Source organism: Streptococcus hillyeri, from assembly GCF_041081565.1.
Taxonomy (GTDB): domain Bacteria; phylum Bacillota; class Bacilli; order Lactobacillales; family Streptococcaceae; genus Streptococcus; species Streptococcus hillyeri.
In genome coordinates, this window is the sequence record NZ_CP163513.1 from 1091728 (window position 1) to 1207070 (window position 115343).

General features: G+C 39.3%; 93 protein-coding genes, 7 pseudogenes and 1 riboswitch (2 of these 101 only partly in view). Of the genes and pseudogenes, 13 read left to right on the top strand and 87 right to left on the bottom strand.

What is annotated here, in order from left to right; genetic code table 11:
• Positions 1-357: the final stretch of a triphosphoribosyl-dephospho-CoA synthase CitG gene (gene citG, locus AB6M99_RS05125; protein ID WP_121834509.1), read on the top strand. The gene continues 528 nt to the left of window position 1, outside the view; only the last 357 of its 885 coding nucleotides appear in the window; the start codon falls outside the window, past its left edge; it ends in the stop codon at positions 355-357.
• 860 nt (positions 358-1217) lie between these two features.
• Positions 1218-1655: a transcriptional regulator gene (locus tag AB6M99_RS05130; RefSeq protein WP_369351175.1), complete on the top strand. Its 438-nt coding sequence runs from the start codon at positions 1218-1220 to the stop codon at positions 1653-1655.
• Positions 1656-1735: 80 nt separating this feature from the next.
• Here the strand turns inward: AB6M99_RS05130 and AB6M99_RS05135 are convergent, their stop codons facing one another.
• Complete coding sequence (locus AB6M99_RS05135; protein ID WP_121834511.1) at positions 1736-2794, bottom strand: AbrB family transcriptional regulator; 1059 nt, start codon at positions 2792-2794, stop codon at positions 1736-1738.
• Positions 2795-2937: 143 nt separating this feature from the next.
• Here AB6M99_RS05135 and citC point away from each other — a divergent pair, with 143 nt between their 5' ends.
• Positions 2938-3984: a [citrate (pro-3S)-lyase] ligase gene (gene citC, locus AB6M99_RS05140; RefSeq protein WP_369351267.1), complete on the top strand. Its 1047-nt coding sequence runs from the start codon at positions 2938-2940 to the stop codon at positions 3982-3984.
• A gap of 73 nt (positions 3985-4057) precedes the next feature.
• On the opposite strand, the gene AB6M99_RS05145 is transcribed toward citC, so the two are convergent.
• The 3 genes from AB6M99_RS05145 to AB6M99_RS05155 form a co-directional block, all read right to left on the bottom strand.
• Complete coding sequence (locus tag AB6M99_RS05145) at positions 4058-4300, bottom strand: hypothetical protein (RefSeq protein ID WP_369351176.1); 243 nt, start codon at positions 4298-4300, stop codon at positions 4058-4060.
• A 109-nt stretch (positions 4301-4409) separates the two neighbouring features.
• Positions 4410-5762: an NADP-specific glutamate dehydrogenase gene (gene gdhA / locus AB6M99_RS05150; protein WP_369351177.1), complete on the bottom strand. Its 1353-nt coding sequence runs from the start codon at positions 5760-5762 to the stop codon at positions 4410-4412.
• Between the two features lie 201 nt (positions 5763-5963).
• The gene (locus tag AB6M99_RS05155) at positions 5964-6335 is read right to left on the bottom strand and encodes a VOC family protein (RefSeq protein ID WP_121834515.1); all 372 of its coding nucleotides are present in this window, start codon (positions 6333-6335) and stop codon (positions 5964-5966) included.
• Between the two features lie 103 nt (positions 6336-6438).
• On the opposite strand from AB6M99_RS05155, the gene AB6M99_RS05160 reads away from it, so the two are divergent.
• Complete coding sequence (locus AB6M99_RS05160; RefSeq protein ID WP_183121634.1) at positions 6439-6927, top strand: DUF308 domain-containing protein; 489 nt, start codon at positions 6439-6441, stop codon at positions 6925-6927.
• 62 nt (positions 6928-6989) lie between these two features.
• On the opposite strand, the gene AB6M99_RS05165 is transcribed toward AB6M99_RS05160, so the two are convergent.
• From AB6M99_RS05165 to AB6M99_RS05210, 10 genes are all read right to left on the bottom strand, one after another.
• On the bottom strand, positions 6990-8222 hold the full coding sequence (locus AB6M99_RS05165; protein ID WP_183121635.1) for a glycosyltransferase: 1233 nt from the start codon (positions 8220-8222) through the stop codon (positions 6990-6992).
• Between the two features lie 13 nt (positions 8223-8235).
• Positions 8236-9168, bottom strand: a complete 933-nt coding sequence (locus AB6M99_RS05170; RefSeq protein WP_369351179.1) for a 3-oxoacyl-[acyl-carrier-protein] synthase III C-terminal domain-containing protein — start codon at positions 9166-9168, stop codon at positions 8236-8238.
• Positions 9149-10459 (bottom strand): F390 synthetase-related protein, encoded by a 1311-nt coding sequence (locus AB6M99_RS05175; protein ID WP_121834519.1) that lies wholly within the window; start codon positions 10457-10459, stop codon positions 9149-9151. The genes AB6M99_RS05170 and AB6M99_RS05175 overlap by 20 nt, the downstream gene beginning before the upstream one ends.
• Positions 10456-11256, bottom strand: coding sequence for an MBL fold metallo-hydrolase (locus tag AB6M99_RS05180; protein ID WP_121834520.1), 801 nt, complete (start codon positions 11254-11256; stop codon positions 10456-10458). The genes AB6M99_RS05175 and AB6M99_RS05180 overlap by 4 nt, the downstream gene beginning before the upstream one ends.
• A complete protein-coding gene (locus tag AB6M99_RS05185; protein ID WP_369351180.1) occupies positions 11231-12205 on the bottom strand; it encodes an NAD-dependent epimerase/dehydratase family protein in 975 nt (324 codons plus the stop codon). The genes AB6M99_RS05180 and AB6M99_RS05185 overlap by 26 nt, the downstream gene beginning before the upstream one ends.
• Before the next feature lie 231 nt (positions 12206-12436).
• On the bottom strand, positions 12437-13087 hold the full coding sequence (locus AB6M99_RS05190; RefSeq protein WP_121834522.1) for a hemolysin III family protein: 651 nt from the start codon (positions 13085-13087) through the stop codon (positions 12437-12439).
• The gene (locus AB6M99_RS05195) at positions 13062-13517 is read right to left on the bottom strand and encodes a DUF1836 domain-containing protein (protein ID WP_121834523.1); all 456 of its coding nucleotides are present in this window, start codon (positions 13515-13517) and stop codon (positions 13062-13064) included. Before AB6M99_RS05195 ends, AB6M99_RS05190 begins: the two co-directional genes overlap by 26 nt.
• 131 nt (positions 13518-13648) lie before the next feature.
• Entirely contained in the window at positions 13649-14875 is a 1227-nt protein-coding gene (locus AB6M99_RS05200) for an MFS transporter (RefSeq protein WP_369351181.1), read from the bottom strand.
• 27 nt (positions 14876-14902) lie between these two features.
• The gene (locus AB6M99_RS05205) at positions 14903-16813 is read right to left on the bottom strand and encodes an ABC-F family ATP-binding cassette domain-containing protein (protein WP_121834526.1); all 1911 of its coding nucleotides are present in this window, start codon (positions 16811-16813) and stop codon (positions 14903-14905) included.
• 101 nt (positions 16814-16914) lie between these two features.
• Positions 16915-17481 (bottom strand): GNAT family N-acetyltransferase, encoded by a 567-nt coding sequence (locus tag AB6M99_RS05210; RefSeq protein ID WP_121834527.1) that lies wholly within the window; start codon positions 17479-17481, stop codon positions 16915-16917.
• Between the two features lie 158 nt (positions 17482-17639).
• Positions 17640-17731: riboswitch (THF riboswitch) on the top strand.
• A 50-nt stretch (positions 17732-17781) separates the two neighbouring features.
• Here AB6M99_RS05210 and AB6M99_RS05215 point away from each other — a divergent pair.
• Positions 17782-18345, top strand: a complete 564-nt coding sequence (locus tag AB6M99_RS05215; RefSeq protein ID WP_121834528.1) for a folate family ECF transporter S component — start codon at positions 17782-17784, stop codon at positions 18343-18345.
• A gap of 47 nt (positions 18346-18392) precedes the next feature.
• Here AB6M99_RS05215 and pyrE read toward each other — a convergent pair whose 3' ends face one another.
• The 6 genes and pseudogenes from pyrE to AB6M99_RS05245 all read right to left on the bottom strand — a co-directional run bounded on the left by pyrE (position 18393) and on the right by AB6M99_RS05245 (position 25465).
• Entirely contained in the window at positions 18393-19022 is a 630-nt protein-coding gene (gene pyrE / locus AB6M99_RS05220) for an orotate phosphoribosyltransferase (protein ID WP_121834547.1), read from the bottom strand.
• A pseudogene (locus AB6M99_RS05225) lies at positions 19022-19361 on the bottom strand (inorganic diphosphatase). Before AB6M99_RS05225 ends, pyrE begins: the two are co-directional and overlap by 1 nt.
• Positions 19354-20046 (bottom strand): orotidine-5'-phosphate decarboxylase, encoded by a 693-nt coding sequence (gene pyrF / locus AB6M99_RS05230; RefSeq protein ID WP_121834529.1) that lies wholly within the window; start codon positions 20044-20046, stop codon positions 19354-19356. Before pyrF ends, AB6M99_RS05225 begins: the two are co-directional and overlap by 8 nt.
• Before the next feature lie 272 nt (positions 20047-20318).
• A complete protein-coding gene (smc, locus tag AB6M99_RS05235; RefSeq protein WP_369351268.1) occupies positions 20319-23858 on the bottom strand; it encodes a chromosome segregation protein SMC in 3540 nt (1179 codons plus the stop codon).
• Positions 23859-23911: 53 nt separating this feature from the next.
• A complete protein-coding gene (gene rnc, locus AB6M99_RS05240; protein ID WP_121834531.1) occupies positions 23912-24598 on the bottom strand; it encodes a ribonuclease III in 687 nt (228 codons plus the stop codon).
• A gap of 3 nt (positions 24599-24601) precedes the next feature.
• A complete protein-coding gene (locus AB6M99_RS05245; protein WP_121834532.1) occupies positions 24602-25465 on the bottom strand; it encodes a bifunctional methylenetetrahydrofolate dehydrogenase/methenyltetrahydrofolate cyclohydrolase in 864 nt (287 codons plus the stop codon).
• A gap of 447 nt (positions 25466-25912) precedes the next feature.
• Here AB6M99_RS05245 and AB6M99_RS05250 point away from each other — a divergent pair.
• Positions 25913-26369 (top strand): annotated as a pseudogene (locus AB6M99_RS05250) (DUF6688 family protein); the annotation flags it as partial.
• A gap of 47 nt (positions 26370-26416) precedes the next feature.
• Here AB6M99_RS05250 and AB6M99_RS05255 read toward each other — a convergent pair.
• The 12 genes from AB6M99_RS05255 to murB all read right to left on the bottom strand — a co-directional run bounded on the left by AB6M99_RS05255 (position 26417) and on the right by murB (position 37862).
• The gene (locus AB6M99_RS05255; RefSeq protein WP_121836423.1) at positions 26417-26884 is read right to left on the bottom strand and encodes an 8-oxo-dGTP diphosphatase; all 468 of its coding nucleotides are present in this window, start codon (positions 26882-26884) and stop codon (positions 26417-26419) included.
• A gap of 152 nt (positions 26885-27036) precedes the next feature.
• Entirely contained in the window at positions 27037-27822 is a 786-nt protein-coding gene (locus tag AB6M99_RS05260) for an L-threonylcarbamoyladenylate synthase (RefSeq protein WP_121836424.1), read from the bottom strand.
• Positions 27823-27861: 39 nt separating this feature from the next.
• On the bottom strand, positions 27862-28455 hold the full coding sequence (gene leuD / locus AB6M99_RS05265) for a 3-isopropylmalate dehydratase small subunit (protein WP_121836425.1): 594 nt from the start codon (positions 28453-28455) through the stop codon (positions 27862-27864).
• Position 28456: 1 nt separating this feature from the next.
• Positions 28457-29836, bottom strand: a complete 1380-nt coding sequence (gene leuC, locus AB6M99_RS05270) for a 3-isopropylmalate dehydratase large subunit (protein WP_369350341.1) — start codon at positions 29834-29836, stop codon at positions 28457-28459.
• 13 nt (positions 29837-29849) lie between these two features.
• On the bottom strand, positions 29850-30119 hold the full coding sequence (locus AB6M99_RS05275; RefSeq protein WP_183121698.1) for a DUF1294 domain-containing protein: 270 nt from the start codon (positions 30117-30119) through the stop codon (positions 29850-29852).
• Entirely contained in the window at positions 30119-31159 is a 1041-nt protein-coding gene (leuB, locus tag AB6M99_RS05280) for a 3-isopropylmalate dehydrogenase (protein WP_121836428.1), read from the bottom strand. The genes AB6M99_RS05275 and leuB overlap by 1 nt, the downstream gene beginning before the upstream one ends.
• Before the next feature lie 9 nt (positions 31160-31168).
• On the bottom strand, positions 31169-32722 hold the full coding sequence (locus AB6M99_RS05285; protein WP_369350343.1) for a 2-isopropylmalate synthase: 1554 nt from the start codon (positions 32720-32722) through the stop codon (positions 31169-31171).
• 450 nt (positions 32723-33172) lie between these two features.
• Positions 33173-34240, bottom strand: a complete 1068-nt coding sequence (locus tag AB6M99_RS05290; RefSeq protein ID WP_121836430.1) for a PotD/PotF family extracellular solute-binding protein — start codon at positions 34238-34240, stop codon at positions 33173-33175.
• On the bottom strand, positions 34233-35009 hold the full coding sequence (locus AB6M99_RS05295) for an ABC transporter permease (protein ID WP_121836431.1): 777 nt from the start codon (positions 35007-35009) through the stop codon (positions 34233-34235). The genes AB6M99_RS05290 and AB6M99_RS05295 overlap by 8 nt, the downstream gene beginning before the upstream one ends.
• Positions 35006-35803, bottom strand: a complete 798-nt coding sequence (locus AB6M99_RS05300) for an ABC transporter permease (RefSeq protein ID WP_121836432.1) — start codon at positions 35801-35803, stop codon at positions 35006-35008. Before AB6M99_RS05300 ends, AB6M99_RS05295 begins: the two co-directional genes overlap by 4 nt.
• Positions 35787-36941: an ABC transporter ATP-binding protein gene (locus AB6M99_RS05305; protein WP_121836433.1), complete on the bottom strand. Its 1155-nt coding sequence runs from the start codon at positions 36939-36941 to the stop codon at positions 35787-35789. The genes AB6M99_RS05300 and AB6M99_RS05305 overlap by 17 nt, the downstream gene beginning before the upstream one ends.
• 6 nt (positions 36942-36947) lie before the next feature.
• The gene (murB, locus tag AB6M99_RS05310; protein ID WP_121836434.1) at positions 36948-37862 is read right to left on the bottom strand and encodes a UDP-N-acetylmuramate dehydrogenase; all 915 of its coding nucleotides are present in this window, start codon (positions 37860-37862) and stop codon (positions 36948-36950) included.
• Between the two features lie 238 nt (positions 37863-38100).
• On the opposite strand from murB, the gene AB6M99_RS05315 reads away from it, so the two are divergent.
• Positions 38101-39267 carry an IS30 family transposase gene (locus AB6M99_RS05315; protein WP_369350344.1) on the top strand — a complete coding sequence of 389 codons (1167 nt, stop codon included), beginning with the start codon at positions 38101-38103 and terminating at the stop codon, positions 39265-39267.
• 695 nt (positions 39268-39962) lie between these two features.
• Here AB6M99_RS05315 and AB6M99_RS05320 read toward each other — a convergent pair.
• The 26 genes from AB6M99_RS05320 to AB6M99_RS05445 all read right to left on the bottom strand — a co-directional run bounded on the left by AB6M99_RS05320 (position 39963) and on the right by AB6M99_RS05445 (position 70078).
• On the bottom strand, positions 39963-40256 hold the full coding sequence (locus AB6M99_RS05320) for a DUF202 domain-containing protein (RefSeq protein WP_121836121.1): 294 nt from the start codon (positions 40254-40256) through the stop codon (positions 39963-39965).
• Between the two features lie 35 nt (positions 40257-40291).
• Positions 40292-41125, bottom strand: a complete 834-nt coding sequence (locus tag AB6M99_RS05325) for a PTS system mannose/fructose/sorbose family transporter subunit IID (protein ID WP_121836122.1) — start codon at positions 41123-41125, stop codon at positions 40292-40294.
• Position 41126: 1 nt separating this feature from the next.
• Positions 41127-41978, bottom strand: coding sequence for a PTS sugar transporter subunit IIC (locus tag AB6M99_RS05330; RefSeq protein WP_121836123.1), 852 nt, complete (start codon positions 41976-41978; stop codon positions 41127-41129).
• A 64-nt stretch (positions 41979-42042) separates the two neighbouring features.
• Positions 42043-42540 carry a PTS sugar transporter subunit IIB gene (locus tag AB6M99_RS05335; protein ID WP_121836124.1) on the bottom strand — a complete coding sequence of 166 codons (498 nt, stop codon included), beginning with the start codon at positions 42538-42540 and terminating at the stop codon, positions 42043-42045.
• A gap of 44 nt (positions 42541-42584) precedes the next feature.
• Complete coding sequence (locus AB6M99_RS05340) at positions 42585-43022, bottom strand: PTS sugar transporter subunit IIA (protein ID WP_369350346.1); 438 nt, start codon at positions 43020-43022, stop codon at positions 42585-42587.
• Positions 43023-43176: 154 nt separating this feature from the next.
• Entirely contained in the window at positions 43177-44478 is a 1302-nt protein-coding gene (locus AB6M99_RS05345; protein WP_183121687.1) for an ABC transporter substrate-binding protein, read from the bottom strand.
• Entirely contained in the window at positions 44465-45148 is a 684-nt protein-coding gene (locus tag AB6M99_RS05350; protein ID WP_369350347.1) for a response regulator, read from the bottom strand. Before AB6M99_RS05350 ends, AB6M99_RS05345 begins: the two co-directional genes overlap by 14 nt.
• Positions 45145-46473 (bottom strand): sensor histidine kinase, encoded by a 1329-nt coding sequence (locus AB6M99_RS05355; protein ID WP_121836127.1) that lies wholly within the window; start codon positions 46471-46473, stop codon positions 45145-45147. The genes AB6M99_RS05350 and AB6M99_RS05355 overlap by 4 nt, the downstream gene beginning before the upstream one ends.
• Positions 46473-47450, bottom strand: a complete 978-nt coding sequence (locus AB6M99_RS05360; protein ID WP_369350348.1) for a substrate-binding domain-containing protein — start codon at positions 47448-47450, stop codon at positions 46473-46475. The genes AB6M99_RS05355 and AB6M99_RS05360 overlap by 1 nt, the downstream gene beginning before the upstream one ends.
• On the bottom strand, positions 47451-48239 hold the full coding sequence (locus AB6M99_RS05365; RefSeq protein ID WP_369350349.1) for a Cof-type HAD-IIB family hydrolase: 789 nt from the start codon (positions 48237-48239) through the stop codon (positions 47451-47453).
• Positions 48240-48921: 682 nt separating this feature from the next.
• Positions 48922-52758: a GH32 C-terminal domain-containing protein gene (locus AB6M99_RS05370; RefSeq protein ID WP_369350350.1), complete on the bottom strand. Its 3837-nt coding sequence runs from the start codon at positions 52756-52758 to the stop codon at positions 48922-48924.
• Between the two features lie 245 nt (positions 52759-53003).
• Positions 53004-54260 (bottom strand): folylpolyglutamate synthase/dihydrofolate synthase family protein, encoded by a 1257-nt coding sequence (locus tag AB6M99_RS05375; protein ID WP_121836130.1) that lies wholly within the window; start codon positions 54258-54260, stop codon positions 53004-53006.
• Positions 54261-54320: 60 nt separating this feature from the next.
• Positions 54321-54497 (bottom strand): 30S ribosomal protein S21, encoded by a 177-nt coding sequence (gene rpsU, locus AB6M99_RS05380; protein ID WP_027973330.1) that lies wholly within the window; start codon positions 54495-54497, stop codon positions 54321-54323.
• A gap of 70 nt (positions 54498-54567) precedes the next feature.
• Positions 54568-55566: a type 2 isopentenyl-diphosphate Delta-isomerase gene (gene fni, locus AB6M99_RS05385; protein WP_121836131.1), complete on the bottom strand. Its 999-nt coding sequence runs from the start codon at positions 55564-55566 to the stop codon at positions 54568-54570.
• On the bottom strand, positions 55559-56098 hold the full coding sequence (locus tag AB6M99_RS05390; RefSeq protein ID WP_121836132.1) for a GNAT family N-acetyltransferase: 540 nt from the start codon (positions 56096-56098) through the stop codon (positions 55559-55561). The genes fni and AB6M99_RS05390 overlap by 8 nt, the downstream gene beginning before the upstream one ends.
• Positions 56091-57092 carry a phosphomevalonate kinase gene (locus AB6M99_RS05395; RefSeq protein WP_121836145.1) on the bottom strand — a complete coding sequence of 334 codons (1002 nt, stop codon included), beginning with the start codon at positions 57090-57092 and terminating at the stop codon, positions 56091-56093. Before AB6M99_RS05395 ends, AB6M99_RS05390 begins: the two co-directional genes overlap by 8 nt.
• Positions 57092-58024, bottom strand: coding sequence for a diphosphomevalonate decarboxylase (gene mvaD, locus AB6M99_RS05400; RefSeq protein WP_121836133.1), 933 nt, complete (start codon positions 58022-58024; stop codon positions 57092-57094). Before mvaD ends, AB6M99_RS05395 begins: the two co-directional genes overlap by 1 nt.
• Entirely contained in the window at positions 58006-58887 is an 882-nt protein-coding gene (gene mvk, locus AB6M99_RS05405) for a mevalonate kinase (protein WP_183121688.1), read from the bottom strand. Before mvk ends, mvaD begins: the two co-directional genes overlap by 19 nt.
• Positions 58888-58989: 102 nt before the next feature.
• The gene (locus AB6M99_RS05410; RefSeq protein WP_121836135.1) at positions 58990-60687 is read right to left on the bottom strand and encodes a M3 family oligoendopeptidase; all 1698 of its coding nucleotides are present in this window, start codon (positions 60685-60687) and stop codon (positions 58990-58992) included.
• 108 nt (positions 60688-60795) lie between these two features.
• Positions 60796-62436, bottom strand: a complete 1641-nt coding sequence (locus AB6M99_RS05415; protein WP_121836136.1) for a phosphoenolpyruvate carboxykinase (ATP) — start codon at positions 62434-62436, stop codon at positions 60796-60798.
• 391 nt (positions 62437-62827) lie between these two features.
• A complete protein-coding gene (locus AB6M99_RS05420; RefSeq protein ID WP_121836137.1) occupies positions 62828-63550 on the bottom strand; it encodes a hypothetical protein in 723 nt (240 codons plus the stop codon).
• An 87-nt stretch (positions 63551-63637) separates the two neighbouring features.
• A complete protein-coding gene (locus AB6M99_RS05425; RefSeq protein WP_183121685.1) occupies positions 63638-65041 on the bottom strand; it encodes a polysaccharide deacetylase family protein in 1404 nt (467 codons plus the stop codon).
• 268 nt (positions 65042-65309) lie between these two features.
• Positions 65310-66737, bottom strand: a complete 1428-nt coding sequence (locus tag AB6M99_RS05430) for an NADP-dependent glyceraldehyde-3-phosphate dehydrogenase (protein WP_121836139.1) — start codon at positions 66735-66737, stop codon at positions 65310-65312.
• 148 nt (positions 66738-66885) lie between these two features.
• Positions 66886-67569, bottom strand: coding sequence for a TIGR02206 family membrane protein (locus AB6M99_RS05435; protein WP_369350351.1), 684 nt, complete (start codon positions 67567-67569; stop codon positions 66886-66888).
• 1 nt (position 67570) lies between these two features.
• Entirely contained in the window at positions 67571-68935 is a 1365-nt protein-coding gene (gene murF, locus AB6M99_RS05440; RefSeq protein WP_121836141.1) for a UDP-N-acetylmuramoyl-tripeptide--D-alanyl-D-alanine ligase, read from the bottom strand.
• A gap of 96 nt (positions 68936-69031) precedes the next feature.
• Positions 69032-70078 carry a D-alanine--D-alanine ligase gene (locus AB6M99_RS05445; RefSeq protein WP_121836142.1) on the bottom strand — a complete coding sequence of 349 codons (1047 nt, stop codon included), beginning with the start codon at positions 70076-70078 and terminating at the stop codon, positions 69032-69034.
• Between the two features lie 202 nt (positions 70079-70280).
• Between AB6M99_RS05445 and trkA the strand changes: the two genes are divergently transcribed.
• Both trkA and AB6M99_RS05455 read left to right on the top strand, forming a co-directional pair.
• Complete coding sequence (gene trkA, locus AB6M99_RS05450) at positions 70281-71639, top strand: Trk system potassium transporter TrkA (protein ID WP_121836143.1); 1359 nt, start codon at positions 70281-70283, stop codon at positions 71637-71639.
• A gap of 3 nt (positions 71640-71642) precedes the next feature.
• Entirely contained in the window at positions 71643-73082 is a 1440-nt protein-coding gene (locus tag AB6M99_RS05455; protein ID WP_121836144.1) for a TrkH family potassium uptake protein, read from the top strand.
• Positions 73083-73159: 77 nt separating this feature from the next.
• Here AB6M99_RS05455 and AB6M99_RS05460 read toward each other — a convergent pair.
• Positions 73160-74371 (bottom strand): annotated as a pseudogene (locus AB6M99_RS05460) (type I restriction-modification system subunit M); the annotation flags it as partial.
• A gap of 113 nt (positions 74372-74484) precedes the next feature.
• Here AB6M99_RS05460 and AB6M99_RS05465 point away from each other — a divergent pair.
• Positions 74485-75651, top strand: coding sequence for an IS30 family transposase (locus AB6M99_RS05465; RefSeq protein ID WP_369350352.1), 1167 nt, complete (start codon positions 74485-74487; stop codon positions 75649-75651).
• 255 nt (positions 75652-75906) lie between these two features.
• Here AB6M99_RS05465 and AB6M99_RS05470 read toward each other — a convergent pair.
• The 23 genes and pseudogenes from AB6M99_RS05470 to AB6M99_RS05580 form a co-directional block, all read right to left on the bottom strand.
• Positions 75907-76308, bottom strand: a pseudogene (locus AB6M99_RS05470) (type I restriction-modification system subunit M N-terminal domain-containing protein); the annotation flags it as partial.
• Between the two features lie 90 nt (positions 76309-76398).
• Positions 76399-76692, bottom strand: a complete 294-nt coding sequence (locus tag AB6M99_RS05475) for a helix-turn-helix domain-containing protein (RefSeq protein WP_121834720.1) — start codon at positions 76690-76692, stop codon at positions 76399-76401.
• Positions 76693-76852: 160 nt separating this feature from the next.
• Positions 76853-78745, bottom strand: coding sequence for a P-loop NTPase fold protein (locus tag AB6M99_RS05480; RefSeq protein ID WP_369350353.1), 1893 nt, complete (start codon positions 78743-78745; stop codon positions 76853-76855).
• 15 nt (positions 78746-78760) lie between these two features.
• Positions 78761-79921 carry a restriction endonuclease subunit S gene (locus tag AB6M99_RS05485; RefSeq protein WP_121834718.1) on the bottom strand — a complete coding sequence of 387 codons (1161 nt, stop codon included), beginning with the start codon at positions 79919-79921 and terminating at the stop codon, positions 78761-78763.
• 39 nt (positions 79922-79960) lie between these two features.
• A complete protein-coding gene (locus AB6M99_RS05490) occupies positions 79961-83542 on the bottom strand; it encodes an ATP-binding protein (protein WP_121834717.1) in 3582 nt (1193 codons plus the stop codon).
• A 213-nt stretch (positions 83543-83755) separates the two neighbouring features.
• A pseudogene (locus tag AB6M99_RS05495) lies at positions 83756-86532 on the bottom strand (HsdR family type I site-specific deoxyribonuclease).
• A gap of 42 nt (positions 86533-86574) precedes the next feature.
• Complete coding sequence (locus AB6M99_RS05500) at positions 86575-87162, bottom strand: uracil-DNA glycosylase family protein (RefSeq protein ID WP_369350354.1); 588 nt, start codon at positions 87160-87162, stop codon at positions 86575-86577.
• Between the two features lie 56 nt (positions 87163-87218).
• Positions 87219-88622 carry a dipeptidase PepV gene (pepV, locus tag AB6M99_RS05505; protein ID WP_121834714.1) on the bottom strand — a complete coding sequence of 468 codons (1404 nt, stop codon included), beginning with the start codon at positions 88620-88622 and terminating at the stop codon, positions 87219-87221.
• Positions 88623-88631: 9 nt separating this feature from the next.
• Positions 88632-89036: an ACT domain-containing protein gene (locus AB6M99_RS05510; protein ID WP_121834713.1), complete on the bottom strand. Its 405-nt coding sequence runs from the start codon at positions 89034-89036 to the stop codon at positions 88632-88634.
• A gap of 63 nt (positions 89037-89099) precedes the next feature.
• Positions 89100-89702 (bottom strand): nitroreductase family protein, encoded by a 603-nt coding sequence (locus AB6M99_RS05515; protein WP_369350355.1) that lies wholly within the window; start codon positions 89700-89702, stop codon positions 89100-89102.
• A gap of 79 nt (positions 89703-89781) precedes the next feature.
• A complete protein-coding gene (locus tag AB6M99_RS05520) occupies positions 89782-90015 on the bottom strand; it encodes a hypothetical protein (RefSeq protein ID WP_121834711.1) in 234 nt (77 codons plus the stop codon).
• 15 nt (positions 90016-90030) lie between these two features.
• Positions 90031-91818 (bottom strand): excinuclease ABC subunit UvrC, encoded by a 1788-nt coding sequence (gene uvrC, locus AB6M99_RS05525; protein ID WP_121834710.1) that lies wholly within the window; start codon positions 91816-91818, stop codon positions 90031-90033.
• A 58-nt stretch (positions 91819-91876) separates the two neighbouring features.
• Entirely contained in the window at positions 91877-92854 is a 978-nt protein-coding gene (locus tag AB6M99_RS05530; protein ID WP_121834709.1) for a hypothetical protein, read from the bottom strand.
• 55 nt (positions 92855-92909) lie between these two features.
• Positions 92910-93674: an alpha/beta fold hydrolase gene (locus AB6M99_RS05535; RefSeq protein ID WP_121834708.1), complete on the bottom strand. Its 765-nt coding sequence runs from the start codon at positions 93672-93674 to the stop codon at positions 92910-92912.
• A gap of 106 nt (positions 93675-93780) precedes the next feature.
• Positions 93781-94662, bottom strand: coding sequence for a 2-hydroxy-3-oxopropionate reductase (gene garR, locus AB6M99_RS05540; protein WP_121834707.1), 882 nt, complete (start codon positions 94660-94662; stop codon positions 93781-93783).
• A gap of 101 nt (positions 94663-94763) precedes the next feature.
• Positions 94764-95906 (bottom strand): glycerate kinase, encoded by a 1143-nt coding sequence (locus AB6M99_RS05545; protein ID WP_369350356.1) that lies wholly within the window; start codon positions 95904-95906, stop codon positions 94764-94766.
• 13 nt (positions 95907-95919) lie between these two features.
• Positions 95920-96816: a dihydrodipicolinate synthase family protein gene (locus AB6M99_RS05550; protein WP_369350357.1), complete on the bottom strand. Its 897-nt coding sequence runs from the start codon at positions 96814-96816 to the stop codon at positions 95920-95922.
• 11 nt (positions 96817-96827) lie between these two features.
• Positions 96828-97934, bottom strand: a pseudogene (locus tag AB6M99_RS05555) (enolase C-terminal domain-like protein); the annotation flags it as partial.
• 256 nt (positions 97935-98190) lie between these two features.
• Positions 98191-99357: an IS30 family transposase gene (locus AB6M99_RS05560; protein ID WP_369350352.1), complete on the bottom strand. Its 1167-nt coding sequence runs from the start codon at positions 99355-99357 to the stop codon at positions 98191-98193.
• 106 nt (positions 99358-99463) lie between these two features.
• Positions 99464-99703: pseudogene (gudD, locus tag AB6M99_RS05565) on the bottom strand (glucarate dehydratase); the annotation flags it as partial.
• 37 nt (positions 99704-99740) lie between these two features.
• Positions 99741-100877, bottom strand: coding sequence for a mandelate racemase/muconate lactonizing enzyme family protein (locus tag AB6M99_RS05570; protein WP_369350358.1), 1137 nt, complete (start codon positions 100875-100877; stop codon positions 99741-99743).
• Positions 100878-100895: 18 nt separating this feature from the next.
• Entirely contained in the window at positions 100896-102239 is a 1344-nt protein-coding gene (locus tag AB6M99_RS05575; protein WP_369350359.1) for an enolase C-terminal domain-like protein, read from the bottom strand.
• Between the two features lie 19 nt (positions 102240-102258).
• Positions 102259-103599 (bottom strand): GntP family permease, encoded by a 1341-nt coding sequence (locus AB6M99_RS05580; protein ID WP_121834703.1) that lies wholly within the window; start codon positions 103597-103599, stop codon positions 102259-102261.
• Between the two features lie 348 nt (positions 103600-103947).
• Here AB6M99_RS05580 and AB6M99_RS05585 point away from each other — a divergent pair, with 348 nt between their 5' ends.
• Entirely contained in the window at positions 103948-105069 is a 1122-nt protein-coding gene (locus AB6M99_RS05585) for a CdaR family transcriptional regulator (RefSeq protein ID WP_369350360.1), read from the top strand.
• A 42-nt stretch (positions 105070-105111) separates the two neighbouring features.
• Positions 105112-105951 carry an aldo/keto reductase gene (locus AB6M99_RS05590; RefSeq protein ID WP_121834702.1) on the top strand — a complete coding sequence of 280 codons (840 nt, stop codon included), beginning with the start codon at positions 105112-105114 and terminating at the stop codon, positions 105949-105951.
• 110 nt (positions 105952-106061) lie between these two features.
• Here the strand turns inward: AB6M99_RS05590 and AB6M99_RS05595 are convergent, their stop codons facing one another.
• The 5 genes from AB6M99_RS05595 to AB6M99_RS05615 form a co-directional block, all read right to left on the bottom strand.
• Positions 106062-107087, bottom strand: coding sequence for a YeiH family protein (locus AB6M99_RS05595; RefSeq protein ID WP_121834701.1), 1026 nt, complete (start codon positions 107085-107087; stop codon positions 106062-106064).
• A 104-nt stretch (positions 107088-107191) separates the two neighbouring features.
• Positions 107192-107899 carry a YjjG family noncanonical pyrimidine nucleotidase gene (locus tag AB6M99_RS05600; protein WP_121834700.1) on the bottom strand — a complete coding sequence of 236 codons (708 nt, stop codon included), beginning with the start codon at positions 107897-107899 and terminating at the stop codon, positions 107192-107194.
• Between the two features lie 793 nt (positions 107900-108692).
• On the bottom strand, positions 108693-110186 hold the full coding sequence (locus AB6M99_RS05605; RefSeq protein ID WP_369350361.1) for a family 1 glycosylhydrolase: 1494 nt from the start codon (positions 110184-110186) through the stop codon (positions 108693-108695).
• Positions 110187-110240: 54 nt separating this feature from the next.
• Positions 110241-110696, bottom strand: a complete 456-nt coding sequence (locus tag AB6M99_RS05610; protein ID WP_369350362.1) for an aldo/keto reductase — start codon at positions 110694-110696, stop codon at positions 110241-110243.
• A 284-nt stretch (positions 110697-110980) separates the two neighbouring features.
• The gene (locus AB6M99_RS05615; RefSeq protein ID WP_369351220.1) at positions 110981-112954 is read right to left on the bottom strand and encodes a GTP-binding protein; all 1974 of its coding nucleotides are present in this window, start codon (positions 112952-112954) and stop codon (positions 110981-110983) included.
• A 376-nt stretch (positions 112955-113330) separates the two neighbouring features.
• Here AB6M99_RS05615 and AB6M99_RS05620 point away from each other — a divergent pair, with 376 nt between their 5' ends.
• On the top strand, positions 113331-115343 hold the 5' portion of the coding sequence (locus tag AB6M99_RS05620; protein ID WP_369351221.1) for an ABC transporter substrate-binding protein/permease. 150 nt of this gene lie beyond the right edge of the window; the window shows 2013 of its 2163 coding nt (coding positions 1-2013); its start codon is at positions 113331-113333; its stop codon lies off the right edge, out of view.

Consider the following 115343-nt stretch of genomic DNA (forward strand, 5'->3'; position numbering starts at 1 on the left):
AAGGGACCACGCGGCGAAGCAAGTGAGGGCTTTCCAACGCTAACTGAAAAAGCTCTGCCATTTTTCCGAAAAAAACTAGAACGAAGTGATAAGGAATTAGCGCAACTCCAACTGCTTCTTTATCTCATGACCTTTGTGGAAGATGGCAACATCATCCATCGTGGGGGGATTGAAGCTTGGCGGCAAGTCAAAGTAGAGTGTCAAAAAATGTACGGAGCCTATCTGACAAAATCTGAATTAGTACACCAACTAAGTATATACAATGATATTTTGATTTCGCGTAATTTAAGTCCCGGTGGAACAGCTGATTTATTAGCTTTAACTTTTTATTTTGCTATGTTAGAAGGCATTCTTTGAATAAAAAAATCCCTCCAGAGTAGCATTCTGGAGGGATTTTTAAGATTAAATATTCAGACTCCTAAGATCTTTAATAATCGTTCATTTTACTTTGTTTAACTATAGTTGTTTGATACAACATAAGTCAGAAAATATTATGATATTACATGTTCCTGATTCGTTGGCGTCCTAATTTTATTTCATTCTACTATAAATCAAAAATGATAAATAGTAGAATTGAGGTTATCATTTTATTTTTTAGCTCTTCATTATCATAAATAGTAATAAATAAAGTTGAGATATCATTATAACAATCAAAATAGCATCTAAGGAATCAAAGTTTTTTCTCAAAAGAAGCATAGAAACACAAAACATGATTATTATAAAACATTGGGCTATACTTATTATTTTTAACATATTATCCCTTACCTGTAACTAAAGCATAGTATCTATTTTCAAATCCGAGCATAACTGTCGCACCTAGTGCACCAAATGCTACTATCATTGCTCCTCATGAATACTAAACGATTTCATTCATAGAATTCCAATCAATTAATCGGCTTTCCCAACATCAAGACCAGAATTGTTATTGGTTGCTCTCTCAAAATAACCTCTTTTCTTTCTGTTCTTTTTATATGGAAATAATATCATATAAAAATGAAAGCATCAACAATTTTATGTATTTCATTATATATTTTTTTATATTATAGTTTTTAGAGAATGTCAATTTTGTTTGAAAGAGTAAAATATAAAAGGAAAAACAATCATTTTTATCGCTTGATGAAGAGTCTTATCTTACTTGGATTCATGCGATCATTTTATTCTATTCCCATGATGAAAAGGATAAGGCTATCTCTTTACTGGAAAAAACAATATCCTTAGTGAGTGAAAAACATTCTGTTTATCTAAAAATTCTTAATACTCTAGCTAACTTTTATTCCCTAGTTGGTCGAGATGAAGACTATGAAAGAAACTATCAAAGACTCATTGAACTATATAGCGAGAAAGGCTTTGACTCTCAAGAATTTCTTTTTGGCTATATCAGAACAAGGTATAATTACGCTCATCATTTACTTGCCAAAGACAAGGCATTAGAAGCTATACAAATTGCAATGGAAACCATTGAAGTCTGTAAAGAGTATCAGACGAGTTACCAATTAGCTCCTCTGTTAATTATAGTTGGCAATGGTAGTAAAGAATTTTTAGATAGCGATAAAGTAATGGAGTATTACTCAGAAGCGCGTGATTTATCTAAAATCTATGGTAATAAATTGATGTCTCTTCAAATTGAAAAATATATGAATGATTTATTAAAGTAAAACTTTAAAATACTTTTTATCTAAAAATTATTCTTAAAAGACTGAAAACTCCAGATTGAACCTCTGGAGTTTTGGCTATCTTAAAAGAATGTCAGCAGAGCTTTTACTAAAAGTGGCATGATAACGACTGTGTAGAGAATGCGACTAATTTGAATGCCTGCGATCTTAGGCATGTCACCACCTAGGTCTCCTGCCATCAAGGTTAAATCTGTTGCTCCTGCTGGTGATGAGGCAAATAGGGCTGACTGTAAATCGAGGATACCAGTACGCGCCATCCAGAATCCGAATGCGACATTGATGAGTAAATAGCTGGCTAACAAAAGGATGACAGGTACAATCAGGTGCAACATTTGTCTCAAACTGTCTTGAGTAAAGCTGGTTCCGATAATAGAGCCTGCAAAAATTTGTGCGGTGTAACGTATGCCACTTGTTAACTGAACGGTATTGAACTTTATTTTCAGAGTGGAAGAAAAAATGAGTGCAAAAATCAAGGCACCAACAGGGATGTCTAGCCATAAGCCAATAAAACCACCGATGGTCGCTACTGCTAAAATGAACAGATTGTTCATCCATTGCTGCTTAGCAGGTAATTTAAGGCTGGCTTTTTTGAGGCTACTTTTAGGTGTTTCAGAGGTTTTGGGAATGCCTGCGAAGCGTTTGACCCAAAAAGAAATCCAAAGGGGTAAAATAAGTAAAATTCCCATCAGTCGAGCGGTTTGTATCGTTGCAACAATATCAGACTGGGCTCCCATATCGACTGCCATTAGAGATACATCCATGATACCACCAGGTAAGCAACTTAAAAAGGCAGTGACTGGGGTCATGTCGAAGAAAGTCATAAAAATAATCCCCATGATGACCATGTTAATAGTGAAAATCCCCATCAAAATAGCAATGACTTTACCCAATTTAGGGAGGTTAGACAAATCTTCTTTTTTGATATTTTGACCAATATAGGCACCGCTCACAATCTGAGCAAAAATTTTCATAGCCTTGGTCGTTTCCATACTACCTGTGGCGATTGAAACGATGGCTACAGCAATCATGCTCCCAATCATAAATGGAGCAGGGAACTTCAATTTTTTAGCCACAAAGCCGCCCAAAGTTCCTACTAAAACAGTTATCAGAAGCGCCTGCATGTTTCTCTCCTTGGTTAAAAGTCAATGTTATTATAGCACACTTTCAAGATAAATAGCGGAGCTTTTTAGCCTAAAAACCAGCGAAAAGACATGAGAAACGCTCGAAAATTGATATAATAGTTTAAAAAGGAGAAAGGTGAGTTATGTCTGAGTACACCGTTTCAAAAATTTTCCCATTTGATAAAAAAGCGCACCTAAAAATTGACACTCTACTTCATGAAGAAGGGATCCGTCGCGATGCGCATCTTGACTATACGTGTGCTATTTATGACGGCGACCGAGTGATTGCTACGGGTTCTACTTTTGGCAATACGCTACGTTGCCTTGCGGTTTCAAAAGATTATCAGGGTGAGGGCTTGATGAATCTCCTTATCAGCCATTTGGTTGATTATCAATTTGAGCAAGGAAATACGCATCTTTTTCTCTACACTAAGACCTGCACAGCTAGATTTTTTGCTGATTTAGGTTTTAATGAAATTGCACGTATTGATAGGCTTATCAGCTTTATGGAAAATAAAAAAACTGGATTTCAAGACTATCTCAAGCGGTTGGAACGCTCGCAAAAAAATCCAGCTAAGGTTGCTGCTATCGTCATGAATGCCAATCCGTTTACCCTAGGTCATCAGTATCTCGTTGAAAAAGCATGCGCAGAAAATGACTTAGTTCATCTATTTATGGTAAGTGAGGATGCCAGTTTAGTCCCTTTTAAAATTAGGAAAGATTTGATTAAAAAAGGGACAGCTCATCTGGATAATATCGTTTATCATGACAGTGATGCCTATATCATTAGTCAGTCGACCTTTCCTGCTTATTTCCAAAAGGATGAGACGGCAGTGATTGAAAGTCAAGCAAGACTGGATTTAGCAATTTTTACAAAGATTGCTAAAGAATTAGGCATTACGAGACGTTATGTTGGTGAAGAACCGACAAGCTTGGTCACTAATCTTTATAATCAAGTCATGATTAAAAAACTCCCAGAGCAAGGAATTGACTGCGTCGTGGTCAAGCGTAAAGAATTTTCAGAGAACCAGCCAATCTCTGCTTCGACAACACGACAGGCGATTAAAGATGGGAATTGGGAATTGTTAGAAAAACTCTTGCCGCAAACCAGTTTGGACTACTTTAAGTCTCAAGAAGCACAGCCAATTATTGAAAAGATTAAGCAAGAAGAGAATGTTATCCATTATTAAACCAAAAAGACAGTAAGTGACTAATTAGACTTACTGTCTTTTTTCTTATCTAAAATAGGAAATCATATGTCCGTCAATTAAGGGCTTCATGAGCAACAATAAGATCTTGTACCAATAAGATATGTTCTCCATCTCCGACACAACGAACAAATCCGATTAATTGACCATTATCAAAGGCCCCTAACATCCATAGAGAATGTTCAAAAGCACGCGCTAACTTCTCATCATCAGAAAGGTAACTCGTCCAGTTTGCCTCTTTGTAAAGCCCTTTGACAGTTTCTAATTTATCTACACCGAAAGTCTTAAAGGTAATCATAACTCTCCCCTTCAATGGTTGTTTCTTACTGTCATTCTACCACAAAAAGGAGGAACTGCAAGTATAAACAAAAAAGAAGCCATTACGACTTCTTTATTATTAATCTTAATTAGATAACACCTTGTGCTGACATTGCTTCTGCGACTTTTAGGAATCCTGCGATGTTGGCACCTACAACCAAGTTGCCTGGAGCGTCGAATTCTTCTGCTGCTGCTGCTGCATTTTCATAAATGTCTTTCATGATGTTATAAAGTTTGGCATCCACTTCTTCGAATGACCAAGCAGTACGTCCACTGTTTTGAGCCATTTCAAGAGCTGATACGGCAACACCACCAGCGTTTGCAGCTTTCGCTGGACCAAATGATACGCCTGCCGCGTGGAAGACATCAATCGCTTCAAGGGTTGATGGCATGTTAGCACCTTCTGCAACTGCGATAACACCATTGCGTACCAAAGCGCGTGCGTCAGCGTCATTTAGTTCGTTTTGAGTTGCACATGGGAATGCAAGGTCAGCTTTAACTGTCCAAATATTATTATCAGATGACGATGGTGTGAAATGAGCGTTTGGATGGTGTTCAATGTATTGAACGATACGAGCACGCTCTACTTCTTTAAGTTGTTTCAATGTTTCAACGTTAATACCATTTTCATCGTAAATGTAACCAGATGAGTCAGAACAAGCTACTACTTTAGCGCCGAGCTCATGCAATTTTTGGATTGCGTAGATAGCCACGTTACCAGAACCTGAGACGATGGCTGTTTTACCAGCAAAGTCTTCGCCACGCGCTTTAAGCATTTGTTCAGCAAAGTAAACCACTCCGTAACCAGTTGCTTCTGTACGAGCCAATGACCCACCGTAAGTTAACCCTTTACCAGTCAAGACCCCATTTTCGTAACCGTTGAGGCGTTTGTATTGACCAAACATGTAACCAATTTCACGTCCACCAACACCGATATCTCCAGCAGGAACGTCCACATCTGGACCAATGTATTTTTGAAGTTCAGTCATGAAGCTTTGTGTAAAGCGCATCACTTCAAGGTCTGATTTTCCTTTAGGATCAAAGTTTGAACCACCTTTACCACCGCCGATTGGTTGACCAGTCAATGAGTTCTTAAAAATTTGCTCGAAACCAAGGAATTTAATGATGGATTGGTTTACAGATGGGTGGAAACGAAGTCCGCCTTTGTAAGGTCCGATTGCTGATGAGAACTGCACACGGAAACCGCGGTTAACTTGAACTTGACCTTTGTCATCAACCCATGGCACACGGAAAGAAACGATGCGCTCTGGTTCAACTAATCGTTCCAAGATGTTTTCGTCGATATATTTAGGGTATTTATCAAAAACTGGCACCAATGAATCAAAGACTTCTTCAACAGCTTGTAGGAATTCAGCTTCATGTCCATTTTGTGCTTTTACTTTTTCAAAAACGCTAGCAACGTATTCTTGACCTCTTGTCATAATTTGCCTCCATTATCTAAATAATACGAAATCTCACGCTTTTCAAAGCCTATTGCCTCACGTTTTATAGCAATAAACGAGGTGAGAAAAAATAACTACAGTAAATAGTATAAATTTTCAGAATATTTTTGTCAAGTATTTTTGAAAATTTAGCGGAAAAAATCAAAAAGTATGTCAGATTTTCTGACATACCTATGCAAATTATAGACGGATTACTTCGACTTTGTAACCATCTGGATCGGTAATGAAGTAATACTGAACATCTTTACCTGGTAATCCTTTAAGCTCTGTGACGTCGTAGCCAGCAGCTTTGTGGGCTGCATGTGACGCTTCAAGGTCTTCGACACCAACAGCCAAGTGACCATAACCGTTGCCAAGATCATAACCTGGGTGGTCATAGTTGTAAGTCAATTCAAGCTCAAATTCTTCACCTTCTGTTTGCATGTAAACGATGGTAAACTTGTGTTCTGGGAAATCCATGCGACGTGCTTCAAAGAATGGGAAAGCTGTCGAATAGAATTTTAGGGACTCTTCAAGATTTTTAACACGGATACAAGTGTGTAATAATTTCATATTGTTCTCCTTTTTTATGATACCATTATTGTAAATGATTGCCATTTTTTTGACAAGTTTTTAGCATTCACTTATAATGGAGAAAACTTATCAAGGAGTTCGTATGAAAACACTTCCCTTATTACTTGGTGGTATTAGTCTTATGTTAGGACTTTACCTGTTTAACCATCCATTTGCGGCTGTTGGCACAATCGCTTCGGTGATTGCCTTTGTTATTTTTGTAACTGGGCTTAATCAGTTGCGGCTTTATTTTTATTTACCAGAAATGCATCGTTCGCTTCGTTTACTCGTAAAAGCTAGCCTTTCTACACTTGTTGGATTTTTATTGATGACCAGCTCTGCCTTTTTCCGAAGCAGCTTGGTACTTTCTATTGTCGCCTTTTGGCTTTTGGTGATTGGTATCTCACGATTGCTTGTGCAACCTGCCTTTCCTCAGTCTCCTGTTAAGAAACAGCACACTTGGGGTATTCTTGCTGTCGGCTTGCTACTCTTTATAGCGCCAGTGTTTTCAGCGGTTTTTATCGGTAAATTCTTTTCTTTGATTTTTATCATGATTGGTGTTTCGACCATGTTATTGGGTAAACGATTCTAAGTGATAAGAATTATATCATCATGTTCTCGCCAAAGTATCTTTTGTGGCGAGAATTTTTGTTGTTATTGGATTAAACGGTCGATTTCCTTTGCCAAGAGTAGGCTACTAGGAGTACTGTTAACCTCTTTAGCATATTCTGGTAAATTAGGCCAATTAGCTGTAATCAGATTTTGGAAAGCATCTAAGACTGTTTTTAGCTTCCTATTTTTAACGTATATTCCTACTTGGAAATAATCAGCTCGCTTGGCAAAGTCATATTGGTCGAAATCCATTGGGATAATGAGTGAGGGGATGGCGTTAGCAATAGCTTTATAAAAAATACCTGCTGCCCCATGGTGAACCACATAGTCTATATTGGGCAGATAAGTGTCGTAAGGGATAAAAGAGCACGTATAGAGGTTTCCGTCAAGGATGGGCTTTTTCCCGACGGTTCCTTCTGTAAAAATAACTAAGAAATTTGGGTACTGTGTTGCAATAGCCTTTGCCATATTTCGAAAATAGTCTTTGGACCATTTAACAAGAGTCCCTGAGGTCACTAAAATGACTTTCTTATAATCTGAAAAAGTTACTATATTTCCAATGGAATGGTAAGTATGCTCAGGTATTATTAAGGGGTAGCCAATAAATTTGAGATGTTTTGGTAAATCAGTTCGAAATTCTAGTGACTTTATCCCATAGGCTACAATGGATTCTTTGGAATAAAAATATTCTAAGAGGGGCTGTTTTTGATTCACATGCCAAAGGTGAAAATCTTTAGGCAAATACGGTTTGCATCCCAAAAATATGAGGTCTTTGCCCCATTTTAGACCTTGATTTGCCAGTTTATTAATGACTTTATTTTCAAAATAAGGCATTCTGAGAAAGGTTGGCGTGTCATCGTAACCTTGACTGACAAATGGGATAGGAAAGGCTGAAATGAGAGGGATACCCGTTTTATCTGAAAGGTACTGAGCTGTAAATAGCATCATATCTGCAATAATGAGGTCTGCCTCTATTCGCTCAATCAATTCAAAGGTAATATTTGTCACCATTTTAGCCACTTGCTGAAAGGTTTTAAACGCCGATAATAAGGTTAATTGGCTGCTGGAATAGGCTAATGTGTTGATGTCTTCATCATCATAGTGCATTGATAACGGTTGAAATTGGAATCCCTTGGAAATCACTTCTTGGCGACGACTAGAAGTGGTGTAAATGGTAAAGGTGTAATCCTGTTCTAATGGCGTCAATAAATCCATTAAGGGTAAAAAATGACCTGCCATGGGGATTACAATTACCGCTACTGCTTTCTTGTTCATTGGCATTCCCCAATCATAGTTGCATCAGCAAGATATTTGTTGTCAAACCAGCAGCCGTTCCAACTAAAATGATTTTATCCCCTGTTGCTACTAATCCTTTATCTAGTGCATAGGCAAAGGCAAAGGGAACAGAGGCTGAAACCATGTTACCGTAGTCTGAGACGATATTGATGTATTGATGTTTTTTTACCCCTAACTTCTCCATGACTAAAGGCAGAGCTTTACTAGCTTGGTGCGGAATAAAGAACTGAACATCGCTGGTGTAAAGTTGATTACTAGCTAAGAATTCCTGAACCATTTGAGGAACCTTCTTAACGCTAAGACCTAAAATCCGACGACCTTTCATATCGAACATAAAGTCTTCTTTGGTTTCCTCCGAATAAGTACTTGGGTGTACGGCAGATAGTCCCGCACGAATTTCAGTATCGTGCGCTCCTTCAGACCAGGTGCATTGCTTGGCGTCAATGATGCCGATTTCTTTTTCTGTCTGGTGACCAAAAATAAAAGCTGCTGCGCCATCGCTGAACAATTCAAAACTTTCTTTTTGTTTGGGATTAAGTGCCAATGACCCTACCTCGCTAGACACAATAAGCACATTTTGATAGCGCCCCGCTGAGATGAGGTAAGACATGGTATCTAGAGCGGTGATAAAACTGGTACAGGTGGTATTGATATCCATAGCTGGAATGGCTGTACCTTTGGCAATTTTCTCATGAATCAAAGCTGCTGTGCAAGGAATCAGCTGAACATCAACGGCACTAGCTGAGACGATACAGTCAATATCAGAGATTGTTAGATTAGCCCTTGTGAGGGCTTTTTCAATCGCTTCAACGGCTAAACTTAATTGATTTTCGGCACCAGAAATACGATAACGGGTCTGGTCACCAAAGTGAATTGTCTTTTGGGGTAAAGCTGTTCCGTAACCTTTAATCATTAATTTTCTCATAGTAATCTCCTAAATGTTGTTCCGAGATTGGCATTTTTTGACAAATACGCTTTAATTTTTGATCCTTTTGCAATTGGTAAGGCGTAAAGGTAAGGGTGACTGGCTTGATGTGGTAGGTTTTGAAAAGGTTTTGAAATTCAGAGATAATCTCTGCTTGCTGCTTTTCGGTAAGCTCATTAGTCGCAATTTCAAGGACTTGTTTTGACAGTTGAGAAACCTGATATTCTCTGACGCCATCAATAAATAGTAGGCAACGTCTGATAAAGTCTGGATAAATGCTGATTGTCTCATCTTGCTCGGTTTCAAAGTAAAAAATATCATCCGAACGCCCCTCGATTTTTTCAATAACTTGTAACACAGAACCACAAGGACATTCTTCCTGACTATCCACTAGAATATCATTGAGACGGTAGCGTAAAAAAGGCTGAGATTTGCGTTTGAAATCCGTAATAATGGGATAAAACCGCTTGTCGTCAATGTATTCTTTCTCAAAACGGATGCCATCTTCATTCAGGTGAATTCTCCCCTGATCACAAGTATAGCCCAAAAATCCTTCTGTCGCTTGGTAAATCTGATGAATGATATCCTGCTTAAAAACAGAAGCAATATAATCGCGGTCTTTAACTTCTAATACTTCAGCAACTGAAATGATTTTTTGAGGAGCAATGGTCAAGTCACCAGTTTCTTGAAAGCTCGCTAGTTGGCATAAAACAGAGGCTGGAGCCACCAAAATACTGGGTTGTAACTGATTTAAGCTATCTAGGTGTGATGTTATTGCTTGGCTCATGTCATAATAATGAAGAGTTAAAAAGGGAGAATTGACTTGCTCGTACAGGTTATTGTTAGCCCTTAAAAAGAAGGCGAGCTGATGACCTAGAAGAGGTTTTCGAGGGAGAAGTTTGGCTAAAATTGTTCCCGCCCAAGTCGCCTGTTCTTCTGGACTAGTCAGAAAAATCCCTCGATGACCAGATGTGCCAGAGGAAAGTCCGACAGAAATGGAATTAATAGTTGGTGAAAAGTGACGACTTCGTTCACTGTCAATTGCCAGATTAAACGCGTCAGCCTTTTTAATCCCAACAGTATTTAAAGCATCAAAATGAGCCATCATAAAGGATTTATCCATTGAGACTTGAGTGAGATCAATCCCCTGTTTAAAAAATGGCGAAAAGCGTTCAACATAGGTAAGGTGTTTTTTAATGTATCGCTCTTGGTAAGCTAAAAGAGCTTCTCTCGTCTGAAAGCGCCTGTATCTAGTCGTCATAAAGGCTGATAGATAGGCTAACCATTTCATCTTAATACCCTCTCAATTCTCTCTTTTTGGTCATGACTGACGATAATCTTAATACCATCTTGTTGTAGGTGTTCTAAAACTTGGATACTCCTTTGGTATTGTTTGATGTTATTTTGGAGCAATCGTGGGATTAGTCGCATTCTCTTTGTCAGCGGAATTAAAGGAACGCCCCAGGCAACATCTGCTGCTAAAAAGAGGCGTTTTTCTGGAAAGAAAAGACAACATTGCCCATCTGAATGACCGGATAATTCTGTCATTAGGATACTTTGGTCTCCGAAGAAATCATAGCTTGGAAGATGGGGGAAATCCCTGTTATCCTGATAAGTTTCAATCGTTATCACACGCTTTTCAAAATCAAGTGGCAAAAACTCCTTAAAAATCAGAGAACTAAAGCGATTAGCACGGTATTCTTGCAAACAGGTCTTTGTTAAAATAATGTTAGCTTTTGGAAATGCTTTAACTTGACCGATATGGTCTGGGTGTAAATGAGATAAGATGAGGTAGCGGATAGCGTCAGGACTAATTCCTCTCTTTTTGAGTTGTTCACTAATGCTATCAGCTGGGGTCATCACGATAGGATTTGGGAGACGATACAGAGCATATTTCCATGTTTTAGCCATGATTTCTGGCGCGTAGCCTGTGTCATATAGGATGTAGCCATGTTCACGGTGTTTAATGAGAAAGACACCAGCTGGAAAATGTAAGCTTCCCTTTGGAACTCCCTTAAATAGGTTTTTCTTATTATTAATACAATAACCACAGGCAAAGTACTCAATGCTTTCGATGGTAGTCGACATATTTTTGCACTCCTTCTTCAATGGTTAATTTTGGGTGATATCCCAGTTCACGTTTGATTTTAGCGATAGATAAGGTCTGACTATAAGTCAGTAAATAGAAGGTATATCGTGTTAGCGGCGGCTCTTTTTTAAAACGGCATTTAAGAAAAATACTTTCGATAAGTGAGACGAGAACTTCTAATGGTTTTGCTGGAAGTTTGCGATAATGAGGACGATTTCCAGAGGCTTTAAAGAATAAATCTAGCAAGTCTTTAAATGGCATGGGTTCGTCGTTGGTCAGATTATAAATTTGCCCGAGCGCCTTATCGTGTTCAAGACATAGTCGGATAGCGTAAGCAACGTTCTCAACACAGGTCATATCAACTAATTGCTGCCCGCCATTGAGAAGTGGGATACCTATGGTATCATTGGTCCGTAACAGTCTTGGTACAATGCTGACGTCTCCGACGCCAAATAACCCACGAGGGCGTAAGATGACATATGGCACAGTAGATTGGGTTACGAGATGTTCGGCCATTAGCTTACTTTTGATGTAGTAGTTGAGATTGTTTTCAAGAGGCGCTCCGTCTTCTGTCACGTTAAACTGATGGCTAGCTTTGGCATAGATACTGGGAGATGAGATGTGAACAAGGCGTTTAATCTCAAACTCATCGCAAACTGTTAGAATGTTTTGCGTTCCAAGAACATTGCTCTCATAAAACTGTTGCCATGGTCCCCAAACATCAGATAGGGCACCCGCATGCACAATCATCTCAACACCTTGCGCTGCTTTTCGGACATTTTCAAGATTTGCTAAGTCCCCTTTCACAAAGGTCACCTGAGGGCTTACCAGAGAACGACCGATAGTCTCGTTGCGACCAAATGCAACAAGCTGATATCCTGCACTCACTAATTCTTCAATGATATATTTTCCTAAAAAACCTGTCGCTCCAGTAACCAAGACTTTCATTCAATCACCACCTTATACAATGTTGTTAACGTTTAAATTGAGCATGTTTTTATAAAATTCTCCCACAACTCACTACTTGTTCAGAGTGCTATTAATCAAGGGAAATTTGCATGTGCATAATGAAATCGCTCCCTTTATTTGTAACATTATAACACGATATTTTCTTTTTTGGAAAATTAAACATGATACTCAGGCAAGAAAAAACCAAGCAAGAAAATGCTTGGCTTTAATTTATAGCATATAAAAAACGATGGCAATGTATTGTAATGCAGAAGCTAGTAAGATAAAAAGGTGCCAAATCATGTGAAAATATGGCTTTTTCTTGGCATAAAAGAAAGCTCCTACGGTATAAGATAAACCACCAGATAACATGAGGCTCCAAAAAACAGGGCCTGTTTGTCTGAGGATTGCTGGTAGGATAAAGACAGCAAGCCATCCCATGATGAGATATAAGGTCAGACTGAATTTTTCGTTGATTGATTTCGCAAAAATCTTATACAAAATCCCGAAAAGTGTTGTTCCCCATTGAAGGATAATAATAAGATATCCCAACCAGCCATTTAATAGTGAAAGAGCGATGGGGGTATAAGAACCAGCAATGGCAATGTAAATCATGCTGTGGTCAATGATACGCAGGACATATTTGTGCGTTGAACCATATGACATAGAATGGTAAATGGCAGACGATAAGAACATGAGAAATAAACTAATCACAAAAATAGACATTCCTACCGCTGCTCTCATATGGTAAGCATTATAGGCATGCGTTGCGGTGACAGGTAGAAGAAAGAGCATGGCCAAGGCACCAACAGCGTGGGTGACACTATTAGCCACTTCTTCTCCAAATGACAGTTGTTTACTGAGTTTTAGCGTTTTTGCCATAGGTTTCTTCCTCCAGTTTTAGGGTTAATAGCCGAGCGTTATAGTAGAGTTTGAGTGCCTCGCAGGCTGTTGCAATGAGCTCCGGAACCTCTTTTTCACTACCGTTCATATAAGAAGCAAAGTCATCATATAACTCTTGAGATGAATAGCTTTGCTGAAGAAGGTTCAATGCTTGCGCAATCTCTTGAATAGAAAAAACATGCTTTAAAAAGGTGATGGCAATCAAACGCGCAAATTGTTTTTTCTCATATTTCTTTTTGGTGGGTTTGTCCACGTATCCGTGTTTGACATAGTTATTGACCATAGAAGCAGTCAATCCTTTATCGTCAGGATTGGTTTTTATCTGTGCCAAATCGTTAACCATTAATAATACTTGGTCTAAGTAGAGCGCAATGTCTGGAAGCTCACTCCAATATGGAATTTGTTTCATTGATTATCCTATCTAGTTTTTATAACCAGATTATAGCGTTTCTTTAAAATTATAGCAAGAAAAAAGATTAAAAGGCATAAACTTATAAGAAGTTCATACCTTTTAATCCAGTACATTTGAGTGTTATTGACTTACTGTTTGCCATTTTTATTAGAAGCATAATAGCTAGTGGCTAGACCGATGACAATGAAACCTAGTCCTATCCAAATAAAGCTCCATAGGGAAATACTAGACGTCCAAAGGGTCATGCTCAAGGTTCCCAAAGGCATGAGCAAAATGGCTACAGTATAAATGGTTGAAATCACACGCCCCATGTATCTTTTATCGACACGGCTTTGCACTTGACTGAAAAAATGGATGTTAAAGATGGCCATGCTGGCTTCTGATAGCAAATTCCCTGCATAAGAAACGTAAACAGGTAAGCCGATGATCGCTGCAAGCCCGATAATGACAATCCCTAGTCCACTTAAGATTAGAAAGAGGAGCATGGCACTCATATGGTTAGCTACCTGACGTGCTAAAAAGGCTCCAATCAATGCTCCTACAGCTGCCATTGTCAGTAAGGTGGCGTAGGCAGTATCTTGGTGCAATAATCGACCACTGAAAGGCAAGAGATAGGCTAACATAGCAGCAAAAATATTGACCAGAGAGGCGATAATAAGAAGAAAGAAAATATCACGCTTGTTGCGGATATAGGTAAAACCTTCCCAAATATCGCTCAAAATCCCTTTGAAATCAATGTCAGTAGCTCTGCTATTTTCCTCCAAAGCCTCAGGCTGACGAATGAGATAAAGGGCTAGAAAGGACAGCAAGAAGGTTAGGCTATCAATGACAAGAGTCATACGGATCCCGACGAGCTGCAAAATCCAGTAAGCTAGCAAAGGGGCAGAGACCTTAATGATCTGAACGACGGTTTCTAAGTCAGAGTTATAACGCACCAGATCATCTTTGCCAACAACCTCAGGAACATAGGCTTTATAAGAGGGACTAGAAAAGGCTGATGAAATGGCTAGAGCCATGTTTACGCCAATCAGGCCATAAATCATCATGGTCTGACTAGGGAAAAAAGCCACAAGCAAACAGACAAGCGCTCCTATTCCATCCGTCCAGAGAAGAATTTTTCGTCTGGTAAAGCGGTCGGAAATGGCGCCACCAAAAGGATTGAGTAGTATGGAAATGACTAATTCGGCGATGTTGATTTTTTCTAAGGCATAGAAAAATCTGGTCACAGATAAATCTGACTCCCCACGCTCAAAGCGGGATAATTGTGAAACCGATAAATCGTCTCCAGCAACTTGCGAGAGTTTCATGTGCCTGTCTAGACGAAATTCTCTGAAAATGTCTCCGTAATATTTCATCTTACTCTCCCTTTTACGATACTGCCCCTACTCCACCTGCTCGCTCAGGTTTTCCCATTCTTCCATGAGGGTGAATTGTTCTTCTTGGATGGCGTCTAATTCTTTTTGGAGGTCGGCGAGTTGTCCGATATCATTGGTCGCAAGCATGGCTTCATTGATTTCAGATTCTCGTTGTTCAATGGTTTCGAGGCGTTCTTCAATTTCAGCGATGCGTCTTGTGAGTTTGCGGAGTTCTTTTTGGTTGGCTTTTTGGGATTGATAATCGCTAGCGCCAGCTGATGGGGTGTCTGTTTTGACAATGGTTTCTTCTGACGCCAGTCTCGCTAGTTCTTCCTGCTCTGCTTTTTTCTCCAAATAATAATCGTAATCGCCTAGGTAGAGAGTTGAACCTTCTTCTGAAATTTCAAGGACCTTGCTGGCGATACGGTTGATGAAATAGCGGTCGTGGCTGACAAAGAGGAGGGTTCCGTCAAAGTCAATGAGGGCATTTTCCAGAACTTCCTTGCTGTCGATGTCGAGGTGGTTAGTCGGCTCATCAAGAATGAGGAAGTTATTGTTCTGCATGGAGAGTTTTGCCAACAGCAAGCGAGCTTTTTCACCACCTGAAAGCATGCTGACGGCTTTTTTGACATCATCGCCAGAGAAAAGGAAGGCACCTAGACGGTTTCTAATATCCAGTTCTGGTGTAGTTGGAAAATCATTCCAGAGTTCGTCAAGAACGGTATTTGTTGGCGTTAAGGCAGACTGGGTCTGGTCATAATAACCTGTCTCAACATTAGCTCCGTAGACAGCCTCTCCCTTGATAAATGGGAGTTTGCCGATAACTGACTTGATAAAGGTTGTTTTTCCGATACCGTTTGGACCAACGACAGCGATAGCATCCATTTTTTTGACGTCAAGTGAAATCGGCTCAGCTAAAATCTCTCCGTCATAGCCGATGGCTGTATCAGTCACAGTCAAGACGACATTTCCTGAAACCTTGTCCGAATGGAAGGTCATGTTAGCTGATTTTTGACTGGTAGACGGCTTGTCTAAGCGTGTCATTTTTTCAAGCTGTTTGCGTCGGGCTTGGGCACGTTTAGTGGTTGAGGCACGGACGATATTACGCTGAACAAAATCCTCAAGTTTTGCGATTTCTTTGGCTTGTTTTTCGTAATTTTTTTCTTCGGTCGCCAGTTTTTCCGCCTTCAAGTCCATAAAAGTCGAATAGTTACCAACGTACCTGTCCAAACTATGTGGGTTGAGGTCATAGGTGATCGTGGCAACTTTGTCCAAGAAATAACGGTCGTGACTGACGATGATGAGGGCTCCCTGATAATTGACCAGATAATTTTCCAACCATGCAATAGTGTCGATGTCTAAGTGGTTGGTCGGTTCGTCCAGAACGAGTAATTCTGGCTTTTCAAGTAGCATTTTAGCGAGGGCAAGGCGCGTGTTTTGACCACCAGATAGCTCTGAAATGGTCATGTGCCACATGCTCTCATCAAACTTAAAGCCGTTTAAAATCGCTCGGATGTCACTTTCATAGGTAAAACCACCACGCTGACGAAAATCCTCAGATAACTTATCGTAATCTATCATCAGTTTATCAAGGTCTGAACCGACAACCTCTGCCATTTGTTCTTCCATACGACGAAGACGTTTTTCATCTTGCCTAAGGTCGTCAAAAACGTGTAGCATTTCATCATAGATGGTATTTTCTGATACAAAGCGACTGTCTTGGGCAAGGTAAGATAAACTCAAGTCACGTTTGGTATTGATGTCACCAGACGTTGGCGTTTCTTCACCGACTAAGATTTTCAGTAGTGTCGATTTCCCAGCTCCATTTCGTCCAACAAGGGCAATGCGATCACGCTCGTCAACTTGAATGTTAATATTATTAAAGAGAACGTCTCCCGAGAAGGAACGTTCTAACTTGTTTCCACTTAAAATAATCATGCTTTTAGTTTACCAAAAAAGCGAGGAAAAATCATGTGTTATCAAGGAAAAAAGGCATTAAAAAACAAGTCCAGACTAGAGAGTCAGACTTGTTTACAGTGTTACTGTTTATGAGCGAGCCAGTCACTTTTCAAAAGACCGTAGCAAGTATAATCAAAAATCCTACCTTTTACTTTCATAGCTTGCCTAAAGGTGCCTTCGTAGCGCATGCCTGCTTTCTCAATCACATGACCAGATGCAAGATTTTCAGCTAGAAAACCTGCAACAATACGATTAAAACCAACTTCTCCAAAGAGAAAATCAATCACCTCACGTAAAACCTCTGTCATCAGTCCCTGATTCCAGTACTGTTTGCTCAGAATATAACCAATTTCTGCCTCGTCGACGTTTGGTCTAATGGCTACAACACTGATATCACCAATCACTTCATCAGGAGATCCCTTGAGCGTAATCGCCCACCGAAAGACTTGATTGTCTTGATAATCCTTGACACGTTCTGCCAAAAATTCCTCTGTTATTGCCACAGATTTGTGAGCTTCCCAAGGGACGTATTGCGTGTTTTCGACATCAGAGGCCCAGTTTTGAAACATGGCTGTCGCATCTTCTAGTCGCCACTGTCTCAATATGAGACGGTCGGTTTCAATTGTCTTAGTACCAATGGGGTTCATAAGGATTCCTCCAAGAAATTTTAGTCTATTTTACCATATAAATACTGTTTTTTTAATAAACACATATTAACAAAATGTGGTTTTAAATTATCATTTTCAAGCTTTTTGTATTGTTTACTCCCTCTTCCTATGTTACAATAATCTAGTAAGTTTACTTACACAGAGTAGATGATTCGCGTTAAGTGTGTGTGAATGGGATGTTGTCACACAACGAAGCCTTATGGCGCGGTGAATCATTGCATCCGCTGTTGATCAAGAACACTTGATGTAACAGCTCCAACAGAAAAGGAGCCTTTTTTAATGAAAACTTTTTTCAAAACCCCTAAACTGACTACTCAGCGCCTCGTCACGTTGGCGATGTTGGTAGCACTTGCCTTTATTATCGGAAAATTTTCTGTGACGATCATTCCTAAACAATTAGTAGTCAGTGTTGCTTTTGTTGTGAACACTGTCATTGGTATGATTGGTGGTCCTGTTTGGTCGTTTATTACCTTTGCGGTCTTTGATGTTGTTGATAATCTTTCTAGCGGTGCTGGAAATTTCATCATCTGGTGGACACTTATGGAAGCTGTTCAAGGATTTTTCTACGGATACTTCTTCTATGGAAAAGCTCTTCAATGGCAATCTAAAAAAGACTGGCTACACGTTACTCTAGCAACAGTTGTTATTATGCTTATTGGAACGTTCATCTTTACACCACTGCTTATTCAGATTTACTTTGGTACACCAATTGTTGCCCAATATATTGCTGGTCGTTGGTTGAAAATTTTTGAAATTCCAATTCGTATCATTGTAACGATGGCACTTCTCCCACAACTGCAACGTATTCCTGAATTACGTAAATTGATGGGACTTTCAAAATAATCTAAAAAACAAAAGAGCGTTCATCCCCGCTCTTTTTTAGTATTCTATTAATCTTGCCACGTTTCTTGGTTTTCTTTGAATTTTTTCAATAGGTTTAGCCCGTCCTCGTTGATATAGCCTTGGGCTTTTGCGACCTTGATGAGTTCGCTGTAGTTTGACAATGTCACCAATTTCATGTCAGCTTTTTCAAAGTTTTCGGTAGCTTTTGGCAATTCATAAGTGAAGATAGCTGCGACACCAAGCACATCTGCTCCTTCACGTTTAGCTGCGGCAACAGCATCTAGTACAGATCCCCCTGTTGAAATCAAATCCTCGATGATGACCATTTTTTGACCGTTAACCACGCGCCCTTCAATCTGATTTCCTGCTCCGTGATCTTTTGGCTTGCTACGGATATAGGCAAATGGCAAATTCATCTTATCAGCAATAATAGCGCCGTGTGGAATCCCTGCTGTCGCTGTCCCCGCAATCACTTCAACCTCTGGAAAATGTTCCTTGATTTGGTCAACAAAGCCATTTTCAATAAGTGTGCGTGTTTCGGGATAAGACAACGTCATACGATTGTCTGTATAAATGGGTGACTTGATACCAGAAGCCCAAGTAAACGGCTCCTCAGGTTTCAAATATACCGCCTTAATATCCAATAATTCTGATGCGATTTGCGTTGCTAATGTCATCATTTTTCCTCCTCTAGCATCTCAATGCTTGATGTAAAATATTGTTCGATAAAATAAGTCTGTGCCTGAATAGCTTCAAGCGTTAGATTTTCTCCTGGAGAGGTTAGTATCCATTTGTCTTCCACATCATCTTTGCGATGAATGATGGCAACCAATTCTCCGAAAAAAAGTCGTCAAAGGCTGTGAAACACGCTGAGAGATAATGTAAACATCTTGCTCCTCACCATCTCCTGCAAACAATTCAGGAATGTAGCCATAGTTAATCGGATAGGTATTCCCAAAATCATCTTGAAGCCCTATAGGTCTATCAATAATCACTTGATAACTCTTCCTAACCATTCCACTCTTCCTTAATCGCTTGATAAGCCTCGACAGGATTTTCAGCCTGTGTAATCGGTCGTCCAACGACGATATAGTCTGAGCCGATAGTTCTTGCTTCGCTTGGCGTCATGACACGTTTTTGATCGCCAATAGCAGAGCCACTAGGGCGAATTCCAGGTGTTAGGCAGACGAAGTTGCTTGATGTCGTTGATTTGATGGCTTCAACCTCATGAGCTGAGCAGACGACACCATCTAGACCTGCTTCTGCTGTTTTACGAGCGTAGTTGAGGACAGAATCTGTTAGACTGGTCTGAATATTTTGGTCAGCCTGCATTTGTGCTTCAGAAGTTGAGGTCAGTTGTGTGACCGCAATCAAGATTGGTCCTTCTCCCAACCCTTCACGCGCAGCCTGCATCATCTCAACGCCGCCAGCCGCATGAACATTGGTCATATCAACCCCCAATTTTGCCAGCACAGCCATTGCGGAACGCACCGTATTGGGAATATCGTGCAGTTTCAAATCAAGAAAGATGCTGTGACCAAGTGATTTGATATAGGTCACAATATCAGGACCACAGGCATAGTAGAGCTCCATCCCCACTTTGACAAAGAGCTTTTCCTCCTTAGGAAATTGGGCTAGAAATGCCTTAACCTCCTCAAACGTTGGGAAATCAAGGGCAATAACAGGACGATTTTCTCGCATGGAGTAGGTTTCCTTTCTACAATAAAAACCCTGTCCCAGAGAGACAAGGTTTACGCCATAATAGACCTAAAGCGACACTAGCTTTAGCTCTTTTTCTTTGTCGTACGACCAATCCGCAGAAAGGTCACCTTGCCAACCTCTCTGGATTGACTTAAAGGTTAATTTATTAAATTATAGGTTAGTTTTTGAGGAAAGTCAAGAGAAAATAAGTATTTTCACACGACGTACTCATGAAGAAAATACATGACAACCATGCATTTTCGTTTTAGAGTCTAATTAACCATTTTTTCAGCATCTTTGAGCTTAACAGAGACAATCTTAGAGACACCAGATTCCTGCATGGTAACACCGTAGATGCTATCGGCAGCTGCCATGGTTCCTTTGCGGTGAGTCACGACAATGAACTGGCTGTCCTTATCAAAACGATTGAGGTAATCTCCGAAGCGTTTCACATTTGCTTCATCCAAGGCTGCTTCAACCTCATCGAGGATGACGAATGGGATGGTTTTAATACGAATAATGGCAAATAGCAGAGCAAGAGCTGATAGTGCCTTTTCTCCACCAGACATGAGGTTTAATGATTGGATTTTCTTCCCTGGCGGTTGGACTGAAATCTCCACCCCTGATGTCAATAAATCTCCCTCAGTTAAGATCAGATCTGCTGAACCACCACCAAACATCTGGGTGAAGGTCTGCTTGAAGCTTTCACGAATGGCTTCGAAGGTCGATTTAAAGCGTAATTTAACTTCGTCATCCATATCGTTAATGGTATCAAGCAACAAGTTTTTAGCATGAACCAAGTCATCTCTTTGGGTGTTTAGGAAAATCAAGCGTTCAGAAACTTCATCATATTGGGCAATAGCATCCAAGTTGATTGGTCCTAAAGCCTTAATTTGACGATTGAGCTCTGAAAGGGATTGACGAGACAGGGCAAGATTTTCAAGTTGTCTAGCCTGTTCTTTAGCCTCTTCAAAACTCATCTGATAATCTTCTGTCAACTGACGAGCAAAGCTCTGCAATTTTTCACCGAGATTAGAAATCTCTGCCTCAAGTTGCGCTTGCTGGCGAATGAGACCTTCATTTTTATGACTGGCTTTTTGCAGTTGCTCCTCAATATCATCAAGGCTACCTTCACAATCTTCCACCTCAAATTTGAGACGAACAAGAGCCTGCTCTGTTTCTGTATGGCGTTTGGCAGTCTCTTCTAAACGGCCAGTCAAAATCGGTAATTGGTCAACATCAACTTCTGATGGGGCAGAGGTCAACCAGTTTTCCAAAGTGACAATTTCTTTGTTCAGACTAGCAATCTCAGCTAAGATACGATTAAGGTTAGCACGTTCAAAACGCTCTTCACTCATGCGTTCTCGTTCTTCAAGGCGATAGTGAGATAATTGCTGATTGAGTTCCGTAACCTTAGCGGTAATACTATCCTTATCTCTCTTGATTTCTGTCAAGTTTTCAGAAACCTGTTTTTTCTGACTTTCGATAGTTAAAAGCTGAGCTGACAACGCGGCTTTTTTCTCTTCCAATTCTTGAGTAGCTGCTTGGTCAGACTGACTTTGAAGCACTGAACAGAGATTGGTAACTTGTTCCAAACGCTCCGCTACTTGCTTGTAAGCAAACTGGGCAGTTTGTTCTGATAAGCGAGCTTTTTCACCTGATTCCTTGATTTGTGTCAGTTTTGCCTCAGTTTCTTGGAGAGTTTGTCTAGCTTTTTCAACACTTTCTTCTTGTTGGCGCAAGCTATTTTTCAAAAGCGCTAATTCCTGAGTTAAGGTATCTAGCTCAGGCTTGATAAAGGTCGTTGAATTTTGGCGATTTGAACCACCAGCAAATGAACCTCCTGGACGAATTTCAGAACCATCAAGTGTTACCATGCGTACTTGGAAATTCACCAAACGTGCTGCACGGTTCGCCTGATCAATGGTTTCAAAAATCGCTGTTGTGCCTAACAAATTGTCAAAAATGGCTGTTAATTTAGGTTCAAAAGTGACCAAGTCATTCGCAAAGCCTAAAAAACCATCTGCTGCTTCTAATTTTTGGCGATTATTTCCAGCTACTTCACGCGATTTAATGGTTGTCAAAGGTAAAAAGGTTGCACGACCCGAACGGTTTTTCTTTAGAAAATCAATGGAACGTTTCGCAGCACTTTCATCCTCTACAATGATGTGCTGGCTAGCGCCACCGAGTGCAATTTCAAGAGCTGTTTGATAGGTCGCCTCAAAATTCAAGTGTTCACTAACCGCACCAATGATACCACCAATATTATCAGCACTCTGCAAAACAGCCTTAACACCTGCAAAGAAATTACTATGATTTTTTTGAATGGCTAACAGTGACTGTTGGCGTGCTTCCTTATTTTTAACTTGGTCTAACAAGTCAAACATCTTCTGTTGCTGATTTTGGTAATCTGTCTGGCAGGTTTCAAGGTCTTTGGCAGATACTTGATAGTCGTTTAGTAAGTCTTGAACATGGTCAATAGCTTCTTGATGTTCTGCTTTCTTGAGCTCTTCATCTTTTTCAAGGTCTGCTTTTTCAGATAAAAGCTGAGCTAATTCACTTGATTTGCTTTCAAGAGCCTGAATTCGGCTATCAATTTCAGCTTGGACTGATGTGAGCGCATTTGATAAATCCACCTCTTTCTCCATCAATGAGACAAACTCTTCTCGGAGTGTCTCGATAATCTGGTCGGGATTGGTTGAAAATGTCTCTAACTGTGTCTCGAGTGAGCTAATGTTTAATTTCGTTGCTGCCAAATGGTCAGAGATATCAGCTAATAATGTCTCTTTTTCAGCTTTTGACTGTTCAAGAGTTTCTTTATCGGTCTTCATCTGATTGAGACGCTTACCAGCATCAGCTTTCTTCTCTTCGTTTTGACTGGATTCTAGCGCTAAAAGGTCAATTTGACGTTCTAAATCTGATTTTAAACGTGTTAAATCCATGAGCTCAGCTTGATATGTGGCAAGTTGATTGTTCAACTCATGGCGTTTTTCTTTTAGGTTTTGATTTTTGGTTTCCAGACGCTCACGTTGCTGGTAATAAGCTGAGAGTTCTTCCTTAGTCTGAGCTAGGCTATCTTCCTTGCTCTGCCATTTTTCCCTAAACGAAATAATATCGTCAACAAGAATATCGAGTTGGAGCGACTTACGTTCGTCCTCTAGAATTCTAAAGCGCTTGGCAGTTTCAGCTTGTTTTTCAAGTGGTTTGAGTTGATTATCCAACTCATAAATGATGTCCTCTAAGCGGTCAAGGTTATCCTGTGTTTGATTTAATTTGGTCTCGGTCTCTTTTTTGCGTGTTTTGTACTTGAGGACACCTGCCGCTTCTTCAAAGATAGCACGGCGTTCCTCAGGTTTCGAGTTAAAAATAGCTTCGACACGCCCTTGGGAAATAATAGAAAAAGAGTCACGTCCCAAACCAGTATCCATAAAGAGATCGTGAATATCTCTCAGACGAACCTTTTTGCCATCAATCAAGTACTCGCAGTCGCCATTGCGGTAAATGTGCCGCTCGACACGAATTTCTTCTGGTCTATCCGAAATAAAGTTATCCGAATTATCCAAAGTAACAGTAACTTGGGCATAGTTTAAAGGTTTACGATTTTGTGTACCAGCAAAGATGACATCTGGCATCTTACCGCCACGCAGGCTTTTTGCTGAGGATTCCCCCAGAGCCCAACGCAGACTTTCTGTGATATTCGATTTGCCAGAGCCGTTTGGTCCAACAACTGCTGTCACACCTTGGTCAAATTCGACCTTGGTTTTATCAGCAAAGGATTTAAAGCCCTGCATTTCAATTTTTTTTAGAAACATAATGTCCTCAATAACAAATGTTATGGTCTATAGACCATATTTTATACGGTAATTTATTGCAAATACTCAAGCGCATTTTTAGCAGCATCTTGCTCAGCCAATTTTTTAGACTTTCCTTTACCTTGACTTAATTTTTTGCCATCCGCAAAAACAATGACTTCAAAAGTCTTATCGTGTGCCGGTCCTACTTCATTGACAACCTGATAGTTAATGGTTATATCACCATTGACTTGTAGTAATTCTTGTAAGGTGGTTTTATAGTCTTTCACTCGGTCATAATTACCAACTTCAACTTGTGGAATCATGACTTGATTTAAAAAGGCTTCAACCGCAGCCACACCCTTGTCCAGCAACAACGCTCCTAGGAAGGCCTCAAACAAGTCACCTAAAATGGCTGGTCGATTGCGTCCACCAGTTTTTTCTTCACCACGACCCAATTTAATGTGCTGATCAAAGCCACATTGGCGAGAAAATCCTGCTAGTGACTCTTCACGAACAATCATTGAGCGGAGTTTTGACATGTCACCTTCAGGCATCTCGGGATATTTGCGATAAAGGTAGCCAGAGATCGTTAATTGAAGAGCAGCGTCTCCTAAAAATTCCAAGCGTTCATTATGTGAAATATTTAGGGCACGATGCTCATTGGCATAGCTTGTGTGTGTAAAGGCAGTTTCTAGAATCGCTTTATCTGCAAAAACGATTCCGAAACGCTCATGTAATAATTTTTCTAATTTATCCATTATTTATTCCTCTTTTGGAGAAAGGCTGCGCATGGCTGCTTCATAGGTCTGTTCTAAAAGCATAGTAATGGTCATCGGACCAACACCACCAGGTACGGGAGTGATAAGACTAGCAATCTCAGCTACCTCATCAAACTTAACATCTCCAATCAACTTTCCAGTTTCATCACGGTTCATGCCCACATCAATGACAACAGCACCAGGTTTTACAAATTCCTTAGTCACAAAATGCCCACGACCAATAGCAACCACTAAAATGTCTGCCGTTCGACAAACTTCTGGCAAATGCTGTGTTTTTGAATGTGTCAGTGTTACCGTCGCATTTTGTTCAATCAGCAAGTGTGCCATGGGTTTTCCAACAATATTGCTACGTCCAACAACAACTGCTGTTTTACCTTCTAATGGCACCTGATAAAACTCAAGCATTTTCATAATACCTGCTGGTGTGCATGGTACCATCACACGATTTCCAGACCAGAGATTTCCCATATTTGTTGGATGAAAACCATCGACATCTTTTTCAGGGCTAATGGCTAGTAACACCTTTTGCTCATCAATATGTTCTGGCAGTGGCAATTGAACCAAGATACCATGAAAACGGTCGTCTTGATTATATTTTTCAACTTCTTTCAAGAGAGTTTCATCAGTTGTTGACTCAGGTAAACGCACAGTTTCACTTAAGAAACCAGCTGCTAGGGCAGAGCGTTCTTTGTTACGAACATAAACTTGACTGGCTGGATTGTCACCAACTAAAATCACGACTAGACCTGGCGTGATACCATAGGTCTCTTTCATGTCTGCTACAGATTTTGCCAAATTTGCCTGTAGTTTTCCAGCCAAACCTTTTCCATCAATTATTTGAGCCATAGGCCATTCCCCCTTTGAAAGATAAAAGTATTACTATTATATCAAAGATTTAGTAAGATTTCATCTGCCAATATCGTTTGGGTGCAACTATCATTTGTTTTTCTTTTTTATGAATTAGCATATAATGGCACTATGAAAACTTCTAAATTTTTTATTATGCGTTTCACTACTTGTTGTATATCTTCTCCTATTTTTGTTTAGAGGGTATCTATTTGATATCTTCTTCTATTTATTTGTTGCCCTCTACGTATCTCCTCTAATATATCCTCTTCCCTCTATATTAGCTTATATCAATTTTAAATACTGAAAAAAAGCTTTAGTAGATACTCGGTTATTTGATTTAGGTAGCATGTTTTTAGGGGGGGGATCGTATTTTCTTATTTCTTTTAGTGTCAGTACCGATGTATGGCAAGTACAACTCTATTCTAATCAAAGCCATACTCCAATATAGTGATTAGTCTCTTAACCTTATTTGGACAGGAACCAGATTATATGATTAAAGCATGTACTGAGACAAGTGACTGGACCTTATCAACCAAGGTATCACCCCCAGATATTTTCTACGATGAGCATTATCTTTGTACTGTCGGAGCGTCTGGTTAAACCTATTCGTATGGGCGTTCGTCATGGTCACCACATCGTCGTTAATCGTCAATTGCTAATTGCCAATGCCTTTGAGCAGATCATTGAAGAAAAACTACCACGAATACATAAGGTGATAAGACACATTTATGACACCTATGGCTATCCAATTGCTAGACAGATCAAGTCACCGTGGCAAGCAGATATTATCTATTTCCTAATGAACCCCTTAGAATGGTGTTTCTTGACGGTCATTTATCTCTGTGATGCAAAACCTGAAAACCGTATCGCACTGCAATATATCACAAAACCAGCAAAATAATAACAATTATATAACTATCAGAAAAAGCCCCATTTGGAGCTTTTTACTTATAAAAACTGTCTCTGTAAAATATCATTCACATCTCGAAGGTAGAACAGTTCAGACGTATTTTCCTCTTCATAGAATTGGATAATATCATCCATAGAGTCTGCCAAATCAATTGTTTTAAAATCAGTTTTTGGAACCCACTTGATTTCTCCCTCATCAGATGATCTGATATTCCCTTCAAATTCAGTTGCCTTGTAGAGAAATACAAGATAACGGATACTTTCTCCTCTTGTGTGAAAATGCTTGACACCAACCAATCTTGGATTTTTAATGGTCAATCCTGTCTCTTCATAGACTTCTCGGACAACAGCTTCGTGTAAGCTCTCGCCTAATTCGATGTGTCCGCCCGGATACGCTGCGCCATCCCAGCTATAACGTTCGGGACTTCGGATCTGCATGACCACTTCTCCCTTATCGTTTTCAATCATGCACATGTTGGTTAAAATAACCTCTTCACTTCTTGCCATCTTGTCCTCACTTTCTGTTGTTTATCAGTTTACTCTTTTCAGGCTTCTGATTGGTAAAATTCCCCAATTAGTTAACATTGTAATAGCCTCAGTTAAACTATTAGTATTTATTATACACCAAAAGACGCTTAACAGCGCCTTTTATTGTTTTTTTAATAATACTCGCCTTGGCGGTAATTCCATGAGTTGAAGTGGTCTGAGAGGTGCATCATAATTTTATCAATGTCAAGCCCCTTACGGATAACAACTGGGCAGTTATCAATAGAGCGACTTCCAGCTCCTTGTTCAGGAATGAGTTTGCCATCTTTATCGACCATTGAGACCATAACGCCTTGTTCGTAGCGGGTTTCAACAGTTTTATCTGGCTGAATAGAGGCGACATAGTCATCTGCTTCGATGACAAGATCAACAGCCTTTTCAATTCGTTCACCGATACCTTCAACTTTCCCACGATTTCCTTTACCAGAAGGGTTTGCAGATGAAGCGTAAACCATCTTCCCTTCTTTTTCCCACATTTCTTTGGCAATTTGTTCACCAGCTACACCAAATTTGATGACAAAACATGAGGTGCCACGGACATCCGTCATGAGTTCTTCCCGTCCATCACCGTAGGCTTTTAATTTCTCATAAGCCTCCGGTTTCCACGGCAAAATACAGCCGAGCAAAATATCCTCATCCCAATGTTTTTGGTAAAAGGCATCAATTTCTGGGGTTAATTGTGCCAGTTCACGGAGCTCCTCCATGCTGCCGCAGAGAACAACACCTGGTTTATTACGGTTACGCTCTTTGGCTTCAAATTTGCGCTCAAGTCCAGCACGGTCACTGGTCATAATAATATAACCAACCTTAGTTGGGGTCACGATACAACCACCATCTCCATTTAGAATATCAAATCCTTCTTGATTAAGTGTGCCATCCCAATGTACGTGTTTTGTCATAATAATTACCTACTTTTCTTTTTATGTTTAATGCGTTAGTTAGTCTTGCCAATAGCTTGGGCGATTGCGTTCATATGCTGCAATAGCATCTGCGTATTCGAGTGTAATGCCAATGTCATCTAGCCCTTTTAATAATTTATGTTTCCAGTCCGCGTCAATATCGAAGGAAAATTCTCCTACTGGCGATAGAATTTTTTGCTCGTATAAATTCACGGTGACTTGGTCTGTCGATTTTAAATTGGCCAACTTCTGCCGAACCTCTAGAGGTTGGACGATGGGCAAAATCCCATTATTCAAATCATTATTATAGTGAATGTCTCCAAAAGAACCTGCAATAATCACTTTAAAGCCATAATCCGCTAGCGCCCACGCTGCATGTTCACGTGAGGATCCGGCCCCAAAATTATCTCCTGTAATCAGAATACTTGCTTTGCGATAAGGAGACGTATTGAAAATAAAGTCAGGATTCTCAGTATAATCATCGTCCAGATAGCGCCATTCGTACATGAGGTACTTCCCAAAGCCTTTTTTATCAATTAATTTCAGGAATTGTTTGGGTAAAATCTGGTCCGTGTCGATATTATCATTCATCAAAGGAACGGTTGTTCCAGAATAGATAGTAAATGCTTCCATCTCACACCCCCTCTAGCTGTCTAATATCTACAAAGCGTCCTGCAATTGCTGCCGCGGCTGCCATGGCTGGGCTACAAAGATGCGGTTTAGAGCCAACTCCCTGCCGGTCTTCAAAATTGCGGTTGCTGGTTGAAGCACAATGCACACCAGATGGAACCTTATCAGGATTCATTCCTAGACACATGGAGCAGCCCGGTTCTCGCCATTCAAAACCTGCATCTGTAAAAATTTTATCCAAACCTAGTTGCTCTGCCGCCTGTTTTACTGGTCTAGACCCCGGAACAACAATGGCTGTCACACCATCTGCAACTTTTGTACCAAGGACATATTTTGCTGCCACCTGTAAGTCACTTAAGCGAGCGTTGGTACAAGAGCCGATAAATACGTAGCCGATTTCAATCGTATCTGGTCTTTGCCCTGGTTCTAGTCCCATATAGTGATAAGCTCTTTCATCATTCATATCACGAATATCTGGGAAGGTTTGGTCAAAAGAAACACCCATCGAAGGATTTGTTCCCCAAGTCACCATAGGAGCTAACTCTGACACATCCATTTCGATGATTTTGTCGTAATGTGCATCCTTATCTGATACTAATGTCTTCCAATCTGCCACAGCTGCCTCAAACTGTCTTGGACAGTGTTTCTTATCCGCCACATAGTCAAATGTCGTCTGGTCAGGGTTCATAATTCCCATTTTTGACCCAAATTCGATGGACATATTACAGATGGTCATGCGTTCTTCCATGGTCAAAGCGTCAATAGCTTCACCTACATATTCCACCACGTAGCCGACACCGAGAGCGACACCATGCTTGGCAATCAGAGCTAGGATATAATCTTTAGCGTAGACACCTTTTGGTGGTTTTCCTGTAAATTTAATCAGTAGCTTTTTTGGTTTCACTTGCCAAATGGTCTGAGTTGCAAAAACATGCTCGACTTCTGTCGTTCCAATTCCAAAAGCAATCGCTCCAAAGGCACCGTGAGTTGCGGTGTGACTATCTCCACAGACAATCAGTTTTCCAGGTTGGGTCAATCCCATCTCCGGTCCAATCATGTGAACAATGCCTTGATGTTTTGAGCCGTGCGGAGCGTGAGGAATCTGAAATTCTTTCACATTTCTCGCCAGAGCATCCATCTGTGCCTTTGAAATCACATCTCGGATGTCATGAATATTCACTGTCGGAACATTGTGGTCAAAAGTCCCATAGGTCAAATCAGGACGGCGAACCTGCCGATTGGCTTCTCGCAGGCCATCAAAAGCCTGAGGGCTGGTCACCTCGTGAATATAATGTTGGTCAACGTACAGGAGTTGAGGTTCACCAGTTTTTCCAGCAATCACATGGCGTTCCCAAAGTTTGTCAAATATCGATTGTCCACCCATTCAGTTCCCCCTATCATTTTCTAACTTTCCAAATCACATAACAGATAGCAATTTGGATAATAATTCCTAAGTACCAGATGACTTGAAAATACCATTTTCGTGTTTTATGGTGAAAATAGTTGCCACCTAAGAAGGCTCCAAGACCTGCACCACACAAGGTTAGCAGTAACAATGTTTTCTCTGAAATCCGCCACTTGCCACGAACAGCTCTGCCTTTATCAATACCGTAAAGGACAAAGACAAAGATATTCCAAAGACTGCCATAAATCAATATCTCCCGTATCATATCAGGTTACCTATGATGGCTTGAGTCATCTCCAAGGTTGTTACCTCTCCACCTAAATCTTTTGTGAAAATGCCATCTGCGAAAGTTTTTTCGACTGCCTTCTCAATCATTTCTGCCCCCTTGATTTCACCAAAGGACTCTCGAAGCATCATAGCAACGGACAAGATCATTGAGATGGGATTGGCAATGCCCAGCCCTGCTATATCAGGCGCTGAACCGTGAATTGGCTCGTAGAGACTTGGACCATCAGTCGAATGACTAGCCGAAGGCATGACGCCAAGAGTACCAGACAGGACTGACGCCTCATCAGAGAGAATATCGCCGAATAAATTTTCCGTGACAATGACATCAAAATGAGCAGGATCGGTAATCAATAGCATGGCTGCGCTGTCAACCAGCTGATGTTCCAAAATCACATCAGGATAATCTTTAGCCACTTCATCAGCCACCTGTCGCCATAGTTTAGAAGTTGCTAAAACATTTTGCTTATCAATGCTGGTTACTTTTTTCTGACGCGTACGAGCAATGTCAAATGCCTTAATCATGATTCGTCGGATTTCGTCCGATGTGTAATCATTGTGATCCCGAGCTTTATCGACTTCTAAAAGATGCTCCCCAAAGTAAATCCCACCAGTCAATTCACGCACAAGCACAAAATCCACGCCCTCAATGCGATCAGGCTTAAGTGGAGACAAATGCTTGAGAGGTTCAAAAATTTTAACTGGTCTTAAGTTAGCATAGAGGTTCAAAGCTTTACGGAGGGCTAACAGACCTTGCTCTGGTCGAACAGGGGCAGTGTCATATTTGGGACCGCCGATAGCTGCTAATAAAATAGCATCTGCTGTTTGCGTTGCTCTTAAGGTTTCTTCTGGTAAGGGATGACCACTGACATCAATACCAGCACCGCCAAAGGGTTTAGCATCCAGCTCATATTGAAAGCCAATTTTTTCTGAGACAGCTTTTAGAACATCCAGCCCAGCAACCATAATTTCTGGACCAATCCCATCACCTGCCAAGGTTACAATTTTCTTTGTCATCATTTCACCTTACATTTCTTTTTCTGATAGTCGGTGACCTATCTCACCAGCATTTTCTTTCTGCACCAGAACATTGGCATTGATATAAGCAATCGCGCCAGCTTTCATCACATCAAAATCAATTCCTGACGCATTGAAAATCGTCCCCGTTTCAGCATTTTCAATGGAAACCGTAACGCGTGCCTGGGCATCAATCCCATCTGTGACAGCATCCATGCTGTAATTGAGTAATTTGACCTCTTGATGGAAGAATTGGTCGATGGCATTGTAAGTCGCTTCCACGGAACCCTTGCCATCAGCTGTGACATCAACCGTTTCCTGCTCAATATTGATCATAGTGACAACTGCTGTCACCGTATCATCAGGATTTGAAGCTAATCTCAGATTGCCAAAGTGGAACCCTTCTGGATTTTCAATTTCAGCACCAGCGACAAGCGCTGTAATATCCGCATCCGTGATGTCTTGCTTCTTATCAGCCAAGGCCTTAAATTTCGCAAAAAGAACGGTGATTTCATCCTCTTCAAACTCTAAATCAAGCTCTTTTAATTTCTCAATAAAAGCATGGCGACCAGATAGTTTTCCAAGCGGCAGTGAGTTGCGTTTCACACCGACCAGTTCAGGTGTAATAATTTCATAGGTCAATGGATTTTTCAGAACGCCATCCTGATGGATACCAGATTCGTGAGAGAAGGCATTTCCACCCACGACCGCCTTATTACGAGGAATCGGAATTCCAGAAAAGCGCGACACCATTTCAGCAGTATTAATAGTTTCTTTTAGGGCAATAGCAGAGCTTGCCTCATAGTAATCCTCACGGATACTAAGCGCTACAGCAACTTCTTCTAGCGCCGCATTTCCAGCCCGCTCACCGATACCATTTAAAGTTCCCTCAACACGACCCGCTCCATTTTTAATGGCTGATAGGGTATTTGCTACAGCCATTCCAAGGTCGTTATGACAATGTGGGCTAAAAATGATTTCTCTGTCCGATTTGATATTCTCAATGAGAAAATTGAAAATCTCCCCATATTCCTCTGGTGTTGTAAACCCAACGGTATCAGGAATATTGATGTAGGTCGCGCCAGCATCAACGGCTGTTTGGACCACTTGAAGCAGAAAATCCAGTTCAGTTCTTGTGGCATCTTCAGGAGAAAATTCAACCACTTCCACCTTAGAACGAGCATAGGTTACATGCTCTGTGATAATCGCTAAAATCTCTTCTTTTGATTTTTTTAATTTGAACTCACGGTGAATAGGACTCGTCGCAATAAAAACATGGATTTGAGGAAATTTAGCGTCCTTAATCGCTTCGTAACAAGTATCAATATCTGATTTGACAGATCGGGCTAGACCAGAAACGGCAGTTGTTTTCATTGCCTTAGCTATTTGTCTAACTGCTTCAAAAGAATCAAGACTAGCTGCTGGGAAACCAGCTTCTATTGCTGAAATTCCCCATTTTTCCAGTTGTTTTGCGATGGCTACTTTTTCCTTGATTGAAAAATTTATACCTGGTGTCTGCTCACCATCTCTGAGTGTTGTGTCTAAAAATTCTATCTTACGCATAACCTCACCACTTTCTAAAACTTAAAACACCTCGCTGGAATATACCAAGCGAGGTGTTTCTCTCCCGCTTGGTAAGCCAAACAGGACTAATGCTTTTGCACTAGCCCGATATTCTCAATAGCAAAACAGTTGTCATTGTGAATGCCATTTGATTTTTTCTCCTTTGTGTTTTAATTTAATGAATATTCTATATTTTTCTGATAATTCTGTCAAGTGGAAAATGATAATTTTTTTATTTTTATGATTGTGGCTTCCTTCACCCTCTATTTTATAGTGGATTGACAAAGGAATAAGACAAGGCAAGGAGCTGCTGATAGAACTTAGTGTTCATCAAAACTGCTTAACAATGCCTTAACCTTTATTCAATTATCTATAAGTTCAGATTCGAACACTTTTTCTACCCACAACATAAAAAAGAAGCTGGTGATCCAACTTCTTCTGCGTTATATCTTATTTTCGGTACATTTTGAATTGCAAGTAAAGGTCGTTATAGATACCTAACCATTTTTGCCCGAGGTTATCGTAAACTTCAAGGTTTTCAATGGTTTCTTGGTCTGGATAGAAAGCTTTGTCAGAAGTGATTTCTTCTGGCAATAGATCTCTTGCCTTAGTATTCGGTGTCGCATAACCAATGTATTCGGCATTCTGCGCAGCATTTTCTGGTTCTAACATAAAATTGATAAAAGCATAAGCCTCTTCTTGATGCTTCACCGTCTTAGGAATGACAATGTTATCAAACCACAAGTTCGATCCCTCACTAGGAACGACATAAACAAGGTCCTCATTGCCATCAAGCATTTCACTAGCTTCTCCAGAGAAAGACACGCCAATAGCAGCATCTCCCTGAATCATGTAGTGCTTCAGCTCGTCACCAACGATTGCCTTAACGTTAGGCGTTAATTCGTTCAACTTTGCTTCAACAACAGCCAGTTCAACCTTGTCTTTACTGTTTAAGCTATATCCAAAGCTATTGAGTCCAAATCCCATAACCTCACGGGCACCATCGACCAGCAAAATATCATTGCGATATTCTTCTCGCCAAAGGTCTTCCCAATGTTCAGGGGCTTCTTTGACCATTGTCGCATTGTAAACAATTCCAACCGTCCCCCAGAAATAAGGAATTGAGTAAGTATTGTTGGGGTCAAAGCTATGTCCCATAAACTCGGAACCAATGTTATCTAATCCCTTAATCTTACCATGATCCAATTCAACCAGGAGGTCTTCCTTAATCATCTTATCAATCATATAGTCAGATGGAACTGCCAAATCATAGGTTGTCCCACCTTGCTTGATTTTAGTGTACATGGCTTCATTAGAATCAAAGGTTTCGTATTGGACCTTAATGCCAGTTTCCTTGGTGAACTTTTTCAACAAATCAGGGTCGATATAATCCCCCCAGTTGTAGATGACCAATTTATTTGAAGCGCTACCACTACTTTGTTTCATGAAAAAGCTGACGCTAAATAGCAGAGCCACGATAGCTAAAATCCCACCTACAAATGAATATAATCTACGCATCCGTAACCTCCTTCTCCTGTGAAATGAAATAGTAACCAATCACTAAAAGGATACTAAAGAGAAAGACGATCGTAGACAGGGCATTGATTTCAAGAGAAATTCCCTGACGAGCGCGAGAATAAATCTCAACAGAAAGCGTTGAAAAACCATTTCCTGTGACAAAGAAGGTTACCGCAAAATCATCAAGCGAGTAGGTAAAGGCCATGAAGTAACCTGCAATAATTCCAGGTGTCAAATAAGGTAGCATGACCTCTTTCATCATTTGAAAACGGGTCGCTCCCAAGTCATAGGCCGCATTGACCATATCGTAGTTCATTTCTTTAAGACGTGGCAAGACCATCAAAACCACAATAGGAATCGAAAAAGCCACATGGCTAAGAAGAACAGAGAGTTCACCAAGTTCAAATTTTATGGTTGTAAACAAAATCAGGAAGCTTGCTCCAATCATCACATCTGGTGCAACCATCAAAACATTATTCGCTGACAAGAGACCGTTTTGATAACGACGACGTGTTTGATGGATAAAAATTGCTCCAAAGGTTCCAATTATTGTTGCTAATAGGGCTGATAAAAAGGCAAGGAAAAAGGTTTCGACTAAGATAAGCATAAGACGACTATCCCCAAACATGATGCTATAGTGCTCAAAAGTCATTCCTGTAAAGCCATTCATATCCCCACCTTGGTTAAAGGAATAGAAAATCAAGTAAATAATTGGGATATATAGAATCAAGAAGACGACTGCAAGATAAAGATTAGCTAATTTTTTCATTGACGTCTCTCCTTTGTCACCCACATTGTCACTACCATAGCAAGAATTAAGATAACGCCAATGGTAGCTCCCATTCCCCAGTTTTGAGTGGTAAGGAAATGTTGCTCAATGGCAGTTCCTAGAGTAATCACACGATTTCCCCCAATCAAACGCGTCAACATAAAGAGACTCAAACTTGGGATAAAGACCGATTGAATGCCTGAACGCACCCCATTTAATGAGAGTGGGAAAATAACTTTTCTAAAGGTCTGCATTTCTGTCGCTCCCAAATCTCGGCTAGCGTTGATGACATTACCATCAATATCATCAAGAGCATTGAAAATCGGTAAAATCATAAAAGGCAATTCAATATAGCTAGCGACAAAGATAAATGAAAAATCTGTGAACAGAATTTGCTGCGGTGCCAAGCCCATAAAAGTTAAAAAGCTATTGATACCACCTTGCTGACCAAAAATCCCCATAAAGGCGTAAGCTTTTAACAAAAGATTAACCCAAGTCGGTAAAATAACCAGCATGAGCCACAACTGCTTGTGCTTGAGTTTGGTCAAAATCAGAGCTGTCGGATAACTGATTAAAAAGGTTACCAAAGTGATAATACCAGCGTACAAAATGGAGTTGAAACTCATTCTGAGATAGGTCCAGCTGCTAAAGAAGGTCGCGTAGTTATTGAAGGTAAAGTTTCCTTCAATGTCAAAAAGTGACTTCCAGACCAAGAGCATGACTGGTGCCGCTACAAATAGCAAAATCCAAAGGAGGTAGGGAACTGAAAAAAGGGCATTATTGGTTTTCTTCATGGCGTTCCTCCTCGATAGCATTGATGAGGCCGTCTTCCACTTCTTCCACTTCAACGTATTCTTCGATACGGGCGTCAAATTCTTCTTCCGTTTCGTTGAGACGCATGATGTGAATATCTTCTGGCTCAAAATCAAGACCGATACGCTCTCCCTCAATGGCTTTGCGGGTAGAGTGAATCATCCATTCGTTCCCTAGGTTATCGTAAGCAATGATTTCATAGTGAACCCCACGGAACAATTGCGTATCAACCGTAACCTCTAATTTTCCTTCTTCTGGCAAAGTAATCCGCAAATCTTCTGGGCGGATAACCACTTCTACAGGTTCATTTGGTCGCATCCCACCATCGACAGCTTCAAAACGTTTGCCGTTAAATTCCACCAAGTAGTCTTCAATCATGACACCTGGAAGAATATTAGATTCTCCGATAAAGGTCGCAACAAAATGATTAATCGGCTCATCATAAATATCAACTGGTGTCCCTGATTGGACAATCTCACCATCATTCATGACAAAAATCCAGTCTGACATGGCAAGCGCTTCTTCCTGATCGTGGGTAACAAAAACAAAGGTGATGCCAAGACGCTGTTGCAATTCACGAAGTTCGTACTGCATTTCAGTTCGCAATTTCAAATCAAGGGCTGATAGAGGCTCATCAAGCAAGACCACACGAGGCTGATTGATAATCGCACGAGCAATGGCAACACGTTGGCGCTGACCACCAGATAATTTTTGAATCGAACGTTTACCAAAACCTTCTAGACGAACCATCTTAAGTGCTTCTTCAACACGCTGGTCAATTTCTTTTTTATCAACTTTCTTGATGCGTAGTGGGAAAGCAACATTTTCAGCAACCGTCATGTGTGGGAAAAGCGCATAGTTCTGAAAGACAGTATGCACATCACGTTTATTGATTGGAACATCGTTGATACGCTTACCATCTAAGTAGATATTCCCACTTGTGGCATCTAATAAGCCCGCAATAATATTTAAAATGGTTGATTTTCCAGAACCAGATGCCCCTAAAAGGGTGTAGAACTTTCCTTCTTCCAATTCAAAATTAATATTTTTTAAGACTTGCGTGTCACTATCTTCAAATGTCTTAGTGACATTTTCAAAGGCAATAATTGGATTTGTCAATTGAGCTTATTCCTCTCTATTTTCTTCAGATACACCGATGATACGAACTTCTGTTTCCAGCGTCACACCTGAATGTTCTTTTACTTTTTCAATCACGCTAGCGATTAAGTTTTCATAATCAGTAGCTGTGCCATTGTCCACATTAACCATAAAGCCTGCGTGCTTGGTTGAGACTTCAACACCACCAACACGATAGCCCTTGAGACCCGCCTCTGAGATAAGAGCTCCAGCAAAGTAGCCAACAGGACGCTTAAACACAGAACCACATGAAGGTAATTCTAAGGGTTGTTTCAACTCACGTAGGTGGGTCAAACGTGCCATTTCCTGTGTGATTTGTGTGTAATCTCCTGGTTTTAAAGCAAATTTTGCAGATAGAACAATCGCACCAGATTCTTGAATCGCAGAATGGCGATAACCAAACTTTAAGTCTCTAGCTTCCAAGGTAATAATGTCACCGTCTTTAGTCAATAGCTGCGCCGATGTCAAAACATGGGCAATTTCACCACCATAAGCACCAGCATTCATAAAGACAGCACCGCCAATTGATCCTGGAATACCGCAGGCAAACTCAAAACCAGTCAAACTGTGACGGCTAGCAACCCTAGTTGTCTCAATCAGATTGGCACCAGCTTCTGCTTCAATCACATAACCAGACACCGTAATCGTTGCCATTTTCTCTAACATAATCACCATACCACGAATACCACCATCACGCACGATGAGGTTGCTGGCATTTCCCAAAACGGTCCACTCCAACTGGTGAGTTTTGGCAAAGGTGAGCAAGCGTTGCAATTCATGACGCGAACGAGGGAAAGCCAACAAATCCGCAGGTCCCCCCACTTTCGTATAGGTATAATTTTTCAAAGGTTCATCAACGCGAACATCAATACCTGCTAATTCAGTTTTTATAAAATCTAACATCATACATTCCATCTCTAGATCCTGCCTAAACAAGATAAAAATCGGCATAAAGCCGATTCTATTATATCAAAAAGAAAACTGTTTGACGACCGATTGAGATAATAAATTTAGCAAGCATTGCCTAGGGTAATTTCCCAAAGTAATTTCCACTTTAGCTTTCGAAGCGGAAGTTAGTCTAAAACGGATTTTTATGGTGGAATTAAGTCTGAGACGTTTGCGTTAGAAATGAGTCCTTACTATGACAAAATATAAACACCTTACCCTCTCAGACCGCAATGACATCCAACTTGGCTTAGAACGTGGAGAAACCTTCAAAGTCATTGGACAAACTATCCTAAAAGATCCTACTACCGTTTCCAAAGAGGTCAAACGTAACAGACAGGTCAGAACCTCTACCAATGATGGGCTTCCTTGCCCTCTCCTTGATAAATCCCCATTTGTCTGTAACGGATGTCCTAAGAGAAGACAAAATTGTGGCTACAAGAAAATCTTCTACCTCGCTAAACAGGCTCAAAAACAATACGAACAAACCCTCGTTGAGGCTCGAGAAGGAACACCTCTCAACTCTCAAACGTTCTGGGACATGGATAAAGTCATCTCCGATGGTGTGAAAAAGGGACAGCACATCTATCACATCCTTAAAACTCATAACCTTGATGTCAGTTCCTCAACCGTCTATCGACACATCCGTAAAGGATACCTTTCTATCGCTCCTATTGATCTGGCTAGAGCTGTAAAATTCAAACCTAGACGAAAGGCTACACTACCTGCTATCCCTAAAGAAGCTAAAAAAGGGCGTTCTTATGAGGACTTCCAAAACTTCCTGACACATAGACAGCTGACCTCTTGGCTTGAAATGGACACCGTTATTGGACGGGTTGGTGGAAAAGTATTACTCACCTTCAATGTCTCTTTCTGTAACTTTATCTTCGCTAGACTTCTGGACAATAAAACCGCTCTTGAGGTCGCTAAACACTTCTATGTTATCAAGAACACGCTTTATGAGGCTGACCGAGATTTCTTCGATGTTTTCCCTGTCATTCTAACTGACAATGGTGGAGAGTTTGCCAAAGTTGATGACATTGAGATGGATATCAGAGGTGAGATTAAACTATTCTTTTGCGACCCTAAGCGCTCTGACCAGAAAGGAAGAATTGAGAAAAATCACACACTTATTCGCGATATTTTACCCAAGGGAACTTCTTTTGACAACTTAACTCAGAACGATATCAACCTAGTCTGTTCTCATGTGAATAGCGTGAAACGCGCTGCTCTGAATGGGAAATCAGCTTATGAGCTCTTTACCTTTACCTATGACGAAGAACTGGCTAAACTACTCGGCATTTCCTTAATTCCAGCAGAAGACGTCTGTCAGTCTCCAAAATTACTCCAACACAAATTCTAAAAACAACCTAATATAAGCCACTCAAACGTCTCACACTAACTTCCACCATAGCGGAACTTAATCTGAAACGCTTTCAGATGAGGGGATTTTGTGTACCCTTTTTGTCAACTAAATTAGCCTAAAAATGCAATAAATCAACCTTTATAAAAACCAGTGGAACTTACCCTGACACGGAGTTTCACTGGTTGTTAGAGGTTTTATCAGATTAACTTCCACTTTAACAGACGGTGGAAGTTAGTTTGGGAATTTAGCAAGCATTGCCTAGATCCAACTATTTATACTCATAAAAAATAAAAATCTGATAACTTATATTTACAATTTTTTGGGATAGTTAGTCTTATGTGGGACACAAGCGGTCTCCTAACGGAGTTCCATTGATTATTTTCAAGCCAAAAATCTTAAAAATCCCCTCAACAATTGCCATACAAGGCCAATCGTCTTTTTACCACAGCGGCACGGTCTATTTCAAGCAGCCGTTGTGGTCGCATTTCCAAAACACATCCCCATATGTTTACTCTTATGATTTTAAACCACACGACATGATATAAAGTACGTATTTTCAGATTTTGAAATGCACTCAGTATTAAATCAACAAGAAAGTAAACATGAAAGCTTAAAAAATAATTTTCCTTACTTTGCTTATCAAAAATATAACAAAAAGTCAGATAGTATAATAAAACCATCTGACTTTTTAACTAATTATTAGTTAACCTTACTTTTTCTTCAAAATCATCAATCACTCGATTAACATTTTTTTGTCCCTTATAAATACCATATCCAAAGAGTAGCATACCAAACACACCAAGAATGATTAAAATACCACTTAAAATTGCCCAGATAAGAGAATCTTCATGGAAAAAATAGAATAAGGTACAACCTGTGCTAGTTATTAGAAATAAGAGGCTAAACCAACGACCTAAATTTTCAATCATGTGTTTTTGATAGGCTATTTCAGTTTCGTATCCTTTAATCAATTCTTGTTCTGTCATCACGCTAATTCTCCTTTATCTTTATTTTATGATAATTAGTAAGAAAGTCCTGGGTTGAAGAAACCAACTAATACTCCGACAAAAGCAATAACAACTAAAAGGAGCATCACTTTAATTGGAGATAAGTTTTTCTTAGCCATTAACCACCAGCAAAGAACGATGAAGAGAGCTGTCAAAAGACCAGGATAAACCGAATCTAACTGATTTTGGAGAACCAAATATGGTTTTTCAGGATTACCTAATTGGAAAGATGTTTTTACAGATACCCAAGTCGCAGCTACACCACCGATAACCATACCACCAATGATACCAATTGCCTTACGAATAGCTTGACCTTGTGCACCAACTAGAAATTCAACTGCCTTATCTCCAAGTTCATAACCTTTGAAATAAGCAAATTTCATACCAAAGTAAGCAAGCAAGTTCCAAACTACTGTGTAGAAAATAGCACCTGCAGGAGAACCATCAGTTGATAGTCCCAAAGCAATCCCCAATAATACAGGAATTAAGGTACCAACAACAAGTGAGTCACCAATACCTGCAACTGGTCCCATCAAACCAGCACGCATACCATTGATTGTTTCATCATCAACAGATTCACCATTTGCACGCGCCTCTTCAAGACCAGCTGTAATTCCGACAATCAATGTCCCTAATTGTGGCTCAGTATTAAAGAATGCAGTGTAAGTTTGCATTGGAGCTTTTTGATCTTCTTTATTTGGATACAATTCTTCTACGATTGGAAGCATAGAAGTCAAATAACCAAATGTTTGCATATGTTCTTGAGAGAAACAAGTTAAGTGACCATAGTACCAATGGTGGAAAGATTTGGTTAAAGTTTTTTTGGAAATTTTACGTTTTTCAGTCATCTTAGATATCCTCCTCTTCATCGTCATCAAATCCAGCACCTGCTACTACTGCTGATGAAGCTTTAATTTTTGCCATATCAATTTCAAAGAAAATAAGTGCAAAGATAAGTGATACTACAGCAGTAGCTACTAGGTTAAGACCAAGTGATGCTGCCAAAGTAAATCCAACAAAGAATGGAACAAAGTCAGTAACTTTATCAACCAATTGTTTTAGCAAGATTGCAATCCCCACACATGGAAGAAGTGCACCAACTGTAAAGAGAGTTTTCATTGCAATGCCATCCATAGGAAGAGCTTCTTGCAATGCAGTTACAGCACTCGCACCTAATTTACACATAATCAATGTTGGGATGAATGAGAAGATTAAATGTGAAATCCAAGGATAGAGCCAGTCTACTTTATAAAGTTTTTTATAATTTCCTTCTTCAACAGCTTTCCAACCAATATGCTGCCAAGCCAAGTTCAATGTGGCAGTTCCGTAAAATAATACAGTACCAATTGTACCTACAAGAGTCCCCATTGATTTAGCAAGGTTTGCTGCTTCTTCAGATGAAGCGCTGATACCTTGAGCATGAATGGCAACCATTGCAAGTGGGATACCAATATATGATACAGCACGCACGTCTGCGGATACAGTACCACCAGGGGTAACAAGGGCAATATATACCAACTGCATTGCGACACCACAGATGATACCCGTTTTAACATCACCAAGAATAAGTCCACAAACGAGACCTCCGACAAGCGGACGACCTAAAGTGTAGTTACCGATACTTGAGCCACCCAAACCAGGCATTGATGCTAAACAGGCAAACAATCCTAGGAGCGCAGCTTGAAACCAAGAAATAGTCATAAGAATTTCTCCATTCTAAAAATTAAAGTATGTTATAACCTAATTATGCTTTATAGTGGTAAAGCTAGTAACCGAATTTTGATTTAAAGTCAGACCAGTAACCAATTGATACATCAGGTAAAAGTTGGAATTTTACTCTATAACCAGCTTTTTCAATAGCTTCAATAGCTTCAGCCTCTTCTGGAGTGATTGATTGGTTATTACCTAGTTTAATAGCTCCAGGACGATCGTTAGCAGGTCCGACAATAATTTCTTTAACATCACCCGGAACAAACCCTTGATCTACCAATAATTTTTTCATGTCAATTGGATTTTTAGTGATAACAAAGTAACGTGTATCAGAATCTAATACTTTTTGAGATTTCTCACCAAAAGCATCGACTGTCCAAACAAAAGTCTTTTTATCTGAAGCCGCACCTTTATAAGCTTGCGTCAAAACTTTATTACTTGCCGCGGCATCGTTAACCGCAATCAATCCATCACAAGGATATTCTTTTGCCCAACGTGTCACAGTTTGACCATGAATCATACGGTCGTCAATACGTACAAATGAAACTACCATTTTTATTACCTCGAATGCCTAGCATTCTTTCCTTTCATTTTTTATTAAATATCGTCGTCTTCATCTTCGAGTTCCTCTGCTTGGACTTTAAATTCTTGTAAAGCAGCTGTTGCCTCTGGTAAAACTGCTTGAACAAAGTCCGTACCATCCAGAACATCTTTCATCACTACTGAAGTTACCGCCATCGGAAGATTCATACCACCAAGGACAGTTGCACTGCTCAGTAGACCTTTTTCTTCTAGCACCCCACAAGCCGTTGTCAGTGGACTACCACCAACAATATCTGCTAAAACAATGACTCGATCTTCGGCAGTTAAACTAGAAATCGCATTTCTAAATTCAACAGAAAAATCATCAACTGATTTACCATTCTGAAGTCCGGTCGCAATAACATGATCCATTTTATCTTCAGCAAACATAGCTAATGAATTTTTTAAGCCTTCTGCAAAGCCACCATGACTAACAAGTATTAAATACTTCATTATATCTCCCTCCTTTTATTGATTACAGTTTACTCTTTTTGACATCGTTTTCAAAGTGTTCATTATCATCACTTTTGATGACATTTATCATTTAAAAATGTGACAATTGTCATTAAAAAACTTACCTCTGAAAATCCAAAGGTAAGTTTCTGTATTATTTTCTCAGCTCAAGCTCGAGTTCTTCTTGAATATTTCCCAAATCACTATCAATACTATCTTTAGCAAGTGATTGACTGATAAGATAGTCAGCCTTTTCAATGACATTATTATAAGAACGAAAATTTGGGGAGGTTTGTGCAGACTCCAAAATTTGATTTAACGTTTTTGATGATAAAGCAGTTGTCCCGAAAGTATCATTTTGTAGTATCTCAGAGCTTTTTTGACTTGTCATAACTGATTTAATGACTGAAGCGCCTTGTGACTGTGCAAATAGAGATTGTTGTGTTTTTTCATCTGAACTTAACATCTGTAAAAACTCCCAAGCTAAGTTAGCTTGACTCGTCTGTGAAGAAATGCCAAATAAAGAAGTCTTCATTTCAGTCGTTTTGATAGAGGATTTACTTGGCATCTCAATACAACTCCATGAGAATGAAGAATATTTTGAAACATGGTAGGGATATGGTTTGTATGTCCTATATTCTGCAAGAGTCATTGGCATAAAGGCAACTTTTCCCTTATCAAAATCACTTGAACTAAGACTGACATTACCTGATAGCTTTTCAAGTTCATGATACCAATTAAGAACATCTCTAATCGGAGTCGTATTAATGTTTACCTGGCCTCCATCATTCAGAAACAGTGATAAACCATTAGCTGCCATCGCATTTTGCCAAGTATAGCCAACAGTACCATACTGGTCAATAATACCATCACCATCAGTATCCTTTGTCAATTGCTGACATAGTTGGAAAAATTCATCCACCGTCCAGCCTGATTGTGGTATAGCAATCCCCTCTGACTCTAACAAATCACGATTAATACACATTAAAGTAGGATTACTTTCGAAAGGAAGCGCATAGGGGATATTGTTATACTCACCAGCCTCATAACTTGCGGTATAATATCGATTAGTATCAATAGAATTATTAATTTTATTTTCTAGATTAGAGAGTGAGCCTGTTGACGCTAAGAGGTTAAAATCATTCTCTGGCACAATAAAAACATCTGGCTGTGTCCCCTGTACAATATGATCAGCCAGCCAGCCTGAATAATCTTCCTTGGTAATGCCACTCTCATATTTGACTGTTACAGAAGGATGCTCTGCTTCAAAACGACGAATCACATCATCCAACAACGTATTTTCTTGACCACTAGGAACATCCCAACTACTTCCAGTATAAACCCCAATCCATAAAACTTTTTGAGATGTTAACTTTTGATATCCTATAACACTCAATATTAAGATAGGTAAGCTCAATAACAGAATAGATTTCAAGTGTTTTTTAAATTGAATCATCATCGTAATTCCTAGTTGTTACTCCCGTTTGTACAGCCCAAATAGCAAGCTGAGTTCTATCTCTTAATTCTAACTTAGATAAGCAATGAGACAAATAATTTCGAACTGTTCCTTCAGATAAATACAATTTTGATGCAATTTCTTTATTGGACAAACCGTTACCAATTTGTTGAATAATACGCCATTCAGCCTTTGATAAGCTATTAACTGCTTCTTGATTAACTTCCAAAGTATTAGAAGGTTGATGATTTATCTGCGAAAATAATTTAAAAACTTTGCTAGCAATATCAGGATTAAGCATAGCATTACCACTATTGACAGTCAAAATAGCCTGGTGTAAATCTTTCGTCGAAATACCTTTTAAAATATAGCCTGATGCTCCATATTGTAACGCACTAAAAATAAATTCATCATCATCAAAAGTCGTTAGGATAATAACTTTGACGTCTGGGTAACTTTGTTTAACAAATTTTGTACAAACCACTCCATCCATATTAGGCATACGAATATCCATTAAAATGACATCTACTGTTTGATTTTTTAAATAATCTAGCACTTCTAAGCCATCTGCTGCAGTCCCAACAACTTCTATATCTGAATAGGCAGATAAGACAATACTAATGGAATCGCGAATCAATTCCTGATCATCTACGACTAAGACCTTTATCATATTTCCTCTCCCTTGCGTTTTGGTATAAATACGGTTGTTTGAAAACCATTTGCACTATCAAACTGTACGCGACCACCTATGACTGCCAGCCGCTCTTGCATTTGCTTTAAGCCATACCCGTAGACAATTTCTTTACAACCAATACCATCGTCATTGATTGTAATAATGTAATCCTTATCTTGACTATACATGCCAATTTCCACATGGTCTGCATGCCCATGGCGTAATGAATTTGTCACTGATTCTTGTATCAACCTAAAGACTAAATCCTCTTTTGCCGTGTCTAAATCAACATTCTCCCAGTGATAATCTAAAGAAATAAGCATTTTAGATAAATTGCCATAATCAGCAATCATTTTTAATAATGCCTCCTCTAACCCTACACGTTCTAAAGCTCCTGGACGTAATTTTTCTAATGAACGACGAACATCTTGAATACCATCTCTAACAACATTTGAAACACTTAGTAATTGTTTTTTAGCGTGCTCTTTGTCTAAATCTAATAAGACTAGGACAGCGTCTATTCCAGCAGAAATACCTGTCAGAGCATGTCCCAATGTATCATGGATTTCACGAGCAATTCTCTTTCTCTCACGGTCCTCTGCCATTTTTTCAGCAAGCGCAATGTAATCTTCTAAATGGTTATTAGCCCTGTCTGCCATACGTAGTTCTTCTTCAATTTTATGATTTTCAGATACAGAATACATAATAAACATCACTAAAGATAAAATGAACACAACCATATTAATAGTAGTCAAGCCGTTTTTTATAAATAACAACATAAACTGATATTGTGATGGGATAAAACTAATGTACGTATTGATTGAGGGCAATGGGATAAGTATAGACAGTAGATCAAAATTTGATATCAATAATACACTAAAGCTAATAACAATAAATGCGGTCCAATAACGTTGACTCTTCATGGTATAAAAGTCCGTATAACTGTAAAAGATATCAGAAAACACGAGCAAAATCAAGCCATTGTAGGAAAACTGCATGGCAGAAATACTTGTAATCAGTAGGATAATTTCTGCAACTGCAAGCCAGTCTTTATACTCTGTTTTAGATGCTAGCAACCTATGCCTCCAATTAATGATGACAAGAAGGAGACCAAAAGAAATGAGACTATACCAATAAACAGTTGCGGGAGAATTTGGGATGACTTCAAGTTTTTCTAATAGTTGGTGACTAAGCCCTCGCTCCACGATATAACGTGTCGCAAATAGGTAAACTGAAACAGTAAAAAGAACTGCTAAAACATTAATAAAAACCAGCAATATCTTCAATAGTTTGGCGTATCGCTGATAACGTAATCCATTCATCACTGCCACCCTGAAATATTAAAATCATGAACATTTTCCTTAGTAACTAGAGTTACTGGAACAATAATATTACTCCTATATGGTAAATGATCTGCCAATCGATAAGCGGCTCTCACTGCTTCTTCACCTATCGTATGCGGTGATTGAGCAACAGTTGCTTGGACGTCATCCGTGGACGCTAATAGGGTTTTAACATTGGGTGAACCATCAACACCGTATACTGTAATCCCTTCAAGCCTACCGACTTCAATCGCTGCTAAAGCTCCTAGGACACTCTGATCATTTAAAGCCATTATCGTATCGAATGCGATTCCTTCATTGATAACTTCTTCTACAGCTGGCATGGCAAGCTCTGTTTGTCCTTTTACTTCTCTTGAAGCGACAATATGATAACCCTCATGACCAGATATTGTGTCTAAAAATCCTCTGATACGATCACTACCTGATACCGTTGTTTCATGTTCTAATAACAAGATTTCTGCACTTGTTTTAGTTGCCAAAAGATTTTCAGCACACATAATACCTGCCTTGTAATTATCTGATAAAATCGTTGTATCAACTGCTTTAGAATCTGTTAAACGGCTATCAACAGCAACGATAGCGATTCCTTTTCTTTTAGCTTCCTTTAACTTGTTTATAATCGCAGAGTTACTACTATCTACTGGATTAATAACGATAACATCACAATCTTCTTTTATAAAATATTCTAATTGCTCAACCTGCTTATCACTATTTAAAGATGGGTCACGAAGTAATAAGATATCCCCACTCTCTTCCACTTCCTTATTAATTTCAGAATGAAGCGCCTTATAAAAATCATTATTCATCGTCATGTAAGTTGCACCAATCTTAACACGTTCTTCATTCAAAGGTCTATATTTATAGCAAGCGTATAAAATAGAGATACAACCGACAAATAAAAGTGATAATGAGAAGCCAATCCAATGTCTTTTTACTTGTTTCATCTTACCAACCATTTATACCCACATCTCCAAGACTTCGGCAATCCCATCATGATTATGATCGCTAGTTACAGTTCCTATAGCTTTTTGAACTTCTTTGGGACCATTTGCCATCACATAACCTTTTCCAACAACTTTAAGCATATCTAAGTCATTAAAATTATCACCAAAAGCAATTGTATCACTCAAAGCAACACCATAGCTCTCAGCAAATAAGGATACTGCTCTCCCTTTTTCAATACCTGAGGCCATTACTTCAATATAATAAGGCAAGGAACGGGCAATTGATAACTGCGGATAGCGGACTTTTAATTCGTTTTCAAGCGTCTCAATGACTTCTGGTTCTCCCATTAAAAGAAGTTTGTGTACTTCTGGAAGTTCTGAAATTTTTTCTAAAGGAATTTCTTCTGAATTTAATCCTACCACACGTTCTTCACGAGAAATCCAGTAATTCTTTCTATCTTGTGAAAACCAGTAACTGCCACTATAGATATTCCAAGCAACTTCTGGAGACTGTTCTTCTAAGTAGTGACACAGAGATAAAGCATCAGAAACTGGCATTGCCTGTGAATCTATAACTCGTCCCTTCTCATCTTGTATTAGAGCCCCATTATAGGAAATAATCGGAGTATGGGGTAAAAAATCTGCTAGCAAAGGCTTTATAGCTTCAGGCATTCGTGCCGATACAGGAACAAAAATATGCCCTTGCTCAATTGCTCTTACTAGAGCTTTACGAGTTCTTGGTGTCACCACTAAGTCTTTATTAATTAATGTACCATCAATATCACTAAAAATAATTGCCATAACTGCCACCTTCCTAGACTGTTACTTAGCATTTTATACTATATTTTACAATGTTAGTATACCATTTTCTGAAAAGGTTTTCTATATTAAGTAATAACCATATTAATACTCGTCCAAAATCAAAATTAGCATTTTAGAACCTCTAATACTTTTGATGCACTACCGAACGAAGTGAGACTAAAATGTTTCTTTCGCTATAGTGGTATTCTTATTAGTGAAACTGTCCGGTGGATAGTTTCAGCCTGAGCTTAGAAATCAAAAAGCGAGGGTAATTGGCTTGATATGAACGGATTTTTGGGAGAACTGCAGAAATTGAGAGTCAATTTCGTAGTAATTCCCCCGCAAGGATGATTAGGTTGGACGCTGTCGAGTAGTCGACAAGTACATCCAATCATCTACTGCGATAGAGATAAGCTCAAATCTAGCAATGAAACTCCGTAGGAGGTTGGGACACTGACTTTGTCAGCTTCATTTCCTACCTCAAAAGGTTCCCCAAATCTTATCGACTGTGACGAACTCTGTTCGTCTTATTTCCCACCTCCAAAGGTCTCCCAGACCTTTGGAGCGTCCGCACTTTTAAGAAAGAAACGAAAAAGGAATTTTTGATTTTTGTTAAGTATAAGAAACCCTTTTTATAAATATCTCCCTCAGTATTTCATGAGGGAGAATAATTTATTCACAATTAGTAATCATTTTTCGAAAATCTCTTGAATAAAAGAGCGAAGAATCCCAGAATATTAATCATACCGATTCCAAAAGCGAGGGAAGAAGTATCACCTGTTTTTGGTAAAAGTTTTCCATCTAAGTCTACTTCTTCTTTATCACCATTTGAAATATTACCTCTTTGATTACCCATTAAATGAGTTGGTGGAGTAGGTCTCTTCCTATTTTCTGAATTCGACAATAATTCCACCTTGTCTTCGTTTGATATGTCTTGAATATCTTGATTTGCTCCATTGCCTTCATCTGAAACATTTGGTTTCTCAGTAGAATCTAGAGTTTCTGAATCTTCTGATGTTTCTTCTAAATTATTCACCAAAAAATTCTTAACTTCTAGTTGCCCATCCCAAAGCCCTAAACCAACAAATGGTTGGTTAAAATACTTGTCAGTAACATCAAATTTATGAGAAAGGAATTCTTTACCATCTACTGCTACTTTGATAGTATCTATTGTTTTAATAACATCAATATGGTGATAGGTACCATCATTAATATTATTATCCATAGGAACCTCTTGGATTGTATCACCATAGAAACGATAAAGGCGAATATTATTTCTATCCCCAAATTGGACAGCATAGGCATTGGCAGGATCACTATTTGCAGATGCTAAGAAAAGATTAATAATACCTTTCGTATACTTGATATCAACACTCATTTTATACTCACTAAATGGTAGGACTTGCGTATTCATATAAGCATCGTTGGCAGATTGATTAGCATCATAAAGAGTTTCACCATCAATGTACCAATTGCCGCCTACAGCTTTTAGATGAGACAAATTCGTGTTGAAGTTATCTTCAAAAAGATCCACTGTAAATTCCTCATAGAGGGATGCGTCTTCTTTAGATGTTGCCCGAACAACGACCTGACCTTTTTTAAGTCCTGTCAACACAGCTTTATTACCTTCTACAGTTAAAGAAGCAACGCTACTATCACTAACTGTCCATGTTAAATCTTGAGCAGCGACTGCTGGCATCACGTAAGCTTTCAATGGTATTGGTTCACCAACGGTTACTCGTGTTGTTTTTGGACTTGCTGCTACCACATCAAGAGGTGTAGAAACATCTCTTCTTTCTTTCCAAATGCTTGTCAATGGATAAACAGTGATATCCGCTTTAGAAGTATCACTTTCTGAAAAGACTCTTAATCCTAGACTTGTTGGGGCAGGAAAAATTTGATTAGCACCAGCTACTGTATTACCCTTAGCAAAGACTTCAACACTTGAACGGTCTACAAAGAGATGTAAATCAATACTACCATCCGCATGGCGTGTCACATGCTGCTGATTAACTTTAGCAAATTGATTACTTAAGATAATACCTGATTGACTTCTGTCAATGGCAAGGGTCTCAGTGGCAAGATCATAGATAACTTTTGTAACTTCACCATCACCAACACGTAAATCAAAACCTAAACGATTAGTCGCTTCACCTGGTTGGAAATGAGCTATAATTTCATATGTGTCACTAGCAAAATCCTTAAACAAGTCATTGTTTTCTGTGACGGTAACATCTTTATAAGAGATAGCCTTGCTCGTATCTCTAAGATTTTCATAGGCTTTAATAGGTGTTTGCGTTAATACATAGTGATCACCTTCTTTAACAAGACCAAGTGCTAAATTCAAATTAAAGGTTCCATTAAATTTTTGATCAACGGCATCAGCAACCAGATTACAATAATCATCCCAAGTGTTCATCCAGTTCAATTCAATCACTTCAGGAAGGGTTGGCTGAGCACTAGTACCAAAATCTTGCACATAGTAGGTCATCGCAGCATAAGAATCCTTACCAAAGTTCATGATGTGATCTTCATTTTCATAAACTGCATCAGGTACAAATCGCCATGAACCATCAACTGGTTTAAAGTCTCCAATTTTGTAGAAACGCCCTCCACGAGAAAGTGCCCACTTCAAATTACCATCCTCTGCTTGTAGGAGATACAAGTCTGGACACTCGGTATGAAGCTCTGGATAAGTCGATTCCACCTTCCAATCTGTCAAATTATCTGATGAGTAGATACGTAGTGGTCCGCCTGCTATCACCATGAACCATTTATTTTCCCAACGAAAGACTTTTGGATCACGAAAATCACGGCTATTCAAAGGATCATTAGCCCAGTCTGCTGCAATTTTATCTGATTTTTGCCAAGTTTTACCTTCATCCGTACTGTAAGCAAGTTTAATTCGTTGTCCTTCGCCATTGACAGTGATTAAGGCAACAAGGCCACCATTACCATCTTCGAACAAGCCTGAAGTGTTTTTATCATCAACAACGATACAACCTGAGAACATGGTACCATTAGCATCTGGGTAAAAGGCAATCGGTTGTTCTTCCCAAGTAAGCAAGTCTTTACTTGTGGCATGTGCCCAATGCATTGGTCCCCATTTGGTATCATCATGGAACTGATAGAAGAGATGATAAGTACCATTGTAGTAAACTAAACCGTTTGGATCATTAGCCCAGCCATCTTTAACAGAGTAGTGGAATTGTCCTCGATAAAGCTCATTGTAGTACACATCATCAGATTGGCGACGATGAACATTGAGGCGATAGGTCAATGAAACAGGTTGACCAGATGCTGTTAGAATTTGACTAGTCACAGTTAGATAATTGGCACCAACATCTAATGGAATATCTTCAAGGACGTTATAAACAGTCCCCTTCGCATCTTGAATGGTAACTGTTGTTCCAGGTTGTTTAGCTACACTCTCTAAACGGATAGTTTTTGCATCATGCTTCACATACTGAATATGAGTAGCTTCTTTTGGGAAAAATTGACCCTTGGTTTCAACAGTTCCTTCTGTTGAACTGACAATAATATCTTCTAAAAATGGCAATTCCTCATCTGCTAACGGTGTGTAGAAGGTGTTTTGGAAAATCATTTCGCCGTTCCAGTTCAACAATCCAAAATATCCTTCTGAAATTGGTGTTGTTTGCCCTTTATCATTTCTCTGAAGGGTAAAATCACTCAAATTGGCAATCAATACATCGTTAACATAGTAAGAAAGCCATTCATCAGTCGCTACAACCTTCAAATGATAGCGGTTATCTAGTGTTGCTGCAACTTCTTTATCATCAATCAAATTAGCCTCTGCCCAGCGCCATAGACGCGCTCTGTGACTGTTAGCATCTAAATTGACAGTATAGTTTTTAAGGTTCTCTGGGTCATTATTTGAGCGGAATGTTAATGAAGCGGCCCCCTCATTCTTTAAGAAGGTTACATCTGTCTCAAAAATAAAGTTTTTTCCATGTGACTCAGTATAGAGGAAATTATCTCCCTTACCAATAGCATTGCTATAGAGACCATCTTCTTGAAGTTTCCACACATTTTCATCATAGGATAGATTGTTAAGATTCGTGTGATAGCCTGATGTTACGGTAGATTCGCTTGCTACAGATGGACTTTCTGAAACATCACTTGCCGAATGATTTTGAGGGGCAGCTTCTTCATCTGACACTTCTGGAGTTGTAGCTGCTGCTGAGCTATCCTCAGAAACAGGAGCTACTACAGGAGTTATGTATCCTGATGTTTCATCAACAGTTCCTAGAGTTTCTTCGGTCACTTCTGATATCTCTGAAGTACCAAGCTCTTCTCCAACAATGCTATCACTTGTTGGTGCGACTAGCGGAGCAACAACTTGCTCTGATGTTGCTCCTTCAACCACATCAGCTGATACCTGATACGTAGAAGTCGCTAAGGTTAATCCCACTAAAAAAGCTGAACAGCCATATATCCAAATCTTCCCTCTCTTGCGCATATACCAATTTTTGCATTGTGTTTCTTTGATATTCTTCATAAAATATACCTCCAAATGGATTTTGGTTCAAGCGATAAAAGAAAACGCTTTCTGATAATATAATTGTATGACCTTTTACAAACGAATACAATAGACAGATGTCATTTATCATCATGACATCTGTCACATTTATTGCACTCAATAATGTAAAAATTTTATTTTCTTCAAGTAATGCTCTTATTAATTCTACAAAAAAAGCATAGAACCTATTTTTTAAGATTCTATACTTTTTATCAATGAAGCTATTAGTTTGTATCTTCCAACAAAGATTTTCTAACTTGGCTGATGAAATAAAGGGAGCCTGTAATCACATAAAGTGTTTTAGGTATTGGACGACTAGCAACGGTGTCGATCCATGTCTCAAAATGCTCTATTCGGACGTATTTATCAGGATATTCTTCTACTTTGATGCTGTTCGGGTAATCAAAACTGGTTACTGTTAGGGTATCAAAAACAGATAACTGGTCCAGCATGGTGGTGACAGGCTTAGTATCAATAGCCGCGAACAAAATATGGATGTGATAGTCAGGATAATTTTCCTTGAGGACATCAACCAAAACGGCAATACTTTCATCGTTATGGGCGCCATCAATCATCAGGTTTGGACGCATGAGCTCTGTTCGCCCCTGCCATTTTGCCTGAGATAAGGCTTGTTGAATAACGGTCGGAGTGACCTTTGCATAACAATCCGATAACATGAGACTGGTCTGGATGGCTAGACTGGCGTTTGCAACCTGGTGCTGTCCCGACATGCTTAAAGAAATATCTAATGTGTTAACACCATTAGAAAACTGAAACGCCCTGCTATTTCCAAAAGTCCTAAACTCCTTGTCAAACTCATAGGTAGGACAATTAAGTGCATTGGCACGATTATAGAATACTTGCCGAACACTGTCACGCTTTTCCGCAAAGATAAAAGGGACTTCCGCTTTTAAAACACCCACTTTTTGCTGGGCAATTTCCTGGTAACTGTCTCCCAAAATAGACTGGTGGTCACGTCCGATAGAGGTGCAAATGACTGCCATAGGGGTAAAAACATTTGTCGAATCATGCAAGCCACCAAGCCCTGCCTCTATAATCGCGATATCAACGGGATGCATCTTCCCAAAATAGACAAACATCATGGTCGTGATAATTTCAAACTCAGTTGCCGATTTCAGGTCCGTCTCAAGAGGAAGCCGATCGACAACGGGTTTTACAATCTCAACCAATTTGACCAAATCTTCTTTAGAAATCATTTCTCCATTTACAGAAATACGTTCTCTAAAGTCCATGATATAAGGAGATATGAAAGTCCCTACTTCATAGCCTGCCTGAGTAAAAATGTTCTGCAAATAATTGACAGTCGAACCTTTGCCATTCGTACCGACTACATGAACACCTTTAATATTTTTCTGAGGATTGCCAAGTTCATTGAGCATCCATTCCATACGTTTCACGCCGGGTTTGATTCCAAATTTTAATTGACCGTGAATCCAGTCCAGGGTCTCTTCATAAGTCATATTTTTCATAGTTTTAGTATAGCAAAAAGACTAGCACTAGGCTAGTCTCCTCAAATTCTATTAGAATTTTTTACGCTTACGCGCTGCTTCTGATTTACGTTTACGTTTTACAGATGGTTTTTCATAGTGCTCACGTTTACGAGCCTCTTGAAGAGTACCAGCTTTAGTAACCGCACGTTTGAAACGACGAAGTGCATCGTCTAAAGATTCATTTTTACGAACGACTGTTTTTGACATAGATTTCACCTCCTCAAGATAATGTAACGATTTACGTTCTCAGTTATTTTAACACAAGGTTATATATGTGTCAAACTTTTTTTACTGCTTGTGCTAATTTTCCATATAAAAGGTAGTCCACTTTGGATAGCTCTGCAATTGTTCGACAATCTAAAGCACACATAATGAGGCGTAAATCCTCTTTCCAGCCATTGATAATCGTAATCACTTCTGGAACTGTGTGCGTTTCAACTAGCTCCAAGACCGTACGCGACAAGCCCACTGCTTTTGCTCCAAGGACAAGGCACTTAATGATATCAAGTGGGTGCCTCACACCACCTGAAGCCAAGATTTCAATCTCTTCCCTCAAGTCTTTCAGGTTTAGCAAGGTTTGAGCCGTTGATTGCCCCCATTCGTTCAGATAATCACGATTTCCCCCACGCTGATTTTCAATGTAGGCAAAACTTGTTCCTCCGCGCCCTGAGATATCAACGGTTTTGATGCCTTTGGACATAGCAAAGCGGACCGTTTGGTCATCCATTCCAAAGCCGACTTCTTTAAGAATAACAGGTACATCCAGCTCAGAAGCATAGCTTTCTAAGTTTTTCTTCCATGAGCGAAACGCCCTTTCCCCTTCTGGCATAAGTAATTCCTGCATGAGATTGACATGAACTTGCAGAAAGAGTGGTTTCATTTGATCAACGGCTTTTCGTCCAAGTTCAATAGGTTTATCAATTCCTATATTAGTTGCAAGGCGTAAATTTGGAAATGCCTCACGAAAATCAAAGGAGTCAGGATGCTCATTCTTTAGCGCAGCAGAGTATGAACCTGTCACCATGAGAATCCCTGTCACTGCTGCTACTTCTGCTAATTTCCGATTAACCTGCCCAGCTTTTTCCGAACCACCTGTCATGGCATTGATGTAAAAGGGAAAGTCCCAATCACGCCCAGCGAAATGGGTGCTCAAATCAATCTCGTTCAAATCATAAGTTGGCAAAGACCGATGGATGAGCTCAATGTCATCGAAGCTATTGTAAGGGGCTTGATACTTTAAAGCATGTTTTATATGGTCATCTTTTCGATTAGTCATTGGTCACCTCTATCCAGTAGCGTTTTGTCTCTGAGCCATCTGAGGGATTGACGTAAGTATTGTCATAGTTTCCACCATTAGCAAGAATCGTTTTTTCAGAGGCTACATTGTTGACATCACAGGTCACAAGAGCTCTCGTAATCCCTAGCTTACCAGCCTCTTTCAAAGCTAGTCTCAACTGTTCCTTAGCATAGCCTTTTCTGCGCTCACTTGGACGAATAGAATAGCCAATGTGTCCAGCAAAATTGACCAAAAAAGGCTGACTCAGATTGTGTCTGATATTGCAAATCCCGACCATTTTTTGATCTGATTGGCGAATACAAAGAAAGGTTGACGAAGGAACACGTCCTTCTTCTAATCCTTCCCCTTTTGCGATGGTCATGACATGAGTTAACCATTCGGATAAATCAGACATGATGTCTAATCGAGCTCCACCATGTAAGTGTTCACCTGCCTGAAGAAATTCTGCTTTATATGCTACAACTTCCTCTAAATAGTCTATATCGGGTAAAACCAACTCTAATTCAGTCATTTTCCCACCTTTCTTGATAAAGTAATTCAATTCCTGCGTCTGCCCAACGGTTAATGAGTTCTGTACTGGCTGATTGTGAAAAACTAATGGCAATCCCACAATCACCACCTCCAGAACCAGAGGATTTAGCAATGATATCCAGCCCCTCTTCCGCCTCTTTTAGTCTTTTTAAGTTATCAATGTAAATGGCAGAGCTTAAGGAAACAAGAAGGTCTGAGACGATTTGAAGAGCGCTCTTCAGTTGTTCCTTATCTCCAGACAGCAGAGCTTCTTTAGCTTGTAAAACAGCAACTTGAGTTTCTACTAAGTAGTCTGACGTAATGGCAGCTTTGACTTGGTTAATCATATCTTTAGAAATGGCTGGTTGTCTGGTCCAACCGACTAAAAAATCAGCTTGGATGTGTGGCGCCAGCCTTTCAATGGTATATCCCCAGTCCATCGCCATCAACTCAGATAGCGGCTTTTGAGTAATCTGCTCTGCTATTTTCTCACGGTTAAAGGAAGTATAAGCAACCAAATCTTCGTAAGCTATGCAGGCGATATCCCCCATAGAGCCATTATCGCCGAGCTTTAATAGGGTATAACTCGCCAGCTTGAACAACTCATCGGATGTCAAAGGAAGGGCAACAAAGGCTGCAAGAGCCTTGAGGGTCAAAACGGTAACTGAACCGCTTGAGCCAATGCCAAACTTGAGACCGTCACGTTCCAATTTCCCCGTAATGGTCAAACTAAACGGTGGTAACTGCTTTCCGTAAAAGGCTTGAAAGGTTGCTATACTCTCTTGGATGAGGGAATAGTTAGCATCCGGCTCAAGACCGACAGTATAATCAAACATGTCTGATGAGAGGATGATTTCATCTGACCTTTCAACTGCTGCAGTCATATAGATAGGAATATGCTGAATGAGCGCTGTCTGACCAGGGGTTAAAATACTATATTCCCCTGCAAGATAGAGTTTACCACCTGTATGAACAGTGATTTTTTTAGCAGTCATCATAGTTTTTTTGTCCTAGACACAATAACGTGATAATCCTCAGCAAAAATGCTTGCTAAGCGGTCTAAATCTTCTTCCAGGCAGAGCACTTTGACATTTGGTCCAGCGTCCATCGTGAAATAGCACCGCTCGCCAGCATCACGTAGAGCCTTCACTTTTTCCATGGCTGCGTAGCTAGCTTCTGTTAAGTAAGAAAAGCTCGGGGTCGCTGTTCGAGTTGTTTCGTGCATGCGAAGAGCATTGGCTTCTGTTAACTGCCCCACTTTGTCAAAATCATTTTCAGCCAGATAGGTCAACATAGCCTTGTAATCTTGCTCAGACTGTTTAATCCATTCTGGAAAAGAAGTTGACGTCTCTGTACACAATTTCATGCCCTCGCGGCTGGAAATGGCTTTTCGTTGGTCATTAAGGACAAGCATAATCATAGCTAAGTTGAGGTCTGTTTGGACACGATAGACTTCCCCAGAATCTTTATCCCATGCTGCCAGAGGCCCAAAGAAAGAACGCGATGAAGAGCCTGAGGCAAATTTGGCAATCTGCGCCAACTCAGCTTGTGTTTTCCCAGCCCCAAAGAGGTCATTTGCTGCTTTGACGAGGGCTGAAAGACCAGATGAACTAGATGATAGTCCTGCAGCTGTTGGCATGTTATTCCAGGTTTCAATTTTCACATACTGAGTGTCATCTGTTCGGAACAAGTCAAGCACCTTGCTAGCTTTGACCAACTCAGCCTCTCCTTGCTCAATATCATCAATAAACATACTGTCCGAGGTTGCATTTTCCAAAAACGTTAGTGTTGTCTTTGTCACCATATCTTCTAACGTTAGCGAGATGCTTGAGGTCGAGGGAATCATTTTTTCGGCATCTGCCTTTCCCCAATATTTTACGATGGCAATATTAGCATAGGATTCAACAGTTACAGACTTTCGATCCATGTGTTCACAGCTCCTTCTTTTTTTAGATGTTGTGCAATTTCAATCGCACTTTCCTGGCTCTCAGTAAGGGCAATGATGCAGCCACCAAGTCCCCCGCCTGACATTTTTGCCCCTAGGGCTCCCTTGGACATCGCAGAGCTGACAAGGTGATCTGCTTCAGGGCTAGAAACACCTAGTTGCTTCAGATTATCATGAGCTTTAAACATCGCCTCTCCAAAACCATTTAAGTCTTTGAGAAAGATGGCTTTTTCAGCTTCATTAACCAAATCTCCAAGATGGTGTAAATAAATCAGTGCCTTTTCTTCCAAGGCTTCGACAGCTTGAACAGCTTCTCTGGTATGCCCATGAATACCTGTATCAGCAATGACTAAATAAGCTTTCAAATCCATCACCACTTCTGAAAAACCGACATTACGGATGAATTTAATCGCGGTATCACTCAAGCAAGTCTTGGCATCTAGCCCACTGGGATTCGTATGCGCGATAATCTCAGCTTGATTAGCAAGCATTTCCAAAACACTCATGCTCAGAGGCTGATCAAAATAATCAAAAACCGCACGAATTGCTGCAATGGCAACAGCTGCTGAAGACCCCATGCCACGACGCTCTGGCACCATTGACTCAATCTCATAAGTGATTGGCTCATCCTTAATCTCAAGATACCGAAGGGCAGCAAAAATAGCTGTCACAAGCGGATCTGTGGCATCAAATAAAAGACGTTTGTCGGCTGGTTTAATCCGACAGGTCACTTCAATATTTTTCAAGGGTAAGGCAATCGCTGGGTAGCCGTAGACAACTGCGTGTTCCCCCATCAAAATAATTTTACTGTGAGCCTTACCGACTCCAATTTTACTTTGTTTTATCATACTACTATTTTACCCCAAAACTGCCATTAAGGCGACAAAAAACTATTGCTTCAGACACCTTTAGGCAAGGAAAAACCACTCAACCGAGTGGTTTCATCCTTAAAATTGGCTATCATCAATAGCGTCTAACCAAGCTTTCGTTGCATTAAGAGTTTCTTCAAGCGCACCCTCTTGGAACGGTGATTTAATGCCTGCTGCTTCAACCACTTGTAGGAAGGATTTCGTTCCTCCAATTTTACAAATACGCATGTAATCTTCCCAGGCTGTTTCATCATGGTCAATCTGCGTGCGTTTCCAGAATTGAAGAGCACAGACTTGAGCTAACGTATAGTCAATATAATAGAACGGTGAGGCGAAAATGTGCCCTTGACGGTACCAGAAAATACCACGGTCTAGCGCCTCTGACTCTGAGTAGTCTTTTGAAGGGAGGTACATTTTTTCCAAACGACGCCAAGTGGCTTTGCGTTCTGCTGGTGTCATCTCAGGGTTTTCATAAACTTCATGTTGGAAATGGTCAACGAGAACACCATAAGGCAAGAAGAGAAGAGCACCTGATAAGTGACTAAACTTGTACTTCTCTGTTTGTTCCTTGAAGAACAAATCCATCCAAGGCCATGTCATGAACTCCATAGACATTGAGTGAATTTCACAAGTTTCATACGTTGGCCAAATTGCCTCTGGTGTTTCTACCCAGCGTGAATTGTAAACTTGGAAAGCATGTCCTGCTTCATGAGTCAAGACATCAACGTCCCCACGAGTGCCATTGAAGTTAGAGAAGATAAATGGTGCTTTATAGTCTGGTAAGTAAGTACAGTAGCCACCTGTATCTTTCCCTTCTTTAGCAACCAAGTCTAACAACTCATTTTCAACCATGAAATCAAAGAATTCACCTGTTTCTGGAGATAATTCACGGTACATTTTCTGTGCTTGTTCAACAAGAAACTCTGGTGTCCCTTGAGGTTTGGCATTGCCATCAAGATACTCTAAGCCTAAATCGTAGTGTTTCAACTGCTCAACACCAATACGCTTAGCTTGACGCTCACGGAGTTCATCGACGATTGGGACAACGTGTTTCAAGATTTCCTGACGATAAGTATTGACCATATCACGATTATAGTCAAAACGATTCATGCTCTTATAACCGTATTCAACATAATCTTTAAAGCCAAGTGTTTTGGCAATTTCATGGCGAACTTTAACAAGCTCATCGTAAACAGTATCAAAAGCTTCTTCATTTGCTTCAAAAAAGGCTGTAATGGTATCTGTTGCTTCTTTACGTGTCGCACGATCTGGGTCTTGTCCAAATGGTCCCATTTGAGAAAGGTTGTAAGTTTTTCCACGGAATTCCATTTGCGCTGTTGCCATCAAATTGTTGTAACGATCCACCAATTCATTTTCCTTTTGGAAAAGCGGAATAGCTTCAGATGAGAAAGTTGTCAACTTGTTTTCAGCCAACATAAAGAAGGTTTCTGGTAAAAAGCTTGATAAATCTTCACGGAATGGACTAGCTAATAAGACACGGTAGTAATTCGTTGTTAGCTCTTCAAAAAGCGGTGCGTATTCATTCCAAAAGGCTGTTTCTTCATTGTAAAAGGCATCTGTCATATCAATAGAATGACGAATACTCCATAGCGTTGCTTGCGTATCCGTTGAAAAGTTAATTGCTGTGATTTCTTTTGCAATGCGTACAGCTTCTTCTCCAGTTTGAGCATCCGCTAATTGCTGCGTTAAGGTTGTCAATTGACTTTTCAGTGCTTCATAATCTGGACGTACATATTGGTAATCTTTAAATGACATAAAGTCCTCACTTTCTACATACTCAATCATAGTGCATTTATCATGATTTTGCAAGGGTTTTCTCATGCCTAAGCAAAAAGAGAGGGAGCGTCCCTCTCTAAATAATATTTAGTTCAAATCATTAAAGACTGCTTCCATGTGGAGAATAGCTTCCGCTGGGAGCGGATTTTCTTGGTTATCATGGTTAAAGTTAAGAAGATAGTTAAGGCGAATTTGCATACGATCACGGAGAAGTTGACGATAAGAATCATCAAAATTAGGAACTTCAAACCCTTCAACGTCTAGGTAATCAAAGCCACGAACATCGCCGAACGCTTTGAATTCACCAGTACCATCAACAACACTCTCGATAATACCAAGAGTCACTTCTTTTGGTATTTTCTTGCCCATATAAGAGCCAGTGTTAATCACATAACATTGCACACCAGATTCAAAGAGTGATTGGAATTTCTTATAATCTTCAACCAATGGGTACACACGGAATGGGTTTGCATAAGGCTCAATGATGAGGCTGTTTAGGCTATCAGAAGTGTTTTCAGCACTTGAACGCATGGTTGTCAAGGTACAACCCATAGTTGCCGCCATAACAGGATCTGAGAGGCGTACCAAAGGTGGTAGCGAATCATCCTTCATAATCCAGAAGATTGATTGGATTGGATCATCAATACGGTCCACACGGTTTGGAGTAGAGTAACGAGATTTCACCGTACGACCATTACCATTGCGCACATCTTCTGTCACAAGGCGGAGCTTGCCTTCCTTATCAAGAGCCACACCACAGTTTTGAACGGTTACGAAGTAATCTTGTTCTCTATGACCTGCTGGGTAGTCACTGGTCTTATCGAAGTATGATGGTTCCAAAGCAATGGATGAGCCATCTTTTTGTGAAATGATAAAGGCATCATCATGGAGAACGTTGATGTCGTATTTACCATCATGTTTGGCGTGAGTAAGTGTTGATTTACCAGAACCTGATAGACCAAAAAATGACGCAACGTAAGGACTTTGTCCTTCTTTCTTGAAGATTTTAAGACCGCCGTGACAAGAAACATAATTGTTACGCGCAGCAGTTCCCCAAGCAAGTGTTAAGGTTGATTTTTTCAATTCACCGAAATAGTGCATCCCAAGAATAACGGCACAGTTGTGATTAGTGTCAAAGTAAGCTAGCCCATCTGGATAATCTGGGTGTGACCACTCTGGATCTGAAAAGATATAAATATCTGTTTCTTCATAGCGTGGAGAATTCTTCAAGCGTGCCAAGTAGTCTGCATTCATGATTTGGAAATTCATCAACCATGAATAAAGGTTGTTGATATCATCTTCTGGCACCATGAGGTGGGCACGAAGCATAAAGGCTTCATCAAGACCAACAATAGCATCTGCTTTATAATACTGTCTATGACGGCTTTCAAAAATAGCATCACGGACAATTGGTAACAATTTAGCATCTTCCCGTGGGTTATTGCCATAGATGCGACGTGCTTTTGCAGTACGACCAACAATTGCTCCGCCATTTGCTAATAACACTTTCGCATCATCTGGAAGGCCAAGTTCCTTAGTATGAGCAACCGGCATATCAAGCACAATCGTATTTGGTGCTTTCAAAGCTAGTTGGTAAGCCTCAACTAACGTTTTAATCGGCTTCACATGATTTTCATAAAAAGCAGTCTCAACTGTTGTTTTCAAAGCTGAAAAGTAAGGTGTGTCCTTACGCATCACTTCTTCTGCAAAATGCTGACGTGTAACCATAGGGTTTCCTCCTAATATTGTAATCGTTTTCTTTAATGTAAGTATACTACTTTTTATAAGAAAGCGCTACCATTTTTGGTAAAAAATTTGATTTTCTTGAAAATTATTTTAGATTTTCGTAAATCATTCTATCTAACACTTAACAAAAATCAAAAATTACTTTTCGTTTCTTTCTTAAAAGTGCGGACGCAAGCAACCTCCTACGGAGTTTCATTGCTATTTTTTGAGCCTAGGTCTCAAAAAATCCGTTCATATCGAGGGTAAACTCTCGATATGAATACCACTATAGCGAAAGAAACATTTTAGCCTCACTTCGTTCGGTAGTCAATCAAAAGTATTAGAGGTTCTAAAATGCTAATTTTGATTTTGGATGAGTATAACATCATTCGACTTAATTATTGGAATGAATTGTTACACCAATTCCATTATGAAAAGAATCATAAAATTCTTGATATTCAGTAACTTTTTCAGCTGGGAATAAGTCCGTATTAATGACCTTTACAATTTGCCAAAATCCAACAGGCAAACTGAGCTCTCCCTTTTTCCAAAAATATAGTGCATCACCTTCAATATGAAAGGCAATATCACTCCAATCATCCGCTTCTAGTGCTTCAAAAATGATTTCTTTCCCTTTAAGAACTTTCCACACCTCTCTGATAATCTCTCGAAAGCCTTGTTTATCAGTTACGATATCTTCGAGCGTGAGTTTTTGTCCCTTTTCAGTTAAGTAGAGATAGTGACTGACTCCTTTTGTCACATAGTCATCTGACAAGATACCTGATTGATAACGCTGAATAGCGACACAGTAGGCATTGTCACCAATCAAAGGATTAACAATTTTTTCTGGATAAATAATTGTAGCCAATTGGCTATTTCTCTCATTTTCGACAACTTCAGTAATAGCTTTACCAAGTTTTGAAGTGGTCACCTTAGGCATTGCGTAAAGGAGATTGGCTGAACCTTCTGTGGTCAGTTCCTTGTCAAAGTCAACAATGGCCACTTCTAAGTACGTTTTCAAGCGCTGCTCTTTTTCAAAAGAAATCCAGCAAAAGCTACCGACTCCCGTCGCAACTAATAACATCAGAGAAACGATACATTTCCAACGTTTAGACATAAAACCATATCCTTTCAAGATGATTATACCAATTTTGAACACGCTTACAAAGTTATACCATAAAAAGACTACTCTCGTAGCCTTTTACTATACGCCATAAAGTTCACTAAGGGTGACAAATTGATAACCTTGGCTCACCAAATAATCTAAAACAGCTGGTAAAGCATCTGCTGTCGTTCCATGGATGTCATGCATGAGGATAACAGCGCCAGGACGTACCTGACTTTGCACGTTAGCTAAAATCGATTGTGTGTTGCGATTTTTCCAATCCAAGGTGTCAACATCCCATAAAATTTGCGGATAGCCAACCGTAGCTTGAACAGTTGCATTCGTTGCACCATAGGGTGGGCGCATGAATTTGACTGGTTTTCCAGTTGCTGCCGTAATCACTTTGGTTGTTTCATCCATCTGCCACTTGATGTCATTAACCGACAAAGATGGTAAGGATGGGTGACTCCATGTATGGTTTCCAATCTCATGTCCTTCTGCAACTTCTCTTTTCAAGATGGCTTCGTTACCAACCACAGCACTTCCAAGCACAAAAAAGGTTGCTTTGGCATTGTACTGCTTTAAGGTATCCAAAATACGTGTTGTACTAGATGGATTTGGCCCATCGTCAAAAGTTAAGGCAACAACTTTTCCCTCTAAGGCAACTTGGGGTTTTCCAAACAACAGTGATTTTTCACGTTCTTCACGCGCCTTTTCTTCTTGATATGTTTGATAAGCAGTCAAGGTATCACCTTGAAGGTATTTGGAATCAATCTTATCAAATAACTCTTTCAGTGGAAGATAGCAAACGTCAATACCAGCTATTTTTTGTGGCAAATGAATATCTAAAGCATCCGATTTCGGAACAAAGACAAGTGTCTTCAAATCAACCTTTTTTAGTTCTTCTAGTTGAGCCTTCGCCGTCTCATCTAGTTTCCCTTCATTAGAAAGTTGCTTTTCCATAAAACTAACCCATTTGTTAGTAAAAAATGCTGTGTCAGGAACAAGATCTGTTATCAAAAGCAGTTGACCATCCTCTTTGATATAAAACTCCTTCCCTTCCAATGTTTTTTCTAAGGTTACTTTTTTAGGCTTATTAGCATATTGACGCATTTGAAGTTTGTACTGTGATACAGTTGCAAGCTCCGAAGGACTAAGTTTACTATCCACAAAAGCTAATTGCTTGATTTTAGAAGATTTCTCAGAGGAAGTACCATAATGCTCTGCAATGAGAGCTTTTATCTCTCGAGAAAGAGCAGGTAGTGGTTCATTATTTTGACCAATAGGATAAGCTGCTGACACATAGGTTTGGTCAATCATTCCAGATTGAATAGAAACCTTTTGATTAGCTGTCATAGCTTTTTCTTCCTGAGAAATAACTGCTTCAATTCGCTCTTTTTCCCATTCAATCACTTTTTTCTGATACACCTGATATCCCAAGACGACGATAACTAAAACTAGTAAAACATTCACAATTTTAAGGATAGTCCCCTTATTCTTCACTTCATTCCTCCTCGACTGTATTACAACCATGATACTAAAATCAAGACTGTTCGTCAACGAAAAATCTAGACTAATATCAACAAATCGTTTATTTTATGATTTAATCCTATGTTTAAAATTTAAAAACGATAAGTTGTTACTTGCGCAGCATATCTCGATATCAAGAGATTTATATGGTAGTAACACTCCTTTGTCTATGATATCTGCTTTGCCTTCAAACGATATGTCGTCAAAAAATCTCCCAACAAGTGTTAGGAGATTGTAGATACTATTTAATATCAAAGACAACAGATTTCACAGTAGTCATTGCTTCGATTGAGTATTTGATACCTTGTGTACCGGCACCAGATTTTTTAGCTCCCAAGAATGGGAAGTTGTCTGTACCACGTTGTGTTTTATTGTTGATGTGAACAGTACCTACTTCAAGTTGCTCTGCGATTGAGAAGGCAAGTGGGAAGTCGTTTGTAAAGACTGACGCTTGAAGACCATATTCAGATTCGTTTGAAATCTTAATAGCTTCTTCAACTGAAGACACACGAATGATTGGCATGATTGGACCAAATGGTTCTTCCCAAGCCAAACGCATATCTGTTGTCACATTGTCATAAACTGTTGGCCAAATAAGGTTACCTTCACGTTTGTAAGGTGTAAGAGCTGTTGCTCCTTTTTCTTCTGCATCTTTTGCAAGACCTTCAATGTAGTCAGCTGATCCTGAATCAATAACTGGAGTGATGTCAGCATTATCTTCTGGCATACCAATTGTTAATTTTTCAACTTCTGCACGGACAAGATCAACTAATTTGTCCGCAACGCTATCCATAACAAGGACACGTTTAACGGCTGTACAACGTTGACCAGAGTAGCTCAAACCACCACCAACGATGTCTTTAGCCGCTTTTTCAAGGTCTGCATCTTCAAGGACGATTGCTGAGTCTTTACCACCAAGTTCCAACATGATTGGACGCATACCAGCCAATTTACCGATACGCTCACCAATTGGTGTAGAACCTGTAAAGTTGATAAAGTTAACTGCTTCGTGTTCAACGATGTAGTCACCAATGATAGACCCTTTACCGGTAATAGTGTTGAAAACACCTGCTGGAAGACCTGCTTCCGCAAATGCTTCCGCAAGAAGAAGACCAGAAATAGACCCTTGTGTTGGTGGTTTAAGGGCAACAACGTTACCTGAAATCAAGGCTGGTGCAATTTTAGAACCTGCAAGGTTTACTGGGTAGTTAAATGGTGAAATAGCAAGAACAAGTCCTAATGGCTCACGACGAACAACAGCAATTTTTTTCTTGCTGGCTGCTTCAAAGCTACCACCTTCAAGCACTTCACCCTCAAGACGAAGTCCTTCTTCGGCAGAATAACGAATGATGTCAGCGGTACGAACCACTTCTGAAATAGCTGCTTTGATACCTTTAGCCACTTCTTTTGAAAGTACTTCACCAATTTTCTCAGCATCACGTTCAAGGATGTCTGCTACTTTGTGAAGGTAAGCAGCACGCTCAGCATATGAAAGCGCACGCCATGCTGGTTGAGCAGCCTTAGCTGACGCATAGACAAAGTCAACCTCTTCTTGGCTCATTGCTGGTACTGAACCAAGTTCTTCACCATTTGCTGGAGCATAGATTTTAATGTCGTTTTCAGAAAGTTTCCATTCTCCGTTGACAAGGTTTTTATATTGTTTAGTCAAAATATCTCTCCTTTTAGTTTAATAGGTATATTGTAGCATATTTTTCTGAATATTCAACAATTTTAACAATCAAACTGTACCAATCGGTACAGGGTATACTGTCATTCTAGCACTCTTAGTTTTATTGTCAAAAATTTGCTACGGCAATTTAGAAAGTTTTCATAAAATAATTATTTTTAGCAGAAAAGAATTGCAACATGACACTGACTAATTTAACCAGTAAAATCATGACTGCACTCACTAAAACGTAATTAAACGGAATATTTGTCGTATGAATCAACGGCGTATCTGCCAAGAATCCGTAATTAGCTAAGGTATGATAATTGACAATGACCAAGGCAAGATTTAAGCCAAGAGTTATACTGATAATCTGTCGCCAACTAAGTTCGTGCTCTGCTTTTTCAAAAAGATAGGCCAACGACAAAATTAATAGAGAATAATGTCCAACGAAAAAGAAAGTATTCGTCACATGGACAAGTGGATAGGGATAAAAGGCAGGGACAGCAACTGCCAAAACGGCACCAACGACGCCAAGTAAAGCAAAGTAATGCTTAAAGATATTCCTATTTGGAAGTAATAAGATGGTAAACATCCCTATGCGACAATGATAAAGAGGCAGTGCTTCATGTAAGGGAAAGCCAATTCGTACATACCACAAATACACCAAAAGCATCATGAGGGCTAGTACACTTCTCACAACAATGATAAATCGACGAGAATTTCTATAGCGATACCCCAAATAAAAGCAAAGCGGAAGACCTAATAGACTCAGTAGGGTGCCAAACAGTGGCAAAGTCAAAACGCTGGTCGGTACGGTACTGAAAAAATCCAAATTACACGCCCTCCAATACTTGAACAACTTGACTTAACTGCATCGAATTGGAACCCTTGAGCAGAATTTGATCATTAGGTTGCAACAGTTCAGTAATCTTAGTAACCATCAGGTCAAACTGGTTTTCTTCTGCTGTTTTCTTAAAATAATAAACATGACCAATTGGAAACATTTGACTAGCTAATTGCGCTAATTCTGCAATATCTTCTCCGTAGAAAATGACAGTGTCAATGATTTCAGGATTTAGGCTCATCACCATTTGATTATGGAGAGTAACAGACTGTTCACCCAATTCTTTCATATCAGCAAGTACAGCTAGTTTTTTTCCATTTGGATTTGCAGGAATGCTTGAGAAGGTTTCTAAAATCAAACGCATTGCAGTTGGATTAGCGTTGTAGACATCGGATAAAATATCTGCGCCATTGGCAGCTTTTTTCCACTCGGTACGGTTGCGTGTCAAGTTAAGCTGTGATAGGGCTAAGATGATATTTTCTTCGGTAACGCCTAAAAGTTTTCCGACATAAGCTGCAACCATCGCATTTGTAGCGTTATATTTTCCTGGTACTGGAAGGGTAATAGCCGAGCTCATAAAATTAGTCTCAAAGGTTAAACTTTCTTTTTCTTCTACCAAATTCAAGACCTTAAGCTCTGCCTTGTCCCCAAAACGGTGAATAGTTAAGCCATCAGGTAGGTAGGCATCTACAATGGTATCTTCTGGTAATAATAAGGTAGCACCGCTTGGCATACCATCTGCCAGCTGCATCTTGCCTTCCGCAATTTTCTCACGCGTGCCAAAGAACTCTAGGTGAGCCTCACCTATCAAAGTCACAACGCCAATGCTTGGTTTGGCTAACTCAGATAAGAGTTTGATATCGCCAAGGTGATCTTGCCCCATCTCTAAAACAATTTTCTCAGTGTCTTCTGGCATATGAAGAACTGTATAGGGCAAGCCAATTTCATTATTATAGTTGCCCTGTGTCTTATAAGTTTTATAAGTTGTTGCTAGGATATCATGAATCATATCTTTTGTTGTTGTTTTCCCATTTGATCCCGTCACAGCAACCACTTCAACCTGCATTTTATCAAGATAATACGCTGCTAATACTTGGAAAGCTTTCAAACAATCTTCAACTAAAATATGAGGGAAAGTCACTTCTTTTTCTGAAAAAGTAGCACTCGCTCCATTCTCAAAAGCCTTTTCCATAAAGTCATGACCATCTCTTTCTCCCTTGAGTGGCAAGAAAATATCCCCTTCTGCAATCAAGCGACTGTCAAACTCAATCTTCTTGAGCTTAACATCGTCATAAACGGTCACGTCATTTTTTGCTCCGACAAGGCGAGCAATCTCGTGTAAGGTTAATTTCATCGTTATCCTTTCATAAACTATCGTGTTTTCAAACAATCTCCTAATGTTTTTACCTATCAAAAAAAAAGAGCCTAAGCTCTCTTATTATATCATATTTTAAATCAAATGACTTTCTCGCTTGTCAAACATCTCTTTGGCTAGACGAACGAGTTCTTCTATTAGGTCAGAATACTTCAATCCCATGTTATCCCAAAGAAGTGGGTACATTGACCATTGCGTGAAACCTGGCATGGTATTAAGTTCATTGAGGTAGATTGAACCATCTTCTGTTAGAAAGAAATCACATCGTGATAAGCCACATCCACCAATAGCTCTAAAGGCTTTAGCAGCGTAGTCACGCATCTGGTTCATGACTTCTGCTGGGATCTCTGCTGGGATAGCCATGGTAATCTTATTATCAATATATTTGGCTTGGTAATCATAAAAAGCGACATTTTTAACCACCTCTCCAGCTTCAGTTGTCTTGACATCGGCATTTCCTAGAAGTCCAACTTCAATTTCACGCGCAACGACTCCCTGCTCGATAAGGATACGGCTGTCATATTTTAGGGCTAGGGAAATAGCAGAGCGAAGACTAGCTTCATCTTCTGCCTTGCTGATTCCTACAGACGACCCCATATTAGCCGGCTTGACAAAAATAGGAAAGGTCAATTTAGCTAAAGTATCCGAAATAGCTTTTTCTAAATCCTCACCTTCAATAAATACCGTATAAGCCACCTGAGGAACCCCCGCAGACTCAAGAACACGTTTGGTTGTGATTTTATCCATCGCAACACTTGATGACAAAATATTAGTCCCTACATAAGGCATTCTCAAAACCTCAAGGAAACCTTGGATGGCACCATCTTCTCCCATCGGACCGTGAAGGACTGGGAAAACAACCGCACCTTCTTCGTAAATATCACTTGGACGAATTTCTTGATCATCCGCAATGGTGTCATTAGTCATCAACTTTTCATCAGCATTAGGTGTTTCAGAAAATTCCTGTGTTTTAATGAAACGTCCTGTTTGTGTGATGAAATAAGTTTTCACAAAGAACTTCTCGTAATTAATCGCACGCATGACGCTTTCTGCTGAAAGAACTGACACTTCACGCTCCGCAGAACGTCCACCATAAAGTAAAATTAGAGTTTCTTTAGACATTTATTCTCTCTTTTCCATGTATCGTATTTTCTTATTTTATCATAATTTACCTGTAAATACAAAGTTGATAATAAGTTGATCATAATGTAAGAAATACTGATATTTTTCGTGCAATTTTCCTAAAAAGGAGTATAATATATGAGATATTATAAAAGAGAGGTTAAACATACCATCTGACGGTATGTTTCAGGATGTTTAATCCATGAGAATTATTGTAGTTGGTGCTGGGAAAGTCGGCTCCGCTCTATGCCGCTCATTAGTTGATGAAAAGCATGATGTTACTTTAATTGAAGAAAATGAACAAGTTCTTAAGCAAATCGTCAAACGTCACGACATGATTGGTATTGTCGGAAACGGCGCTAATTTTAAGATTTTAGAACAGGCTGAGATTAAAAATTGTGATATTTTTGTTGCACTGACAGATAAAGATGAATTGAATATGATTGCTGCTGTCCTAGCTAAAAAAATGGGCGCTAAAGAAACCGTCGTTCGTGTCCGCAATCCTGAGTATTCGAATGCTTATTTCAAAGATAAAAACTTTCTTGATTTTTCACTGATTGTCAATCCTGAACTTTTAACTGCACGCTATATTGCCAATAGCGTTGAATTTCCAAATGCCAAGTCCGTAGAACATTTCGTTAATGGTCGTGTCATGCTCATGGAGTTCAAAATTTCAGACGGAAGCAAGCTCTGCAATATCCAATTAAGTCAATTTCGTAAAAAATTTGGCAATATCCTTGTTTGTGCGATTCAACGTGGGCAAGATATTATCATTCCTGACGGAGATGCGACTTTACTGACTGGTGACATTATTTTCGTCACAGGAAATCGTGTTGAAATGATTCTTTTCCATAACTTCGTCAAATCTAAGGCAGTTCGTCGTATGCTATTAATTGGTGCCGGTAAGATTTCTTACTACTTGCTCAATATCTTCAGAAATAGCAAAGCGCATGTGAATGTTAAGATTATCGAAGTTGATGAAAAACGTGCCCGATGGTTTAGTGAGGAATTCCCTGAAGCTCACGTCGTACAGGGAGATGGAACAGCCAAAAACGTCCTCTTAGAAGAAGGAGTCGAACACTTTGATGCTGTTGCAACTTTGACACCGATTGATGAAGAAAATATCATCACATCAATGTTTTTAGAAAAAATTGGTGTCCGTAAAAACATTACCAAAGTTAACCGTACAAGTCTGTTGGAAATTATTGACCGTGAAGAATTTTCAAGTATTGTAACGCCAAAACGTATTGCTGTTGACAATATTATGCACTTTATCCGTGGTCGTAAAAATGCTCAGGACGCTTCTAGCCTTGATGCCCTCCACCATGTTGGAGATGGACGCATTGAGACCCTCCAATTTGAAATCCGTGAAGGGAATCAAATGGTTGGAAAATCACTGGCTGAACTTCGCTTTAAGTCAGACGTCTTGATTGCAGCAATCATCCGTAATGGCAAGCCAATCTATCCAACAGGTGATGATATTTTAGCTATTGGTGATAAGCTCGTTGTTATTACGCTTTTGCAAAATATCACAAACTCTTTTGAGTTATTAGCGAGGTAAGTCATGAACCGTTCTATGATCAGATTTCTCCTCGCTAAGCTGCTTCTGATAGAAGCTGCTTTACTGTTTGTCCCATTGATTGTAGCAATTATTTACCAAGAAAAGGCAAACATCTTATGGGCAATCCTGGGAACACAGGCTATTCTACTTATCTTAGGATTGCTAGGTATTGTATCTAAGCCTAAAAATCTTCGTATCTATACTAAAGAAGGTTTGTTGATCACAGCCCTAGTCTGGATTCTTTGGTCCTTCTTTGGTGCACTTCCCTTTGTCTTTTCTGGTCAAATTCCAAATATTATTGATGCCTTCTTTGAAGTGTCCTCTGGTTTTACAACAACAGGAGCAACTATTTTACCAGATGTTGCGGTCTTATCTCACTCCTTACTCTTTTGGCGTAGCTTTACCCATTTAATCGGTGGTATGGGGGTATTGGTTTTTGCGCTGGCTATTATGGATAATAGTAAAAATGCCCACCTTGAGGTTATGAAAGCCGAAGTCCCTGGACCGGTATTTGGTAAAGTTGTTGCGCGATTAAAAAATACTGCCCAAATCTTATATATTATTTATTTGGCCATGTTTGCTATCTTAACACTCATTCTCATCATTGCCGGAATGCCTGTTTACGATAGTTTAGTCACTGCGATGGGGACGGCTGGTACTGGTGGTTTTGCGGTATATAATGATTCGATTGCTCACTATAACAGTTCATTGATTACCAATATTGTATCCATCGGTATGCTAGTTTTTGGAGTTAATTTCAATCTTTATTACCTCCTTTTAATCCGTAAATTAAAAGCATTTATCGGAGACGAAGAACTTCGTGTTTACCTTGGTGTTGTGGTATTGGCAACCGTTATGATTTTCCTAAATGTGGGCCACCTCTATCCAACGGTTCAAAAAGGGTTAGAATTATCATTCTTCCAAGTATCTTCTGTGATTACCACGACTGGTTTTGGAATAACCGATATTACTGTCTGGCCACTTTTTTCACAAGTCATTTTGCTATTATTAATGTTTATTGGCGGCTCTGCTGGGTCAACTGCTGGAGGAATCAAAGTTGCTCGAGCGATGATTATTGCCAAAATTTCACGACTTCAAGCCCTTTCAAGCCTCTATCCCAACAGAATTATGACCATTCACATCAATCATCAGCCTCTTGATAAAGCAACACAGCATGGTGTCCTTAAATATTTGGGAATCTATGTGCTCATCATGCTAGGCTTGACCCTAAGCCTATCTCTTGATCATGATAATATGATGGTGGTCATTAGCGCTGTAGCTTCAACGTTTAACAATATTGGGCCAATGCTAGGCACCGCAGATACCTTTGCGATTTTCAGCCCATTTTCTAAACTGCTCCTTTCCTTTGCTATGATTGCAGGACGTTTGGAAATCTACCCAATCTTACTTCTATTCATCCCAAAAACCTGGAGCAAATATTAACCCACCAAACCAATTCCAAGCGGAGTTGGTTTTTTGAATGCCAAAAAAACACCAGATGATGGTCTGGTGTCACATGTCTATAAGGTCAAATCCTTCAAAAAGGCGTCTAATTCAGCCTGCACTTCTGGTGTCGTACCTTTGAGCTGGTGAAGGAGGTCTGTCAACTGGGCTGACTTGGTCGCAATCTCTTGGTTAGTCTTGTTAATATTCGCCACAATATCCGTCAATGGTGCTACTTCTTCCTCCTCAAAGGTATCAACGTAGCGAGGGATATTGAGGTTAAAATCATTTTCTTGCAACTCTTCAAAGCTCGCCAGATGGGCGAACTTGTCCATGTCTTGACGAGACTTGTAAGCCTTTAAGATTTTCTCGATATGCTTGTCTTCCATGAGGTTCTGGTTTTTACCCTTGGTAAATTCCTTAGAAGCATCAATGAAATAAACATCACGAGTGGTTCTATCTTTTTTGAGAATAATCACCGTAGTTGGAATGCTGGTATTGAAGAAAATATTGGCTGGCAAACCAATCACAGTATCAATAGCCCCTTCTTCCAATAAATGCTGACGGATTTTCCCTTCCGCATTCCCACGGAAAAGGACGCCGTGGGGTAGGACAATGGCCATGACCCCACCATCTTGCTTGAGGTGATAGTAACCGTGCAAGAGAAAGGCAAAGTCCGCTTTTGATTTTGGCGCCATGGCACCAAAGGCTGAGAAACGAGGGTCTTGCAAGAAACCACTGTCTGCTCCCCACTTGGCCGAGTAAGGTGGGTTCATGAGCACGCCATCAAAGTTTGTTGGCTCCTGCGTTGGCCAGTCTTCGTCTAGCGTGTCAGCATTGTGCAAATATTGATTTTCAATCGGTACACCATGCAAAATCATGTTCATGCGAGCTAGATTGTAGGTTGAGGTATTGAGCTCCTGACCAAAATAAGAAATGGTATTTGGCTCACGGCTATACCGTTTGGCATTCAACAATAGGGAACCAGAACCCATGGTCGGATCATATAGGGTAAAACCTTTCTTACTCTCACGACCAAGCAGGGCAATCTGCGTCATGAGCTTAGCCACAGGTTGGGGCGTGTAAAACTCTCCTGCTTTCTTCCCTGAGTCAGTCGCAAACTGACCAATCAGATACTCATAAGCATCCCCGAGCATGTCACCAGCATGACCTGCCACATCCAGCACTGCCAAGGCTTTCATGACCCCTGAAATGGTCTGGTTTTGTTTTTGAGGCTTATCTCCTAACTTTTTCGAGTACAAATCAATGTCCTCAAAAAGATTTTCAAAGGTAATTTCCCAAAGTAATTTCCACTTTAGCTTTCGAAGTGGAAATTAGTCTAAAACGGATTTTTATGGTGGAATTAAGTCTGAGACGTTTGTGTTAGAAATGAGTCCTTACTATGACAAAATATAAACACCTTACCCTCTCAGACCGCAATGACATCCAACTTGGCTTAGAACGTGGAGAAACCTTCAAAGCCATTGGACAAACTATCCTAAAAGATCCTACTACCGTTTCCAAAGAGGTCAAACGTAACAGACAGGTCAGAACCTCTACCAGTGATGGGCTTCCTTGCCCTCTCATTGATAAATCCCCATTTGTCTGTAACGGATGTCCTAAGAGAAGACAAAATTGTGGCTACAAGAAAATCTTCTACCTCGCTAAACAGGCTCAAAAACAATACGAACAAACCCTCGTTGAGGCTCGAGAAGGAACACCTCTCAACTCTCAAACGTTCTGGGATATGGATAAAGTCATTTCTGATGGTGTGAAAAAGGGACAACACATCTATCACATCCTTAAAACGCATAACCTTGATGTCAGTTCCTCAACCGTCTATCGACACATCCGTAAAGGATACCTTTCTATCGCTCCTATTGATCTGGCTAGAGCTGTAAAATTCAAAGAAAGGCGCAAATCTATCCTGCCTTCTATCCCTAAAGAAGCTAAAAAAGGGCGTTCTTATGAGGACTTCCAAAACTACCTGACACATAGACAACTGACCTCTTGGCTTGAAATGGACACCGTTATTGGACGGGTTGGCGGAAAAGTATTACTCACCTTCAATTTGTCTTTCTGTAACTTTATCTTCGCTAGACTTCTGGACAATAAAACCGCTCTTGAGGTCGCTAAACACTTCTATGTCATCAAGAACACACTTTATGAGGCTGATAGAAATTTCTTCGATGTTTTCCCTATCATTCTTACAGATAATGGCGGAGAATTTGCCAGAGTTGATGACATCGAGATGGATATCAGAGGTGAGATTAAACTATTCTTTTGTGACCCTAATCGCTCTGACCAGAAAGGAAAAATTGAGAAAAATCACTCCCTTATTCGCGATATTCTACCAAAGGGAACTTCTTTTGATAACTTAACTCAGGACGATATCAACCTAGTCTGTTCTCATGTCAATAGCGTGAAACGCGCTGCTTTGAATGGGAAATCAGCTTATGAGCTCTTTACCTTTACCTATGACGAAGAACTGGCTAAACTTCTTGGCATTTCCTTAATTCCCGCAGAAGACGTCTGTCAGTCCCCAAAATTACTCCAACATAAATTCTAAAAACTAATCTAAATATAAGCCACTCAAACGTCTCACACTAACTTCCACCATAACGGAACTTAATCTGAAACGCTTTCAGATGAGGGGATTTTGTGTACCCTTTTTTCACCTAAATTCGCCTAAAAATGCAATAAAATCAACCATTATAAAAACCAGTGGAACTTACCCTGACACGGATTTCCACTGGTTGTTAGAGGTTTTATCAGATTAACTTCCACTTTAACAGACGGTGGAAGTTAGTTTGGGAATTTAGCAAAGATTTTCAAAGAGCTCATCGGCTTGTTCGATGTTACGGAAGCCTTGTGCCAAGTCCTCTAGCTGAAAGGTGCCGTCATTGACCCGATCCACCAAGGCGGTAAAGGTCAAATCTGGCTCAATGGCATAAGACATCTCACCCTTAATCACCGCCAGCAAATCAGCATGCGTCTCCTCATCTTCGTAGTAACCACGATAGAGGTCTAAAGCCTTGTGCAAATCATCGGTCGGCTCCTCCATGGTCTCAGCCACATAAAAGAGCATCTTGTCCGACAGGTACTTGTAAAAGACCATGCCCAAAAGATAGGACTTGTAGTCATTAGCATCCATCTTAGAGCGGAGAATATCCGCCGAATTCCAAAGCGCCTGATACAGCGATTGGGAGGTTTGTAGTTGTTCCATGTTCTTGTCTTTCTAATGGTTTATTTTGGGAAAATAGCAGAGCTGATAGGAAATACTCCAAGTAACTTAGATAGTCGTTCTACTACTGTTCTATTTCTGCTCCAAAGGCACAACAGCTAAGGTCTTTCCAAGGCTGGCTAGCACTTTCAAAACGGTATCAAGTTGCGGACTGGTTTTTCCAGATTCCATCCGAGCAATCACAGGTTGACTAACACCGCTGAGCTGCTCCAATTTCTTCTGACTGATACCCTTTTCCTGTCTAGCCTTAATGAGTTCAAGCATAACAGCCACCCTCAAATCACTTTCACGCAATTCCTCAGGCGTAAAGAGTTCCGCTTGAACCTCTTCCCAACGACTACCAATAGCTGGATTGTTTGTTGTCATACCGTGCCTCGTTTTGCAATAGATATTTGTAGAAATTTTTCTATTTCAATTATAACTCAAAAGTTATTGAAAAGGAATACTTTAAGCTATTAAAGTACCTCGAATGCTTATCTTATTTATTCGAAAAAGGTAATCATCCAAATGAAGATATTTTAAAAAATTATTCCTCTATTTTATATCTTCCATCTATCTCATATTTAATTTTAAATCCTTCTAGTTCCATTTTATCTAATCGATGTTTCAACATACTTACAGTTTGAGAATTATCTATTTCATTTCCATAATCAAAGCTGTAAGTTTTTTCCCAGACAGTCAATGTTTTATCCGAAGGGATGTAATCAAAATCATCTCTATTTCTTCCATTAGAAATAATTCCTTGTAAAATCCAAAAAGATATAAATTGAGTATCAGTTAGTGAATAAACTACTTCCCAGATGTCATCTGTCCATTCAGAAAATTTTGTCCATAAATTGCTACTGGAAAGATAAACTAAAAGCATAATATCTTTTCTTTCATCTGAAGAATGCAAAATGGTATCGCACTGAACATCGGTGAATCGTTCCCCTAGTACATGAAAACTAAAAATGTGGTATTTTACCAAAAGATATAATTGCTGTGAAAAATCATAGTTAGCTTTATCTAGAATTATTTTCCATCCATCATAAATCTCATTATTAATTTCTTCATCAGTTTTATTTTTACGCTCTTTAGGAAGTGAATACATCAGACTATTACCATGTGTTCCTATATATGTTTTAGGTGGCATGATTTCATTTTGTTTTTCGCGAATGATGTAGGAAATTGTATCACTCGTCTTATAGTCACGTATATACTCTAGAGCCAACTGTAGTAACTTCTCTTTTCTCTCCCTAGTAAAGTTTCCATAATTAGCTGATAAATACTTGTAGAAATCAGTACCACTACTTGATAATAATTGCTCCTTAAGTAGAACATCACTATTAATTATCTCCTCTAGCTCACTGACTGCTGTGTTTGATACTTGTTCATATAAAAAATATTCACTACGATTATAGGCAAAACACGGTGGATAGCCTTCATTATATTTATATAAGCCATCAATTTGAGAGGTTATTAGAAATTTAGGAACATCTCCTTCATCAATATCTACACCAAAGCCATTTATTAAATTTTGATAGAGGTTTGAGTGGAATAGATAGGTATAAATTACTAGTAACTGTTGCTCTATTTGAACATGTCCTAACTTACCTCGGTCAAAAAATTCCTTGCTAACATAGTCATTGAAATGCTCTCTATCCCTTAAATTTCTCCCCTCATTTATAATGAGTTGTTTAAAATCCTGCGAAAGTATCGTCTCAAATTTTTCTTCTAATGCACCAAAATAGGTCTCCCAAATATTATTGGGATGCAGTGCAAAAGGCAGCTCAATTCTTCTATCAATAATTTTCGAAAGAAAGTTGGTTTTCACTTCGTAGATATTTGAAATATCTCCTACAAACACAATCGGTAATTTCCCTTTAAGGAGACTGAAAATTTTATACGTTTCTTCCTGTTGTTTTTCAGTTAATCGATCAAAATCATCAAAAATTAATACAACTTTATCGTGTGGTAACTTATTAAAGAGAAAAATCCAAAAAATATCCGATTTGAATTTAAAAAATTGATAAATAGCCACTAATAAGGCAATGATACCTACGATGAAAAAGAGAAATTTAAATGGGAGTCCAATTTCTTTAATAAGATTTTCAATTCCAAGATTAACAACATTTGTTGACAATATCGAAACTGCCACAGATAAAATTGATAAAGCTAATATTCCATAATAATATATGGGATGTAATTTTGAAAAAACGATTTCTAAGGTAGGTCTACTATCATTGATTTTCCATAAGTCAATAAATATCAATTTTTTATTTTTCTTTTCAGAAACCTTCTCTAAGAATGTAGTTTTACCAGAACCCCAAGCACCGTTTAAAAAATAGGTCTTATTTTCATCCAATAACTTGAAAAAATTTTCTTCCGCAGTAGATGTATCAATATTTTCTAACTGTATAACACTATTGTTTTTACACATAATACCTCACATCGTTTAAATAAACATATCCTTCAAGAGCTTTTTCTTCAATGTTTCAAGTTGATTGATTTTTTCTTGGTAAGATGAGATTAATGTGTCAAGGTCAGAGAAGAAAGAGCCAATGGCACGTTGTTCAGATAAAATTGGATAATGTATCTTTAAATTTCGAATGGCCTTTAGACCCAGATTTTTAATTGTGGTACCAGTTAAATTATTGAAAAAATATTTTCTAATCTGAGCTGTTTGAAGAAGATAGTAAATAAAATTTTTATCAAACGAATCAACCTGTAAATAAGCCACACTCTTACTCAACATAACTTTTTCATTACGATACCATCCAAGACTACCAATTGTACCATTAATTGACATCAAAATTGTATTTTTTTCCAGTGCCAAATCATGAGGAGTTAATTGATTCAAATTTACATATTTAGTTTCAGTATTTAGTTGAATACTATCTTGTACTAAATTATTACCATTTATGAAAGCATATTCCCCTGCATCATTGTACTTAGGTGTTCCATGAATACCGTCACCTATTTTTGAAAGACCTTCTCTCAACTTCTTCTCCTTCCATTCACCATCAAATCCTTCTAAGCGGATTTCAGGAGTGGTCTGGCCTGCCTTTGGAAACATCTTGGACAGCATGGACGCCTTAAAGGCTTGATAGTTGGCCAAATTATCCTTATAGGCAGACAAGAGCTCATCAAGCGTCTGGAAAAGCGACCCGATAGCGGATTGTTCAGGGAGTGAGGGAAAATATTTTTGAATAATATTTAATACATCTCTAGTAAGTTGAGGTTGAGCTCCACCTGTGACATATTTTTTTAAAGAACGACTTAATAGAGAACTATATAAAAAATACTTGTCAATTTCATCTACATCAACATTTACAACCATTGAATTTCCAGTAATGTATACTGGACCTTTAACAAAACTTGGTGTACCTGTATTTTCTCCCCTTGCAGAAATAGTCACTTGATCCTCAATATGATTTGGTTCAAGATAATATCCAATATAGCCGTTTGCGCCAAAAACTGGAACGCCACTTTCGGTTAGATCTGACTGTGTGATAGTTTTGGGTTGATACATTTGGGCGGTGTCACCTAATTTTTTCTTTTCCCACTCATCATCAAAATCTTTGAATCTGAGTTTTGGAATATTTTTATATTTCATAATTCGTTCCTATTCGTTCATTCAGTTGATTAAAAAATTTTAAAATTCTTCTTCCAGTTCTTTCTCAATTCTTTGAGAACACCGATTGATAATTTTATCAATATGCATAACTAAATCAATATACTCTATATCATCTTCAAAAATTTCTTTTACAGATTGTAAAAAATTCTGTTTTTGTTCCAACACAGGGACATAACTTCCTGACCAAGAATCTGACATGGCAGAATAGTGTATTTTTGAAAAAGTTGCTTTCCCGTACCCCTTTGATTTTATAATTTCAAATAGTTTTAACTTTTCACTTTTATCATCAAAAATTTCAACCCCTAAGTTTACCATTTTTATTACCAATTCTTCATTATCGGATAATTCTATGGCATTAAACAGGATTGAATGATTCTCTTTGAATATACTTTCTAACAAACTACTATAATAATAAAGTGAATCATTTTCTAATATATAATTCAAAAAGCTGAGATAAACTTTTTCAACATTATTAAATGATTTAATTTTATGAAGTATTACATAAACTTCATCATTATAGCCCAACTTCAAGTCATTTATTTTTTTCAAAATATTCACAGTAAAATCTATATCATCGTGCCCAAGCATTTGAAAAAGCTTCCCGCTACGATCAATATTACTCCTTAATTCTTTCAAGTATAACCTTTTTAAGTCATCTTTCCCCATTAAATTAATTAGTCTTGTTACTTCTTCATCTCTTACAAAAAAAGGAATAATGAAATGAGCACTCTTAGCTTTTTTAATTAAGATTTCTTTTAAGTCAGGCTTTGATAAGAGAAATTGTTCAAAATGCAGTATATTCAAATATTTAGGTATGGGATTATTCTTTAAGATAATTTCAAGTAATTGTATATCTTCTTTTTCAATTCTCTTCAGCTGTGTTAGGTATGCAAATTGCCATTTATATTTTTCAGACTCTGAAGGAAAGCCAAGAATGCTTTGCATTTCCTGTTGAGACAGACCTTCTAAAAATTCATTTGGTGTAACATTTTCAAAACGATAACGTGTTCTAAACATGGAATACAGAAAATCAATTTTCTCATCAATTAGTTCATGGTACATATTGTATAAAACACGTTCAATATTTTCATTATTCATGAATGTATTTTGTTTAAATTGATATGCATAGGTAAAAATTTTTTCCAAATTACTTGAATAACTAATCACAATTTGATTAAAATCTGCCTGTTCATCATCTTTATACCGCCAAGCGTAGTTTGAATTGGCTAGATTATTATATATTTTTTGTCTTTCTGATGCTTTGTACTCAGAAAACACTTCAAAATCTGATTTTATTTCAGCTTCATGTAAAGCAAAAACAATCTTCTCTCCGGATAGAGATAAATTTGAGAGATTTGAAAAAAATCTATACTTAATATTTTTCAAGTCTTGTTCGATAGTTTTTTGATGGGTATTTGAATAATTTAAAATAGTAAATTGATAATCATATAAAATTTTTTCAATGTAATATCTAATTTTTGAAGCTCCTGTACTATACAATTTTTCAAGAATTTCAATAATTATCGCATGATACTGTACCAGTTTAACACTATCTGGTATCGTGTACCGTCTAAGAGTAAATGTTTTTTCATCATTTGCTGTGGCTCTCTCAACTTCTAACTTCCAGTATTGTTTTAGTATAGTTACAATTAGTTCTTGATTGTATATTTTATCTAAATCTAGCCGTTTAAATTGAGCTAGTGTTGCTTTTGCTATATTATAATCTATGTAATCTCTTTCTGTTATAAGGCCGCAATTTTTTTCAAGCATATCATAAACTTCGGAAATAAGATTTGGTTTTTTTACGAAATAGTTCATCAATAATTGTAAGCCATGTTTATAATATTTTGTTTTAATAACTGTTTGTATGATCAACAATAGAGAATCATCAACGGTTTTACTTTTATTCTTTTCCTTGACAAAATTAGCTTGTGTATAGTTTTCTTCCACAATATCACTGATTGTATCTTTAACATATGATATTGCCTCTAATGGAAGTAATATTCCAAATTGTGCTAAAAACCCTTCTTTCTCTTCTACATTTTGAAAAATGTTTTCAGCATAGTATTCTTTAGCTGCCTCCGATATAATATTAAAATCATTTTCATTATGGACAAAGTTGGAAAATTGATTCAATAGCTGAATAACCTTTTGATTGTTTAATGGATATAATGCATGTAAAATATCTAAAACTGATATTTTTTTGTTAATTAAAAACTTGATAACAATATAATCATCCAATGACTGATCAGCTATTTTCACTATCTTACTATTATAAATATTACATAATTCTCTGTTATGAAGTCTTTCGACTCCATCTTTAAATAACTTCTCTGATATATTTGTTAATTGTAATAATTTAATAAACTCTTGATTATCTTTTAAACTATCAAAACTAATTTTTTTGAGATATGACAAAATGAATAATGCTTTTTGCTCTTCAAAAGATATATTATCTTTTAATAGAATACCTTCATAATAGTCTTGTAAAATATCAATTTCATTTTTAAACTTTGTTAAATCCTGTGAATTAGACATTAGGACTGCTAGAACTGCAATTCGTGGATTTCCTTTTGAAATATTTTCAATATGTTCTATTTGCTGCTGAGTAAATTCATGTTCAGAAAATTGCCGGAGTAACTGCTTAAAATTATCATCTTGCAAAATAACGGGTTCCAAGCTGCTATATCCGTAATTTTTAATGTTATGTATTACTTCATTTTTTGCATAGTCTCGGACAGTTAGGATAAACCTAACATTATTATTCGTACTAAGTAATCCCAATGTTGAAATATAATTTTGAACTGTATTGACATCATCTATAAAAATCACATTGTCTTTCTGTAAATCTAAATGGTATTTAATATCTTGATAAATTGACTGATTATTGCTCTTTACACAAAGAACATTCAATCCCTTTTTAGCAAGTATTGAACAAATTTCAATTGCTAATCTTGTTTTTCCTGTTCCCGGTTTAGATGATATTAATAGAATTCGATTTTTACTTGATTCTAAGAGTTTGATACCTTCATTTACATCCCCAATATAAAAATTTGAAATTGGAGCATTTGTTGTACTGCTGTCATGAATTTTTATAAAATCATCAATGCTCCATACCTGTTCTGTAGATTCATTAATTGATAAATATTCTTTTGCTAAAAATTGAAATTCTAACCTAATAAGATCATTCGCAATTTCATTAATTCCAATCAAGTCTAATTGATAAGGCTTAGCTAATTCTTCTAGTTCATCTCTTTGTTTAATCGATATATTTGAAGAAGTATGGCAACAAATAATTCTACTAATTTTATTTTGTTCAGTACCTTCGTCAAGAATTTTTTTCTTTACTGCTTGAATATCTTCTTTTAATTTAGGGACTACAGATGTATGTGTGCCATACATAATATAAATATATTTTCCATCTTTTTCTGCGTAAGAATCTGGTATGCCTCTAGTCGTTTTATCTGTCCCCTCTTGAGAACCTAAAGAAACTAAATTACTAAATTGATATTTTCTTCTTAGATAAGCATCTCCTAATTTTTGGAATTTTCCACCCTCAAGTTCTTTGATAGCAGTTTCGATTCTGTTTACTAATCCCATTGAAATTCCTTCCTAACCATTTTAATAATTTAGTTTCTTGTTACTTACTCGTTAACTTCCTATTTTGCTTTGCATTGCTTAGCGGCTCTGTATCTTAGTAACTGAACACGGCCTAAAAGCTCGGGATTTAGATAAGACGCCTTGTGAGTAAGCCCACATCGTTGTCTTCCTAAAATCCTAATCGCTTTTTTAACGGCCTTTGTATCTTATTACCTACCTCCTCACTCTCAGTGGTTCAATCACTTCTTCGATGAGTTGGGTGTAGGCTTTTTTGATTTCGATTTTGTATTTGAGGGGGTTGAGGGCTTCTGCGACGTCGTTTTTGTAGTCTTGGTAGCGTTGGCTTTGACTGAGTTCACTTTCGCCAAGTTGTTTGCTTTCCCCTTTGCGGTAGTTTTTGACGAGATACATGAGTTCGTCTGCGCCGATATACCATTTCTTAGCCAGTTGGGTGACTTCCTTGGTAATCACGGCTTCTATCATCTGGTCGAGGATATTGGTGATGGATTGACCGCGATAGCTTTCTGGATCCATTTGGATTTGAAGCCAGAGGTCGGCGATGACTTGGGCTAGTCCTTGGTTGGTTTTGGCAAGGTCTGCGATATAAGCATCTACGGCTGCAATGTCTTTTGCGGTCAATTCTTTTTGGGCATCATCTGCCTGTGGGATAAAGGCTTGGATGAGAGAAATGATATACTCGTAGTTAATCTCATCGAGATGGACGGATTCCAACTCATAGAGGATATCGAGGGGTTCATCGTCTGTATCATCGTTATCGTCCTTACGGCGCTTGATTTCTTCGAGGACATTTTGGTAGGTGCCCATATAAGTTTCTAGCAGTTCTTCTGTCAATCCTGTTTCTGCAAAGATAGTATCTTGGTCGTATTCGGAATAGACCTTGATAAATGCAAAATAACGGTCAAATTCAAGGTGATAATCTGACCAAACTTTTTAGCACCATTGAAGATACGGTTGGTTCGGCTAAAGGCCTGAATCAAATCGTGAGGCTGCATGGGCTTGCGGTCAATGAAGAGGGTCGAAAGGCAAGGGGCATCAAAGCCTGTCAGAAGACGGTTGACCACGATAACCAAGTCCAGTTGCTCTTCACGGAAGAGGTACTTGTCCTTCTTACGAGCGAGGCGATTATTGACATCGGTATTGAAGCCACGCAGGTCTGCTATCGTGTAGTGGGTGCCAAACTCGGTATTGTAATCATAGATGGCTTCCTTCATCTTGTCCTGATTGACCGTTGACTCCTCGTCATTTTCCGTCACGGAGTAAGTGATGGTAAACTTTGGAAAGTCTGGGAGGACTTGCTTCACGCGCTCAGAAATCTTCACTCTAGTCTCACCTGCTTTGACGCGTTTTAAGAGGTCATAATATTTCTGCGCCATAGGGATAGACTTCACGGTTAGGATGGCATTGAAGGTCTGTCCGACACCGTTTTGAAAGCCAAGTTGCCCACGGGATTTATTGATGATAGCGTCCAACACTTCTAGCATATGCTCCTCTTCCTCATAGGCACTGTCTGGAATATCCTTTTCAGCGATGTCTTTATTGAGAATGAGGGTGTTTTTATAGTCCACTTTGAAGCCAAGAACAGCCTTGTCATGGATAGCTTCCTTGACGGTGTATTCGTGGAGGCGTTTGCCGTATTGTTCTTCGGTAGTTTGGGCGAGATTCCCGAGTTGTTGGCGTTTGTTTTCTGCAAAGATTGGCGTTCCTGTAAAACCATACCAGAGCGAATGGATAAAGAAGCTTGAGAGTTTAAGCTGAGCCTGTGGCGTCACCGCACGGTGACATTCGTCCACGACAAAAGCGACTTTGAGTTGCTTGATTTTATCTGCTTCCTTGCTGTAGAGCCTGTCTTCGATTTTGCGCATCATGGTTGCCAATTTTTGAATGGTTGTCACCACCACGCGCTTATCATCCGCCACCAATCGTTTTACCAACTGATGAGTATTGTCCGTCTCATCAATGTCAATGACATCATTGGCAGCATAGGAGAGAAAACTTGAGGTCGTCTGCTGATCCAAGTCGCTACGATCCACCACAAAAATGGTCTTGGCAATAGACGGAATCTGTAAAAGATTACGAGCGACCTTATAAGAAGTCAGTGTCTTACCAGAACCAGTCGTGTGCCAGACATAGCCTGACTCTTGCTTACGGCTAGCTTCCTGCACCGCTTCAATGGCATGAACTTGATAAGGACGAAGCAAAATCAAAGCTTTTTTGTCATCATCAATCACTGAATATTGCATGACCATCTGATGGGCTCTTGGAATCGAGAGCACCTCTTTGGCAAAGGCGAAAAGATTGAGCACTGGTTGATTGTTGGTATCCACCCACTTGGTCAAGAAAGTATCATTGAGCTTATTTTCTTTTGCTGCTGCGATATAGCGGGTATCCGTTAGGTTAGACACGACAAACATCTGTAAGCTAGAGTAAATCCCTCGCAGTTTACCTTCACGGTCGTATTTTTTAATTTGACGAAAAGCATCCATAAACGGATGTTGGGCATTTTTCAGCTCAATCTGAATCAGAGGCAGTCCGTTGATTAACAACGTCACATCAAGCCTTCTGTCTTGGTCTGCTGGTTCTGCTTTAGGACGCTCCACTTGATTCACCACTTCATAAGAAGAGGTCCCGCCAGCAACATTATCTCGCCAAATGACGGATAAACGGATAGTGCTTAGACTAGCATCCTCACGTTGTACTTGAACTTTGGCAATGCCATTCTCACCCGCCAACCATTTAGCGGCTTCGTAGTAATTGATAAAGTTAAGCTGGTTTTTAATCTGTGCCTTTTCTTGCTCCGTCAAAGGCGTGCCATTTAACACGGCAACGTTATTTTGCTCTAATTTGGCAAAGAAATTGTCCCAGAGGGCATCCTCTGTTTTTAAATCACTCCGATAACTCCATTGACTGTTTCCAGTCGTCAACTGGTCAATGAGTTGTTGTTCAATCGCTAATTCACCTGTGTATGTCATACTGCATTCCTAATCCTTAGTATAGCTCTATTATACCATCGTTCAGCTTTTTCCCAAAATCTCTGCCACATGTTTTCGAAGCTCTGGGAGAACGGTTTCTTTAAACCAGGGATTTTTCTTTTGCCAGATATTATTTCTTGGGGATGGATGTACTAGGGGAAAATAGCGGGGCAGATAAGCTTGAAAATGCCTTACTGTCTCGGTAAGTTTGGCTAATTTTGGTTGGTTCAGGTAATATTGCTGTGCGTATTTGCCAATGAGAATGACCAGCTCGACTTCAGGCATAAGATCAAACATCTGCGCATGCCATTTTTCTGCAAAGCCCTTACGTGGAGGAAGGTCACCCGACTTGCCAGTGCCTGGGAAATAGAAATCCATAGGCACAACTGCAATCAAGCCTGAGTTGTAAAACATTTCTCTATCAATTCCTAGCCACTCTCTTAGATTGTCCCCAGAGGGGTCGTTAAAGTACATGCCAGTCGCCTCCGCACGACTCCCTGGCGCTTGTCCGACAATAACAATCTTTGCGGTCCTTGGTGCCGCTACCAGAGGAGCAATTCCTCTTTCAGTGAAGGTTTGATTCTCAGGTTCAGCCATAATAGCTGAGATAATATCCTCTAGTCTTTTCATTGTATCATTCCTTTGAATAGCGAAAAAAGGTCATAATGACCTTTTTATCTTTAACATTACTTAATCAACTCATAAATCGCTTCTGCGTAGATGGCTGCTGAGCGGTAAATGTTTGTCAATGGCATGTATTCGTTAGCTTGGTGCATGGTGTTTTCATCTCCTGGGAATTCAGCACCGAAAGCTACACCACGTTTCAAGAGACGTCCAAATGTTCCGCCACCGATGACTTGTTCGTAACCTTCTAATCCTGTTTGTTTTTCATAAACAGAAAGGAGGGTTTGAACGAGTTCATCTTCCATTGGCACATAGTGTGGTGTGTGCTCATGATCAGAAAGGCTAACTGATGCCACCCCTTCGATTTCTTCCAGTTTCGCTTTGATGGTTTCTTTATCTGTTCCTTTTGGATAACGGAAGTTGAGGGCAATTGTATTGTCTTCGCTAGACTTATCAAATGAGAAGACACCTGCATTCATGCTAAGGGCACCCATTTTGTCATCTGTATGGGCTACACCAAGTTTTTCACCAGCAAAGTCTTCGTGAAGGATTTCTCCAGCTACTTCAAGGTAAGCTTTTGCGCCACCTTCAAAGTCATACACACTCAAGAAACGTGCCAAGTGAGTTGCACCGTTGACACCCGCTTCTGGTGTTGAACCGTGAGCTGATTTTCCGTAAATAGTTACAGACAATTTGCCGTCTGCTTCAACGACTTCACCACGCAAGCCTTCTGCTTTAACGTAGGCAGCAAGAGCAGTTTCAACATCATCTTTTGTTAACCCTGAGACAACTGCTGTGGCAGATTCTGGAACCATGTTTTCACGCAAACCACCTGCAAAGCTTTCAAGCACTGCTTCACCAGCATTAGCACCTGTGAAGTGAAGGTACTCGGTGATGTTTCCTTTTTCACCATTGATGATTGGGAATTCGGCGTCTGGTGAGAATCCAAAGTCAGGGTCTTTCAATCCATTGTGGGCAAAGTAATAATCCATGTCACCCCATCCAGACTCTTCGTCTGTACCAACGACAAAGCGCACTTTTTTAGACGTTGGCAAACCAAGTTCTTTGATGATTTTCAAGCCATAGTAACATGCCATGGTAGGACCTTTGTCATCTGATGACCCACGCGCATAGAGTTTGCCATCTTTGATGACTGGTTTATATGGGTCAGTATCCCAACCGCTACCAGCTGGCACCACGTCAAGGTGACCAAAGATACCGAGAACTTCTTCGCCCTCACCAAATTCAAAATCACCAGCGTAGTTGTCAATATTACGCGTTTTGTAGCCATCACGCTCTGCAATTTCCAAGAATTTTTCCAAGGCTTTAACAGGTCCAGGTCCAAATGGATGCTCAGCGTCAGCCTTGCTGTCATCACGCTCAGAATTGATTTCCAAAAGGCTAACCAAATCTGCCATCAAATCGTCTTTACGTTTTTCAACTTCTGCTTTAAAATCAATTGTCATCGTTCTATCCTATTCTAATCCATTTTGTAATTTTTTTAACGTCTCTAGTGCAAGATTTGCTTTCTCATACGGTACCAAGATATGGTCATGATAGTTTCCTGCAATCACGTTACACGATATGCCAGCCTCACCTAACACTTTTGAAAATGCCGCCGTTAAACCAACCGCCTCCAAGTCTGAATGCACCATCAAGGTAATCCACGCCGAACGAAATTGGCTATTCAAGTTGTATGAGTCAGCAACTGCTTCTGTTACGACAACGGACAATCCTTCATCTTCCCGAACCGTTGCTTCAACCTTATCCCAAGGAAGGCTGACATCATCGCTCACTGTGGCATAGACATAAATACCATCACGGAGGACAGGCTCCATGCCTGCTAACAATTGTGATAAGTCCCTAATCGGTTTCGTCAATGTACTAGCCTCTCATTCTATTTTGCAATAAGCGAAATGTTTCAATCACAGTTGAAAATTCACTTACTTATACTCAATCACTTCATCAACTGGTAGGCGGTAGCTTGGTTCTGGCTTAAGATCAGTGTAACCAACAGTAATCAAGAGTTCTGGACGGAAACGACTGTCAATTTCCAAAATCTCATTGACCTTGCTCTTATCAAAACCAAGAATGATGTTTGAGCCAATCTTTTGGTCTGTCAAAGCCATAACCAAGTTATGAGCTACAATACCAGCATTAAGAGCTAAATAATCTGACTTCTGTTGCTCTGTAAATTGGGCAAATCGTGGCGGTAAGGTTTCCATATAGTAACCAATCAAATCATCTGGCAAATTTTTCACACCGACCCGCGCAATTTTGCGTGACCGTTTTACTAAATCAGTATCTGTAAAGAGTGCAATGGTGTATTGAGAAGCTTCAACTTGGTCTTTGTTGGTACTATACGCCAACTCAGCTAGCTCTGCTTTTTTCTCCTTAACAATCACAAACTTCCAAGGCTGAATATTATTAGCACTTGGCGCTAATGTTGCAATCTCAATAGCTGTGCGCACATCTTTGACATCAACAGGCTGATCATTAAATTGCTTAATCGCGTGGCGCTTTTTATTTAATTCTAGGAATTTCATCTGACTTCCTCTTTCTCTTTATGATTACCCTTACATTCTATCATATTTTAAGGTTTAGGGAAATGGCGGAGCTACACTTTCAAGATTTATCTAGAAGCACCATAGCTAGTAAGATAACCAAAGCGACTGAGACAATCATGTAAATCCACCATCCCAAGCGGTTTTTCAGATTGATGGTTATCCCAACACCGATACTTCTCTGAACAAACAAAGGCTCTGACCAACTGGTTTTCGACAAGGGATTTAGGCATAAATTTGAAATAACCAAGACCAATAAAATGATCAAGACAATTAACATAAGGTATGCATTCATCTCAAAGTCTCCTCATTAATTCATTTCTTCTGTTGGATTCAATTTCTCCAAAACAGCTTCCGCCACTTTTTCTGGAATTCCTAGAGCTTTAATCTCTTCCGCACTTGCTTGCTGGATGGCGGTCAAGGATTTGAACTGTTTTAACAAAGCTTGCTTACGTTTAGGACCCAATCCTTCAATACCATCTAATCTTGAAGAAAAACTGTTTTTACTTCTGACTTGTCGGTGGAAGGTAATGGCAAAGCGGTGCACCTCATCTTGGATGCGGTGGAGAAGGAAAAATTCCTGAGAATTTCTTGGAAGGTCAATGGTTTCTAAAGGTTCTCCAAACAACAATTCATGCGTCTGGTGCTTGTCATTTTTTTGAAGACCTGCTACAGGAATGACCATATTGAGCTCATTTTTCAGAACATCTTTAGCAATATTGACCTGCCCTTGCCCACCATCAATGATAATTAAATCTGGTGGCACTAAGCCGTCTCGCTTTACACGACTATATCGTCTGCGAATGACTTCTCTCATGCTAGCATAGTCATCAGGTCCGTCAACAGTTTTGATTTTGTATTTGCGATACTCTTTTTTATTGGGTTTACCATTTTCAAAAACGACCATGGCAGAAACTGGACTGGTCCCCATGATATTGGAGTTATCAAAGGCTTCAATACGACGTGGAGTCGCAATGCCAAGCAGACTTCCAAGATTTTCAATAGCGCCCTGTGTTTTAACCAAATCTTTTTCGAGTAAATCAAACTTTTGCTGGAGGCTAACACGCGCATTTTTTGTGGCTAGAGCAACCAGTTGTTTTTTCTCACCACGCTGTGGCTTTATCACTTTGGCAGAAACGAGGGCCTCAACAGATTCTTGATCAATATCTGAAGGAATAAAAATCTCGCGAGGCATTAAATGATTGCTGTCGCTATAAAATTGCCCTAGATAGGTCAAAAAATCTTCCTCAGCTTCGTTATAATAAGGAAACAGATTGACATCACGCTGAATGAGCTTACCTTGTCGAACAAAGAAAACCTGTACACACATCCATCCCTTATCAACATAGTAACCGAAAATATCCCTATCCTGCATGTCTTGATTCATAACGCGCTGCTTGGTGCGTAGCGTACCTACTGCCTCTATCAAATCACGATATTCGGCAGCCCGTTCAAATTCCATCTGCTCTGCCATTGCCATCATCTTAGCTTTCAAATCATTGACAATTTTATCATCATGACCATTTAAGAAGTTTTTAACATCATCTACCAGACCATCCCAATAGGCCTTATCGGTTTTACAGATGGTGTGAGCGTTACATTGACCGATATGATAATAAAAGCAGACTTTATTAGCAGGATTTTTACACTTTTTAAAAGGAAAAATTCGATCGAGGAGCTTTTTAATCTCATTGGCTGCGCCACTATCAGGATATGGACCAAAATAGAGCCCATCATTTTTCTTAACTTGGCGGGTAATCAAGAGCCGTGGATAGAGCTCCTTCGTTAGTTTAATAAACGGATAGGATTTATCGTCTTTGAGTTTGATGTTGTACTTAGGAAGATTTTCTTGAATAAGATTGATTTCCAATAGCAGAGCTTCAATATTAGATTCGGTAACAATAAATTCAAAATCTTCAATTTCTGATACCAACAACTCCGTCTTGGTATCGTGACTTCCACGGAAATAGCTGCGCACCCGATTCTTTAAATTTTTAGCCTTACCGACGTAGATAATCGTCCCATTCTTATCCTTGTGGAGATAACACCCCGGGCTATCAGGAAGTAATTCTAATTTATGTTTTATCGTATTATTCATAGTCATATTATAACAAAAAACGAGGAATAACCTCGTTTTTAAGCAGTAAATGACTGTGTTACTTTTGGTCGTAACCTAAAGAAATATTAGGATACGTTTGTTCAATCAGAGCAAATAAAGGTTGGAGTTCATCATCTGTTGATTTACCAATATTTTTAAAGAAAACCTTTTGCACTTTCTTCTGATTAACCAAAGTTACCATCAATTGTGAATGGCGTGAGGTCGTAATCAAACCGTAAGCTTTAGTTGAAATGATATGATGATAAAGAGAGGTCACCTGTGTTAGGTCAATGGCGTAGAATTTCACTTTATAAGAAATCAAGTGTGTCTTATAAACCAAGAGCCCTAGACGTTCATCATGGTAAGTAGCTTCCCTAATGATATTGTCCAAGTTGCCATGCAAGTCTGGATAAGCAAGATAAAGCGCCTCATAGTTGCGTTTGTTTTGGCGCACGGTCAATACACCACCTACTAAGCAGGCAATACCAATAAGTCCAGTTACAGCAATGAGGGCATAAGACATCCAGCGTGTACTACTTACTTCACGTAAGGAAGCGTAATAAGTTCGGCTAACATGTCCTTCTAAATCTGTTCCAGCAAACGTCTCCTGAATAAAACTTTCGTAGCCTTCAATACCGTTTTCCTGACTAGAGCTTGTCACGAGTTCTACTTCAATGCGTTCTGGTTTTTCAATCAGCTCATCACCCTTAGCAATCAGACGCTCAAGAACAGGGTCTTTCTCATTTGCATCCAATCCAATGTAGCCAAATGTCCCATCCGTATTGTCATATTCTACCAAGTAGAGGTTGCTATTATAGCCTTCAATTGTCGTTAGAGGTTCTGGTATAATCGCTGTCACTACTAGCGCCTTACTACCATTTGATAAGTTACTGCTTTGGACTATCTCCCCTTTTCGATAAAGATTATCGACACCTGTCGTTACCATAAAAGCAACTGTTGAAAGGATTGCAATCCCAAGAAACAAAATCCCTGGAACAATAGATCTCATTATCCCTTTAAAACGCTTTTCAACCATTTATTTTCTCCTTTTTATGGGGTTTTGTTTCATTCTATCACAAAAGAATAAGCGTTTAAAGAGTTTTGGAAAAGTTTGACACGACATCTTTAATCGTTACTGCCACTTGATTAGGTTTTTCAAGATAGAGGTGATGGGTGGTGTTTGAAAGAATCTTACTAGTGATATGGTTATTTTTAATTTTACTTAATTGTGTTTGTTTGAAGTCTAAGAATTCAGCGGGACTGTCTGAGAGTATCATCAGTGTTGGGACTGAAAAATCTGGTTTTGAAATCACAAACTGGCAGTCACGTCTGATTTTTAGGAGGTTAAGAATAATTTCTGAATTAAGATTTAACTGGTACTGATTTTCTTTTTTGACATAGGCATGACGCACTGCTTTTTCCAAATCCTCACCCCAATAGTCAGCACTCTTCTCCTCTTCGCGCAGCTTTTCTCCCAAATCCGCAAAGGTCTCAGAAGCAAAATAAGCCTTAGTGTCCGCCAACTCTTGCTCTAAAGAATACCCAAAAACGTCAAAATCCATAAAGCCACCATCAAGTAAAATGAGATGCGAGACATGGGAAGACTGTTTCGCTAAATAAGCCGCAAAATCCGCTCCTAGAGAAAATCCCATCAAAATAAAGGGAGTATTTGGAGTCTGCTTGTTAAACCATGCAGTCAAATCTTCTAAGGTTTCTATAGGGCAATCAAAATTATCAGGCTGCCCAGGCAAGGCTAGATAGGTCAACTCAAAACCTTGTTCAACCAAAGCCTCCTCCAAGCGGGTAACATAATGACGGTTACTACCCAATCCGTCTAAAAAATAAATAGGGGTCATGTGAGCCTTTCTTATTACCAATGATAATTTATCATAGCATAACTAGACTTTAATATCTAACCTTTACTGAAAAAAAGCCAGCAGTAAAACCGGCTTAAACGATTGATTATTGTAACTTTTGCCCATTAACCAATTCATAGTATCGAGCAATAGCAGAGTGATCCTCTGAACCGTAATCATGAGCTTTCAAGACCTGAAGTATTTCCATTGCTTGTGCTGTAAATGGTGTAGCAACATTAAAGGAATGTGAGGCATCCAAAGCATTTTGCAAATCTTTAATATGCAAGTCAATACGGAAACCTGGAGCAAAATCTCCATCAAACATTTTTTGAGATTTTTGATCCATAACTGTTGAGCCAGCTAAACCACTACGAATCGCTTCATAAACACGTGATGGTTCAACACCAGCTTTTTTAGCCAATGAATAAGCTTCTGAAACGGCAGCAATATTAACCGCCACAATCATCTGATTAGCAAGTTTAGTCAAGTTACCTGCACCAACTTCACCCACCAATGTTACACTACTTGCCATAGCCTGAAGAACATTCTTATAGCGATTAAAGACTGTCTCATCTCCGCCAACCATAACCGCAATAGTACCGTCAATAGCTTTTGGTTCTCCACCAGAAACAGGAGCATCTAAGAAATCAACTGACAATTCTTTCAATTTTTCAGAGAATTCTTTACTTGCTACTGGTGAAATTGAACTCATGTCAATAACTGTTTTACCAGCTGAAAGACCTTCTGCGATACCATTTTCATTAAACAAGGCTGCTTTTACGTGTGGTGAATTTGGTAACATGGTAATCACAAGCTCAGCAACTTCAGCTGCTACTTTACCACTTTCTGCAGCATGTCCACCTGCTGCGACTAATTCTTCAACACTTTTTGGATTAAAGTCAAAGCCATATACTTCATGCCCTGCTTTAACCAAATTGATTGCCATAGGTTTCCCCATGATTCCTAGACCAACAAAACCAATTTTCATTCTTTCTTATTTCCTTTCTGACTTCTATAGCTATAATTCTAACAAATATCATATAACCATGATATAGTACACATACTATATTTCATACCATTTTAACGTGATTATTTGTTTAGAAAACTAAATAAACTGATTACATTGCGACTGACTGATTTCACAAGTTCTGGAGTTTGGAGCATCGCTTCATCTAAAGTCATTGGTCGATTAATGATATCAAAGACACCTGAAATTCCTAAATCGTAAACCTCAGTCAAATCATTCGAGCAACTTCCAACAATAGCAACAGCTGGAACTTGATAGCGTTTAGCGATAGTCGCTATGCCAAGCGGTGCCTTCCCATTAATCGATTGACCATCCATTCTACCTTCACCAGTAATGACTAGGTCTGATGTTGCAATATCTTCTTCGATATGGATTAACTCTAAAATTTTATCAATGCCACGTTCTGTTTTTCCGTTTAGAAAAGCCATTAAACCAGCTCCTAAGCCACCCGCAGCACCTGCCCCTGGTAGATCTTTAACATCTTTTTTGAGATACTTTTCAATAACTTGAGCAAAATTTGCAAGTCCGTCATCCAAAACAGGAATGAGACTAGGCGTTGCACCTTTTTGTGGACCATAGACTGCCGTTGCACCATTTGGCCCACAAAGAGGATTGGTGACATCAGATAAAATAATCACTTCAACACCATCTACCAATGTTTCAAGTTCTGAAATATCTAAGTTAACAATTCTAGAAAGGTTTTCTCCTTTAGCCTCAAGTGAAAGACCATCTTCGTCAAAGAATTTCGCTCCTAAAGCACTTGCCATCCCCATACCACCGTCATTGGTAGCAGAACCTCCAATACCAATGTAAATGCGTTCAACATGTTTTTCAATGGCATCTTTAATCATTTGACCAGTACCATAAGTTGACGCTTTCAAGACATCAAGTTCTGAAGTAAGGACTAAAGTAATTCCTGAAGCGGCTGCCATTTCCATAACAGCAGTCTTGCCATCATCAATGATGCCATAGGAAGCTTCCACTGGATTTCCTAAAGGACCTTGTACTTCAATCGTTACTTTATGGCCTTTATTAACCTCAAGAATGGCATCTACAGTTCCTTCACCACCATCGGCAATTGAAAAAATAGTTGTGTCATAGTCAGGGTATAGGCTATGGATACCATCAGCAATATAGGTTCCAATTTCTTTAGAACTGGCACTGCCCTTAAATGAATCAGATGCAATGACAATTTTTTTTCCCATACGACTCCTCCTGTTAACTATCTGCTAAAAAACCACCTTTACGCATTTCAGCCTTCATATTTTCTAATACAGTCCCTGTACTTGCTTCAGTTGGTAAAATTGATTTTCCTACATCTAATCCCATTAAGTTCGCCATATCTTTTGTTGCAGCAGGGAAACTTGCAGCATCTTGTGATAGGCGAATCGGATTTAGCCTAAATTGCGCTGCTAGTGATTCTTTAATATTTCCAGCTACATAATGATCATAAATGCTACTTACCAATTTAGTGTACATATTAGCCGTTGAGCAAACACTTCCAACAGCTCCAACGCATAACCCTGGGAAAACAGTGGTATCTTTACCAGTCATCACACGGAAATCAACATCTTGTGTTTGTCGAATCAATTCACTACAAAATGTAATATCACCACTAGAATCTTTAATACCAACGATATTATCTACATCATGCGCTAAACGAACAATAATGTCAAGTGGAACGCTGTATCCTGAACGACCAGGATTATTGTAAATCAATACCGCTGTCTCAGAAACACTCTCTGCAATTGTTTTAAAGTGATTGTAGAGAGCTTCCGATGTTGGTTTAATAAACATCGGATTTAAAGCAATATCACGCTTAGCAGCTTCTTGTGCAATTTGAACACATTTGCGCGTTCTAATAGCACCAATTCCAAAGTAAACTGGAACTCGTCCCGCAGTTTCTTCAATGATGACATCTAAGGCATGGAGCATTTCATCTGTTTCAAACATGTAAAACTCTGAATTGCTACCAAATGCTAGTATGCCATGAACACCATTTTCAATCACATGATTAACGATTTTTCTAAGTCGCACATCATCGATATTTTCATTATCATCAACGGGGGTAATAATTGGTACTACAATCCCCTTGACAGTATTTCTATCAATCACTATAGATCTCCTTAACGAACTAAACTTGGTTTTTTATTGTCAAATTCCCAACCTGGAATCAAGTATTGCATAGCTGTTGCATCATCACGCGCACCTAAACCTTTTTCAAGGTAAAGTTGATTTGCTTTTTTAATAGCTTCCAAATCTGGTGTGATACCTAGTCCGACAGAATCTTTAGCAATATGAATCACACCATTTTCAATTTTATGAGGATTTTTTGTCAAGAATTGACCATCTTGCCAGATATAGTGTGTATCGCAGGCGTTAATTGTTCCAGGCGCAGCGGCACCAACATGAGCAACCATAGCAAGTGAAATATCAAAGTGGTTGTTTGAATGAACTCCCCATGTCATACCAAAATCATGACACATTTGAGCAACACGTGTAGACCCTTGCATTGTCCAGAAGTGAGGATCCGCCAATGGAATAGTTACAGAATGTAGGGCCACAGAATGTTGCATTTGTCTCCAGTCAGTAGCAACCATGTTTGTTGCTGTTGGAATGCCAGTTGCTTTCACAAATTCTGCCATAACTTCACGTCCTGAGAAACCATCCTCAGCACCACATGGATCCTCAACATAAGCTGCAATACCTTTTAAATCATTACCAATTTCAATAGCTTCTTTAAGTGACCAAGCACCATTTGGATCTAGGGTGATACGAGCATCTGGGAATTCTTTTTTAAGCGCTTTAATAGCTTTAGCTTCTTCTTTTCCTTCTAATACTCCACCTTTCAGTTTGAAGTCTTTGAAACCATAACGTTTGTAAGCTGCTTTTGCCAACTCAACAATCGCTTCTGGTGTCATTGCTTCTTTACGACGAAGACGTCCCCAATCATCTGATTCATCATCGCCTTGAAGGTATGGTAGATCTGTTTTATTTGGATCAGCAACGTAGAAAAGGTATCCAAGGAATGGCACATCTTCACGCACTTGACCATCTCCAAGAAGGGCAGCTACTGGCACTTTCAAATGTTGACCAAGAAGATCAAGAAGTGGCGTTTCAACTGCTGTTTGAACGTGAACAGTTGTTCTCAAGTCAAAGGTTTGAAGACCACGACCACCTGAATCGAGAGCACCAAATTTCTCGCCAATTTCTTTTACAATATTTTTATATTCACGCTAAATTCCCAAACTAACTTCCACCGTCTGTTAAAGTGGAAGTTAATCTGATAAAACCTCTAACAACCAGTGGAAATCCGTGTCAGGGTAAGTTCCACTGGTTTTTATAATGGTTGATTTTATTGCATTTTTAGGCGAATTTAGGTGAAAAAAGGGTACACAAAATCCCCTCATCTGAAAGCGTTTCAGATTAAGTTCCGTTATGGTGGAAGTTAGTGTGAGACGTTTGAGTGGCTTATATTTAGATTAGTTTTTAGAATTTATGTTGGAGTAATTTTGGGGACTGACAGACGTCTTCTGCGGGAATTAAGGAAATGCCAAGAAGTTTAGCCAGTTCTTCGTCATAGGTAAAGGTAAAGAGCTCATAAGCTGATTTCCCATTCAAAGCAGCGCGTTTCACGCTATTGACATGAGAACAGACTAGGTTGATATCGTCCTGAGTTAAGTTATCAAAAGAAGTTCCCTTTGGTAGAATATCGCGAATAAGGGAGTGATTTTTCTCAATTTTTCCTTTCTGGTCAGAGCGATTAGGGTCACAAAAGAATAGTTTAATCTCACCTCTGATATCCATCTCGATGTCATCAACTCTGGCAAATTCTCCGCCATTATCTGTAAGAATGATAGGGAAAACATCGAAGAAATTTCTATCAGCCTCATAAAGTGTGTTCTTGATGACATAGAAGTGTTTAGCGACCTCAAGAGCGGTTTTATTGTCCAGAAGTCTAGCGAAGATAAAGTTACAGAAAGACAAATTGAAGGTGAGTAATACTTTTCCGCCAACCCGTCCAATAACGGTGTCCATTTCAAGCCAAGAGGTCAGTTGTCTATGTGTCAGGTAGTTTTGGAAGTCCTCATAAGAACGCCCTTTTTTAGCTTCTTTAGGGATAGAAGGCAGGATAGATTTGCGCCTTTCTTTGAATTTTACAGCTCTAGCCAGATCAATAGGAGCGATAGAAAGGTATCCTTTACGGATGTGTCGATAGACGGTTGAGGAACTGACATCAAGGTTATGCGTTTTAAGGATGTGATAGATGTGTTGTCCCTTTTTCACACCATCAGAAATGACTTTATCCATATCCCAGAACGTTTGAGAGTTGAGAGGTGTTCCTTCTCGAGCCTCAACGAGGGTTTGTTCGTATTGTTTTTGAGCCTGTTTAGCGAGGTAGAAGATTTTCTTGTAGCCACAATTTTGTCTTCTCTTAGGACATCCGTTACAGACAAATGGGGATTTATCAATGAGAGGGCAAGGAAGCCCATCACTGGTAGAGGTTCTGACCTGTCTGTTACGTTTGACCTCTTTGGAAACGGTAGTAGGATCTTTTAGGATAGTTTGTCCAATGGCTTTGAAGGTTTCTCCACGTTCTAAGCCAAGTTGGATGTCATTGCGGTCTGAGAGGGTAAGGTGTTTATATTTTGTCATAGTAAGGACTCATTTCTAACACAAACGTCTCAGACTTAATTCCACCATAAAAATCCGTTTTAGACTAATTTCCACTTCGAAAGCTAAAGTGGAAATTACTTTGGGAAATTACCTTTTTATATTCACCGATACTACGACCAACAACAAGGTCTTTTACTTTTTCAAGCGTATCTGTAATTTTTTGACCACCTGGTACTTCACCAACACCGAGATTTCCTGAACTATCTTCCAAAATCACGATATTTCTCGTGAAGTATGGGCCGTGTGCACCACTCAAATTCAATAGCATTGAATCATATCCTGCAACAGGGTAGACATCCATTTTAACAACTGTAGGTACTGACATTATTTTCTCCTCTTCACTTTCTTATACTAACTTCTGATTAATGAAATACAGTCGCATCCAATTGAAGACTTGGTAAGGTAGCTTCGTTAAAGCTCAATCCCAAACCAAGACGCGTTGGCACTTTCATTTTTCCATCAACTAATTCAATTTTTTCATTGAACAATCCAACGGTTTCAAACCATTCAAAATGTTCAACCCAAGCATCACCAATATAGCAAGCTGCTAGTGGTAAATGCAACTCCATGCTATAATGCGGTGCTAACGTGATATTATTCTCTTCTGCTCTCTGAATGACCTTACGGTATTGTGTGATACCACCAATTCGAGGGCAATCCAACTGACAGACATCAAAGGCACGTTTTTCAAAGTATGGTAATCCTTCAGCAAAGCTGGTTAACATTTCACCAGTCGCTATCGGTGTTCCTAGCACTTGTGATAATCGTAAGTGACCGTCAACATCATGAGCTTTAACTGGTTCTTCTAACCAAACTAGGTTATATTCATCAAAATACTTCCCAGCTTTAAGCGCTGTTGAAACATCCCATTGTTGATTAGCATCAACCATAATTGGGACATCATCCCCTAATGCTTTTCGTAGGGCTGCTACACGGCGAACATCTTCCATGTAGTCTTTTTGTCCAACTTTGATTTTTATCCCACCAACTCCTTGTTCCAGTACAGAATGGGCATGGGCGATAACTTCATCAATAGAGTCTTGTAAAAATCCTCCTGTTGTATTGTAACAAGGTACAAATTCTTTATGTTGTCCTAGCAATTTACTTAAAGAAAGCCCTGCTCGCTGAGACTTGATGTCCCAGAGAGCGATGTCAAACGGTGTGATAGCTTGAACAGCAACACCAGAATCTCCAATTGAAATACTTGACCAAAGCAATTTATCCCATAAACGACTAATATCATTTGGATCTTCCCCAATTAACAACGGCGCATATTCTTTAGCAAGAGCATATTGAGCGGGCCCACCAAACCGTTTGCAGTAAGTGTACCCCATTCCTGTATATCCTGCTTCTGTTTTGATTATTGCAGCAGTTATCATGACTTCTTTTAAGGGCGTCTGTTTCCCTTGGATAACCTTGGCATCGCTAACAGCTTTCTTCAACGGAACACAAATTAATTTAACTTCAATTTCTGTAATTTTATCTACTTGATAAGTCATATTCCTTACCTCTTGCCATTATTTATGACAAAAAACGGGACGGTTTGGATCAAAGGTCCAACCTTCTTCTAAATATTGCATGGCAATCGTATCATCACGATCTTTAAACGGCATTTGTTTGTAAAGTTCATGCTGTTTTTTCAACTTGTCAAGATCAATCTCGACTCCTAATCCAGGTTTGTCAAACAGCTTAATCTTACCATCCTTGATTTCAATTGGTTCTTTCAGTAAGGACTCACCATCTTGCCAAATCCAGTGAGTATCAACTGGAGCAATGTTACCTGGTGCAGCTGCCGCAACGTGTACGAAAGTAGCCAAAGTAATGTCAAAATGATTGTTCGAATGTGACCCCCACGTCAGTCCCCACTCATTAAGCAGATAAGCCATACGAACACTGCCATCTAATGTCCAGAAATGAGGATCAGCTAACACAATATTCACACTTCTTAGCGCTGCCGCATGATGAAATTGTCTCCAGTTAGTTGCAATCATATTGGTTGCTACGGGAATGCCTGTGGCATCACGGTATTCTGCCATAACTTCACGACTAGAGAAACCAGACTCTGGTCCACAAGGGTCCTCGATATAGGTCAGAACATCTTTACGACCTTGCGACAAACGAATCGCTTCTTCTAGTGACCAAGCCCCATTAGGATCAATATTGATTCTGGCATCAAGGAAAGCAGCCTTTAGAGCATCTACAGATTTCATTTCTTCTTCACCAGAAAGGACGCCACCTTTTAATTTAAAATTATTGAAGCCGTATTTATCTTTTAGAACACTAGCTTGCTTTACAATCGCTTCTGGTGTCATCATCTCAGACCGTCGAAGTGACTCCCACGAATCTGTTCCATCTGGTTTTTCATATGGCAAATCTATTTTATTTGAATCTGCTGAATAGAAGAGATAGCCTAAAAATTCCACTTCATCACGCTGCACACCACCTTCTCCTAGCAGTGCAGCAATCGGTAACTCTAAAAATTTACCAAATAGATCAAGCATGGCACATTCAATGGCCGCCTCAGACTGAACCACGAATTTTAAATTTGAAATATTTAATTCTTGAAGTCCACTGCCATCGTCAGCGGCAGATTGTTGACGACTACGGCGAATATTGGTTAGAACTTTACGATATTCACTAACACGTTCACCAATAACAAATGGCTTATAACTGTTTAGTTGTTCAGTAATATGTTCACCACCATGAATCTCACCAATGCCCAGGTTACCTGTCTCATCCTTTAAAACAACGATGTTTCTCGTAAAATACGGCGCATGACAGCCACTCAAGGTTAAGAGTGGGCTATCATGACCCGCTACAGGATAAATATCCATTTCAACAACTTTAGGTGCTTTACCCATACGATACTTCCTTTACTTTTTAAACAATACCAAATGAGGCAAGAACGGCAATGAATATTGAGTTAACTAGTGGGAATGCAGCTCCAAGCCAAAATTCATGGTAGTAACCTTCCTTGTGTGTGAGATGAGTGTAATTTAAACGGTTAATAACTGATCCATTATGTGGCAATGAATCCAAACCGTAACAAGAAATGTTTACCATACGGTGAAGGACATCTGCACTAATACCTTGTTTAAGGAAACGAGGCGCAAATACATTCAATGAAATTGCCTCACCACCTGATGCCGAACCAGTAATACCTGCGACCAAGTTAGTCGCGATAGCTAATTGAATGAGTGGTGGACCAGGAATTTTATCCAAATTCGCAACAAGATAATCAAACCCAGGTGCAACTGCTACAACACCACCAAAACCAACGACTGCTGCAACATTCATGATTGACTTCATGGTTGAATTCACACCATCAGCCATTGTGTTTCGGAAATTCACGAATTTATTGAAGTAAAGTGCAAAACAAACAAGGCAGCCTAAAGTTAATGAAAGATATGGTGCCACATCAAACACATTCATTGCTACAATCAACACAATTGAAGGTGTCAAAGCCTTAATAAAATCCAACGTTGTGGTTTTCTTGTCCATAGCTTTCATCGCTAGAATTTGAGAAGCAGCTTCCATCTTGTGACCACTCTTTTCAAATCCTTCGCCACGATTCTCATTTCTCTTGAGCATCCACCAAATATACCAAGCCCCAAAGAGAATAGAAACACCCGCAGCAATAATCCCTAGAACAGGTGCAGCCGTTGGTTTAGTTCCTAATGACTCCATTGGAATCAAGTTTTGAATAGCAGGTGAACCAGGTAAAATTGCAGTCCACATTGAACCACCATAAACTGATACTGCTATGATAAAATGCCATGGAATGTCTAGTTCTTTAAAAATACGGAAACAGATTGGCGCAATGGTGAAGATAACGACAAATCCACTAACACCACCAAAGGAAAGAATAGCTGTAATAAGTGACAGACCCATCAATACCCAGAATTTAGCATTTTTGCCGCCTTTTCGCATTGACCACTCAGCGATTTTATTGGCAATATCTTGTGCAGCGCCTGAATCACCCAGCATAGAGCCAAGAACAGTTGCTGGTAAGAAGATCAAGAAATTACTTTTCGCAAAACCAGCAAATGACTCAGCGTATTCACCTGTCAACGTCTCTGTCAGTGGCAATCCTGATAAGAAAATAACAACGACTGCCGCAACCGGTCCCAATACTAAAATTGGAATCTGTTTAAATGATCCCCAAATGAGGAAGAATAGCGCTAAGAGTATCCCTAGCAAACTGATAAATCCACTATCCATAGTCATGAACTCCTTTTTAATGACTAATGTCAGCTAACATTAGTGTAGTGTAGTCAACGTAACACCATTCTTGTAAAGACGCTAGCTTTCTCAACAAGATGAGGTTACAACATATTATGATAATAAGTTGCAGTCCTTATATTTCATGTTAATATGATAACGCATTCATAAGTTTTTGTTCAATGTATCACAAACTAGACTTTCAACCTTTTTCTGTCTTTATTTTTAGTCTCTGTAACAAAACCTAAAATACGAAACACATTAAGCTTATCTTCTTTTTTTGACCCTACTCTTCTTTAAATGTAGTATAATTAGTCTAAAGAATATTAAAGCCGAAAGGAAAAACCTATGATTGATGCACTACTTGCTCAGGATATCGTCAACCGGATGAAACATATTATTCAACAAGAATTGAATTTCTTTTCGACAGAGGGGATTATCATTGCCAGTACCGACCCTAGCAGGATTGGTCAACAAAATCATCAAGGCGCACAATTTGTTCTCGAAGCCAATCAAGCCATCGTTATCGAATACGATGATCAGTACAAGGGAGCAAAACAAGGCATCAATCTACCTGTTGCTATTGACCACCAAATGGTTGGAGTCATTGGAATAACTGGTAAAAAAGAGGAGGTTTCACAATATGGTGAAATCATCAAAGAAATGACCGAAGTTCTCATCCTAAACAATATGGCCAAAGAAGTTGTTTACAATCGAAGAAATGCTCACTCCCATATCCTTACGATTATTCAAGATAATGATTCAGCAGAAAATCAGCGATCATTAGATATGGTATATGGTATCGACATAGACAATCAGTATTACACGGCCATTGCTGGCCTCCCACTGAATAGTCCCAGCGATTACTTTTTTGAGCAACAAAGCCACTTCTATCTCGATTTAGAAAATCTACTTAGTAAGGATAAACGTACCATTTTTGAAATGCGTGGAAACCTTTTTCTAGCTCTTCTCCCCACGCAAAAATCACAAAAAGTGACAACAACCATCCAACAAATCTGTCAACTTCTTGAACAAAAATACCATATTACACTGATTTTTGGAGCTGGAACTCCTGGAAAAGGACATGGCGAGCTTAAAAAAAGCATTGATCAGGCCAAAACTGCTTTAAGTTGGAACAAACATTTTTCACATCAACAAACCTTAGCTTTCACTGATATGGCTTATGGTTTAGTTTTACACGATGTAAATGCCGGCAACAAATCGTATTTTCTAAACAATCTTTTTAATGACCTTCCCAAGCAAGACATTGAACACATGTTGTCACTGCTTGATACTTACGAATCATGCAATGGCAGCATTAAACAATGTGCGGAAACCTTATTCATTCATAAAAACACCGTCCAATACCAACTCAATAAAATAACCGATTTAACCGGTTATGATCCTCGTGTTTTATCGGATTTTTTCACCTTGAAATTGGCTTCAATCCTCTATAAACTTCAAGATTAGTCCTCTAACTAATAAAAACAACATCAAATAAAGGAGATTTCTATGACTAACACTCTCATCACACAACCTCATCTCGGTGTCGGTACTTGGTTTTTAGGCGAAAGTCCCCACAAAGAAAAAGAGGAAATTGCCGCGTTACAGTACGCCTTATCAAATGGTGTAACTATCGTTGATACTGCAGAAATGTATGGCAATGGCAGAGCCGAAACGTTAGTTGGCAAAGCCATCCAGCCATTTCAACGTGACAAGATTCACCTTGTGTCAAAAGTCTTGCCTTCAAATGCTAATGCTAAACGGTTAGAAGCTAGCCTTGACGCTTCTCTAAGTCGTTTGAAAACGGACTATCTTGACCTTTACCTTTATCATTGGCGAGGTAATACCCCACTGAATGAAACAATTGACATGCTCGAACAAATGAAAAAGAAAGGGAAAATACTGAACTGGGGAGTGTCTAATTTTGATTTAGAAGATATGCAAGAGCTGCTTGAATTACCAGATGGTAAACAGTGTGCAACCAATCAAGTTCTCTACCATCTAGGTTCAAGAGGAATTGAATACGCTTTAAAACCCTTTCAAGATGCTCATCAGATACCGACTATGGCATACTGCCCGTTAGCTCAGGCAGGTGATTTGAATCGTCGCCTTTTGACCAACCAAGATTTGCAAGCGTTAGCAGCAGATTTAAAACTAAACTGTTACCAGTTGTTGCTCTGCTTTACCCTTGCTCAGAAAAACATGGTATCCATTCCTAGAAGCGGCAAACTAGAGCACATGAAACAATTAGTAGCTTGCCAACAGATAACATTAACCCCAAAACAGTTGGACCTTTTAAACCAGCTATTTCCAGCACCACGTCATCGAGTTGCTTTAGACATGGAGTAATCTTAAAAAGCTAGGAATGATTTCCCAGCTTTTTCTTGTATTGGCATCTCAAGTATTGCTCCTACATGTTGAGCATTGGTCATGAGCTATACTAGTCCATTTCATCGGTCTTACCACATCCCCATTGCTTTTTGCATCATTAGACTGACAACAGTTATGGCTATCCAACAAGTGGCACCAACACCGATGGCTTGACCGCCTGTTTTGACTAATGTGATGATGTCTGTATTTAAGCCAATAGCTCCCATAGCCATGACGATAAAGAATTTTGATAAGATTTTGAATTGGTCAAAGAGTTCTACTGTCATTCCCAGACTACTAACTACGGTTGTTAACAGCGAAGCAAGTAGGAAATAAAGGAGAAACATCGGAAAAGATCGCTTAAAACTAAAAGTTGACTGAGCAGCTCCGCCATTTTTCAAAACCTGATAACTTCGATAAAAAGACAAGCCTAGTGTAATTGGAATAATGGCTAAGGTACGGGTTAATTTGACAATAGTTGCCCCATCTAGGGCGTTGCTACCGTGAATCGCGTCCCAAGCTGTCGCTGTCGCCGTCACAGAAGAGGTATCATTGACTGCCGTTCCCGCAAATAGGGCAAAACCTTCATTGGACAGCCCAAGCACCTCTCCCAGCGTTGGAAAAGTAAGCGCAGCTAAGATATTGAACAGGAAGATGACGGAGATCGCCTTAGCCACTTCTTCATCTTTGGCTTCGATAACTGGCGCTGTCGCGGCAATAGCAGAGCCTCCGCAGATAGAAGAGCCCACACCGACTAGAGTTGTGGTATTCACATCCAGTTTGAGCCACTTCTGCAAGACATAGGCGGTGAGTAGTGCAGTTACGATGGTGCTGATGATAATTGGTAACGACGTTAATCCAACAGCCCAGACTTGGGAAAGGTTCAGGCCAAAGCCTAAGAGTACCACAGCTGTCTGTAGCAGGTATTTTGATGTAAAAGTGATTCCTAAACGGGTCTTTTCTCGGTTTTGGTGGACACGTCCTACTAGCATACCAAGAAAAATCGCAAAAACAGGTGCCCCAACTAAAGGAAGCCACTTCCCAAACAACCAAGCTGGTATAGCAAGTCCGATACAAAGTAACAAGCCAGGTAATTTTTTCTGTAGTCCAAACATATATTCTCCTTATCTTGTGACCATTATAGACTTTTTTAAAGCCGTTGTAAAACGACAAAAGAATGGAACTCATCCACTCTTTTTGATTGATGTGCCATTGGTGACTAGCGTGTTTTCGCTTCAGCGGCTTGTAAAATGTCCACGATTTGGTCATAAGTCTCAGCAATATAGGTTGGAATGGCTGTGCTTTCGTTGACCAACTGAATCGGATTAAACCAAATCGTATCAATCCCAGCATTGCTACCGCCTTGAATATCTGCTGAAAGACTATCTCCAATCATGACAGCTTTTGGCGCTTCAAACCCGTCTACCTGCTCTGCTATGGTTTCAAAAAACGCCTTGTCAGGTTTATGGTGGCCAACTTCATCAGAAATGAAAATCTTCTCAAAGTACGGGGCAAGTCCTGAATGGGCTAAGCGACCTTTTTGGATAAAGGTCACCCCATTGGTTGCTCCAAAAAGACGGTAGCCCTGCTGGCACAAGGTCGCCAAAAACTCTGGAACCCCATCAAACACCTGTCCCTGCTGACTGAGGTGGTGCTGGTAACGTTCAGCCATGTAAGCACCGTCCACCTCTTGATTGAAGCGAGCAAATAACTTAGCAAAGCGCGTGCGGATGAGGTCGGGCTTACTGATTTTCCCAGCAGCTAAATCCTCCCACATAGCCTTATTCATCGGTACATAGTAATCTTTATAAGATTGAATATCAGTCACACCAGCTTCGGTTAATAATGCTTCTAAAGCCACATCCTCAGCCGCACCAAAATCAAGAAGCGTGTGATCAAGGTCGAAGAGTAGAAAGTTGTAAGGCATCATTATACCTCTCATGTATGTAATTGGATTTATTATACCATATAATTTAATACTTAACAAAAATCAAAAATTACTTTTTATTTCTTTCTTAAAAGTGCGGACGCTCAAAAGGTTTGGGGAACCTTTTGAGGTGGGAAATAGAGTTGACAAAGTCAATATCAAAACCTCCTACGGAGTTTCATTGCTAGATTTGAGCTTATCTCTATCGCAGTAGATGATTTGCTGTACTTGTCGACTACTCGACAGCGTCCAACCTAATCATCCTTGCGGGGGAACTACTACGAAATTGATTCTCAATTTCTGTAGTTCTCCCAAAAAGTCCGTTCTTATCAAGAGTTTACTCTGAGCTCCTGTATTTCTAAGCTCAGACTGAAACTGTCCACTGGGCAATTTCACTGCTAAGAATACCACTATAGCGAAAGAAACATTTCAGCCTCACTTCGTTCGATAGTGCCTCAAAAGTATTAGAGGTTCTAAAATGCTAATTTTGATTTTCGATGAGTATAAAACTTGTGCCCAACTATACTTTCCGTAACCTCTCATGAAAAAGAGAGTGGGACAGAAGTCATGATTTCGAAGAAATTGACTTCGTCGTCCCACCTCCGCACAGTTGATTAGGATGGCCGCTAACGATTGCGTGGTAGTAAAATAGTCCAGTGGACTATTTTAGGTGGACACTTGAAAATGAAGAAGTGTCCAGTTGCAGACCTTCAATCAACCACTGCGTCAATCTGTTATTACCATTAAAAATAGAAGGTTGAGATATTTATGTCCCAACCTCACTTTATCTATCTTATTCTAAATCTTCACCATTAGAAGCAATAACTTTCTGATACCAATAGAATGAATCTTTTGGAGTGCGATTGAATGTTCCATTACCCTCATCATCTTTATCAACATAGATAAAGCCGTAACGTTTTCTCATCTCTCCTGTTCCAGAAGAAACAATGTCTATACAACCCCAAGTTGTATATGCAATCAAGTCTACTCCATTTTCAATTGCTTTGGACATGGCAGCAATATGACTTCTGTGATAATTTATACGATACTTGTCATGGATACTTCCGTCATCTTCCACCTTATCAATTGCCCCTAGTCCATTTTCAACTACCATCAATGGAATTTTGTAGCGATCATAAATTTTTTCAAGATAGTATGTTAATCCTACTGGGTCTTCCGCCCAACCCCAGTCAGAGTACTCAAGATATTCATTACGGGCACCAGTTGAATAATTACCTTCAACACGGTCTTTCTCATCCAATGTATGAGTAGTGACGTTGTTGGACATGTAGTAAGAGAATGTGTAAATATCTACTTTACCTTTTTTGAGTTCTTCTAAGTCTTCATCTGTCATATCAAGTTTCACATCATATTGATTCCACAGACGCTTAGCATAAGTCGGATACTCTCCATTAACTTGCACATCACCACAATAATAGATACCTTGTTGCCACTTATACTCATTTGCGAGAATATCTCTTGGATCACAAGTTGCAGGGTAGAAAGTGATTCCACAAATCATGCATCCTATTTTATTTTCTGGGTCAATCTCGTGACCAATTTGTACTCCTTTTGCACTTGCAACAAATTGATAATGAAGTTGTTGGAAACCGTTTTGGAACATCTCATTTGTTGCCGTTCTGCCAAACATATCTAACATCATCACAGTATTATTGATTTCATTAAATGTTAACCAATATTTAACTAATCCTTTATACTCAGTAAAAATAGTTCTCGCATATTCTGCATAAAAGTCAATCAATTTACGGTTGTTCCAACCACCATATTTTACTTCTAGGTTAAGAGGAGTATCGAAATGCCAGATAGACACCAAGGGTTCTATTCCATACTTATGGCATTCTTTAAAAACATCACGGTAGAATTCAATCCCCTCAGGGTTTGGCTCCGCATCATCTCCGTTAGGAAAAATACGACTCCAAGAAATTGATAACCTAAAAATGGTATATCCCATCTCTGCAAACAACTTGATATCTTCTTTATAGCGATGATAGAAATCCACACCATCATGGTTGGGATAGTAATGGTCTTCTAAGATGGCATACTTAGCACCTTCAGGAATAACAGCATGATGACCTCGACCAGCAGCAGTATCCGGTTTACCATCTTTATCAATATAGGTTGTTTGCCTAGGAATATCTTTTGTTCCACCTGTTGTAACATCTAGTTTGATAAGGCCGCGCCCACCAACATTGTACGCACCTTCTGCCTGAGTGGCAGCTAAGGCTCCACCCCATAGAAAATCTTTTGGAAATTTTGTGTTTGACATAATCATTCTCTTTCCTATACTAGACTTCAATTGTAACCAATTGATCACCTGAATTCACTTGACCTGATGCTTCGACACACCAATCCGTTTCACACGCCCTGATTTAACTAAATCTGCTAAAAACGGTGTCCAACGTTCAACATCAGCTGCGTTATGAATCCAATAAATGTCAATATCGTCTGTTCCCAGACGCTTAAGACTGCCTTCTAACATATCTGCGACTGGATTTTCTTTGGTATCATCCTGCATTCCTGGTGTAAATTTGTCAGATAGGACGACTTCTGACCGGTCATATTGGCTCACTAACTCACCTAGAATCCTCTCAGATTCTCCATTAGCATAGGCAAAGGCAGTATCAAAGGTGTTGAGACCATTTTCCATAGCAACCGAAAAAACATCTTTCAAGTCAGTCGTATCAAGATGATTGCCAAAAACCACATTACCACCAGCAAATCCTCCAGTTCCCCAAGACCATGTTCCAAGTACGATTGATGCGGTATGTTTTGTCATTTTATTTCTCCTTTTTTGTTGATGGTGATAGTGTACCACTTGTAGTTGACTACAAGTCAAGTGTTTTTTTATGTAAAAATAAGTGAGACAAAAGTCATGCTTCCAAAATCAGGACTTTTACCTCACTCTCTTTTATACATTAATCGGTATGATCTAACATTTATCTTTTTAAAATAGATATCTGCAAATGATCATTTTTATACCTAAATAGCTAAATTTTACGTAGCAAAAACTCTGACAACAGATAACTATATTATCTTTTTATCAATTATTTCACTACCTATTTAGCCACTCATCGCACTCCGTTTGACTAGAATCCATTTATCACGATCTCTTGGATCAACACCTCGACGTTTACCGATAGCACCATCTTCTAGACGGCAGGGTTGATAACCATCAAAACGGACTGATAGCACCGCTTTTCCAGAAGACAAAGACGCTAAACGAATCGGATAATCAAGGCTAGTAGCCACAGGGACTCTCGCTTCTAGAGTACAAATCCCCTCTGAAATTTGTGGCGCCCCATAAGTGGCACGCATCTGGATCAAGTCTCCGATAATTTTACCAATTAGACTTTCATCAGCAGTAATACGCCATTTCTGCATAGGCTCAAGCAAAGTCATACCGGCATTCTGTAGACCATCTATTACAGCTAGAGGAGTTGCCAAGAAAAAATCTAATGGATGTGTGTGCATACGGTGATGTTCTCCACCAATCAAGGTAACTTTAATATCTGTTACTTCCCAATTATAAACACCCTGCTTAAGAGCGCGTGGTAATTCTGCCGCAATGTGGGATTGGTATTTATAATGCATGTCATCATCTGATACAATTGACTCAAATTCAATGCCAGAACCTATTGGTAGAGGCTCAATTTTCAAATCAATAACAGCCCAACAAGGTTTTGGCATGGTGTAGACTTCATGACCATAGCCAATTCCAGTTGGTGTTTCTTTATAAATCACCGTTGGTTGGGTAAAGGTGACCTCCAAACCATATCGCTCTTGAACCATTTGACTTAGAATTTCCAGTTGGATACGACCTGTTATCGTTATGTTTAGTTCACGTGTTTCTAAATCATAGGTACTATTAAGTTGTGGATCCTCAGCAGATAATTCACGAAAAGCCTCTATCACTTCAGGCGTAGCAGGCGAAACCCCAACTTCTAAAAGTGGAATAGCCAAAGGATAACTAATATGAGTTGGTTTCTGTCCAATAATATCACCGACTTCTGCGTCTGCCAAACCACAAAGTGCTACAACATCACCTGCAATAGCTTCTGATAAATCGTTAAATTTTTCACCTTGATATCTTCTAATTTGAGTCACTTTTGGGGCATACTTAGGCTCTTCTTCTATTGAATCATTTCTAAATTTAGAAATAGAAACACTGTCACGCACCTTAATTTTGCCACCAAAAAGTCTAACATGAGCTAAACGTCCCATGGTTTTATCATGGGAAATTCGCCAAACAATTCCTGATAATTTTTCTGACTGTTCTGCTATATTTTTTGACAAAAAATAATCTGAAGACAAGGCATTTAGTAGCGTATCAACACCAACATCATGAAGGCTACTTCCAAAAACAACGGGAACAAGTTCTCTTTTCCTAATAGCTTCTTTCAAGGTTGCTAAAACGTGATGCTCAGATAATTCCTTGCCATCTAAATAGGCTTCTAGCAACTCCTCATCAAAATCTGCTGAAACTTCTTGCCAAATAGTAGATGATGGGGTTAGACCTTGGCAGGTTGCTTCACGCGTTTCTTCAGCTAGGATTTGATTAAGGGGCAAAAGATGAGGAGTAAAGGTCTCTCGAATTTTTTTCATTACGGCTTGACTGTCACTCCCAACACGGTCAATTTTATTGATAAAAATAACGATATTAGTTCCTTGAGCTTTTAATGCTTCATAAAGCACTTCTGTCTGAGCTTGAATCCCTTCTACCGCAGAAATAACTAAAACTGCTGTATCAAGAACAGACAAGGCACGTTCAACTTCAGATACAAAATCAACGTGTCCAGGTGTATCCAACAAATTAAGACGAACATCATTATGAATAAAACTAACCAATGCAGCTTTGACAGAGATTCCTCGTTCTTTTTCCACTTGTAAATTATCAGTCAAAGCAGTACCTTCATCAACTTTTCCTAATTGGCGAGTCACACCTGCATGATACAAAAGGCTTTCAGTTAAGGTTGTCTTACTCGCATCAACGTGAGCAACTAGACCAACATTCATAATAGATTTAAAATCGGGCATAACTCCTCCTTTATTATTTGATTTCTCCATGACCAAATATCTCTCATTATGCAAAAATGCTATGTTGTATATCTAATACCATCCTAAAAAATGATGCAAAGCAACTTCAGGTTCTGGAAAAATCTTTATAGCCATAAGAACTAATAGAGCCACTGTTAATAATGTTAATAATATTTTTTTCATAATGACATTATAGCCAAAAAATAACTAGGATACCATTAACAGCTTTATTAGATTAAACAAATTAAAAGGTTATCATATAACGAGATTTCTGCTTTTTATGTCACATAATCTAACATATAAAAGAGGTGAGATTTGCTTTTGATTTTCTTTTTTGATATAATAGTCTTTAATTTTACAAAAAGGAGTTCTCTGTATGATGAAAAAAATGCAATTATTGATGGCAAGTTTTCTGTCATTGTTCCTTCTATTTGGAGGTGCAACCATCCTTGCTGATACCGTTGATGTGGTTTCAGACACTGCCTATGCTCCCTTTGAATTTAGGGATGCTGACCAAACTTACAAAGGCATTGACGTCGATATTATCACTGAAGTCGCTAAACGTTCTGGCTGGGATTTAAACATGTCCTACCCTGGTTTTGATGCAGCAGTCAATGCTGTCCAAGCTGGACAAGCTGACGCTTTGATGGCAGGAACGACTATCACTGATGCCCGTAAAAAAGTCTTTACCTTCTCAGACCCTTACTACGATACTAAAATTGTCGTTTACACACGCGCTGATCAAAAAGTATCTTCCTATAAAGAATTATCAGGAAAAGTTGTCGGAGTCAAAAATGGTACTGCTGCGCAAGCTTTTCTTGAAAAAAACAAAGACAAGTATAACTTCACAATCAAAACCTTTGATACCAGTGATTTAATGAATAACAGCCTTGACACTGGATCTGTCTTTGCGGCTATGGATGACCAACCAGTCGTTGAATATGCCATTAAACAAGGTAAAAACTATGCCATTAATATCGCAGGTGAATCTATCGGTTCCTTTGGTTTTTCCGTTAAAAAAGGCTCTGAGTATGAGTATCTTGTTAAAGATTTCAATACTGCTCTTGCTGCAATGAAAAAAGACGGTACTTACGATACGATTATGAATAAATGGCTTGGGGCTGATACCTCTAAATTAGCCTCAACAGGAGATAGTTCTGCTAAAGCAACACCTGTTAAATCATCTTATAAAATCGTTGCTGATTCATCATTTGCACCCTTTGAATTTCAAGATGACAGTGGTAACTACGTCGGTATTGATATCGAGCTAATCAAAGCAATCGCTAAACAACAAGATTTCACCATTGAAATTACCAACCCTGGCTTCAATGCAGCCTTAAATGCTGTTCAAGCTGGACAAGCTGACGCTGTTATTGCTGGTATGTCTATCACAGATGCCCGTCGCGAAATCTTTGATTTTTCAGACCCTTACTACACTTCTAACATTTTACTCGCTGTCAAAAAAGGGACAGTCGTTAAAGAATACGCTGATCTCTCAGGAAAAACAGTCGCCGCCAAAAACGGTACAGCTTCTTACAATTTCTTAGAAAAGCATGAAAAAGAGTATGGCTATAAACTAAAAGCCTTCGATGAAGCATCAACCATGTATGATAGCTTGAACTCAGGTTCAGTTGATGCCCTCATGGATGATGAAGCAGTTCTCAAATATGCCATCCAACAAGGACGAGATTTTGACACACCACTAGCTGGGGAAAAATCTGGGGAATACGGATTTGCCGTAAAAACTGGTACAAATCCAGAACTCCTTGCTATGTTTAACAATGGTCTAGCTGTCTTAAAAGAATCTGGTGAATACGATAACATCATCAATAAATACCTTGGTTCAAACAACAGCACTACTGCTGTCGATGAGACAACGATTTCAGGTCTTCTCTCAAACAACTATAGCCAACTCTTATCAGGACTTTGGACAACCCTTAGCTTAACCCTCATTTCCTTTGCTATCGCTACCCTTATTGGTATCCTATTTGGTATGATGAGCGTTGCACCAAGTAGAGTTCTGAGAACCATTGCTAGCATTTTCGTTGATGTGGTCCGCGGTATTCCTCTTATGATTGTGGCTGCTTTCATTTTCTGGGGAATTCCTAATCTTATTCAAAGCTTAACAGGCCAACAATCCCCTATCAATGACTTCTTTGCTGCTACGATTGCCCTTTCGTTAAATGGCGGAGCTTATATTGCCGAAATCGTTCGAGGTGGTATCGAAGCCGTTGATAAAGGTCAAATGGAGGCCAGCCGAAGCCTTGGTATTCCATATAAAACAACCATGCGTAAAGTCATTTTACCTCAAGCTGTCAAATTGATGTTGCCAAACTTCATCAACCAGTTTGTTATCTCACTCAAAGATACTACTATTGTCTCTGCAATC

Coding starts and splice junctions, on each gene's coding strand:
- AB6M99_RS05170 (WP_369351179.1), bottom strand. CDS start 9,168: ATGAGAAAATTAATGATTAAAGGTTACGGAACAGCTTTACCCCAAAAG.
- AB6M99_RS05355 (WP_121836127.1), bottom strand. CDS start 46,473: ATGAATGGATTACGTTATCAGCGATACGCCAAACTATTGAAGATATTG.
- garR (WP_121834707.1), bottom strand. CDS start 94,662: ATGAAAATTGGTTTTGTTGGTCTAGGAATCATGGGGAAACCTATGGCA.
- AB6M99_RS05320 (WP_121836121.1), bottom strand. CDS start 40,256: ATGACAGAACAAGAATTGATTAAAGGATACGAAACTGAAATAGCCTAT.
- AB6M99_RS05360 (WP_369350348.1), bottom strand. CDS start 47,450: ATGGTTGGTAAGATGAAACAAGTAAAAAGACATTGGATTGGCTTCTCA.
- AB6M99_RS05205 (WP_121834526.1), bottom strand. CDS start 16,813: ATGATTATTTTAAGTGGAAACAAGTTAGAACGTTCCTTCTCGGGAGAC.
- AB6M99_RS05255 (WP_121836423.1), bottom strand. CDS start 26,884: ATGGCAAGAAGTGAAGAGGTTATTTTAACCAACATGTGCATGATTGAA.
- AB6M99_RS05600 (WP_121834700.1), bottom strand. CDS start 107,899: ATGCCTTACAACTTTCTACTCTTCGACCTTGATCACACGCTTCTTGAT.
- AB6M99_RS05370 (WP_369350350.1), bottom strand. CDS start 52,758: ATGAAGAATATCAAAGAAACACAATGCAAAAATTGGTATATGCGCAAG.
- AB6M99_RS05340 (WP_369350346.1), bottom strand. CDS start 43,022: ATGAAGTATTTAATACTTGTTAGTCATGGTGGCTTTGCAGAAGGCTTA.
- AB6M99_RS05475 (WP_121834720.1), bottom strand. CDS start 76,692: ATGACAACAAACAATCCAGCTATTGGTAGTCGTTGGGAAGAGGTTCAA.
- AB6M99_RS05530 (WP_121834709.1), bottom strand. CDS start 92,854: ATGGTTGAAAAGCGTTTTAAAGGGATAATGAGATCTATTGTTCCAGGG.
- AB6M99_RS05410 (WP_121836135.1), bottom strand. CDS start 60,687: ATGTCATTTAAAGATTACCAATATGTACGTCCAGATTATGAAGCACTG.
- AB6M99_RS05585 (WP_369350360.1), top strand. CDS start 103,948: ATGATTGATGCACTACTTGCTCAGGATATCGTCAACCGGATGAAACAT.
- AB6M99_RS05465 (WP_369350352.1), top strand. CDS start 74,485: ATGACAAAATATAAACACCTTACCCTCTCAGACCGCAATGACATCCAA.
- smc (WP_369351268.1), bottom strand. CDS start 23,858: ATGTTTCTAAAAAAAATTGAAATGCAGGGCTTTAAATCCTTTGCTGAT.
- AB6M99_RS05155 (WP_121834515.1), bottom strand. CDS start 6,335: ATGAAATTATTACACACTTGTATCCGTGTTAAAAATCTTGAAGAGTCC.
- AB6M99_RS05175 (WP_121834519.1), bottom strand. CDS start 10,459: ATGAAATGGTTAGCCTATCTATCAGCCTTTATGACGACTAGATACAGG.
- AB6M99_RS05615 (WP_369351220.1), bottom strand. CDS start 112,954: ATGCCCGATTTTAAATCTATTATGAATGTTGGTCTAGTTGCTCACGTT.
- AB6M99_RS05345 (WP_183121687.1), bottom strand. CDS start 44,478: ATGATTCAATTTAAAAAACACTTGAAATCTATTCTGTTATTGAGCTTA.
- AB6M99_RS05165 (WP_183121635.1), bottom strand. CDS start 8,222: ATGAACAAGAAAGCAGTAGCGGTAATTGTAATCCCCATGGCAGGTCAT.
- AB6M99_RS05215 (WP_121834528.1), top strand. CDS start 17,782: ATGAAAACTTTTTTCAAAACCCCTAAACTGACTACTCAGCGCCTCGTC.
- AB6M99_RS05335 (WP_121836124.1), bottom strand. CDS start 42,540: ATGGTAGTTTCATTTGTACGTATTGACGACCGTATGATTCATGGTCAA.
- leuD (WP_121836425.1), bottom strand. CDS start 28,455: ATGGAAGCATTTACTATCTATTCTGGAACAACCGTTCCTTTGATGAAT.
- AB6M99_RS05145 (WP_369351176.1), bottom strand. CDS start 4,300: ATGATTACCTTTAAGACTTTCGGTGTAGATAAATTAGAAACTGTCAAA.
- AB6M99_RS05515 (WP_369350355.1), bottom strand. CDS start 89,702: ATGAAATTCCTAGAATTAAATAAAAAGCGCCACGCGATTAAGCAATTT.
- AB6M99_RS05535 (WP_121834708.1), bottom strand. CDS start 93,674: ATGACCCCTATTTATTTTTTAGACGGATTGGGTAGTAACCGTCATTAT.
- murF (WP_121836141.1), bottom strand. CDS start 68,935: ATGAAATTAACCTTACACGAGATTGCTCGCCTTGTCGGAGCAAAAAAT.
- AB6M99_RS05570 (WP_369350358.1), bottom strand. CDS start 100,877: ATGACTTATCAAGTAGATAAAATTACAGAAATTGAAGTTAAATTAATT.
- AB6M99_RS05285 (WP_369350343.1), bottom strand. CDS start 32,722: ATGCGTAAGATAGAATTTTTAGACACAACACTCAGAGATGGTGAGCAG.
- AB6M99_RS05560 (WP_369350352.1), bottom strand. CDS start 99,357: ATGACAAAATATAAACACCTTACCCTCTCAGACCGCAATGACATCCAA.
- mvaD (WP_121836133.1), bottom strand. CDS start 58,024: ATGGATCGAAAGTCTGTAACTGTTGAATCCTATGCTAATATTGCCATC.
- AB6M99_RS05290 (WP_121836430.1), bottom strand. CDS start 34,240: ATGCGTAGATTATATTCATTTGTAGGTGGGATTTTAGCTATCGTGGCT.
- AB6M99_RS05210 (WP_121834527.1), bottom strand. CDS start 17,481: ATGAACCCCATTGGTACTAAGACAATTGAAACCGACCGTCTCATATTG.
- gdhA (WP_369351177.1), bottom strand. CDS start 5,762: ATGACAAGAGGTCAAGAATACGTTGCTAGCGTTTTTGAAAAAGTAAAA.
- AB6M99_RS05420 (WP_121836137.1), bottom strand. CDS start 63,550: ATGTCTAAACGTTGGAAATGTATCGTTTCTCTGATGTTATTAGTTGCG.
- AB6M99_RS05390 (WP_121836132.1), bottom strand. CDS start 56,098: ATGACTGAATTAGAGTTGGTTTTACCCGATATAGACTATTTAGAGGAA.
- AB6M99_RS05160 (WP_183121634.1), top strand. CDS start 6,439: ATGAAAACACTTCCCTTATTACTTGGTGGTATTAGTCTTATGTTAGGA.
- AB6M99_RS05480 (WP_369350353.1), bottom strand. CDS start 78,745: ATGTGTAAAAACAATAGTGTTATACAGTTAGAAAATATTGATACATCT.
- fni (WP_121836131.1), bottom strand. CDS start 55,566: ATGACTAATCGAAAAGATGACCATATAAAACATGCTTTAAAGTATCAA.
- AB6M99_RS05180 (WP_121834520.1), bottom strand. CDS start 11,256: ATGTCGACTACCATCGAAAGCATTGAGTACTTTGCCTGTGGTTATTGT.
- AB6M99_RS05190 (WP_121834522.1), bottom strand. CDS start 13,087: ATGGCAAAAACGCTAAAACTCAGTAAACAACTGTCATTTGGAGAAGAA.
- AB6M99_RS05325 (WP_121836122.1), bottom strand. CDS start 41,125: ATGACTGAAAAACGTAAAATTTCCAAAAAAACTTTAACCAAATCTTTC.
- rnc (WP_121834531.1), bottom strand. CDS start 24,598: ATGGATAAATTAGAAAAATTATTACATGAGCGTTTCGGAATCGTTTTT.
- AB6M99_RS05575 (WP_369350359.1), bottom strand. CDS start 102,239: ATGGGTAAAGCACCTAAAGTTGTTGAAATGGATATTTATCCTGTAGCG.
- pepV (WP_121834714.1), bottom strand. CDS start 88,622: ATGACAATTGATTTTAAAGCAGAAGTTGAAAAACGTAAAGACGATTTG.
- AB6M99_RS05445 (WP_121836142.1), bottom strand. CDS start 70,078: ATGTCTAAAGAAACTCTAATTTTACTTTATGGTGGACGTTCTGCGGAG.
- AB6M99_RS05500 (WP_369350354.1), bottom strand. CDS start 87,162: ATGAAAAGACTAGAGGATATTATCTCAGCTATTATGGCTGAACCTGAG.
- uvrC (WP_121834710.1), bottom strand. CDS start 91,818: ATGAATAATACGATAAAACATAAATTAGAATTACTTCCTGATAGCCCG.
- AB6M99_RS05595 (WP_121834701.1), bottom strand. CDS start 107,087: ATGTTTGGACTACAGAAAAAATTACCTGGCTTGTTACTTTGTATCGGA.
- AB6M99_RS05580 (WP_121834703.1), bottom strand. CDS start 103,599: ATGGATAGTGGATTTATCAGTTTGCTAGGGATACTCTTAGCGCTATTC.
- murB (WP_121836434.1), bottom strand. CDS start 37,862: ATGTTAGATTTTATAAAAACTGAATTAGCAGGTATTGATGTTCGCGTT.
- AB6M99_RS05330 (WP_121836123.1), bottom strand. CDS start 41,978: ATGACTATTTCTTGGTTTCAAGCTGCGCTCCTAGGATTGTTTGCCTGT.
- rpsU (WP_027973330.1), bottom strand. CDS start 54,497: ATGTCAAAAACAGTCGTTCGTAAAAATGAATCTTTAGACGATGCACTT.
- AB6M99_RS05610 (WP_369350362.1), bottom strand. CDS start 110,696: ATGACAAAACATACCGCATCAATCGTACTTGGAACATGGTCTTGGGGA.
- AB6M99_RS05605 (WP_369350361.1), bottom strand. CDS start 110,186: ATGTCAAACACAAAATTTCCAAAAGATTTTCTATGGGGTGGAGCCTTA.
- AB6M99_RS05350 (WP_369350347.1), bottom strand. CDS start 45,148: ATGATAAAGGTCTTAGTCGTAGATGATCAGGAATTGATTCGCGATTCC.
- citC (WP_369351267.1), top strand. CDS start 2,938: ATGTCTGAGTACACCGTTTCAAAAATTTTCCCATTTGATAAAAAAGCG.
- AB6M99_RS05520 (WP_121834711.1), bottom strand. CDS start 90,015: ATGAATGCATACCTTATGTTAATTGTCTTGATCATTTTATTGGTCTTG.
- AB6M99_RS05365 (WP_369350349.1), bottom strand. CDS start 48,239: ATGGCAATTATTTTTAGTGATATTGATGGTACATTAATTAATAAAGAC.
- AB6M99_RS05300 (WP_121836432.1), bottom strand. CDS start 35,803: ATGAAGAAAACCAATAATGCCCTTTTTTCAGTTCCCTACCTCCTTTGG.
- AB6M99_RS05295 (WP_121836431.1), bottom strand. CDS start 35,009: ATGAAAAAATTAGCTAATCTTTATCTTGCAGTCGTCTTCTTGATTCTA.
- trkA (WP_121836143.1), top strand. CDS start 70,281: ATGAGAATTATTGTAGTTGGTGCTGGGAAAGTCGGCTCCGCTCTATGC.
- AB6M99_RS05260 (WP_121836424.1), bottom strand. CDS start 27,822: ATGACAAAACACGTACATTGGGATGGCACACTTAATCAAGAAGGATTT.
- leuC (WP_369350341.1), bottom strand. CDS start 29,836: ATGGGTGGACAATCGATATTTGACAAACTTTGGGAACGCCATGTGATT.
- AB6M99_RS05590 (WP_121834702.1), top strand. CDS start 105,112: ATGACTAACACTCTCATCACACAACCTCATCTCGGTGTCGGTACTTGG.
- AB6M99_RS05315 (WP_369350344.1), top strand. CDS start 38,101: ATGACAAAATATAAACACCTTACCCTCTCAGACCGCAATGACATCCAA.
- AB6M99_RS05185 (WP_369351180.1), bottom strand. CDS start 12,205: ATGAAAGTCTTGGTTACTGGAGCGACAGGTTTTTTAGGAAAATATATC.
- pyrF (WP_121834529.1), bottom strand. CDS start 20,046: ATGCGAGAAAATCGTCCTGTTATTGCCCTTGATTTCCCAACGTTTGAG.
- AB6M99_RS05375 (WP_121836130.1), bottom strand. CDS start 54,260: ATGACTTATGAAGAGACCCTGGACTGGATTCACGGTCAATTAAAATTT.
- AB6M99_RS05195 (WP_121834523.1), bottom strand. CDS start 13,517: ATGAAACAAATTCCATATTGGAGTGAGCTTCCAGACATTGCGCTCTAC.
- AB6M99_RS05490 (WP_121834717.1), bottom strand. CDS start 83,542: ATGGGATTAGTAAACAGAATCGAAACTGCTATCAAAGAACTTGAGGGT.
- AB6M99_RS05200 (WP_369351181.1), bottom strand. CDS start 14,875: ATGAAATATTACGGAGACATTTTCAGAGAATTTCGTCTAGACAGGCAC.
- AB6M99_RS05415 (WP_121836136.1), bottom strand. CDS start 62,436: ATGGTTACACGTCAGCATTTTGCAGAAGAAGTGATGCGTAAGGACACA.
- AB6M99_RS05545 (WP_369350356.1), bottom strand. CDS start 95,906: ATGGGAAAAAAAATTGTCATTGCATCTGATTCATTTAAGGGCAGTGCC.
- leuB (WP_121836428.1), bottom strand. CDS start 31,159: ATGACAAAGAAAATTGTAACCTTGGCAGGTGATGGGATTGGTCCAGAA.
- pyrE (WP_121834547.1), bottom strand. CDS start 19,022: ATGACATTAGCAACGCAAATCGCATCAGAATTATTGGATATTAAGGCG.
- AB6M99_RS05485 (WP_121834718.1), bottom strand. CDS start 79,921: ATGAAATATAAAAATATTCCAAAACTCAGATTCAAAGATTTTGATGAT.
- AB6M99_RS05395 (WP_121836145.1), bottom strand. CDS start 57,092: ATGACTGCTAAAAAAATCACTGTTCATACAGGTGGTAAACTCTATCTT.
- AB6M99_RS05245 (WP_121834532.1), bottom strand. CDS start 25,465: ATGGCTCAAATAATTGATGGAAAAGGTTTGGCTGGAAAACTACAGGCA.
- AB6M99_RS05455 (WP_121836144.1), top strand. CDS start 71,643: ATGAACCGTTCTATGATCAGATTTCTCCTCGCTAAGCTGCTTCTGATA.
- AB6M99_RS05135 (WP_121834511.1), bottom strand. CDS start 2,794: ATGCAGGCGCTTCTGATAACTGTTTTAGTAGGAACTTTGGGCGGCTTT.